This is a genomic window from Mesorhizobium sp. 10J20-29 (assembly GCF_054130485.1).
Map to the genome: position 1 here is coordinate 835049 of NZ_CP199156.1, position 109005 is coordinate 944053.

Annotated in this window: 116 protein-coding genes (2 of these 116 only partly in view); 60 read left to right on the top strand and 56 right to left on the bottom strand. The window is 65.1% G+C overall.

All coding sequences use genetic code 11. The annotated features are described in order from the left end of the window. The 4 genes from ACT2BZ_RS04065 to ACT2BZ_RS04080 form a co-directional block, all read right to left on the bottom strand. Nucleotides 1-699 carry the start of a glycosyltransferase gene (locus ACT2BZ_RS04065; RefSeq protein WP_457939469.1) on the bottom strand. It extends 882 nt beyond the left edge of the window, so 699 of the gene's 1581 nt are visible here — the first part of the coding sequence; its start codon is at nt 697-699; the stop codon falls past the left edge of the window. 1 nt (nt 700) lies between these two features. Further along, nucleotides 701-2818 (bottom strand): glycosyltransferase, encoded by a 2118-nt coding sequence (locus ACT2BZ_RS04070; protein WP_457939470.1) that lies wholly within the window; start codon nt 2816-2818, stop codon nt 701-703. A 241-nt stretch (nt 2819-3059) separates the two neighbouring features. Further along, nucleotides 3060-3425: a cell division protein ZapA gene (locus tag ACT2BZ_RS04075; protein ID WP_457939471.1), complete on the bottom strand. Its 366-nt coding sequence runs from the start codon at nt 3423-3425 to the stop codon at nt 3060-3062. Nucleotides 3426-3429: 4 nt separating this feature from the next. Continuing rightward, complete coding sequence (locus tag ACT2BZ_RS04080; protein WP_457939472.1) at nt 3430-3702, bottom strand: DUF4164 domain-containing protein; 273 nt, start codon at nt 3700-3702, stop codon at nt 3430-3432. A gap of 262 nt (nt 3703-3964) precedes the next feature. Between ACT2BZ_RS04080 and tkt the strand changes: the two genes are divergently transcribed. The 4 genes from tkt (at nt 3965) to ACT2BZ_RS04100 (ending at nt 10432) form a co-directional block, all read left to right on the top strand. Continuing rightward, a complete protein-coding gene (tkt, locus tag ACT2BZ_RS04085; protein ID WP_457939473.1) occupies nt 3965-5956 on the top strand; it encodes a transketolase in 1992 nt (663 codons plus the stop codon). A 144-nt stretch (nt 5957-6100) separates the two neighbouring features. After that, nucleotides 6101-7111 (top strand): type I glyceraldehyde-3-phosphate dehydrogenase, encoded by a 1011-nt coding sequence (gap, locus tag ACT2BZ_RS04090; RefSeq protein ID WP_457939474.1) that lies wholly within the window; start codon nt 6101-6103, stop codon nt 7109-7111. A gap of 166 nt (nt 7112-7277) precedes the next feature. Next, entirely contained in the window at nt 7278-9158 is a 1881-nt protein-coding gene (locus tag ACT2BZ_RS04095; protein WP_457939476.1) for a potassium/proton antiporter, read from the top strand. A 74-nt stretch (nt 9159-9232) separates the two neighbouring features. Further along, the gene (locus ACT2BZ_RS04100) at nt 9233-10432 is read left to right on the top strand and encodes a phosphoglycerate kinase (protein WP_457939478.1); all 1200 of its coding nucleotides are present in this window, start codon (nt 9233-9235) and stop codon (nt 10430-10432) included. Between the two features lie 34 nt (nt 10433-10466). Here the strand turns inward: ACT2BZ_RS04100 and ACT2BZ_RS04105 are convergent, their stop codons facing one another. Both ACT2BZ_RS04105 and ACT2BZ_RS04110 read right to left on the bottom strand, forming a co-directional pair. After that, nucleotides 10467-11480, bottom strand: a complete 1014-nt coding sequence (locus ACT2BZ_RS04105) for a zinc-binding alcohol dehydrogenase family protein (protein WP_457939480.1) — start codon at nt 11478-11480, stop codon at nt 10467-10469. A gap of 45 nt (nt 11481-11525) precedes the next feature. Continuing rightward, complete coding sequence (locus ACT2BZ_RS04110) at nt 11526-12338, bottom strand: SDR family NAD(P)-dependent oxidoreductase (protein WP_457939482.1); 813 nt, start codon at nt 12336-12338, stop codon at nt 11526-11528. Between the two features lie 108 nt (nt 12339-12446). Here ACT2BZ_RS04110 and ACT2BZ_RS04115 point away from each other — a divergent pair, with 108 nt between their 5' ends. The 3 genes from ACT2BZ_RS04115 to ACT2BZ_RS04125 all read left to right on the top strand — a co-directional run bounded on the left by ACT2BZ_RS04115 (nt 12447) and on the right by ACT2BZ_RS04125 (nt 14895). After that, entirely contained in the window at nt 12447-12860 is a 414-nt protein-coding gene (locus ACT2BZ_RS04115) for a winged helix-turn-helix transcriptional regulator (RefSeq protein ID WP_457939484.1), read from the top strand. Between the two features lie 248 nt (nt 12861-13108). After that, nucleotides 13109-13999, top strand: coding sequence for a fructose bisphosphate aldolase (locus tag ACT2BZ_RS04120; RefSeq protein ID WP_457939486.1), 891 nt, complete (start codon nt 13109-13111; stop codon nt 13997-13999). A 182-nt stretch (nt 14000-14181) separates the two neighbouring features. Then, complete coding sequence (locus ACT2BZ_RS04125; RefSeq protein WP_457939488.1) at nt 14182-14895, top strand: SGNH/GDSL hydrolase family protein; 714 nt, start codon at nt 14182-14184, stop codon at nt 14893-14895. A 1-nt stretch (nt 14896) separates the two neighbouring features. Here ACT2BZ_RS04125 and ACT2BZ_RS04130 read toward each other — a convergent pair whose 3' ends face one another. Further along, nucleotides 14897-15058: a hypothetical protein gene (locus tag ACT2BZ_RS04130; RefSeq protein ID WP_457939489.1), complete on the bottom strand. Its 162-nt coding sequence runs from the start codon at nt 15056-15058 to the stop codon at nt 14897-14899. Nucleotides 15059-15170: 112 nt separating this feature from the next. On the opposite strand from ACT2BZ_RS04130, the gene ACT2BZ_RS04135 reads away from it, so the two are divergent. Further along, nucleotides 15171-15719 carry a DUF3291 domain-containing protein gene (locus ACT2BZ_RS04135; RefSeq protein ID WP_457939490.1) on the top strand — a complete coding sequence of 183 codons (549 nt, stop codon included), beginning with the start codon at nt 15171-15173 and terminating at the stop codon, nt 15717-15719. 94 nt (nt 15720-15813) lie between these two features. After that, nucleotides 15814-17721, top strand: a complete 1908-nt coding sequence (locus ACT2BZ_RS04140; protein ID WP_457939492.1) for a propionyl-CoA synthetase — start codon at nt 15814-15816, stop codon at nt 17719-17721. Here ACT2BZ_RS04140 and ACT2BZ_RS04145 read toward each other — a convergent pair. The 3 genes from ACT2BZ_RS04145 to ACT2BZ_RS04155 form a co-directional block, all read right to left on the bottom strand. Next, nucleotides 17718-19589, bottom strand: coding sequence for a CHASE2 domain-containing protein (locus ACT2BZ_RS04145; protein WP_457939494.1), 1872 nt, complete (start codon nt 19587-19589; stop codon nt 17718-17720). The two genes, ACT2BZ_RS04140 and ACT2BZ_RS04145, sit on opposite strands and share 4 nt — an antisense overlap. A gap of 6 nt (nt 19590-19595) precedes the next feature. Continuing rightward, nucleotides 19596-20093: a FecR domain-containing protein gene (locus ACT2BZ_RS04150; protein ID WP_457941216.1), complete on the bottom strand. Its 498-nt coding sequence runs from the start codon at nt 20091-20093 to the stop codon at nt 19596-19598. A 177-nt stretch (nt 20094-20270) separates the two neighbouring features. Then, complete coding sequence (locus ACT2BZ_RS04155) at nt 20271-20930, bottom strand: peroxiredoxin (protein WP_457939496.1); 660 nt, start codon at nt 20928-20930, stop codon at nt 20271-20273. Between the two features lie 252 nt (nt 20931-21182). Between ACT2BZ_RS04155 and ACT2BZ_RS04160 the strand changes: the two genes are divergently transcribed. The 8 genes from ACT2BZ_RS04160 to ACT2BZ_RS04195 all read left to right on the top strand — a co-directional run bounded on the left by ACT2BZ_RS04160 (nt 21183) and on the right by ACT2BZ_RS04195 (nt 27429). Then, the gene (locus ACT2BZ_RS04160; protein WP_457939498.1) at nt 21183-23033 is read left to right on the top strand and encodes a hypothetical protein; all 1851 of its coding nucleotides are present in this window, start codon (nt 21183-21185) and stop codon (nt 23031-23033) included. A 108-nt stretch (nt 23034-23141) separates the two neighbouring features. Next, nucleotides 23142-23930 (top strand): SDR family NAD(P)-dependent oxidoreductase, encoded by a 789-nt coding sequence (locus ACT2BZ_RS04165; RefSeq protein ID WP_457939499.1) that lies wholly within the window; start codon nt 23142-23144, stop codon nt 23928-23930. A gap of 122 nt (nt 23931-24052) precedes the next feature. Then, the gene (locus tag ACT2BZ_RS04170) at nt 24053-24223 is read left to right on the top strand and encodes a hypothetical protein (protein ID WP_457939501.1); all 171 of its coding nucleotides are present in this window, start codon (nt 24053-24055) and stop codon (nt 24221-24223) included. An 89-nt stretch (nt 24224-24312) separates the two neighbouring features. Then, nucleotides 24313-24684: a VOC family protein gene (locus tag ACT2BZ_RS04175; protein WP_457939503.1), complete on the top strand. Its 372-nt coding sequence runs from the start codon at nt 24313-24315 to the stop codon at nt 24682-24684. A 212-nt stretch (nt 24685-24896) separates the two neighbouring features. Next, on the top strand, nt 24897-25616 hold the full coding sequence (locus ACT2BZ_RS04180; RefSeq protein ID WP_457939505.1) for a helix-turn-helix transcriptional regulator: 720 nt from the start codon (nt 24897-24899) through the stop codon (nt 25614-25616). Nucleotides 25617-25654: 38 nt separating this feature from the next. Next, complete coding sequence (locus tag ACT2BZ_RS04185) at nt 25655-26221, top strand: GrpB family protein (RefSeq protein WP_457939507.1); 567 nt, start codon at nt 25655-25657, stop codon at nt 26219-26221. Continuing rightward, the gene (locus tag ACT2BZ_RS04190; protein WP_457939508.1) at nt 26218-26646 is read left to right on the top strand and encodes a GFA family protein; all 429 of its coding nucleotides are present in this window, start codon (nt 26218-26220) and stop codon (nt 26644-26646) included. Before ACT2BZ_RS04185 ends, ACT2BZ_RS04190 begins: the two co-directional genes overlap by 4 nt. A gap of 90 nt (nt 26647-26736) precedes the next feature. After that, on the top strand, nt 26737-27429 hold the full coding sequence (locus tag ACT2BZ_RS04195; protein WP_457939510.1) for an SOS response-associated peptidase: 693 nt from the start codon (nt 26737-26739) through the stop codon (nt 27427-27429). Here the strand turns inward: ACT2BZ_RS04195 and ACT2BZ_RS04200 are convergent, their stop codons facing one another. From ACT2BZ_RS04200 to ACT2BZ_RS04230, 7 genes are all read right to left on the bottom strand, one after another. Beyond that, nucleotides 27430-27711, bottom strand: a complete 282-nt coding sequence (locus ACT2BZ_RS04200; protein WP_457939512.1) for a hypothetical protein — start codon at nt 27709-27711, stop codon at nt 27430-27432. It abuts the gene before it with no gap. 137 nt (nt 27712-27848) lie between these two features. Then, complete coding sequence (locus ACT2BZ_RS04205) at nt 27849-28535, bottom strand: DUF1013 domain-containing protein (protein ID WP_457939514.1); 687 nt, start codon at nt 28533-28535, stop codon at nt 27849-27851. A gap of 159 nt (nt 28536-28694) precedes the next feature. After that, nucleotides 28695-29141, bottom strand: a complete 447-nt coding sequence (gene rpiB / locus ACT2BZ_RS04210; protein ID WP_457939516.1) for a ribose 5-phosphate isomerase B — start codon at nt 29139-29141, stop codon at nt 28695-28697. A 29-nt stretch (nt 29142-29170) separates the two neighbouring features. Further along, nucleotides 29171-30445 carry a TRAP transporter large permease gene (locus ACT2BZ_RS04215; RefSeq protein ID WP_457939518.1) on the bottom strand — a complete coding sequence of 425 codons (1275 nt, stop codon included), beginning with the start codon at nt 30443-30445 and terminating at the stop codon, nt 29171-29173. A 7-nt stretch (nt 30446-30452) separates the two neighbouring features. Further along, on the bottom strand, nt 30453-30917 hold the full coding sequence (locus ACT2BZ_RS04220) for a TRAP transporter small permease (RefSeq protein ID WP_457939520.1): 465 nt from the start codon (nt 30915-30917) through the stop codon (nt 30453-30455). Between the two features lie 73 nt (nt 30918-30990). Then, the gene (locus tag ACT2BZ_RS04225) at nt 30991-31986 is read right to left on the bottom strand and encodes a TRAP transporter substrate-binding protein (RefSeq protein WP_457939522.1); all 996 of its coding nucleotides are present in this window, start codon (nt 31984-31986) and stop codon (nt 30991-30993) included. 58 nt (nt 31987-32044) lie between these two features. Then, nucleotides 32045-32794, bottom strand: coding sequence for a FadR/GntR family transcriptional regulator (locus tag ACT2BZ_RS04230; RefSeq protein ID WP_457939524.1), 750 nt, complete (start codon nt 32792-32794; stop codon nt 32045-32047). A 277-nt stretch (nt 32795-33071) separates the two neighbouring features. On the opposite strand from ACT2BZ_RS04230, the gene ACT2BZ_RS04235 reads away from it, so the two are divergent. Both ACT2BZ_RS04235 and ACT2BZ_RS04240 read left to right on the top strand, forming a co-directional pair. After that, complete coding sequence (locus ACT2BZ_RS04235) at nt 33072-35273, top strand: esterase-like activity of phytase family protein (protein WP_457939525.1); 2202 nt, start codon at nt 33072-33074, stop codon at nt 35271-35273. A gap of 357 nt (nt 35274-35630) precedes the next feature. Then, on the top strand, nt 35631-37160 hold the full coding sequence (locus tag ACT2BZ_RS04240) for a PAS domain S-box protein (RefSeq protein ID WP_457939527.1): 1530 nt from the start codon (nt 35631-35633) through the stop codon (nt 37158-37160). 522 nt (nt 37161-37682) lie between these two features. Here ACT2BZ_RS04240 and ACT2BZ_RS04245 read toward each other — a convergent pair. After that, nucleotides 37683-38693 carry an NAD(P)H-quinone oxidoreductase gene (locus ACT2BZ_RS04245; RefSeq protein ID WP_457939528.1) on the bottom strand — a complete coding sequence of 337 codons (1011 nt, stop codon included), beginning with the start codon at nt 38691-38693 and terminating at the stop codon, nt 37683-37685. Between the two features lie 94 nt (nt 38694-38787). On the opposite strand from ACT2BZ_RS04245, the gene ACT2BZ_RS04250 reads away from it, so the two are divergent. From ACT2BZ_RS04250 to ACT2BZ_RS04265, 4 genes are all read left to right on the top strand, one after another. Next, a complete protein-coding gene (locus ACT2BZ_RS04250) occupies nt 38788-38982 on the top strand; it encodes a DUF1192 domain-containing protein (RefSeq protein WP_457939530.1) in 195 nt (64 codons plus the stop codon). Nucleotides 38983-39072: 90 nt separating this feature from the next. Continuing rightward, nucleotides 39073-40329 carry an MFS transporter gene (locus ACT2BZ_RS04255; RefSeq protein ID WP_457939531.1) on the top strand — a complete coding sequence of 419 codons (1257 nt, stop codon included), beginning with the start codon at nt 39073-39075 and terminating at the stop codon, nt 40327-40329. Between the two features lie 30 nt (nt 40330-40359). Beyond that, nucleotides 40360-40623, top strand: coding sequence for an ArsR/SmtB family transcription factor (locus ACT2BZ_RS04260; protein ID WP_457939532.1), 264 nt, complete (start codon nt 40360-40362; stop codon nt 40621-40623). A 95-nt stretch (nt 40624-40718) separates the two neighbouring features. After that, nucleotides 40719-41447, top strand: a complete 729-nt coding sequence (locus tag ACT2BZ_RS04265; protein ID WP_457939534.1) for a pentapeptide repeat-containing protein — start codon at nt 40719-40721, stop codon at nt 41445-41447. Between the two features lie 127 nt (nt 41448-41574). Here the strand turns inward: ACT2BZ_RS04265 and ACT2BZ_RS04270 are convergent, their stop codons facing one another. Continuing rightward, nucleotides 41575-41754 (bottom strand): YdcH family protein, encoded by a 180-nt coding sequence (locus ACT2BZ_RS04270; protein ID WP_457939536.1) that lies wholly within the window; start codon nt 41752-41754, stop codon nt 41575-41577. Between the two features lie 236 nt (nt 41755-41990). Here ACT2BZ_RS04270 and ACT2BZ_RS04275 point away from each other — a divergent pair, with 236 nt between their 5' ends. The 6 genes from ACT2BZ_RS04275 (at nt 41991) to ACT2BZ_RS04300 (ending at nt 45923) form a co-directional block, all read left to right on the top strand. Beyond that, nucleotides 41991-42194 carry a YdcH family protein gene (locus tag ACT2BZ_RS04275; protein WP_457941217.1) on the top strand — a complete coding sequence of 68 codons (204 nt, stop codon included), beginning with the start codon at nt 41991-41993 and terminating at the stop codon, nt 42192-42194. An 80-nt stretch (nt 42195-42274) separates the two neighbouring features. Next, nucleotides 42275-42772, top strand: a complete 498-nt coding sequence (gene purE, locus ACT2BZ_RS04280) for a 5-(carboxyamino)imidazole ribonucleotide mutase (protein ID WP_457939538.1) — start codon at nt 42275-42277, stop codon at nt 42770-42772. Further along, entirely contained in the window at nt 42769-43842 is a 1074-nt protein-coding gene (locus tag ACT2BZ_RS04285) for a 5-(carboxyamino)imidazole ribonucleotide synthase (RefSeq protein ID WP_457939539.1), read from the top strand. The genes purE and ACT2BZ_RS04285 overlap by 4 nt, the downstream gene beginning before the upstream one ends. 162 nt (nt 43843-44004) lie before the next feature. Next, entirely contained in the window at nt 44005-44130 is a 126-nt protein-coding gene (gene ykgO / locus ACT2BZ_RS04290; protein WP_457939541.1) for a type B 50S ribosomal protein L36, read from the top strand. A gap of 79 nt (nt 44131-44209) precedes the next feature. Further along, the gene (locus ACT2BZ_RS04295; protein ID WP_457939542.1) at nt 44210-44797 is read left to right on the top strand and encodes a tetratricopeptide repeat protein; all 588 of its coding nucleotides are present in this window, start codon (nt 44210-44212) and stop codon (nt 44795-44797) included. A gap of 61 nt (nt 44798-44858) precedes the next feature. Further along, complete coding sequence (locus ACT2BZ_RS04300) at nt 44859-45923, top strand: alpha/beta fold hydrolase (protein WP_457939544.1); 1065 nt, start codon at nt 44859-44861, stop codon at nt 45921-45923. 5 nt (nt 45924-45928) lie between these two features. On the opposite strand, the gene pyk is transcribed toward ACT2BZ_RS04300, so the two are convergent. Together pyk and ACT2BZ_RS04310 are read right to left on the bottom strand one after the other, a co-directional pair. Further along, nucleotides 45929-47392 carry a pyruvate kinase gene (gene pyk, locus ACT2BZ_RS04305; protein ID WP_457939546.1) on the bottom strand — a complete coding sequence of 488 codons (1464 nt, stop codon included), beginning with the start codon at nt 47390-47392 and terminating at the stop codon, nt 45929-45931. After that, the gene (locus tag ACT2BZ_RS04310) at nt 47389-47853 is read right to left on the bottom strand and encodes a DUF1036 domain-containing protein (protein ID WP_457941218.1); all 465 of its coding nucleotides are present in this window, start codon (nt 47851-47853) and stop codon (nt 47389-47391) included. The genes pyk and ACT2BZ_RS04310 overlap by 4 nt, the downstream gene beginning before the upstream one ends. Nucleotides 47854-48082: 229 nt before the next feature. Between ACT2BZ_RS04310 and ACT2BZ_RS04315 the strand changes: the two genes are divergently transcribed. The 3 genes from ACT2BZ_RS04315 (at nt 48083) to ACT2BZ_RS04325 (ending at nt 49586) form a co-directional block, all read left to right on the top strand. Next, on the top strand, nt 48083-48880 hold the full coding sequence (locus tag ACT2BZ_RS04315) for an N-formylglutamate amidohydrolase (RefSeq protein WP_457939548.1): 798 nt from the start codon (nt 48083-48085) through the stop codon (nt 48878-48880). A gap of 11 nt (nt 48881-48891) precedes the next feature. Next, nucleotides 48892-49200 (top strand): DUF1244 domain-containing protein, encoded by a 309-nt coding sequence (locus ACT2BZ_RS04320; protein ID WP_457939550.1) that lies wholly within the window; start codon nt 48892-48894, stop codon nt 49198-49200. Between the two features lie 125 nt (nt 49201-49325). Next, nucleotides 49326-49586 (top strand): DUF2312 domain-containing protein, encoded by a 261-nt coding sequence (locus tag ACT2BZ_RS04325; protein WP_457939551.1) that lies wholly within the window; start codon nt 49326-49328, stop codon nt 49584-49586. Between the two features lie 39 nt (nt 49587-49625). Here ACT2BZ_RS04325 and ACT2BZ_RS04330 read toward each other — a convergent pair whose 3' ends face one another. From ACT2BZ_RS04330 to ACT2BZ_RS04345, 4 genes are all read right to left on the bottom strand, one after another. Further along, nucleotides 49626-49982, bottom strand: a complete 357-nt coding sequence (locus ACT2BZ_RS04330; protein ID WP_457939553.1) for a TraR/DksA family transcriptional regulator — start codon at nt 49980-49982, stop codon at nt 49626-49628. A 202-nt stretch (nt 49983-50184) separates the two neighbouring features. Beyond that, nucleotides 50185-50397, bottom strand: coding sequence for a hypothetical protein (locus ACT2BZ_RS04335; RefSeq protein ID WP_457939555.1), 213 nt, complete (start codon nt 50395-50397; stop codon nt 50185-50187). Between the two features lie 88 nt (nt 50398-50485). Next, a complete protein-coding gene (locus tag ACT2BZ_RS04340; protein WP_457939556.1) occupies nt 50486-51559 on the bottom strand; it encodes a TraB/GumN family protein in 1074 nt (357 codons plus the stop codon). 64 nt (nt 51560-51623) lie between these two features. Beyond that, nucleotides 51624-52562 carry a tyrosine recombinase XerC gene (locus ACT2BZ_RS04345; protein WP_457939557.1) on the bottom strand — a complete coding sequence of 313 codons (939 nt, stop codon included), beginning with the start codon at nt 52560-52562 and terminating at the stop codon, nt 51624-51626. Between the two features lie 79 nt (nt 52563-52641). Between ACT2BZ_RS04345 and rimM the strand changes: the two genes are divergently transcribed. Both rimM and trmD read left to right on the top strand, forming a co-directional pair. Then, the gene (rimM, locus tag ACT2BZ_RS04350; RefSeq protein WP_457939559.1) at nt 52642-53235 is read left to right on the top strand and encodes a ribosome maturation factor RimM; all 594 of its coding nucleotides are present in this window, start codon (nt 52642-52644) and stop codon (nt 53233-53235) included. Next, the gene (gene trmD / locus ACT2BZ_RS04355) at nt 53232-53930 is read left to right on the top strand and encodes a tRNA (guanosine(37)-N1)-methyltransferase TrmD (protein ID WP_457939561.1); all 699 of its coding nucleotides are present in this window, start codon (nt 53232-53234) and stop codon (nt 53928-53930) included. The genes rimM and trmD overlap by 4 nt, the downstream gene beginning before the upstream one ends. On the opposite strand, the gene ACT2BZ_RS04360 is transcribed toward trmD, so the two are convergent. Then, complete coding sequence (locus ACT2BZ_RS04360) at nt 53917-54654, bottom strand: sulfite exporter TauE/SafE family protein (RefSeq protein WP_457941219.1); 738 nt, start codon at nt 54652-54654, stop codon at nt 53917-53919. The genes trmD and ACT2BZ_RS04360 overlap by 14 nt on opposite strands. 348 nt (nt 54655-55002) lie before the next feature. On the opposite strand from ACT2BZ_RS04360, the gene rplS reads away from it, so the two are divergent. From rplS to ACT2BZ_RS04385, 5 genes are all read left to right on the top strand, one after another. Beyond that, nucleotides 55003-55548 carry a 50S ribosomal protein L19 gene (gene rplS, locus ACT2BZ_RS04365; RefSeq protein WP_457939562.1) on the top strand — a complete coding sequence of 182 codons (546 nt, stop codon included), beginning with the start codon at nt 55003-55005 and terminating at the stop codon, nt 55546-55548. Between the two features lie 61 nt (nt 55549-55609). Beyond that, complete coding sequence (locus tag ACT2BZ_RS04370) at nt 55610-56428, top strand: class I SAM-dependent methyltransferase (RefSeq protein ID WP_457939563.1); 819 nt, start codon at nt 55610-55612, stop codon at nt 56426-56428. A 90-nt stretch (nt 56429-56518) separates the two neighbouring features. Continuing rightward, complete coding sequence (locus tag ACT2BZ_RS04375) at nt 56519-57316, top strand: transporter substrate-binding domain-containing protein (protein WP_457939565.1); 798 nt, start codon at nt 56519-56521, stop codon at nt 57314-57316. Between the two features lie 52 nt (nt 57317-57368). Next, the gene (locus ACT2BZ_RS04380; protein ID WP_457941220.1) at nt 57369-58178 is read left to right on the top strand and encodes an amino acid ABC transporter permease; all 810 of its coding nucleotides are present in this window, start codon (nt 57369-57371) and stop codon (nt 58176-58178) included. Continuing rightward, complete coding sequence (locus ACT2BZ_RS04385; RefSeq protein WP_457939567.1) at nt 58175-58810, top strand: class I SAM-dependent DNA methyltransferase; 636 nt, start codon at nt 58175-58177, stop codon at nt 58808-58810. The genes ACT2BZ_RS04380 and ACT2BZ_RS04385 overlap by 4 nt, the downstream gene beginning before the upstream one ends. 17 nt (nt 58811-58827) lie before the next feature. On the opposite strand, the gene ACT2BZ_RS04390 is transcribed toward ACT2BZ_RS04385, so the two are convergent. From ACT2BZ_RS04390 to sdhC, 5 genes are read right to left on the bottom strand one after another with little or no spacing between them, the layout of a single operon-like run. Then, complete coding sequence (locus ACT2BZ_RS04390; protein WP_457939568.1) at nt 58828-59463, bottom strand: YceH family protein; 636 nt, start codon at nt 59461-59463, stop codon at nt 58828-58830. 11 nt (nt 59464-59474) lie between these two features. Then, on the bottom strand, nt 59475-60254 hold the full coding sequence (locus ACT2BZ_RS04395) for a succinate dehydrogenase iron-sulfur subunit (protein ID WP_457939570.1): 780 nt from the start codon (nt 60252-60254) through the stop codon (nt 59475-59477). A 15-nt stretch (nt 60255-60269) separates the two neighbouring features. Continuing rightward, nucleotides 60270-62102: a succinate dehydrogenase flavoprotein subunit gene (gene sdhA, locus ACT2BZ_RS04400; RefSeq protein ID WP_457939572.1), complete on the bottom strand. Its 1833-nt coding sequence runs from the start codon at nt 62100-62102 to the stop codon at nt 60270-60272. Between the two features lie 3 nt (nt 62103-62105). Continuing rightward, nucleotides 62106-62489: a succinate dehydrogenase, hydrophobic membrane anchor protein gene (gene sdhD / locus ACT2BZ_RS04405; protein WP_457939574.1), complete on the bottom strand. Its 384-nt coding sequence runs from the start codon at nt 62487-62489 to the stop codon at nt 62106-62108. 1 nt (nt 62490) lies between these two features. Beyond that, nucleotides 62491-62895, bottom strand: a complete 405-nt coding sequence (gene sdhC, locus ACT2BZ_RS04410) for a succinate dehydrogenase, cytochrome b556 subunit (RefSeq protein ID WP_457939576.1) — start codon at nt 62893-62895, stop codon at nt 62491-62493. A gap of 391 nt (nt 62896-63286) precedes the next feature. Between sdhC and ACT2BZ_RS04415 the strand changes: the two genes are divergently transcribed. From ACT2BZ_RS04415 to ACT2BZ_RS04425, 3 genes are all read left to right on the top strand, one after another. Beyond that, nucleotides 63287-63652, top strand: a complete 366-nt coding sequence (locus ACT2BZ_RS04415; RefSeq protein ID WP_457939578.1) for a hypothetical protein — start codon at nt 63287-63289, stop codon at nt 63650-63652. Between the two features lie 103 nt (nt 63653-63755). After that, a complete protein-coding gene (locus ACT2BZ_RS04420) occupies nt 63756-65102 on the top strand; it encodes a hypothetical protein (protein WP_457939579.1) in 1347 nt (448 codons plus the stop codon). Nucleotides 65103-65173: 71 nt separating this feature from the next. Next, nucleotides 65174-65947, top strand: coding sequence for a hypothetical protein (locus ACT2BZ_RS04425; RefSeq protein ID WP_457939581.1), 774 nt, complete (start codon nt 65174-65176; stop codon nt 65945-65947). A gap of 6 nt (nt 65948-65953) precedes the next feature. Here the strand turns inward: ACT2BZ_RS04425 and ACT2BZ_RS04430 are convergent, their stop codons facing one another. From ACT2BZ_RS04430 to ACT2BZ_RS04445, 4 genes are all read right to left on the bottom strand, one after another. Continuing rightward, a complete protein-coding gene (locus ACT2BZ_RS04430; RefSeq protein ID WP_457939582.1) occupies nt 65954-67159 on the bottom strand; it encodes a diguanylate cyclase in 1206 nt (401 codons plus the stop codon). 104 nt (nt 67160-67263) lie between these two features. Then, a complete protein-coding gene (locus ACT2BZ_RS04435; RefSeq protein WP_457939584.1) occupies nt 67264-68457 on the bottom strand; it encodes a diguanylate cyclase in 1194 nt (397 codons plus the stop codon). Between the two features lie 121 nt (nt 68458-68578). Beyond that, nucleotides 68579-69988, bottom strand: coding sequence for a 3-isopropylmalate dehydratase large subunit (gene leuC / locus ACT2BZ_RS04440; RefSeq protein ID WP_457939585.1), 1410 nt, complete (start codon nt 69986-69988; stop codon nt 68579-68581). A 234-nt stretch (nt 69989-70222) separates the two neighbouring features. Further along, nucleotides 70223-70768, bottom strand: a complete 546-nt coding sequence (locus ACT2BZ_RS04445) for an MgtC/SapB family protein (protein WP_457939587.1) — start codon at nt 70766-70768, stop codon at nt 70223-70225. A gap of 128 nt (nt 70769-70896) precedes the next feature. Between ACT2BZ_RS04445 and msrA the strand changes: the two genes are divergently transcribed. Next, a complete protein-coding gene (gene msrA / locus ACT2BZ_RS04450; protein ID WP_457939588.1) occupies nt 70897-71502 on the top strand; it encodes a peptide-methionine (S)-S-oxide reductase MsrA in 606 nt (201 codons plus the stop codon). A 70-nt stretch (nt 71503-71572) separates the two neighbouring features. Here msrA and ACT2BZ_RS04455 read toward each other — a convergent pair whose 3' ends face one another. Next, nucleotides 71573-71998: an OsmC family protein gene (locus tag ACT2BZ_RS04455; protein ID WP_457939590.1), complete on the bottom strand. Its 426-nt coding sequence runs from the start codon at nt 71996-71998 to the stop codon at nt 71573-71575. A gap of 420 nt (nt 71999-72418) precedes the next feature. On the opposite strand from ACT2BZ_RS04455, the gene ACT2BZ_RS04460 reads away from it, so the two are divergent. Further along, entirely contained in the window at nt 72419-72775 is a 357-nt protein-coding gene (locus tag ACT2BZ_RS04460; protein ID WP_457939592.1) for a YciI family protein, read from the top strand. Nucleotides 72776-72807: 32 nt separating this feature from the next. On the opposite strand, the gene ACT2BZ_RS04465 is transcribed toward ACT2BZ_RS04460, so the two are convergent. After that, complete coding sequence (locus ACT2BZ_RS04465; RefSeq protein ID WP_457939593.1) at nt 72808-74058, bottom strand: ubiquinone biosynthesis hydroxylase; 1251 nt, start codon at nt 74056-74058, stop codon at nt 72808-72810. A gap of 83 nt (nt 74059-74141) precedes the next feature. Between ACT2BZ_RS04465 and ACT2BZ_RS04470 the strand changes: the two genes are divergently transcribed. The 3 genes from ACT2BZ_RS04470 to ACT2BZ_RS04480 all read left to right on the top strand — a co-directional run bounded on the left by ACT2BZ_RS04470 (nt 74142) and on the right by ACT2BZ_RS04480 (nt 76975). Continuing rightward, nucleotides 74142-75017, top strand: a complete 876-nt coding sequence (locus ACT2BZ_RS04470; RefSeq protein WP_457939595.1) for an acyl-CoA thioesterase — start codon at nt 74142-74144, stop codon at nt 75015-75017. A gap of 223 nt (nt 75018-75240) precedes the next feature. Further along, nucleotides 75241-75579 (top strand): P-II family nitrogen regulator, encoded by a 339-nt coding sequence (locus ACT2BZ_RS04475; RefSeq protein WP_457939597.1) that lies wholly within the window; start codon nt 75241-75243, stop codon nt 75577-75579. A 76-nt stretch (nt 75580-75655) separates the two neighbouring features. Beyond that, nucleotides 75656-76975, top strand: a complete 1320-nt coding sequence (locus ACT2BZ_RS04480) for an ammonium transporter (RefSeq protein ID WP_457941221.1) — start codon at nt 75656-75658, stop codon at nt 76973-76975. A 167-nt stretch (nt 76976-77142) separates the two neighbouring features. On the opposite strand, the gene ACT2BZ_RS04485 is transcribed toward ACT2BZ_RS04480, so the two are convergent. Then, the gene (locus ACT2BZ_RS04485; RefSeq protein WP_457939599.1) at nt 77143-77454 is read right to left on the bottom strand and encodes a hypothetical protein; all 312 of its coding nucleotides are present in this window, start codon (nt 77452-77454) and stop codon (nt 77143-77145) included. A 113-nt stretch (nt 77455-77567) separates the two neighbouring features. Between ACT2BZ_RS04485 and ACT2BZ_RS04490 the strand changes: the two genes are divergently transcribed. From ACT2BZ_RS04490 to ACT2BZ_RS04505, 4 genes are all read left to right on the top strand, one after another. Continuing rightward, entirely contained in the window at nt 77568-77867 is a 300-nt protein-coding gene (locus ACT2BZ_RS04490; RefSeq protein WP_457939601.1) for a hypothetical protein, read from the top strand. Nucleotides 77868-78028: 161 nt separating this feature from the next. Then, nucleotides 78029-80641, top strand: coding sequence for a DNA translocase FtsK (locus tag ACT2BZ_RS04495; protein WP_457939603.1), 2613 nt, complete (start codon nt 78029-78031; stop codon nt 80639-80641). 142 nt (nt 80642-80783) lie between these two features. Further along, entirely contained in the window at nt 80784-81467 is a 684-nt protein-coding gene (locus ACT2BZ_RS04500; RefSeq protein ID WP_457939604.1) for a LolA family protein, read from the top strand. Nucleotides 81468-81602: 135 nt separating this feature from the next. After that, nucleotides 81603-82409, top strand: coding sequence for an exodeoxyribonuclease III (locus tag ACT2BZ_RS04505; protein WP_457939606.1), 807 nt, complete (start codon nt 81603-81605; stop codon nt 82407-82409). Here ACT2BZ_RS04505 and ACT2BZ_RS04510 read toward each other — a convergent pair whose 3' ends face one another. Continuing rightward, complete coding sequence (locus ACT2BZ_RS04510; protein ID WP_457939608.1) at nt 82410-82865, bottom strand: cyclic nucleotide-binding domain-containing protein; 456 nt, start codon at nt 82863-82865, stop codon at nt 82410-82412. It lies immediately after the preceding gene. Between the two features lie 62 nt (nt 82866-82927). Continuing rightward, complete coding sequence (locus ACT2BZ_RS04515; RefSeq protein WP_457939610.1) at nt 82928-83611, bottom strand: response regulator transcription factor; 684 nt, start codon at nt 83609-83611, stop codon at nt 82928-82930. 105 nt (nt 83612-83716) lie between these two features. Here ACT2BZ_RS04515 and ACT2BZ_RS04520 point away from each other — a divergent pair, with 105 nt between their 5' ends. Beyond that, entirely contained in the window at nt 83717-84298 is a 582-nt protein-coding gene (locus ACT2BZ_RS04520; RefSeq protein WP_457939612.1) for a L,D-transpeptidase family protein, read from the top strand. 17 nt (nt 84299-84315) lie between these two features. On the opposite strand, the gene ACT2BZ_RS04525 is transcribed toward ACT2BZ_RS04520, so the two are convergent. The 5 genes from ACT2BZ_RS04525 to tsaD are packed head-to-tail and all read right to left on the bottom strand — an operon-like array spanning nt 84316 to nt 87816. Next, nucleotides 84316-85020 (bottom strand): class I SAM-dependent methyltransferase, encoded by a 705-nt coding sequence (locus tag ACT2BZ_RS04525; protein WP_457939614.1) that lies wholly within the window; start codon nt 85018-85020, stop codon nt 84316-84318. Beyond that, nucleotides 84975-85400, bottom strand: coding sequence for an EVE domain-containing protein (locus ACT2BZ_RS04530; protein ID WP_457939616.1), 426 nt, complete (start codon nt 85398-85400; stop codon nt 84975-84977). Before ACT2BZ_RS04530 ends, ACT2BZ_RS04525 begins: the two co-directional genes overlap by 46 nt. Nucleotides 85401-85422: 22 nt before the next feature. Next, entirely contained in the window at nt 85423-85719 is a 297-nt protein-coding gene (locus tag ACT2BZ_RS04535; RefSeq protein ID WP_457939618.1) for a YciI-like protein, read from the bottom strand. 25 nt (nt 85720-85744) lie between these two features. Continuing rightward, nucleotides 85745-86731, bottom strand: a complete 987-nt coding sequence (locus tag ACT2BZ_RS04540; protein ID WP_457939620.1) for an NAD(P)H-dependent glycerol-3-phosphate dehydrogenase — start codon at nt 86729-86731, stop codon at nt 85745-85747. Further along, entirely contained in the window at nt 86728-87816 is a 1089-nt protein-coding gene (tsaD, locus tag ACT2BZ_RS04545; RefSeq protein WP_457941222.1) for a tRNA (adenosine(37)-N6)-threonylcarbamoyltransferase complex transferase subunit TsaD, read from the bottom strand. Before tsaD ends, ACT2BZ_RS04540 begins: the two co-directional genes overlap by 4 nt. 148 nt (nt 87817-87964) lie before the next feature. On the opposite strand from tsaD, the gene hemC reads away from it, so the two are divergent. The 6 genes from hemC to ACT2BZ_RS04575 all read left to right on the top strand — a co-directional run bounded on the left by hemC (nt 87965) and on the right by ACT2BZ_RS04575 (nt 94152). Then, nucleotides 87965-88894, top strand: a complete 930-nt coding sequence (hemC, locus tag ACT2BZ_RS04550; protein ID WP_457939621.1) for a hydroxymethylbilane synthase — start codon at nt 87965-87967, stop codon at nt 88892-88894. Beyond that, a complete protein-coding gene (locus ACT2BZ_RS04555; RefSeq protein ID WP_457939623.1) occupies nt 88881-89618 on the top strand; it encodes a uroporphyrinogen-III synthase in 738 nt (245 codons plus the stop codon). The genes hemC and ACT2BZ_RS04555 overlap by 14 nt, the downstream gene beginning before the upstream one ends. 92 nt (nt 89619-89710) lie before the next feature. Beyond that, on the top strand, nt 89711-91180 hold the full coding sequence (locus tag ACT2BZ_RS04560) for a COG4223 family protein (RefSeq protein WP_457939625.1): 1470 nt from the start codon (nt 89711-89713) through the stop codon (nt 91178-91180). A gap of 10 nt (nt 91181-91190) precedes the next feature. Continuing rightward, entirely contained in the window at nt 91191-92903 is a 1713-nt protein-coding gene (locus ACT2BZ_RS04565; protein ID WP_457939627.1) for a heme biosynthesis HemY N-terminal domain-containing protein, read from the top strand. 34 nt (nt 92904-92937) lie between these two features. After that, nucleotides 92938-93429 (top strand): tellurite resistance TerB family protein, encoded by a 492-nt coding sequence (locus tag ACT2BZ_RS04570; RefSeq protein WP_457939629.1) that lies wholly within the window; start codon nt 92938-92940, stop codon nt 93427-93429. A gap of 6 nt (nt 93430-93435) precedes the next feature. Next, nucleotides 93436-94152 (top strand): glutamine amidotransferase, encoded by a 717-nt coding sequence (locus tag ACT2BZ_RS04575; RefSeq protein ID WP_457939631.1) that lies wholly within the window; start codon nt 93436-93438, stop codon nt 94150-94152. A 1-nt stretch (nt 94153) separates the two neighbouring features. On the opposite strand, the gene ACT2BZ_RS04580 is transcribed toward ACT2BZ_RS04575, so the two are convergent. The 8 genes from ACT2BZ_RS04580 to ACT2BZ_RS04615 form a co-directional block, all read right to left on the bottom strand. Next, a complete protein-coding gene (locus ACT2BZ_RS04580; protein ID WP_457939633.1) occupies nt 94154-95395 on the bottom strand; it encodes an MFS transporter in 1242 nt (413 codons plus the stop codon). 195 nt (nt 95396-95590) lie between these two features. Then, complete coding sequence (locus ACT2BZ_RS04585) at nt 95591-95998, bottom strand: F0F1 ATP synthase subunit epsilon (protein WP_457939635.1); 408 nt, start codon at nt 95996-95998, stop codon at nt 95591-95593. A gap of 68 nt (nt 95999-96066) precedes the next feature. Beyond that, complete coding sequence (gene atpD / locus ACT2BZ_RS04590; protein WP_457939637.1) at nt 96067-97629, bottom strand: F0F1 ATP synthase subunit beta; 1563 nt, start codon at nt 97627-97629, stop codon at nt 96067-96069. A 68-nt stretch (nt 97630-97697) separates the two neighbouring features. Further along, nucleotides 97698-98582: a F0F1 ATP synthase subunit gamma gene (locus ACT2BZ_RS04595; protein ID WP_457939639.1), complete on the bottom strand. Its 885-nt coding sequence runs from the start codon at nt 98580-98582 to the stop codon at nt 97698-97700. A 16-nt stretch (nt 98583-98598) separates the two neighbouring features. Next, on the bottom strand, nt 98599-100128 hold the full coding sequence (gene atpA / locus ACT2BZ_RS04600; protein WP_457939640.1) for a F0F1 ATP synthase subunit alpha: 1530 nt from the start codon (nt 100126-100128) through the stop codon (nt 98599-98601). Continuing rightward, entirely contained in the window at nt 100128-100688 is a 561-nt protein-coding gene (locus tag ACT2BZ_RS04605) for a F0F1 ATP synthase subunit delta (protein WP_457939642.1), read from the bottom strand. Before ACT2BZ_RS04605 ends, atpA begins: the two co-directional genes overlap by 1 nt. Before the next feature lie 240 nt (nt 100689-100928). Beyond that, a complete protein-coding gene (locus ACT2BZ_RS04610; RefSeq protein WP_457939644.1) occupies nt 100929-101321 on the bottom strand; it encodes an AGROH133_08824 family phage infection protein in 393 nt (130 codons plus the stop codon). 93 nt (nt 101322-101414) lie between these two features. Continuing rightward, a complete protein-coding gene (locus ACT2BZ_RS04615; RefSeq protein WP_457939645.1) occupies nt 101415-103598 on the bottom strand; it encodes a primosomal protein N' in 2184 nt (727 codons plus the stop codon). An 87-nt stretch (nt 103599-103685) separates the two neighbouring features. Here ACT2BZ_RS04615 and fsa point away from each other — a divergent pair, with 87 nt between their 5' ends. Continuing rightward, nucleotides 103686-104339 carry a fructose-6-phosphate aldolase gene (gene fsa / locus ACT2BZ_RS04620; protein ID WP_457939647.1) on the top strand — a complete coding sequence of 218 codons (654 nt, stop codon included), beginning with the start codon at nt 103686-103688 and terminating at the stop codon, nt 104337-104339. Nucleotides 104340-104373: 34 nt separating this feature from the next. Here fsa and lptE read toward each other — a convergent pair whose 3' ends face one another. After that, nucleotides 104374-104913 carry an LPS assembly lipoprotein LptE gene (gene lptE, locus ACT2BZ_RS04625; protein WP_457939649.1) on the bottom strand — a complete coding sequence of 180 codons (540 nt, stop codon included), beginning with the start codon at nt 104911-104913 and terminating at the stop codon, nt 104374-104376. Between the two features lie 7 nt (nt 104914-104920). Continuing rightward, on the bottom strand, nt 104921-107548 hold the full coding sequence (gene leuS, locus ACT2BZ_RS04630) for a leucine--tRNA ligase (RefSeq protein ID WP_457939650.1): 2628 nt from the start codon (nt 107546-107548) through the stop codon (nt 104921-104923). 147 nt (nt 107549-107695) lie between these two features. Between leuS and ACT2BZ_RS04635 the strand changes: the two genes are divergently transcribed. Further along, complete coding sequence (locus tag ACT2BZ_RS04635; protein ID WP_457939652.1) at nt 107696-108358, top strand: YggS family pyridoxal phosphate-dependent enzyme; 663 nt, start codon at nt 107696-107698, stop codon at nt 108356-108358. A gap of 59 nt (nt 108359-108417) precedes the next feature. Here ACT2BZ_RS04635 and ACT2BZ_RS04640 read toward each other — a convergent pair whose 3' ends face one another. After that, on the bottom strand, nt 108418-109005 hold the 3' portion of the coding sequence (locus ACT2BZ_RS04640) for a DUF2235 domain-containing protein (RefSeq protein WP_457939654.1). The gene runs 498 nt beyond the window's last position; only the last 588 of its 1086 coding nucleotides appear in the window; its start codon lies off the right edge, out of view — the gene reads right to left on this strand; the stop codon is at nt 108418-108420.

The window sequence follows — 109005 nt, forward strand, 5'->3', positions numbered from 1 at the left end:
CAGGCGCTTCAGCTTGTTCAGGAGTCTCGGGTGGGATGCACTTTCCAGCCATGTCCCTGCCCAATGGTGAACGGAGAGCGACTCTCCCCCCACGTCGGTCGAACCCGATGCGTTCAGCCCCTTGTTGTCGAGCGGCGCGAAGAGCGCCGGCGGATGGATCGCCAGCGCTGACTGGTCGAGATAGCTGATCTGCGCCGAAGTCAGAACGCAGGGGCCCGTCGCATCCAGCACATCCTTCGATCCGGCGAGCCCCGGCAGATAAGATGCCAGATGCAACCAGAACGGATGGCCGGCAGGGCTGGCCATCGTTCCGTTGAACAGCAGGTGCGTCATGCCGCGATACGGAATGTGCATGGGCAGGTGCGCAGCCGGTTCATGGCAAAGCACGACCCTCTCCTCGTCCATGATCTGGGCGAAGGGAGCCACGCACTCGCAGTCGAGATCTGCATAGACCCCGCCGAAGTGGTGCAGCAGCAGGTAGCGGGCAGCGTCCGCGCGTTCGATGCCGGCCGGATAGCTGCAGAAGGTCTGCAGGAAATCGGGATAGTGCTTGCCGACAAACGCCAGCAGCGTCCGGTCGGTCCAGAACATGCGCCTCCAGCCCGGATTGTGTTCCAGCCAGCTGTCCGACCATCGCCTGAACTTGTCGGGAATCTCGTCGGTCTTCCAGGTCTGATGCAGGATGGGCGGGATCATCATCTCAATCCTTGTCTGCTTCGGCGAGGCCTAGCCCATCCCGGACAGCCTGGCGGATCGTCTCCGGACCAAAACTCTCCATCACCCTCTCCCGCGCTGCCTGCCGCTGCCGCTCCAACACTTCCGGTTTTGAGCACAAGTCGATGATCGCCTGCGCAACCTCTTCGTCCGACTGAGCCGCAACGATCTCGATGCCCTCGACCAAACCATGACCTTCCGCCGCAAGCGGAGTGGCGACCACTGGCAGTCCCCAGGCCATCGCCTCCAGAATCTTGATACGCGTCCCGCCGCCGCACGAAAGCGGAATGACGCTCAGATGGCCCCGCCGGAAGATGTCCGACAGATCTGCTGGGTCAGCGATGACATCCACCAGGTCGGGCTGAGCAAGTGCCTCCACTGATGCGGCCGGAGAGCGACCGGCAAGAATTAGCCGAGCGGTCGGGAACGACTGCCTGACGCGTGGCAGGATGGTCGATGCCAGCCTGCCGGACGCCTCGACATTCGGCGGATAGGACAAGTGTCCGACAAAGACCATCACCGGGAAGCCCTGGCCGTGCCCCGGGAGGGCATCGAGGCTAGCCGGAATTGCCGAGGACCTCGGAATCCCGTTTGGAACGATGTCGACAGGAATGTTCACGTCGACCAGCGAAAGCAGCCGTTGGCGGTCGTCCTCGGAACAGATCCAGACGCGGTCAACCATCTTCAAGGCCGCGGCTTCGAGCGCGCCGATGCTTTCCGCTTCGCTGCGCCGCAAGACGCCAAACAGGCCGCGCCCTCGTCCTGCTGCAATCTGCGCCGCGAGGTCGGACTCAATATTGTGCATGTCGAGAATGACCTTCGGCACCAGCGGACGGATATGGCGGAGCAACGGAAAGAGCGGAATTCCCTCCACCAGTACGGTATCCGGGCGAAAATCCCTAACCTGGTCGAGCAGGCGTTCGAGAAGCCGCCGCGAGAGGCGAACCTCGATGTCGGCGGTGCGCCGAGCCACCGGCCGGCCTCGCTGCTCTCCCGAAACGCTGAGGGAATGCGTCTCCACCCGGGAAACGGGAGCCGCCCCGCCCAAGGGGTGCACCGATACGAGCCTGACTTGACCAAGTTCGGCAGCTGCCACGGCATTCTGAAAGTTCCTCAAATCCGCTCCCGACACGGGCGGGTTCGCGGGATCGACGGTGAGGACAAGCGTCCGGGGCGATGTCGCTGCGCGTGGGGCCGGATTTGCGGCGTCGCCTGATCTCAACCCCGCCCTGATACGCGACATGTACTGCATGACCTTTAGGCGGTGACCCAGGCCTCCCCGCGTCCGCGCCACACGCATCATTCCGGCCGCCTCGCCGTAGCGCCCCCGGAGCATCAACTGCCGCGCGATCCGCAGGGCGAGCCACGCCTTGCGCCGCTGCAGCACCTGGAGATCGATGTTGTGGCACGCCAGCCTGTCAAGTTCGCGCGAAAGGCCAAGCAATACCTTGCGCGGTTCGGTTACGAAGCGCCGCGCCATGCGGTCCTCGTCGATATTGTAGGCCAGAAGCGGTGCGTCGATCGTCACCACCGAGACCTTGGTCAGCAGTGCCGCCCAGTAGCACGTATCCTCGTCAAGCATGGTCCGCTCCGGAAACCGTACGGAGGCGGTAGCTGCCGCGGAAACCAGCGCGCTTCCCATCGTGATGGAGCGCAACTTGTTCTCCAGATAGCGCTGCGCATTGACCAGGCGGTCGGACGAGTAGTCGCCGGGTAGCTTGATCTTGTCCCCCCGGCTGCTGCGGTGGATCGAGGCACCGATCGCCAGTTCCGCGCCTGAATTCCGTTGCAGGGCTTGATGCAGCAGGGTCAACCCGCGGTCGATCAACTGGTCGTCGGCATCGAGATAGAATACGTGGTCGCCCTTGACCTTGGCCAGCCCCGCATTCCGGGCAGCGCCCGGGCTTGCGACATCGACAAGCATCGCCTCCAGCGGCAGGCCCAGCCTTCGCGCCGCCGCCAAGGCGATGTTCGCAGTGCCATCAACCGACGCATCGTCGACCAGGATAATTTCGCCGATCAAATCTCTGTCCGGCACCAGGCTCTCGAGCGTCGCACCAATCGTGTGGGCCGCGTTCAGCGCCGGGATGACGACCGAGATCATGCTCAACTCTGGTTCTGGCAACTGTTCTGGCGAATGCCGATCCCGAGACGAACCAGCGATTTGGTCGGGTCGATGACTACCACAGGAAGATCGAAATTCCAGCCGATGCAATGAATTCGCAATGCGATCAGATGTGCTCCCTTGCTGATTGCCGTTGCCTGGGCTCAAACAGCGCAGCAGCCTTGGGCGCCCGGCACCGTCGCTTCGGCCCGATCGACGCTGCCTCGTGCGGACTCCGCTTCTAGCCCGCCTTTACCGCCAGCTTCTCGGCAAGAGCTTCCATCCGCTGCGCGAGTCCGCCCAGCGCGCCGGTCAGCGCGGCGTCGTTCTTGTCGGCCTTGGTGAGCGCGTCATCGCGCGTCTTGCGCAGCGTCGCCACCTCGCTTTCCATGCCCATCATCCGCTTTTGAAGTTCGGAGAGTTCGTCCATCACCATGATGCCGGCCATCACGGTCAGTCGCTGGTCACCGATCTCGCCGAAGGATTCCTTCAGGTGCGAGACGTAGCGGTCGAAGCGCAGCGCCAGCTCCATGAGGTGCTCTTCCTGGCCTTCGTCACAGGCCATGCGATAGGCCTTGCCGTCGATGGTGACTGTTACCTGGGCCATTTCACTACCTGTCCAGCACGGCGCGGATGGTTTCCATCGCTGTCACCAGCCGTCGCGACACTTCCTTGTTGGCGTCCTCGAGACGTTCGCTGCGCGCCTCGGCGCCGTCGAGTTCCTGCGCCAGCCGCGCCCGGTCGGCGTTCAGGCGCTGGACTTCCGCGTCTGCTTCCGAATAATCCTGCTCGCGCTCCAGCCGGACAGTGGCGGCATGCTCGAGCACATCGATAGCCTTGCCCAGCCGGGCAATGACTTCCTTTAATGTTGCATCCCCGGTCATGGCACCCGTTTTGCTCCCGCCCATCACCGAATCGTTCGCGTTCAGAACGCCTTATAAGCGAAACATTAGGCACCGTGTGAATTTGGCGTCAATAAAGCTCTTGACGCTGTCCCCCGCATTCCGAACGCTGGCAGGCAGAATCAATGTCGCTACGGCTACTTTGGCGGTCCGGATTCATTGACAGCAGCCTGCCGCCTGCTATTTGAAGCCCGTTTCCGACGCAGTCTACTTGTCCCGAAAACCTGAATTGGCGGTAATTTTCATGACCGATCGCAAGCAGCATGACCGGATGGCCAACGCAATCCGTTTCCTCTCCATGGACGCGGTTCAGAAGGCAAACTCCGGCCACCCCGGCCTGCCGATGGGCGCAGCCGACATAGCGACGGTCCTCTACACCCGCTTTCTCAAGCACGATCCGAAGAATCCGCACTGGCCCGACCGCGACCGTTTCGTGCTGTCGGCCGGCCACGGCTCGATGCTGCTCTATTCGCTGATGTATCTCAGCGGCTACGAAGACATCACCATCGACGAGATCAAGAACTTCCGCATGCTTGGCTCGAAGACCGCCGGCCACCCGGAATACGGGCACGCCGCCGGCATCGAGACGACCACTGGCCCGCTCGGCCAGGGCGTCGCCAATGCTGTCGGCATGGCGCTTGCCGAACGCATCCTGAACGCCTCCTTCGGCGACGCGCTGGTCGATCACTATACCTATGTGCTGGCCGGCGACGGCTGCCTGATGGAAGGCATCTCGCAGGAGGCCATTGCGCTTGCCGGACATCTCAAGCTCAACAAGCTGATCGTCTTGTGGGACAACAACGACATTTCCATCGACGGCAACATCTCGCTTGCCGATTCCACCGACCAGGTCGCCCGCTTCCAGGCTTCCGGATGGAACGCCAGCCACATCGACGGCATGGACCCCGAGGCGATCGCCTACGCCATCGAGGCGGCGCGCCATTCCGACAAGCCGACCATGATCGCCTGCAAGACCACCATCGGGTTCGGCGCCCCGACCAAGGCCGGCACCAACAAGGCACATGGCTCGCCGCTGGGTGCCGACGAGATTGCCGGTGCGAGACAATTCTTCGGCTGGGATTCCGAGCCCTTCGTCGTGCCCGCCGATGTCCTTGAAGCCTGGCGCGCCAGTGGCAAGGCCTCGGTGTCCAAGCGCACCGACTGGGAAAAGCGCCTCGCCGCAGCCGAGACCGGCATTCGCAGCGAGTTCGAGCGCCGGATGCGCGGCGACCTGCCGAAGAACTTCGACAGCGTCATCGCCGACTACAAGAAGCAGCTCGCCGCCGACAAGCCCAAGGTCGCCACCCGCAAGTCGAGCGAAATGGCGCTAGAGGTCATCAACGGCGCGGTGCCGGAGACCATCGGCGGCTCGGCCGACCTAACCGGCTCCAACAACACCAAGACCAGCCAGACCAAGCCGATCGCTCCCGGCCACTACGGCGAACGCTATGTCCACTACGGCATCCGCGAACACGGCATGGCCGCAGCCATGAACGGCATGGCCGTGCATGGCGGCGTCATCCCCTATTCCGGCACCTTCCTGTGCTTCTCGGATTACGCCCGCCCGGCAATGCGGCTCGCCTCGCTGATGGGCATCCGGTCGATCTTCGTCATGACCCATGATTCCATAGGCCTCGGCGAAGACGGCCCGACCCACCAGCCGGTCGAGCATCTTGCCGCGCTGCGCGCCATTCCCAACCACATCGTCTTCCGCCCGGCCGACGCGATGGAAGCCGCCGAATGCTGGCAGATTGCACTGGAGAGGACCAAGACGCCGTCGACCATCGCGCTGACCCGCCAGAACCTTCCGGCCGTGCGCACCGAATACGTCGCGGAGAACCTCTGCGCCAAGGGTGCCTACGAACTCGCCGCCGCAGACGGCAAGGCTGCCGTGACGATCTTTGCCACGGGCTCCGAAGTAGAGATCGCCCTTGCCGCGCGCACCGCGCTGCAGGAGCACGGCCATCCGACCCGCGTCGTTTCCGTTCCCGCCTTCGAACTCTTCGAGGAGCAGAGCGACGAGTACAAGGCAAGAATCCTGGGCGACGCCCCAGTCAAGATCGCCATCGAGGCGGCCATCCGCATGGGCTGGGACCGCTTCATCGGCGCCGACGGAATCTTCATCGGCATGCATGGCTTTGGTGCCAGCGCCCCGATCGAACAGCTCTACCCGCATTTCGGCATTACCGCCGAGGCGACCGTCAAGGCGGCCGAGGCACGGCTTCACAAGAAGTGAAGCCGGCGTCGCTGCGGTCCACAGACTGCTAGCTAGGCAAGGACCTAATCGATTTAGGCCAACGGCGTTCCCGGCTGGATTATTTCGGTCGGCGCCGCTATGAAGCTGCGAGCCCTCCAGCCCGCGTCCCCCAGGGAGATCACCATGACCGTAAGAGTTGCCATCAACGGATTCGGCCGCATCGGCCGCAACATCGTCCGCGCCATCTACGAATCCGGCCGCACCGACATCGACATCGTTGCCGTCAACGATCTCGGCCCGGTCGAGACCAACGCCCACCTTCTGCGCTACGACAGCGTGCATGGCCGCTTCCCGCATGAAGTGACCGTCGACGGCGACTCCATCGCCATCGGCAAGGAAAAGTTCAAGGTCACCGCAATCAAGGATCCATCGCAGCTGCCGTGGAAGGAGCTCGGCATCGACATTGCGCTCGAATGCACCGGCATCTTCACAGCACGCGACAAGGCCGCCGCCCATCTCGACGCCGGCGCCAAGCGCGTCATCGTCTCAGCACCGTCCGACGGCGCCGACCTGACCGTCGTCTACGGCATCAATCACGACCAGCTGACCAAGGACCACATCGTCATTTCGAACGCGTCCTGCACCACCAACTGCCTCGCCCCGCTTGCTGCGGTGCTGCACGAGACAGTCGGCATCGAAAAGGGCATGATGACGACGATCCATTCCTACACGGGCGACCAGCCGACGCTGGATACCATGCACAAGGATCTTTACCGCGCCCGCGCCGCCGCCCTGTCGCAGATCCCGACCTCGACAGGTGCTGCCAAGGCCATCGGCCTGGTGCTGCCGGAACTTAAGGGCAAGCTCGACGGCATCTCGATCCGCGTGCCGACCCCGAACGTCTCGGTCGTCGACCTGAAGTTCATCGCCAAGCGTTCGACCACCGTCGAGGAAATCAACAACGCGGTGATTGCCGCCTCGAAGGGCAAGCTGAAGGGCGTGCTGGCCGTCACCCACCACCCGAATGTCTCGATCGACTTCAACCATGATCCGGCCTCGTCCACCATGGCGCTCGACCAGACCAAGGTGATGGACGGCAATTTCGTCTCGGTTCTGTCCTGGTACGACAACGAATGGGGCTTCTCCAACCGCATGGCCGACACCACCGTCGCCTTCGGCAAGACCATCGCCTGACCGGTCCGACATCGGTTCTGAAACGCCCGGCTTCGGCCGGGCGTTTTCGTTCGTGCTGAATCTTCGTCGGCGCGGCACAAAATCGCCCTGTCTGGTTGCGCGACGCCTTGTCTTCGCCGCACTGTAACGACAACGCAGAAATGGCAATTGGAGGGGCAAGGGCCGCATGTATTATACGGTCTATCTCGTAACGTTGGTCGGTACCGGGCTGGTGCTCGCCGCCGCGTTCTCGAGTCTTGTCGCCTTCCGTTTCGGCGCGCCGTTGCTGCTGCTCTTTCTCGCCCTCGGATTGGCCGCCGGGGCCGATGGTCTCGGCATTCAGTTCGACAATGCAGGCGTCGCCTATTTCATAGGGTCGCTGGCGCTCGCAGCCATCCTTTTCGATTCCGGTTTCGGCACGCCACTCTCGGCGTTGCGCCAAGCCGCCCTGCCCGCGCTCTCGCTGGCCACCATCGGCGTCGGCCTGACCACCGGCCTGTTCGGCGTTGCGGCCTTCTACCTGACCGACTTCAACTGGCTTGAGTCGCTTCTTCTTGGTGCTGCCGTCGCGTCGACCGACGCCGCTGCCGTGTTCTTCCTGCTGCGCGTCGGCAATGTCCGGCTGCGCGACCGCGTTCGCTCGACGCTTGAAATCGAGTCCGGCTCCAACGACCCGATCGCCATCTTCCTGACCATAACTTTTGTCGAGATCATCGCGCTCGGCCAGGACCCTGTCGCGGAAGTGCTGATCACCGACCTGATCCTTGGCTTCATCGCCAATATGGGCATCGGCGCCATCGTCGGCATCCTCGGCGGCCTCGCCATCAGCCGGCTGGTCGACAAGCTGAACCTTGAACACGGTCTGCTGCCGATTTTCGTCCTGACACTGTCGCTTCTGGTTTTCGCCTTTGGCGGCGCCATCGGTGGCTCGGGCTTCCTCGCTGTCTACCTTGCAGGACTTGTCGCCGGCAATTCCTCCATCCGCGGCGAGGCCCTGCTGAAGCGTTTCCAGGACGGTGTTTCATGGCTTGCGCAGATCATCATGTTCCTGGTGCTCGGCCTCTTCGCGACGCCTTCACAGTTCCTTCCCATCCTGCCGGTGTCAGTCGGCCTCGGCCTGTTCCTGATCTTCATAGCCCGGCCCATCGCGGTTTGGTTCTGCCTGATCCCCTTCCGTTTCCCGCGCCAGGAGACCGCCTTCATCTCGTGGGTCGGCCTGCGCGGCGCCGTCTCCATCCTGCTTGCCATCACGCCGCTGCTGGCCGATCTGGAGCATGGCCGTACCATGTTCAACATGGCCTTCATCATCGTGCTGGTGTCGCTCATCGTTCAGGGCTGGACCATCGGTCCGCTGGCCAGGCGGCTCGGCCTGATTGTTCCGCCGCGCATCGGTCCGCTCGAGAAAGTCGAGCTTGAATTGCCGGGCTCGGCGCATCACGAACTCCTCGCCTACACGGTCGTAGCCGGCAGTCCGGTGGCGCGCGGCGAGCGCATCCCGCGCTGGGCGCGTCCGTCGCTCGTTGTCCGCGAAGGCCGATCGATGAAGTACCAGGATGCGGGGCGTTTGGTCGCCGGCGACCATGTCTACATCTTCGTGCCCGACCGCTATCCGCGCCTGCTCGACCGCCTGTTCGCCAGCCCGACAGAAGTCAGCCCCGACGACGCCGATTTCTTCGGCGCCTTCGCGCTCGATCCCACGCATATGGCCAGCGAACTGGAGGACAACTACAGCCCCGGCCTCACGGATCCCGAGCTGAAGCTGAACATCGGCCAGCTGATCCTGCAACGCCTCGGCGGTCGGGCCGAATATGCAGACCGCGTCACCATCGGCCCGATCGAACTCATCGTGCGGGACGTCGACGACAGCGGCAGGATCGTCAGTGTTGGCCTTTCCTTCGAGCCCACCCCGCAGCTCACCAGCATCCCTCCCTTCCTCAGCCCGACCGAGTTCGCCGACCGCATACGCCAGCTTGTCGCGGGCTGGCGCCGGCGCCGCCGTGGCGAAGATGTGGAACCGACATCCGAGCGCATCGATGACCAGGATACCTACAACAGCCGGGGCAACTAGCGCCTCGGTGGCTTGCATCCGGGCCGCTTCGCGATAATGTCCGGCGGATTTTTTGAACGAAGGGAATGACCATCATGGCCGGTTTCAGGACGCTCGACGATATCGGCGACGTCAAGGGCAAGCGCGTGCTTGTGCGTGTCGATCTCAACGTGCCGATGGCTGACGGCAAGGTCACCGACGCTACCCGCATCGAGCGCGTCGCCCCGACGATCCTGGAGCTTTCCGACAAGGGCGCAAAGGTGATCCTTCTGGCGCATTTCGGACGCCCGAAGGATGGCCCCGACCCATCCATGTCGCTCGAGCCTGTTGCCCGCGCGACAAGCGACGTCATCGGCCGCCCGGTTGCCTTCATCGGCGATTGCGTCGGCGAGGCGGCGCAAGGTGCCGTCTTCGCGATGATGCCCGGCGACATCGCGCTGATGGAAAATACCCGCTTCCATAAGGAGGAAGAGAAGAACGACCCTGAATTCGCCAAGCGGCTGGCCGCCAGTGGCGACCTCTATGTCAACGACGCCTTTTCCGCCGCCCACCGCGCCCACGCCTCGACCGAGGGCCTCGCCCGCCTGCTTCCCGCCTATGCGGGGCGCACCATGCAGGCCGAACTCGACGCGCTGGAAAAGGGCCTCGGCAACCCGACCCGACCGGTCGTTGCCATCGTCGGCGGCGCCAAGATATCGAGCAAGCTCGATCTCCTGATGAACCTCGTCCAGAAGGTCGACGCCCTGGTCATCGGCGGCGGCATGGCCAACACCTTCCTCGCCGCGCGCGGCACCGATGTCGGCAAATCGCTCTGCGAGCACGACCTCGCCCAGACGGCGCGGCAGATCATGATCGAGGCGGCCACCGCAGGCTGCGCCATCGTCCTGCCGGTCGACGGTGTGGTCGCCCGAGAGTTCAAGGCAGGCGCCGCCAACGAGACCGTCGACATCGGCGCCATCCCCGCTGACGCGATGGTGCTCGATGTCGGACCGAAGACCGTCGACGCTGTCAACGAATGGGTCGACCGCGCGGCCACCCTGGTTTGGAACGGTCCGCTTGGCGCCTTCGAGATCGAGCCGTTCGACAAGGCGACCGTGGCCGTCGCAAGGCACGCCGCCAAGGCCACGCGCGCCGGCACGCTCGTCTCCGTCGCCGGCGGCGGCGACACGGTGGCCGCGCTCAACCATGCCGCCGTCGCCGATGACTTCACTTACGTCTCTACGGCCGGCGGCGCCTTCCTCGAATGGATGGAAGGCAAGGAGCTTCCCGGCGTCGCCGTCCTGTCCGGGAGCTAGCGCAGATGACAGGTCTGGCGATCGCTTGTCGGCTTTAGAATCCTTCGAGCACCAGCTTTCCGTGGGCCGTACCCGTCTCGAGTTGGGCGTGAGCGCGCTTGAGGTTGGTAGCCGTTATGGCGCCGAGCACGTCTGTTGCGGTCGACCGGATCTTGCCCGCGTCGAGTAGAGCCGCGACCTCGTTCAGGATTTCGCCCTGCTTGCCCATGTCGGGTGTCTGGAACAGCGAGCGCGTGTACATCAATTCCCAATGCGTGGAGACAGACTTCCTCTTGAAGGGCGAGACATCCAGTGTGTCGGGGTCGTCGATCAACCCGAACCGTCCCTGCGGCGCTATCAGTTCCGCGACCTGGCCGATGTAGAGGTCCGTGCGGTTGGTCGAAAACACGTAGCCCGGTTGGCCGAGCCCGAGCGCCTCGATTTGCGGCGGGAGCGGCTTGCTGTGGTCGATCACATGATGCGCGCCGAGTTCGCTTACCCAGTCCTTCGTTTTGCCGCGTGAAGCCGTCGCAATGACAGTGAGATCGGTCAGCGCCCGCAGAAGCTGGATCGCGATCGACCCGACCCCTCCCGAACCGCCGATGATAAGCACAGCCTTCGCTGCGCCCGGCACCGGGTCATTCACCCGCAGGCGGTCAAACAGCATTTCGTAAGCCGTCAGCGTCGTCAGCGGCAGCGCCGCAGCTTCTGCATTGGTTGCCGATTCTGGCTTGTTGCCGACGATGCGTTCGTCGACCAGGTGGTATTCCGCATTGGTGCCGGATCGGTCGATGGCGCCGGCATACCAGACGTTGTCGCCCGGCTTGAACATCGTCGCCTCGTCGCCGGTCTCGACCACTTCGCCGACCGCATCCCAGCCGAGAATCGCCGGCGCATCGCCTTCCGGCGGACGGTTCATGCGAATCTTGTAGTCAACCGGATTGACCGAGACCGCCTGGACGCGGACCAGCAGGTCGCGTCCGGTTGCCGTCGGCCTGTCGATCTCGAAATCGATCAGTGCGTCTTCGCGGTCGAGCGGGCCGGGTGTTCTATAGCCAACAACTTTCATTGGGCTTCTCCTGACTTGGGGGTGGTGATTGCAGATGTGGGATGATCAGGCTGCTATCGACAGCCGCGCCAGACACGCTTCGATGGCGCGGACAATCCCGGCGGATTTCGCGGGGTCCAGAGCGTCCGGGTGGGGTAAATCGAACCGGCCGGAATCATTGTCAAAGTAGCGGCCTGAGGCTGATGCGAACTCCTCCGACAGCGCTGCCCTGTAGAGGACATCGGCGCCAATCCGGATATCGCTTCCGGCAACGCCGAAGCCCTCCTTGACCATTCTGGTGGCAAGCAGCGAACCAGGATTGACCGCAATGATCGCGGGGCCGGTCTCGCCGAGTCTCCGCGCCAAATGCATCGACCACGCCGTCAGCGCGAGTTTGCTTTGCGAATAGGCAGCCATGTCGGACAGAGGAGTCCAACCGGCGAGCGCCTCGAGATCGACGGGATTCTGAGCCGCGGAGGACAGGTTGACTACCCGTCCTGAGGGTTCGAGCTGCGGTACAAGCCGCATGGTCAGAAGGTATGGTGCAATCGTATTGACCGCGAACCGAACATCCAGCCCGTCGGCAGTTCTGGTATCGGGCGTTTTGAAAATGCCGGCGTTGTTGATCAGCACATCGAGACGACCGGCTCGATCGGCAACAGCTGCAGCCAGGCCCTCGACAGCAGCCATGTCCGACAGATCAGCCACGAAGGTCTCGACCTTCGTGCCACCCGAAATCGGAGCGAGCGTTTGGGCGACTTGGTCAAGTTTCGCCTTGTTGCGCCCGTGGAGCAACACGCTGTGACCGCCCTTGGCCAGCAATTTCGCTGTTTCCAAGCCGATGCCGTCGGTGGAGCCGGTGATCAGTATGGTCGTCATGTCGTGTTCTCTCGGTACGAGCTGCTTTGACATTGTTCAGCTACACGCGCATATGGACGGGTAGCCTACACATCGCAAGTACGCACAATTTCGGCCTATAGGTACAAAATGGATACTGTAGAAGACGAACTCAGGTCTCCCCGCTTCGAGACGTACGATTGCAGTGGCGGCTGTCCGGTCGAGGCCGCCCTCGAGCAGATAGCCGGAAAGTGGAAGGGCCTGCTGATCTACCATCTGATGGAGGAGACGCTGCGCTTCAACGAGTTGGCTCGGCGCGTCGGCAACGTCACGCAGCGCAGCCTCACCAAGCAACTCCGGGAGCTCGAGGCTGATGGCATCGTTCACCGGGAAGTCTTCGCCGTGGTACCGCCGCGTGTGGAGTATCGACTGACTGAAAAGGGCCGTCGCCTCCGCGAGGTGATCGAGGCTTTGCGGAGCTGGGGCATCGAACACCCGAGACGGCGAGAGGCCACTTCGCCTGCGCTCGCTGTCGGGCCGCAGGCAGCCGCTCTCTCGCTTTGACCGGACTCAATCGGCCTTGGATCGATTGAATTCCGCAGCGACGCCGATCTGCCGATTTCCGGGATTTCGTAGGCCTGATTGTTCTGCTATTGCCGTTTCAAGCTGCATGACCCCGAGGGGGCGTGTGCGGGTCTTGACGGGCACCTTCGGTTGGATGGCGGGCTGACGACGGCAGCCGCCGCAACGGGGTGTCGAGGCACGAGTTTGCGTACTGAGCGCCCGGAAAACGGTCGCCGCTGGAGGATGAAATGAACAAGGAAATGACTGCGCAGGCCGCGACCAAAGACGGCTTCATTGCAGCGCTCGATCAGTCCGGCGGCTCTACGCCGAAGGCGCTCAAGCTCTATGGCGTCGACGAAAGCGCCTGGTCAAGTGAAGCGGAAATGTTCGATCTCGTTCACAGGATGCGCACCCGCATCATCAAGTCGCCTGCCTTCACCGGCGACAAGGTGATGGGCGCGATCCTGTTCGAGCAGACCATGGACCGCGACATCGACGGCACGCCGACCGCAAAGTATCTCTGGGAGAACCGCCACGTTGTGCCGTTCCTCAAGGTCGACAAGGGGCTGGCGGATACAGTGGACGGCGTCAAGCTCATGAAGCCCATGCCCGAACTCGACGCTCTTCTGAAGCGTGCGGTCGAGAAAGGCATCTTTGGCACCAAGATGCGCTCGGTGATCGACGCCGCGAACCCTAAAGGCATCGCCGCGGTCGTTGACCAGCAGTTCCAAATCGGGCTGCAGATCCTGTCGCACGGCCTCGTCCCGATCATCGAGCCCGAGGTCACGATCTCGATCCCGGACAAGGCGAAAGCCGAGGACATTCTCCTCGCTGAAATCCGCAGGCACCTCGACAAGGTGCCGGCCGGCAAGCAGATCATGCTCAAGCTGACGCTGCCCGAGAAGGCGAACCTCTACGCGCCGCTGATCGCCGATCCGCGCGTCCTGCGCGTCGTGGCGCTATCCGGCGGCTACTCGCGAGAGGAGGCCAATGAAAGGCTGCGCCAGAACACCGGCATGATCGCGAGCTTCTCGCGCGCGCTGACCGAAGGCCTGTCGGCCAGCCAGAGCGACGCAGAATTCAACGCCGCGCTGGCTTCCGCGATCGACAGCATCTTCGAAGCATCCCGCGCCGGCTGATACCAAGTGTTCCCTCCGGCGCGACTTCTGGTCGACCGGAGATCGGAGCATAACATCTGGGCAGCTGTACCTAGACCCATCCAGCGTCAACCAGGATGGTCATGGGGATCGGGTAGCTTCCGCGAAAATGGCCCGCTCCGGCAGGGGCTTCTCCTTTGGTCCTGCGTCGCTATAACTCGCCGATGCTCCGTCTCTTCCTCACCTGGCTCGCTTTCCCGGTCTATGTCTGGCAGGGCCTTGGCGTGCGTCGCCGCACGACGCGCATGCGCCCGGCCGAAGGGCCGGTCCTCCGCCGCATAGCCGGAAAGGAACCGGCGCTCTCGCTGCTGGTCCTGGGCGATTCATCGGCGGCCTCGGTCGGCGTCGGTCATTCTGAAAGCGGCCTCGCCGCGCAGCTTGCGGCGCTGATCGCTGAACGCACCGGCCGCTCCGTCAAGTGGCGGGCCGCCGGCTTCAATTCCGCGACGTCGGGCCAGATCCGCGACCATGTCCTGCCCAACCTGTCGCCCGATGCCTGGTCCCATATCGTGGTCAGCCTGGGCACCAACGACGTCAAGAATTTTCACACGCTGCCGCGCTTCAAGCGCGAATTCGGCGGGCTGCTCTATGCGCTTCGGGCCAAGTGGCCGGAGGCCCGCATCGTCTGGTCGCCGGTTGTCGATTTTTCGCGCGTGCCGGCCCTGCCTGACATGCTTGGCCGGATTCTCGAGATCCGCGCCGATGCCATCAACCGGCTCGGCGAGCTTCTATGCCTCGAACGCGGCGCGGTGCCCGCCACGCGGCTCGCCATCACCGATCCCGAGGTCGGTTTCTCGTCGGATGGCTTTCATGCCTCGGAGGCCGGTTACAGGGCCTGGGCCGAACACATGCTCGGCTTCGTCCTCGACGGCGAGTGAGCTACCAGTCGTGGCTGACCAGTACCGTCAGCGAGATGGCCGCCAGCGCGCCCACCGCCAGCTTCCAGAAATCGCGCCTTTGCCTGAGGCCCGGCAGGCCGAGCGGCTTGATCAGCTGCACGGCCATCAGGCCGATGATCACGAAGGCGAGGACTTTGCTCATGGCGCGTTTGACCAGCAACGCGCCGTTCTGTCAAAGTGGATCGTCACCCAAGCGTCTTCATCCCGGCTCCGCCGCTGTATGCAGACAGGCTCATGAACCGCGGCAAACGACGATGACCGGCAGGCGCCTCGCCCTTTACACCTTCGGCATGTTCAAAGGCAGCGCCGATGATGACGCCAACCAGGGCTTCCACGACCGCAACGATGCCGCCTTCGCAGCTGCCGAGACGGCCGAGGGCTACATCGCCCGTTCCGGTTACGAGGACGAGCCCGGCCCGGCAAGCTGGGGCCCGCAGGTCTACCCGCGCTTCTATGTCGAGCGCGGCGACGGCTGGTCGCCCTCGACGATCTCGCTCTGGACCGACCTAGAGTCCGCGATGGCCTTCTCCTACAGCGGACTGCATGCGGAAGCGCTGAAGCACGGCCGCCTATGGATGATGAAGCCTGAATGGCCTCCCTACGTCCTTTGGTGGGTCGATGCTGCCCACAGACCCGACTGGGCCGAGGCGGTCGCCCGCCTTGAGCATCTCGCCGACCACCGGCCGGGCCCGCACGCTTTCGACTTCAAGTCACCCTTCGGCAGCGACGGCCTGGAGGCCACGCTCGACCGCGCGCGCATCAAGAGGCTGGCCGCCCTGAACGCATCCCGACGCCCGCAATAGGGCGCAAGTCGCGCATTCTGCCGCACAGGTCGTTCGTCGCATGGACGGCATGGTCGGGCGGGCTTAAAACAGCATGGCATTCTGGGAGGAAGCCATGGCATCGCGCTATCACGACGTCTACGACAGCTGGAAACGCGATCCGGAAGGATTTTGGGCCGAAGCCGCGAAAGCCATCGACTGGGTGAAACATGCCGACAAGGCTTTTGACGAAACGGCGGGCATCTATGGTCGCTGGTTCCCCGGCGCGCTCTGCAACACCTGCCATAACGCCGTCGACCGGCATGTCGAGAACGGCCGCGCCGATCAGCTCGCGCTGATCCACGATAGCGCCATGACCGGCACGGTCATGAAATTCACCTATGCCGAACTGCAGGCCGAAGTCACCGCACTTGCCGCCGTGCTCGTCGACCAAGGCGTCGGACAAGGCGACCGCGTCATCATCTACATGCCAATGGTGGCAGAGGCCGCCTTCGCCATGCTCGCCTGTGCCCGCATCGGCGCGATCCATTCGGTCGTCTTCGGCGGCTTTGCCGCGCGCGAACTCGCCACCCGCATCGACGACGCGACGCCAAAGCTCATCATCTCGGCCTCCTGCGGCCTCGAACCCGGCCGCACCGTGGCCTACAAGCCGCTGCTCGATGGTGCCATCGATCTTGCCCGCCACAAGGTCGAGCGCACCATCATCCTGAAACGACCGCAGCTCGACTGCGAACTCGTGCCGGGCCGCGATGTCGACTACGCGCAGGGCGTCGCGGCGGCAAAAGCCGCCGGACGCAAGATCGACTGCGTGCCGGTCGCCGCAACAGACCCACTCTATATCCTCTACACCTCCGGCACCACCGGCCAGCCCAAGGGCGTGGTGCGCGACAATGGCGGCCACATGGTCATGCTGCACTGGTCGATGAAGAACGAGTTCGGCATCGATCCGGGCGAGGTCTTCTGGGCGGCCTCCGATGTCGGCTGGGTCGTCGGCCACTCCTACATCGTCTATGCGCCACTGCTCGCCGGCTGCACCACCGTGCTGTTCGAGGGCAAGCCGGTCGGCACGCCTGACGCAGGCACCTTCTGGCGCGTCATCGCCGAGCACGGCGTGGCATCGCTGTTCACGGCGCCAACCGCCTTCCGCGCCATCAAGAAGGAGGATCCGCGGGGCGAGTTCGTGCCGAAATACGATCTGTCGAAGTTCCGCACGCTGTTTCTCGCCGGCGAACGCGCCGACCCCGAAACCATCAAGTGGGCTGAGCGCCACCTCGGCGTCCCGGTCATCGACCACTGGTGGCAGACCGAGACAGGCGCTCCGATCTCGCAGAACCCGGTCGGACTCGGCATCCTGCCGGTCAAGTACGGCTCGCCCTGCGTGCCGATGCCGGGCTACGACGTCCAGGTTCTTGACGATGCCGGGCACCCGGTGGACAGGGGAACGCTCGGAAATGTGGTTCTGAAGCTGCCGCTGCCGCCCGGTTGCCTGCCGACGCTGTGGAACGCCGACCAGCGCTTCCGGCAGGCCTATCTCGACGAGTTCCCCGGCTACTACAAGACCGCCGACGCGGGCTATATCGACGATGACGGTTACCTCTTCATCATGGCCCGCACCGACGACATCATCAACGTCGCCGGACACCGCCTGTCGACCGGCGGCATGGAGGAAGTGCTGGCCGAGCATCCGGACGTCGCCGAGTGCGCCGTCATCGGCATGGCCGATGCGCTGAAGGGCCAGGCGCCCTGCGGCTTCGTCGTGCTGAACTCCGGCGTCTCGCGCGATGTCGCCGAGATCGAGCGCGAGATCGTCGCCCTTGTGCGCGAGCGCATCGGCCCCGTCGCCGCATTCAAGATCGTCGTCACAATCAAGCGCCTGCCGAAGACCCGCTCGGGCAAGATACTGCGCGGTACCATGCAAAAGATCGCCGATCGCGAGGACTGGAAGATGCCGGCGACGATCGACGATCCCGCGGTCCTCGACGAGATCTCGGAAGCACTGAAGGCCCGCGGCATCGGCGTCTAGCCGGCTTCGGTTCCCGCGCCGGCGCGCCAGTACCAGACGAACAGGCCGCCGGCCCGGCCCCGGATCGGCACCTGCGTCGGTCCTTCGAGACTGCCCGTGGCGCGCACCGCGGCAGCGTCACCGGCGGCGCGTAGAAGGTCGTCGCTCAGCGCCACTTCCGCCCCGCTGGCCGCTGCCACCTCCATCAGCCGGCTGGCCACGTTGACCGTATCGCCGGTCGCGGTCATCTGCTGGTGGTGGCCCTCGCCGCCCATGCGCGAGGCGACAACCAGCCCGAAATGCGCGCCGATCTTGAAGCCGACCCGTGAGCCGATCGCGGCGGGCAGCGCTTCCAGCCAGCGCCGGGTGGCCGCAGCGAGGCTGACGCAGCATGTGAGCGCCGTCGCCGCGTCGCCACGCTCCGCGCCGGGCAGGCCGAAGACGATCATCGCACCGTCGCCCATAAAGCTGGTGATCGTGCCGCCGCAGGCCGTCGCCTCCATCTCGACCATCTCGTAGAAACCGTTCAGCAGGTCGCGCACGGTGTCGGGTCCGAGCGTTTCGCTGAGGCCGGTGAAGCCCGAAATGTCGATGAAGACGATTGCCGCGTCCTGCCGGACCGGCTTCGCCAGAAAATCGGGGTCGCGCGCCAGCATCCGTGTCAGGGCGGGCGCCTGGAATTTCTGCAGCAGTTCGGCGCGTCTGGCGAAATGCTGCGCCCGTCCCCGGTCGAGCCATATCTGGGCAAGGCCGAAGAGCATGACAGGCGGAACAGCGACGGCAAGAGGCAGCGCGGCGCTGAGCCAGATGCCCTGGGTGAAGGCGGCCATGTTGCCAGCTAGCCAGAGGAGTAGCACGGCAGCCAGCACCGCGCCGCCGACCGCACTGCGGCGCCAGGCGATCAGTCCGACCAGCGAAAGCCCAAGCAGGGTGGCGATGATCCCGTCGCCCAGTCTGGTTGCGCGGTTGCGGACCGGCCCGTCACCGGTGACGAGGTGCGAAATCGCCGTCGAGATGACCTCGACGCCGGGCAACACCGGGTCGAAGGGCGTCGCGAACACGTCGCCGCCGCCGGTCACCGTCGCGCCCACCGCCACCACCCGGTTGCGGAACAGGTCATCGCCGACCCGCCCGAGCAGCAGGTCGGCGGCGCTGGTCGTCCGGATCGTGCCGCGCGGTCCGTAGAAGGAAAGCGGCAGCATCTGGCCGGCATCGGTGGCGACCAGACGAGCGCCGACGACGATGCCGCCCGGCTCGATCACAGGCTCCTGCCCGCCGGCCAGCGCCGCGACACGCAGTGGCAGCGACGACTGCACATCGTCTCCCGAGCGAAACAGCATCGGCACGGCTCGCGGCGCGCCGCTCTGGTCGGTCGATACATTGACCACGCCGACTGCCGCCACGTCGCCGAACCGTTTCAGCGGCATCAGGAAGCGCTCGGCCTGAGCGATGCCGCCGAGCGGCCCCTTGTCGCTTACTGACTGGCTTTCTTCGCCGTAGACCGCGGCGGCTGCAATGACGCTCGGCACCTGGGCTAGTGCCGCGGCAAGCGCGGCATCGCCCGGTTCAGGGCCCGGATCGACAAGCAGCAGGTCGACGGCAATCGCGCGCGGGCCTGCCTGCGCGATTGCTGCCACGATCCGCGCTAGCACGTCACGCTTCAGCGGATAGCCGCCGGCAAGCTCGACCGTCGCGTCGTCGATGGCGATGATGGTGACGGCGTCAGGTGCCGCGCGCGGCCCCCGCGCCAGCATGCGCAGGTCGGAGAGCGTCGCCTCGACACGGTCGAGGAACCACGCGTGTCCACGCCAGTGCTGCAGCGACAGGCCGACGCCCCAGAGAAGCGTAAGAGCAAGCGCGATCAGCGTCTGGAGCGCACGGCCGTTCATCCCCGATCATTGACCGAGGCGCGCAAGCAGCGCCGAAACACGCGCCGCGGGCCACCGCTTCACCGTCAGCGGGCCGGTACCGCGATCGACGTCGACACCCTCGCCGGGTCGCAGGACCACGCGTTCGCCGCCCGTCGCCCGTTGCACCGAGACCCGGCCGCGCACCACGAATACGGCCGTCTTGCCGCCCGCGACGTCGACTGCCCAGCGCGTGCCGCGCACCGCGGCAATTGCCTGCGGCGTGATCACCTTGAAGCCGCCGGCCGCACCTGCCGGACCGTCGATCAGCACGGCCTTGCTGCGCAGGGCAGCGCCATCGGCCTTGCCGTCAGAATTCCGGTCGATCAGCGAGTAGCGTGCCCCGGGCTCGACGGTAATGGAAAGCCCGTCGGCACAGCGCAGTATGCTGCGCCCGCCATCGGTCGGTTCGAGCACGCAGCCGGCATCGCTCGTCTGCGCCATGGCCCCCGACAAGGTCAGCCCCGTGGTGCCGAGGGTGAGCATGCAAAGAACAAGGAGTGTGCTCGGACGCATCGGTCGTTCCTCCGCGTTTCATCGCAGTTAGCAGACGCAGCATACGCCATCGCGTCGCTCGCGTCATGCAGGCGCTGGAGCCACCGGGACGGCTTCGGCGTTGCCGGGATGCTCGCTGTCCGACCGTGCGCCTTGCCGGCGTGCCGCCTATTTCGGCTGCGGAACCGTGCGCAGATAGGGGCGTATCGTCTTGAAACCGCCGGGATACTGCTTCTTGGCGTCTTCGTCGGTCACCGAGGTCAGGATGATAACGTCGTCGCCCTGCTTCCAGTCCACCGGGGTCGCCACCTTGTGCTTGGCCGTCAACTGCATGGAATCGATGACGCGCAGAATCTCGTCGAAGTTGCGCCCGGTGCTCATCGGGTAGATCAGCGCCAGCTTGATCTTCTTGTCCGGACCGATGACGAAAACCGTCCGTACGGTCGCATTGTCCATTGCCGTGCGGCCGTCCGAGGTCTCGCCGGCATCGGCCGGCAGCATGCCGTAGAGCTTCGAGACCTTCAGGTCCGTGTCGCCGATCATCGGATAGTTCGGCGCAAAGCCCTGGGTGTCAGCGATGTCGGCCGACCAGCGCGCGTGATTCTCGACCGGATCGACGCTGAGGCCGATCACTTTGACGCCGCGTTTGTCGAATTCCGGCTTCAGCGCCGCCATGCGGCCGAGTTCTGTCGTGCAGACAGGCGTGAAATCCTTGGGATGCGAAAACAGCACGCCCCAGCTGTCGCCCAGCCAGTCGTAGAAACGAATCTTTCCCTCGGTCGTGTTCGCCTCGAAATCGGGCGCCATGCTGTTAATCGTCAGAGCCATTGGAATTTCCTCCTCATCTGTCGGGTATGTCCGCAGCAGATGGCGGCGGCGCACGATCCCGTGCAAATGCAATTCATGCCCGTTCGGGGCGCACAAGAACCAGAAATCGCGCCCGGCAGGACCGATGACGCGGCACGCGAACTCTAGGATATTCCCCACCGTCACCGCAAGCGGCCGGTGCCGTCCGGCCCCCGGATTCACCTCAGGCTAACCTCCCCATGCGAAGTTCCTGCGCAATCGGAGAACCTGCCATTGCCGTTTCGCCTCCGCTCCCTGTCGATCGACACCTGGCTCGTCGTGCTTGGGCTGGCCGCGCTGGTCTGCCTGAGTCCCATTGGCGCGACGATCGCCGTCATCGCGGCAATTTCGATCGTCGGCCTGCCGCTCACGCTGATCCTGGCCGCCATCCCGCCAATCTTCGTGTTCCTGCTCAGCGCACGAATTGCGCACATCCTGCTGGCACTCGTGGGCGTGCGGTTCTGGCCATTCAGCGCGGTTTTGGCGCTGGCAGCACTTGCCGTCGTGCCGTTTATCGAAAACCGCCGCCTCGAGGCCAATGTCGCAACGCTGATGAGCGGCGATATCGACCGGATCGCTGCACCGCCCGCCATGACGACACTTGCGGTCGTCACTACGGGTGGATTTCGGCGCAAGGCGGAATGCGACGATTTCTGCCAGCGCGCGCTGCTCAAGCAGGCGGTTGGCCGCATTCTGATGGTCAAGGCCAAGGCACCACTCAGTGAGCCCGACGACGCGACCGAGGGAACGATGTACCGGCTCGAGCAGCGCGCGGCCTGCCCGGACTTCGACCTTTCCGACGGCATGAACAAGCTCGCCATCCCCAGCAATATCCGGCAGCAGGGCGACAAGTCCCCGGCCGATCTGCTCCGCCTCAAGGCAGCGTCTGGAACCTGCCTGATCGTGGAACCGGCAACGCTGGCCGAAGCCGACGCGGTTTTGCTCTGGGGAGCCGTCACCGATCGCAACTCGGCGCGTGATGCCGGCCTCGACCCCTTCGCCGACACGGTGCGCGCCGAACGGCTTTCGTTCTACGGCCGGGACAATGGCAGTCTCGTCGAGCATTACCGTTCGACCGGCGTTACCTATAGTCCGCTGCTGCCCCTCCTCCTGCCGTCCTATGCTTCGGGCTACGGCCTGAAGATGAAGCCCGGCTTTCTGCGCAGGACCGTCTACGAGGGCGAGGCGAAGCAATATTATCCCGCGCCGCCGCTCGAACCCTTCCTCCGGAAATCTCTCGGCTTCGATCTCGCCATCGGCGAGGCGGACCAGCGCGATACGTCGACCGAAGAGATCATCGTCGCCGCCCTTGACCAACCGGGCCCGATCGACCGCGCCAAGGCCAAGGTGATGGCCGACTTCTTCGAGGAGATCCATCGCAACAAGGACGCCCCGACCGACGATGCCATGCTTGCAGCGCGCATCCTGGAAGACCGGCGGGTGCCGGTTCCGCGCAACGCCAGTGCGCCGGTACGGAAATTCGCGGGCGACGATCCGGCGCTCGCCTCCCGCTTCGCGGCTGCCCTGTTCGGCCGCCTGTTCGACACGCCGCCCGACGAGAAGGAAGATCACCCGACCTATCTCGGCTACTCCATCGGCTATCTGGCTTCGGCCATAGCCTCACTACCTGAGGACGCAGTCCGGCCCTACCGTGCCGAGCTCGAACGGCTGGCGCGCGATCCCGAAGCCCGCGTCAATGCCTATGTCGCGCTAAGACGGCTTTCCGTGTTCGGGGCCGACGCCATACCGACGCTGATTTACCTGATTGACGATGCGCAGAACTACAAGGCCGACAAGAACAACCGCAATGCCTGGCAGCACCCCTATCTTGCCGGCGTGCAGGGACTTTGCCACATCGGTTCCGAGGCAGGGCCAGCCATTCCGCTCATCTACGAGCGTCTCGACGACGGCACCATCGTGAAGTTCGCCTCCTATTGGGACATGACTATCAGTACGCTGATCGGGATGGGTGCGGAGCCCGACGAAATGTGGCCCCACCTGCAGACTTCCGACAAGAACCACACGCGCGAGCGCTTCGACCTCGAAGTGCGCCGCGCTCGTAAAAAGCGCGACTGCAGTTACTGACTTTTCGCGCCGGCGCGGCGCTGCGGCGCAGTTGACCTGACTTTGCCTTCCGGCCAGTGTCCGCGCCGGGAATCGCCCGCAAGACGGGTGCGCAAGAGGAACATCGAAATGGCACTCAACGGCAAGACAGCAATCGTGACGGGCGCAGCGGGCGGTATCGGCTACTCCATCGCAGAGCGCTTTGCGAAGGAAGGCGTGAAGGTCTTTATTGCCGATGTGGATCAGGCCAAGGGTGAAGCTGCGGCCGCCAGGCTGTCTTCCCTGGGTGAAGTCACCTTCGTGCAGTGCGATGTCAGCAGGAGCGCCGACGTTGCCCGGCTCGTCGAGGCAGCCATCGCCGCCTTTGGCGATATCGACATTCTGGTCAACAATGCCGGCATCGTGCATGGCGCCGACTTCCTCGATCTTGCCGAGGCGGATTTCGACCGCGTGCTCGGCGTCAACCTGAAGGGCTCCTTCCTTGTCGGCCAGGCCGTCGCGCGCCACATGGCCGACCGCGTCAAGGCAGGCGGCAAGCCCGGCTCCATCGTCAACATGTCGTCGGTCAACGCGGTCTTCGCCATCGTCAACCAGGTGCCCTATTCGGTGTCCAAGGGTGGCGTCAGCCAGCTTACCAAGGCCATGGCGCTTGGCCTTGCGCCCTACGGCATCCGCGTCAACGCCATCGGTCCCGGCTCGATCATGACCGACATGCTGGCCAGCGTGAATGCCGACCCGGCGGCCAAGAACCGCATCCTGTCGCGCACTCCGCTCGGCCGCATCGGCGAGCCCTCCGAGATCGCCTCTATCGCCGTCTTCCTCGCCTCCGACGAGGCCAGCTACATCACCGGCCAGACCATTTACGCCGACGGCGGGCGCCTGCCGCTGAACTACACCGTGCCCGTCAAGGAAGACTGACGCCGGCCGCCCGCGCGGCCCCGCCCGAAGAGATCGAACTTTCCCCGTCCGCGTTCCCGCTCCTGACAGACTGCTGTCAGGACGGGTATGAGACATTGCCTCTCCAACAAGGAGGCATCGCCATGACATTCGCAACGAGGTACTACCGCGCCGTCCGCAGCTACGCTCTAAGGGCCAAGGCCAGGCACGACGAATTTCGGATGGCCCATTTCATGTATTCGCTGCCAGAGGAAATCCGCAAGGACATCGGCTGGCCCGAACAGGACGATAATCGCCTCACACGCGGCCGTTAGGCTGCACGCGGCTCGTCGCCCTCCTGACATTATGCTGTCAGGAGGGCTGTGACACTCTCCCCCTCAATTTTGCATCAGGAGATACTCCGATGGCCAAATCCGCACCCGCCAACGCCGCTGTCTGGTTTGAAATTCCGGTCACCGACATGACGCGCTCCATGGCCTTCTATGGTCATGTCCTTGGGACCGAACTCGCCCTTGATGAAACTGGCCCCAACCCGATGGCTTTGTTTCCGACGCTGGAAAAGGGGGCCGTCGCCGGCCATCTCTATCCCGGCAAGCCGGCTGGCACGGGCGCCGGCCCGACCATTCATCTTGCCGTCGCCGCGCCGCTCGAGGCCGCGATGGAGCGGGTCACCGAAAACGGCGGACAGGTTTTGTCGCCGGTGATCTCAATCCCCGCCGGCAGCTTCGCCTATTGCACCGACCCGGATGGCAACAGCTTCGGCCTGTTTGTCTGAGGAGCGCGATGACCATTCGGAACACAAGGCTGAACACGCCATGCACCCGCAGCGAGGCTGTCCTTCGCCCGGTTCCGGGCGGCACGGCGAGCCCCCGAAAGGGCGTGCCGCCATTCATGCGAGGCGCAGAGGTGACGCAGCCCGCAAGCATCGGCTATTATCGCCGAAACCGGACCGGGCAACACAACCGCCACGGCTGGGAAGGCTGAACCATGCGACGCGCCGACCGCCTCTTTCAGATCGTGCAGCATTTCCGCGGCGGCCGGCTGGTCACCGCGCAGAAGCTGGGCGCCTGGCTCGAAGTTTCCGAGCGCACCATCTACCGCGATATCGCCGACCTGCAGTCGACCGGCGTGCCGATCGATGGGGAGGCTGGCGTCGGCTACATGATGAGGGAGGGTTTCGACCTTCCGCCGCTGATGTTCACGCGTGACGAGATCGTCGCGCTGGTCGCCGGCGCCCGCATGGTCCGGGCCTTCGGCGGCGCCACCATGGCGCGTGCCGCAGAGGAAGCGCTGGTCAAGATCGGGGCGGTCCTTCCGGACGCCGAGAAGGCGCGCATCGCCCGCACCGAGATACATGCTCCCATGTGGGTAGTCAGCGACGCCGATCGCGTCCACATCGACCGCATCGAGCGCGCCATCGAGAAGCGCGAGGTGCTCACCCTGGATTACCGCGACGAGGCCGGCCGTGCCTCGGCCCGCGACGTGCGCCCGCTCGGCCTGTGGTTCTGGGGCAAGGTCTGGACGCTGGTTGCCTGGTGCGAGATGCGCTCGGATTTCCGTGCCTTCCGCATCGACCGCATCGCCGAGATCATCGTGCCCGGCCACACCTACAAGCCCGAGCGCGGTAAGCAGCTCGCAGACTTTTACCGCTCGATGGAGCGCAACGAGCGGCGCGGCGACCCGCCCGGCCGGGCTGACGTAGTCTGAGATTTCCGCCGACAGCGGAATCAGGCAGTCTGCCTGGCATGAGACCGGTCGTGATTGTCGACTACGATCCATCCTGGCCCGCACAGTTCGCCGCCGAACGCGACGCACTTCTGGCGCTGCTCGGCGACCGCGTGGACGCCATCCACCACATCGGCAGCACGGCGGTTCCCGGCCTCGCGGCCAAGCCCAAGATCGACATGGACACCGTCCTGCGCGACGACGGGCTCGTTCCCGAAGCGATCGAGCGTATCCGTGAGACCGGCAACTACGACTATCACGGCGACCCCTACGGAGACCGCCGATGGACGTTCACGCGGGGCCACGCGCGCGGCATCCGCCTCTATCTCTGCGGCCCCGGCAACGACGCGCACCTGAAGCGTATTCTCTTTCGCGACTGGCTGCGGACACATCCCGACGCCGCCGCCGCTTATGAAGCGCTGAAACGCCGTCTGGCCATGGAGGCCAAGGGTGACTGGGATTTCTATACCGGCGGCAAGGCCGATTTTGTCGCACGGATCCTCGAGAGCGCGACAGCGCCGGACTGGCCTGGCAATCGGGTCAGCATCCGATCAACCCGGCACCCTGCAAAGGAGACAAGTCGATGAACGCCGAGTCTGTGGAAATGAATGGAGCCTGCCATTGCGGCACGGTGCGCCTGCGCGTCAGGCTGACGGACGGCCTGCGTTCGGCGAGGCGCTGCGACTGTTCATACTGCCGGATGCGCGGTGCGGTCGCGGTTTCGGCTCCTCTGGACGACTTGGAGGTGACTGCCGGGGCTGATGTACTGACCACGTACCAGTTCAACACCATGACGGCGAAACATCATTTCTGCTCGAAATGCGGCATCTACACCCACCATCAGCGTCGGTCCAACCCCCGGGAGTACGGGGTCAACGCCGCGATTCTGGAAGGCGTCAGTCCCTTCGACTTTCGCGAACTTGCCGTTACGAACGGCATCAACCATCCATCTGACGGTGCCGGCGGCCCGGCAATCGTCGGTACGCTCCGGTTCATCCCGACCGAGGAGTAACGTCCTGCTTCCGCTCCTCGGAACCAGACGAGGCGGCAGCCCGACTGACCCCGCTTGTCGGCACCGCCGTTCGCGTGCACCAATGAAGTCATGTGCAATCTCTACAACGTCACCACCTCGCAGCAGGCCATCATCGAGTGGTCGCGCGCCATGCGCGACAGCATAGGCAACCTCGAGCCGGCGCTCGACATCTACCCGAACTATCCCGCGCCGGTCGTGCGCAATGCCGCCGACGGCGTGCGCGAGCTTGCCCGGCTGCAATGGGGCATGCCCTCGCCGCCCGCCTATGTGAAGGGTGCGGACAGGGGCGTCACCAATATCCGCAACGCCGGGTCACCGCACTGGCGCCGCTGGCTGAAGCCCGGATCGCGCTGCATCGTGCCCTTCAACAGCTTTGCCGAGCCGAGCCAGACCAAGGACGAGAACGGCCGCACGCCGAACGTCTGGTTCGCAATAGACGACAGCCGGCCGCTCGCCTTCTTCGCAGGCCTGTGGACGCCCTGGCACGGCGTGCGCAAGGTCAAGGACGGCCCCGGCGATTTCGAGCTTTACGGCTTTCTGACCACCGTGCCCAACGCCGTCGTCGGGCCGGTCCATCCGAAGGCTATGCCCGTCATCCTGACCACGCAGGACGAGATCGAGACCTGGCTGACCGCGCCCGCGGAGGAAGCCCTGCCGCTGCAGCGGCCACTTTCCGACGAGCTGCTGACGATCGTGTCGGCGCCGGCGAAAATCGAGGATGTCGGGCCGGCGGCGCCCGGCGGGCAATTGCCGCTGCTCTGATCAGCGCGGCGGCTCGTCGTCCCACACCACCTTGCGCACCATCCTGATGTCGGCGAGCCGGCGGATCGAAAGCCCGACAAGTTCGCGCGCCGTCGGGTTCCAGGCAAAGGCGACGAGATAGTCCGCCTTGCGGCACTTTTCGCACCGCATGCCCTTCATCGCGTTGTCGCAGGCGAGATTGCCGACCAGCCGCAGAAGGTCGGCCGGCCGGTAGTGCCGCTTGATGTTGCAGTGCTGGCAATTGATGCGGATCAGCTGCCCGACGTCATGCGCGTCGGACAATCTCCAGATCTGGCCTCTCCTGCTTCGTCCACCATTGTCGGGCATGGCGAACAAATAGGAACAAATGCCTCGCCCGGTCAATGCGACTCGGCAAGATCCGGGCGCTTTCGACGGTTCCGTCAAGGAAGCCCGCGGGCCTATTCCTCGTCTTCGGTCTTGCCCTTCAGCGCGGTCAGCTTGGCGAACACCGCGCTGGCGTCGAGTTCGGCGTCCTCGTCCTTTTCCTTCGGCTGCTCGGGCTGCAGTCGCTCGGTGAGCGCGGCGGGAAGCAGCGTATCGCCGGTCGGCGGCGCCGCTTCGCGGCCCTTGGAGGCGCGATTGACCTCGAGGTCCAGATCGATCTGCGAGCACAGGCCGAGCGTCACCGGGTCCATCGGCACCAGGTTGTTGGCGTTCCAGTGCTTGCGCTCGCGGATCTGGTCGATGGTCGACTTGGTCGTGCCGACGAGGCGGGAGATCTGCGCGTCCTTCAGTTCCGGATGGTTGCGCACCAGCCACAGAATGGCGTTCGGCCGGTCCTGCCGCTTCGACAGCGGCGTGTAGCGCGGCGCCTTGCGCTTCGACTCGGGAACGCGGACCTTCGGGTCCGAAAGGTGCAGCCTGTGGTTCGGGTCGGCTACCCCCTTGTCGATCTCTTCGCGCGTCAGCTGTCCGGTCATGATCGGGTCCATGCCCTTGATGCCCTGCGCCGCTTCGCCGTCGGCGATCGCGCTGACCTCGAGCGGATGCAGGCCGCAGAACTGGGCGATCTGCTCGAAGGAAAGCGCGGTGTTGTCGACCAGCCAGACGGCGGTCGCCTTGGGCATCAGGAGCGTGTTAGCCATGCGAAATATCCTCTCGTTCGCCCGCGTCCCTGTCGCGGGCGGTGGTCAGACCACCGAATTTTTGGGAAATCGCGGCGTATATAACCCCGTTCGCTGCGCGGGGCAAGAATCTTCGCGGGTCAAACCGGCCCCGCGGAGCGACGCCGGCATATGGTATTGCTACTTGCCCTCGTCCATCTCCGCCAGCTTGCGCACGCGGCGGCGGAAATCCTCATCGGTGGAGAACTCCGCAACCAGGTAGGCGGCGACCAGATCGGCCGCGAGCCAGGGGCCGACGATCTGCGCGCCGATGCACATCACGTTGACGTCGTCGTGCTCGACCGACTGGTGCGCCGAATGCACGTCGTGGCAGACGGCGGCGCGGATACCCTTGACCTTGTTTGCCGCGATCGAGGCGCCGACGCCGGTGCCGCATACCATCAGGCCGCGGTCGGCAGCGCCTGCGGTGATTCGGCTGGTCACCGCGCGCGCAATGTCGGGAAAGTCGACCGGATCGGGCGTATGCGAGCCGACATCCTCGACCTCGTGGCCGAGCGACTTGACGAGCTCGACGATAGAGGCCTTGAGCGGATAGCCGGCGTGGTCGGAGCCGATGACGATGCGCATGGGGACGAGATCCTTTTTGGTTGGGATTGTTAGCGGAGCATGCCGGGCAGCCAGAGAACCAGGTCCTCGGCGAAGGTGATGATGGCGAGTGTCGCCAGCAGCGGCACGTAGAAGGGCAGCAGCGCGCGCAGCAGCTGGCGCAGCGAAACCTCGGCGATGCTGGTCAGCAGGAACAGCGACAGGCCCATCGGCGGCGTCAGAAGGCCGAACATCAGGTTGAAGATGGCGATGATGCCGAGATGCACAGGGTCGACGCCGGCCAGTACCAGCGGCGGCGCCAGTACCGGCACGACCAGCAGCGTCGCGGTCGTCGAGTCGAGGAACATGCCGGCGATGAAGAAGATCAGATTGGCGATCAGGAGCAACATCAGCGGGTCGGTGCTGAAGCCGAGGATCCAGCGCGCGAAGTCCTGCGGCACCTGTTCGACAGCCAGGATCCAGCCGAACAGCGCGGCCACCGCCACGATGATCAGGATGGCGCTGGTACTGCGAACGGTAACGATCATCGCGCTCCACAGATGTTCCCAGGTCAGCTCGCGGTAGAACGCCGAGCTGATCACGATGACGTAGACCGCAGTGACCGCGGCCGCCTCGGTCGGCGTGAACAGGCCGAGCAGCATGCCGGCAATCATCAGTACAGGCGCAAACAGCGCCGGCAGGGCCGGCAGAAGGTCGCGCCATACTTCGCGCGGCGTCGGCCAGCGCTCGGCGCGCGGCAGCTTGTAGCGGTAGGACAGCACCGCCGCCGTCAGCATCAGCAGTGCGACGCAGATCAGCGCCGGCACGATGCCAGCCATCAGCAGCTGGACGATCGATACGCTGGTCACCGAGCCGTAGACGATCAGCGGGATGCTCGGCGGGAAGATCGGCCCGACCACCGCCGAGGCGCCCGTCACAGCGGCGGAGAACGGCGCCGAAAAGCCCTTCTTCTTCATCGCCGCGATCTCGATCTTTCCGAGCCCGCCGACATCGGCGAGAGCCGCGCCCGACATGCCCGAGAAGATCAGACTGGAGAAGATGTTGACCTGCGCCAAGCCGCCCGGCGCGCGGCCGACCAGCGTGTCGGCGAAACGGAAGATGCGGTCGGTGATGCCAGCCGAGTTCATCAGGTTGCCGACGAAGATGAAGATCGGCACGGCCACCAGCGGGAATGAATCGAGCGCATAGGTGATCCTCTGCGCCAGCAGTCCCCACGGCAGCCCTTCCGCCAGCACATAGCCGATCGACGGCAGCAGGATTGCATAAGCGACCGGAAAGCCGGCCATGAACAGAAGCAGAAAGGCCGCGACGACAATCAGTCCCATGACGGCCTCAATAGACCTTGGTGTGCTGCTGCGGCGGGTGCCTGAGGTCGATCAGGTGCAGCAGCGCGGCGGCGGCAAAGCCAAAGAAGGTCGAGCCGAGGAATATCCAGAAGGGGATTTTCAGCGTCGGCGTCGCGTTGTTCAGGTTTTTGAAGATGGTGATCCAGGCAACATAGGCAATGAAGGCGGCGGCGGCTGCCGTGGCGGCCGTGATCAGGAAGGCGACCGCCCTCCGAAGCGCCGGAGGCATCGCCTCATGGAACTCGGACATGACGATGTTTTCGCGCTCGGCAACGACCAGCGGGTAGGCAGCGAACACCAGTACGATGAGCAGGAAGCGTGTGAATTCCTCGGCGCCGATGATCGCCGCGCCGGCGATGTCTCGCATCATCACCTGGATGAACGGCACCATGACGAGCGCTGCGAGCACCAGCACGCAGAAGGCGGCGAGGATTCTTCGGGCAATCGTCATGGCGTGTTCCGATATGAGCTGATGCATGGTGGCGGCGAACAGGCCGCCACCATGCCGGCTGGATTGCGCAGGCTTATTCTACCGCAGCGATCTGCTCGATATACGGGCCGTAGGCCGGGAAGTCGGCGCGGACCTGCTTCAGCACCGCCTCGCGGAAGGCGTCGATGTCGAGGCCGTTGTCGACCGTGGTGAAGGTCATGCCGTGACCCTTCAGTTCCTCGACCAGCTTGGCCTCTGATTCGGTCGCCAGGCGCAGCGATTCCTTCGCCTCGTCATCGAGCACCTTGGTGATTGCCGTGCGCTGCTCTTCGCTCAGTCCCTGCCAGACTTCCTCGTTCACGAACACTGCCAGCACCGACTGCATGTGGCCGGTCATGGCGATGTGCGACTGCACTTCCCAGAGCTTGTTGGCCGAGATCATGGTTAGCGGGTTTTCCTGACCGACGACGAGGCCGGTCATCAGCGCGGTCGGCAGTTCGGCGACCTCGACCGGGGTCGGCGTCGCGCCGAAGCCCTTGACCATCGAGACCCACAGGTCGAGCGGCACGGCGCGGAACGGCTTGCCGGCGAGATCGGCCGGCGACTTGACCTCGAAGTTGGTCGAGATCTGGCGCGCGCCGCGATAGATGCGGCCGATGATGCGCACGCCGCCCTCGGCGACCAGCTTTTCGTTGATCGCCTGCAGCGCCGGCGACGAGGCCGGATCGGTGGCGGCCAGCGCATGTGCGCCGTCGCGGTAGATGAAGGGAGCATTGAACACCGCGACGTCCGGCACGATGCGGGCGAGCGATGCGAAGTCGTGATGACCCATGGAGATCGAGCCCATGCGCACGCCGTCGACCATTTCGGCGACGCCGCCGAGCTGGCTTGCCGGATAGACCTGAACGGTCACTTCGCCGTTGGTTGCGCCGGCGATCCCCTCGGCCGCCTTGGCGGCAAATACTGTCTGGATGTCGCCTTCCGAACCGACATGGGCGTAGCGGAGTTCTGTGGCGGACGCTGCGCCCGCGGCGAGGCCGAGAGCGACGGCGGCTCCGGCAAGAACGCTTGAAAGCTTGAACTGGTACATGAGGTTTCCTTCCCTTGATGGTCTACTGGTTGTTGTGGTGGTTGTCCGGTTGGCCGGCTCAGGCCTGCTTGTTCGGCAAAGTCTTGGAAAACTCCGCGATCAGGCTCTTGCGGCGATACTCGTCGCCGATGGCAAAATGTTCCCGCAGCCGTTTTTCCGCCTCGTCCGGCTTGCGGTCGACGATCGACAGGAAGACCTCCTTGTGCGCGTCGACGAGGAAGTTGCGGATGCCGGAGGGCACGATGCGGCGGCGCGAAACGTGCGACTGCATCAGCAGTGGGGTCAGTGCGCGATAGAGCGTGGTCAGCGCCGGGCTGTGGCTCGCCCTGACGATGCCGCTGTGGAACTCGTAGTCGGCCTGGCCGCCCAGCACCGGGTCCTCGAGCGTGTCGAGCAGCGAGGTCAGGCTGGCGGCGATGCGGTTGAGGTCGGCCTCGCTCGCTTTCTCGCAGGCCAGCCGGATGGCCTGGCACTCGATGGCGATGCGCGACTGGATGATGTCGTCTAACACGTCGGGCTGCTGCGCCATGCAGAAGGTCAGGAAATCGCTGACGAGCGCGATATCGGGCTGGCGCACATAGGCGCCGCTGCCCTGGATGATCTCGAGAAAGCCGAGCATGGCCAGCGATCGCAGGGCTTCGCGCAGGATCGGTCGGCTCACATTGAACTTGAGCGCAAGCTCGCGCTCTGGCGGGAGCCGGTCGCCGGCCTTCAACTCGCCGGAAACGACGCGGTCGCGCAGCGCCAGGAAGACGCGCTCCGCGCCTCCTGTGTCGTGCGTGTCGTCAAGGCGGGATGCCGCGACCATATCTCCTCCCTAGATTGGTAAAACCAAAAAGAACCAATATGGCTTCATGAGTCAATCCCGTTTCTAACCATCTTGAAAAATAGGCTCAGATTGGTAAGACCAATGTGGAAATCGGGAACATCGCAGCATTCCGCTGGAAGTGCGGCAGGCCGCTGGCCGGTTCGCAGCGCTGACAAGCACGGTGGGTTGTCATCCAAATGTCACCGCAACGTCATCCCGCTGAAATATCCCTCCCCCAAAGCAGGACCGCTTCCGATCAAACCAGGAGACGCCATCCGTGCCCCGTCCATCCGCCCTTTTCGCCATGACCGCGGCGCTCGCCGCTTCCGTCTCGCTGCCGGCTCACGCCGACATGATGTTCAACCGCATCGCCAGCTTCGCAGTGGCCGACAATCTGCCGGCCGATATCGACGGCAATACCGAGACCTCGTCCGAGATCATCGCCGCCAGCGAAGACGGCACCATGCTCGCCTATTCCGACAGCCCGCTCGGCGCGGTCGGCTTCGTCGACATCACCGATCCCAGGACGCCCAAGGCGGGCGGCATCGTCAGGATCGACGGGGAGCCAACATCGGTCACCATCGTCGGCGGCAAGGTGCTGGCTGGCGTCAACACCTCGAAGAGCTACACCGAGCCATCCGGCAACCTCGCCGTCATCGACATCGCCTCGAAGGCGATCGAAAGTTCCTGCGACCTCGGCGGCCAGCCGGACTCGGTTGCCGTCAGCAAGGATGGGAAGTTCCTCGCGGTCGCCATCGAGAACGAGCGCGACGAGGATTTGAACGACGGCCAAATCCCGCAGTTGCCGGCAGGCGACCTGAAGATCTTCACCCTGACCGACGGCGTGCCCGACTGCGCCACCATGAAGACCGTGGTGATGACCGGACTCGCCGAAATCGCCGGTGACGATCCGGAGCCGGAGTTCGTCGCTTTCAACGATGCCGGCGAGATCGCCGTCACCATGCAGGAAAACAACCACGTCGCTATCGTCGATGCGGCAACCGGCAGCATCGTCTCGCACTTTTCCGCCGGCTCCGTGTCGCTCGACAAGGTCGATACGAAGAATGACGGCGCCATAGCCTTCACCGGCAAGGTCGACAACGCGCCGCGCGAACCCGACGCCGTCAAATGGCTCGACAACGACCGCATCGTTATCGCCAATGAGGGCGACTACAAGGGCGGCACGCGCGGCTTCAGCATCTTCTCCAAGACCGGCGAAATGCTCTTCGATTCCGGCACCGCCTATGAGTACGAGGCAGCCAAGGTCGGCCATTTCCTCGACGCCCGCGCCGGCAAGAAAGGCATCGAGCCTGAAGGCCTGGAGACGGGAAAGTTCGGCGACGACAGCCTGTTCTTCGTCACCGCCGAGCGTGCCTCGCTGATCGCCACATACAAGGACGCCGGCGCTGAGCCGCAGTTCCTGCAACTGCTGCCCTCGGGCGTCGCGCCGGAGGGCCTCGTCGCCATCCCCTCGCGCAACCTTCTGGTCACCGCCAATGAGGCCGATCTCGCCGAGGACGGCGGCGCCCGCTCGCATGTCATGATCTACGAGCGCGCCGAAGGGCCAGCTTCCTATCCGATGATCACCTCAGGCCTCACCGATGACGGCACGCCGCTCGGCTGGGGCGCCCTGTCGGGCCTCGCCGCCGACCCCGAGGAAGCCGGCAAGCTCTATGCCGTGTCGGACTCGTTCTACAAGAATTCGCCGGCGATCTTCACCATCGATACTACACAGACCCCGGCGCTGATCACCGCCAGGACCGTCGTCACCCGTGACGGCGCGCCGGCCCAGAAGCTGGACCTCGAAGGCATTGCCGCCGACGGCAAGGGCGGCTTCTGGCTGGCTTCGGAAGGCCGCACCGACAAGCTGACGCCGCATGCCATCCTGCATGTCGACGCCAAGGGCGCCGTCAAGGACGAGATTGGCCTTCCCGACGAACTGATGGCCAACGAGATCCGCTTCGGCCTCGAAGGCATCACCACGGTCGGCGAAGGCGACGACATGATGCTGGTCATGGCCATCCAGCGCGAATGGCGTGATGACCCCAAGGGCCAGGTCAAGCTGCTCGCCTACACGCCGAAGACCAAGGAATGGTCAGCCGTGCGCTACCCCCTCGAGAAAGCCGAAACCGGCTGGATAGGCCTGTCCGAAATCACCGCCCATGACGGCAAGCTCTACATCGTCGAGCGCGACAATCTGATCGGCCAGGCCTCCAGGATAAAGCGCGTCTATGCCGTGTCGCTTGACGGCTTCAAGCCTGAAAAGCTTGGCGGCGAATTGCCGGTCGTCGCAAAGGCACTCGTGCACGACCTGATGGACGATCTGAAGGCCACCGGCGGCTATGTCATCGACAAGGTTGAGGGCTTTGCCATCGACAAAAATGGCGATGCCTATGCCGTCACTGACAATGACGGCGTCGATGATTCATCCGGTGAGACGCTGTTCCTGCGCCTCGGCAACATCAGCGCTATCAACTGACCGAAGTCCCAGGAGCCTCTGCTTTCCGCGAAGGGAAGCCTAGAGGCTGGGGCCAGCAACAAGGGCCGCGGCATTCATGCCGCGGCCCTTTCGGTTTCCGCCGCCCGCGCAATCCGCCCCTTCCCATCAAAAAGCCATCTTCATCGATGACCCCGCATCCGTCCCGGGTGGGGCCAGGTCGGGGTCCATCAGCCAGGGCCTAGGCTTTCTGCCGTCCGCCGGGATCGGGCGGCTCCCGCGAGCAACGCGACTATCCAGAACATCCGCGGCGATGTATCGCTTCGGGAACTATTTTGACTGTCCGGCATATGTCCCGGCGTTAATCCGTCAAGGGTCTCGATGCAAAATCCGCCAGGCATGTCGCCCCATATCCATAACCTGTTCGACAGCGCACTCGATGCGGTGGTGGGAATGGACGATGCCGGTATTGTCATCGCCTGGAACAGGAGCGCCGAGCAGATATTCGGCTGGGCCGCTTCGGTGGCGATCGGCCGGAATATGGGCGACCTCATCATTCCGCACCAGCACCGCGCGGCGCACGACGAAGGCCTCCGTCGTTATCTTCAGACCGGCCATGGTCCCGTACTCAACAACCGCATCCAGATCACGGCGCTCGATACGGGCGGCAGGGAGTTTCCGGTCGAATTGTCGGTGATACCCATCGCCGCCGACGGCAGGACTGTCTTCTACGCCTTCATCCGCAGCCTCGAGGAACAGGAGAACAGCAGGCGGCAGCTTCAGCAACGCGCCATCGAGGCCGAGATCCTGTTCGAGATATCCCAGAAGCTGGTCGATGAAATAAGTTCGCCGGCGCTGGCCGAGTTCTGCCTTCAGAAGATCTGCGAAGTGACCGGGTGCTCCGTCGGACATCTCTACGAGGTGGGCGGTCCGGGTGGCGGCAACGAGCTGCGTTCCTCGGGCCTCTTTCACTTCGCCGAGGAGCGCTATGCCCCGGCGCGGGAAATCTCTCGCCGCACGACCTTCGTCAGGGGGCAGGGACTGCCCGGCAGGGTCTGGGCGTCGGAAGCCCCGCTGGTTATCGCGGACATCCAGAGCGACGACAATTTCCAGAGGGCCGATGACTACGCCGCGCTCGGGCTGATCAGCGGCTTTGCGTTTCCGGTCAACAGGCGGGGCGAGGTCCGTGCGGTGATGGAATTCTTCTCCGCCACCGAAATTCCGCTAAACGACCATCTGATCAAGACCGCCTACACGATCAGCGGACATGTCAGCCTTGCCCTCGATCGCAAGGAGGAGAGCGAATCGCGCGAACTGCTGCGCCGCGAACTGGCGCACCGTGTCGGCAACAGCATGTCGATCCTGGCATCGATTTTCCGCAACTGCTGCAAGTCGGCCGGCACGGTTGCGGAACTGAAGGAGTCCTTCGAAACCCGCCTCCTGACAATCGGCAAGGCCAACCGGCATTTCATCGAGGCCGTCGACGGCCCGGCCTCGCTGCGCACGCTGGTCGAGGAGGCCGTTCAGCTTTTTCCGAACGGCAGTTCCCTGTCGATCGGGGGGGACCCCGTCGACGTCATGCCCTCGGCGATCATGCCCCTGTCCCTCATGCTGCACGAGCTGGTCACCAACTCGCTCAAGCACGGAGCGGTGAGCCGGCCGGCCGGCACCGTCGCGGTCAGTTGGACCGTTACCGATTCCGACCAGCTGCAATTCCTGTGGAAGGAGGTGCTTGATGCGCCGGTCGCCAATAGCGGGCGCGAGGGATACGGCACCGTGTTGATCCGCGCGGTCGTCGAACGCATGCTGGGCGGCAGTTTCCAGCGGACATTCGCCGGGAACGAGTTCGAATTCGTGGCGACGATTTCGCAAGGTCATTTTCAGAGGGGGAAGGGCGGCAAGGGGATCGGCTCCAAGGCGCAGGCCTGAGCACATCCCGCTCCGCTTCCTGTAACTTTCCGACGATGATCCGCAGAGACGCGCTGTCGCTTGAACCGCCCGACGGTATTGACCGGAAGCACGGCCGCCTTCGACCGCGTCGGCGACCGGCCAGTCAGGCGGGGACCGAGGCGATGCTAGCGGCGGCGCCGCTCACGTTCCATCAGCCAGGCCGCGGCCGCAGCTTCCGAATAGGGGGCCGGCGCCACACGCCTTGCAGAGACTGCGTGGGTGGCTTGGCCGGTGCTGAAGTGCAAGAAGCTCAGCAGCTCTGACATCAGGGTACGAAACATAGCGATCATGACTCCACCGATACTCGTGCCATTTCCTGCCTGACGTAAGTACAGGAAAATCCTCAAAAGAATCGGTATGGACGGCGTGAATCATGCCTGTGAGAAGTCGTTAGAATGCCGAACAATCGGCCACCCGCACAGGGCATGCGGCGCGCCCTGGCGCCCATTCATCTTGCCCTGCAGCGCCAGACCAGCCCTGACCGCGTCGACCTTCTTGCCGCTAGGAAACGTCGAGCACGATCTTGCCGATATGCGCGCCCTCCTCCATGCGCTCATGCGCGCGCCAGGCTTCCTTGAGCGGGAAGATCATGTCCATCACGGGCGCGACCGCGCGCGTCGCCAGCAGCGGCCATACCTTGGCTTCGAGCGCCGCGGCAATCGCGCCCTTGAACGCTACGGTGCGCGGCCTCAGCGTTGAGCCGGTATGCGTCAGCCGCTTCACCATCAGCCTGGAGAAATCGGTGCTCGCCACCGCGCCGCCCTGCACCGCGATCTGCACGATGCGCCCGTCGACCGCCGCCGCATGGTAATTGCGGGCGACATAGTCACCCGCCACCATGTCGAGGATGACGTCGGCGCCCTTGCCGGCCGTCGCCTCTTTCACCTCGGCGACGAAGTCTTCGCTGCGGTAGTTGATGGCGCGATCGGCCCCGAGCTTCAGGCAGGCCTCGCATTTTTCAGCCGACCCTGCAGTGACGATGACATAGGCTCCGAATGACGAGGCAAGCTGGATTGCCGTCGTGCCGATACCCGACGAGCCGCCGTGCACGAGCAGCGTTTCGCCGCTCGCCAGCCCGCCCCGCTCGAAGACATTGTGCCAGACGGTGAAGAAGGTCTCGGGGATGGCCGCGGCCTCGGTGAAGGTGAAACCCTCGGGCAGCGGCAGTGCGTTGCTCGCGTCGACGGTGACGTATTCGGCATAACCGCCGCCAGCAACCAGCGCACAGACGGCATCGCCATGCCGCCAGCGCGCCGCCCCCTCGCCGAGCGCCACGACCTCGCCGGAGACTTCGAGGCCGGGCAGGTCCGACGCGCCGGGCGGCGCCGGATAGGCACCCTTGCGCTGCAGGACGTCGGGCCGGTTTACGCCCGCCGCCTTGACCCTGATCAGGATTTCGCCGCTGCCGGGCTGGGGCACGTCCCGCCTCTCGGGCTTCAGTACACGGGGTCCGCCAGGCTCCGAAATCGCGATAGCGGTCATCTTTTCGGGCAGCTTCGAAACGGTAGCCATGCGGCATCCTCTCACGGGTCGCCGGCACGCGGCGTTTATTCATCTGGCCAGACTATGTATGCTTTGCCGCCGACGATGCAAACGGAGGAGCGCCATGGCAATTTTCGACGAGGAAGCGCCGAAGAAAACCAGGCCGCACGAGATCGGACAGGACCTCGCCCTGCTTTCGGCCGGCGAACTCACCGAGCGGATCGCACTTCTGCGCGCCGAAATCGCCCGGCTGGAGGCCGACCTCGAAGCCAAGGGGGAAACCCGGTCGGCGGCAGAGGCGTTGTTCCGGCGCGGCTGATGCGCGTTTGCGCTGGCCGGTCCGTAAAAAGCCTGAAACTACCTGTCCACGGGCGGCCAATCGTCTGCTGATTCGAAAGCCGGAAACCTGATGTTTGCCACTTACCGTCCGATCCTCTCCCTGCTGCGCGGCACCGCTTTCCTTCTCGCTGCGTCGGGTCTGCACGGCCTGCTGCTGCCGCTGCGCGGCCAGCTCGAGGGGTTCTCGACGGCCTCGCTCGGCCTGATGGGCACGGCCTGGGCGGGCGGCTTCGTCACCGGCTGCTTCTTTGCGCCGCGCATCGTGCGCCGCGCCGGTCATGTCCGCGCCTTCGGTACCTTCGCGGCTGCGGGCGCCATCGTGGCGCTGCTCACCGGTCTGATCATCGACGAATATGTCTGGATTCTGCTGCGCGCCTTCACCGGCTTTGTCATGGCGGGCGCCTTCATGGTCATCGAGAGCTGGCTGAACGAGAAGTCAACCAACGAGAACCGGGGCACCGTGTTCGGTCTCTACATGATGGTCACCTACGCCTCGATCATGGCAGGCCAGATGATTGTCGCCGCCGGCGATGTCGGCACCGCCTCGCTGTTCATGGTCACCGGCATCTTTTTCTGCCTGTCGCTCATTCCGACCGCCGTTTCGAACGCGGCCAGCCCGGCCCCGCTGCAGGATGTCTCGCTCGACATTAAGGGGCTCTATGCCAATTCCCCGGTCGCCTCTGCCGCCTGTCTTCTCACCGGGGTTGCCAACGGCGCATGGGGCACTCTGGGCGCCGTATACGGCGCCCGAATCGGCATCTCCACCGCCGAAATCGCGTTGATGATGAGCCTTGTCGTGGTCGCCGGCGCAGCCCTGCAGCTCCCGGTCGGCCGCCTCTCCGACCGGACCGACCGGCGTTTTGTGCTGACCGGGGCGTCGGCGATGTGCGGCATCTTCGGCGTCCTGATCTTCCTGGTCGCGCCACGCTCCGGGCTCCTGGTCATCGCCATGACCGCCGCTTACGGCGCATTCGCCTACACCCTCTATTCCCTTGCCGTCGCCCACGCCAACGACCACGCCAGGCCCGAGGATTTCGTCAAGGTCTCCGGCGGCCTGCTGCTGCTCTACGGCTTCGGCACCATGATCGGTCCGATGCTGGCTGCGGCCCTGATGGGCGCCCTGCCCCCGGAGAGCATCTTCCTGGCGACGGCGCTGCCGCATTTCCTGCTGGTCGGCTACACGCTGCTGCGCATCTCCAGGCGCGCCCCGGTTCCCTTCGATGAGCGCGAGGCCTTCAAGACTCTGCCTGCCGAGCGGGGTGTCACCCCGCAGGCCGCGCTGCTTGATCCGCGCACCCCCGACCAGCCGGAGCAAGAAGACAATTGAGATTGCGGCCATCTTGCCGCACAAAGGCATATGAGCTCCGCCGACGCCTTCGCGGCCATTGCCGATCCTAACCGCCGCCACCTGCTGGAGGAGCTGCGCAGGGGGCCCAAGACCGTGAACGAGCTTGCGTCCGGGTTGCCCGTGTCGCGGCCGGCCGTGTCACAGCATCTCAAGATCCTGCTCGACGCCGGCCTGGTCAATGCCCGCGCCGAGGGCACCAGCCGCATCTACGCGGTCTCCGTGCCGGGATTTCTGAAGCTGAACATCTGGCTCGACCAGTTCTGGCAAGAGTGACCGGCGCCCGCGCCTCTACACGAACATGGTGAGATGACGCCGCCGGATCAGCTTGATAGGGTGGCCCGCAACTGAGAGGTCTGAGAGGAAAGTCGATGTTTGAGGCGGTCAGGAAACTGCGACCAGCGTTGCGTGGATTTGGTCTGTTGGCCGCCATCTGCGCACTTCAAGTGGGCTTGCCCGCTTCGGCTTCGGCCGCCGAGGTGAACTGCCGGACCGAGGCGGCTCCCGGTATCGATTGGACGGACTGCGAGAAGAAGCTGATCATCCTGCGCGGCGCCGACCTGAACGGTGCCATTCTGACGGATGTCGATTTCACCTCGACCGATCTGCGCGACACCAACCTTCTTGCCGCCAGCCTTGAAAAGGCAACCCTGGTCCGCGCTTCGCTGGCCGGTGCCAAGGCAAAGGGGGCCAAGTTCGACCGCATCGAGGGCTATCGCACCGATTTCAGCGGCATCGACGCGCAAGGGGCGGTCTTTGCCAGTGCCGAGATCCAGCGTTCAAACTTCACGGGCGCCAACCTCACCAATGCCGACTTCACCAAGGCCGAGCTCGGCCGCGCCGACTTCGCCGATGCCGACATCACGGGCAGCCGGTTCGTCCTGGCCAATCTTGCACGGGCCGACTTCTCGAAGTCGAAGTTCACCGGCGCGATCGACTTCACCGACGCTTTCTTCTTCCTGACGCGGATCGACGGTCTTGACCTGTCGCAGAGCACCGGCCTGGCGCAATGGCAGGTCAACATGTCCTGCGGCAATGCCGACACCAAGCTGCCTGAAGGCCTGACGCCCGGCGCTGACTGGCCCTGCAATTTCGATTGAGTCTGCGGCGCAAACGTCGGTTTATGCGGCTGCGGCCGGCCGCATGACGGCCAATGTGCCGTAGCTCGCGTCCGGCGCCGTATCCTGACGCCGGACGGAGTGTTCGATCTTGGGGTTTCGAACCTGTCTAGTGGTGAGTCGGGTTGGCCTTCAGTTTTTCAATCTCGTCCTTGATTGCCAGCTTGCGCCGCTTCAGACGCACGATCAGGAGATCGTCCACGGACGGATGAAGCATCGCCTCATCGAGCTCGCGTTCGATATCGCCGTGTTTCCGCTGCAGCGTTTCAAGGTGGTTGGCAAGCGACATGATTGGATGCTCCCTTGTTGGGTTCCTCGAGCGCACCGCCCACAGCCGATTTCCACCGCTGGTCCGCACTGTGACGGCACGATGACAGTCTGCCATCAGAAAAATCCGATGTCGAACATGCGTTCGTAGGATTTCCCGCCGCAACGAAATGTGCTAAGGGCTGCGCGCCGGTCGTCTTTGCTCCGGACCTATCCGGATTGGTGCTCTTTTTGCACCTAAACTTGCAGACGGTGGACATTTTGGACCAGGAACAGACTGAAATCCGCCTGGAATATGCCAAACTGAAACAGGATCATGCCGACTTCGATGCGGCCATCGACGCGATGATCGCGATGGGCTGCGATCCCCTGCAGATCCAGCGCATGAAGAAGAAGAAGCTGGCCTTCAAGGACCGTATCAAGAACCTAGAAGACAAGATCATTCCCGACATCATCGCGTGATTCGCCCCCCTCGGCCTCCATCCTTGCGGCAAGCGGGGAATTCCGTTACTTCCCGCGCTCTTTCGGCAGGAACCAGGCTCTTGAGCAAAATACGCGCTGACGTCGCCATCATCATGGGCAGCCAGTCCGACTGGGCAACGATGCGGCACGCTGCCGAGGCGCTCGACGCGCTCGGCGTCGCCTACGACAAGCGCATCGTCTCCGCCCACCGCACGCCCGAACGCCTTTACGAATTCGCCCGCGGCGCCAAGGCTGCCGGCATCAAGGTCATCATTGCAGGTGCCGGCGGAGCTGCTCACCTTCCAGGCATGACCGCCGCGCTGACGCCCTTGCCGGTCTTTGGCGTGCCGGTGGAATCGAAGGCGCTTTCCGGTCAGGATTCCCTGCTCTCCATTGTCCAGATGCCGGCCGGCATCCCGGTCGGAACGCTGGCCATCGGCAAGGCAGGCGCGGTCAATGCGGCACTGCTCGCAACCGCGGTTCTGGCACTCGGCGACGACGCCCTGGCCGGTCGGCTCGATGCATACCGCGCGGCACAGACCGCGAAGGTCGCCGAGCAGCCAACCGACACGCCATGACCGCGCTCGCGGCAGGCGCGACGATCGGGATCATCGGCGGCGGTCAGCTTGGCCGGATGCTGGCGGCTGCTGCCGCGCGCCTCGGCTATCGCACGCTGGTTCTCGAGCCTCAGCCCGACTGCCCGGCCGCCCAGCTCGCCAACCGCCAGATCGTCGCCGCCTATCATGATCCGGAGGCTCTGGCCGAACTGGTCCGCGAATGCGCGGTCGTCACCTACGAATTCGAGAACGTTCCCGTCGCCGCCGCGACCAGCCTTGCTTCCGCCGTGCCCGTCTGTCCGCCGCCCGCAGCGCTCGAGGTCAGCCAGGACCGCGTGGTCGAGAAGCGTTTCCTCAACGCCCAGGGACTGTCCACAGCCGAATTTCTTCCTGTGGATAGTGACGCCGACCTCGCTGCGGCGCTGCGCTCACTTGGTGGCGGCGTCCTGAAGACACGCCGCATGGGCTATGACGGCAAGGGCCAGCGCGTCTTCCGTGACGCCGGCGGAGCCGATGGCGTCTACGCCGCGATGGGCGGAGTGCCGCTGATCCTCGAGTCGCTCGTTCCCTTCGAACGCGAGATCTCGATCATCGCGGCACGCGGGCGGGACGGTTCACTCGCTGCCTATGACCCTGCCCTGAATGTCCACCGCGACGGCATCCTCCACAGCTCCACCGTACCCTCCGGTGTCGCGCCGGCGACTGCCGAGACGGCGCGCACGTCCGCCTTCGCCATTCTCGAGGCACTGGACTATGTCGGCGTCGTCGGCGTCGAGTTTTTCGTGCTGGCCGACGGCAGCCTGCTGGTCAACGAGATCGCGCCGCGCGTCCATAATTCGGGCCACTGGACCGAGGCCGCCTGCACCGTCTCCCAGTTCGAGCAGCATATCAGGGCGATTGCCGGCCTGCCGCTCGGCGACACCGCGCGCCATTCCGACTGCGTCATGGAAAACCTGATCGGCGACGATGTCCTGCGCGCGCCCGCGCTACTCGCCGAGCCCGGCCTTATGCTGCACCTCTACGGGAAGAGCGAAGCACGCCCCGGCCGCAAGATGGGCCATTTCACCAGGCTTTCGCCGTGCACCGCCTGAACGGCGCTCAACGCTCCGTCACCCTCACCCGAAGCCGTCGAATACGCCGAGACGGTTGACAGCCCCGACGCTCCTCGTTTATGAGCCAGACCGAATTCCGGCGCGCTCTTGGGCGCGTTTTTCAGTTTGGCCCGGCTAAGGGCCCATCGACAGGCCAGACCCATGAAGATCAAGAACTCGCTCAAGTCCCTGAAGGCACGCCACCGCGACAACCGCCTGGTTCGTCGCAAGGGCCGCATGTACGTCATCAACAAGACTGCACCGCGCTACAAGGCGCGCCAGGGCTGACGTCCGGGCCTGGCAATCAGGCTCGACCACACGAAAATTTCAGTTTGACCTTCCGCGGCACGGGATTAGATTCCCGTGGATGCGGAATTCGTTTGTCCTGGGACTGGTCTTTATCCTCGCTGCGCCGGGGTCGACGGTGGTTGCCGCGGAACCGATGGCGGTCGCAAGACCGTCCGGACCCCAAACCGAGGACCGGCTCGACACCCTGTTTTCCGAACTGAAGCGCGAGCGAAACGAAAAGGCAGCCGAGCGCATTGCCGGCCGCATCTGGGAAAACTGGTCGCGCTCCGGCAGTGCCTCCGTCGATCTCATGATGATGTGGTCCAAGACGGCCATGGACTCGCGAAAATTCGACGTTGCGCTGGATTTCCTCGATCAGGTCGTCACCCTGTCGCCTGAATTCGCCGAAGGCTGGAACCGCCGCGCGACGGTCCATTTCATGATGCAGAATTACGGGAAGGCGATGGCCGACATCAGCCAGACGCTGGTTCTTGAGCCTCGCCATTTCGGCGCGCTGTCGGGCATGGGCCAGATCATGAAGAATACGGGGAACAAGCAGCTTGCCCTGCAGGCCTGGCAACAGGTGCTAGAACTCTATCCGATGATGCGCAACGCCCAGACCGAGGTGGCAACGCTATCCGAAGACCTGTCCGGCGAAGGCATCTGATGCAGCATGCAGGCATGACAACGGGTCGGTCGAAGTCGGGCGGGCGGCGAACCTCCGCCGCATGAACCTTGCCTACGCCTTCATAGCCTTCTTTCTGGCCCTGATTCTCGTTCTTGTGGGGTTGACCCGGGCTGGCTCGTGGCTGATCGAACGGCGCAATCCGCCTGTCGGCAGCTTCGCCGACATTGGCGGCGCCGCCATCCACTACGTCCACGTACCCGGTCCCGCCGCGCCGGATCTCCCGCCTGTCGTCTTCCTGCACGGCGCGAGCGGCAACCTGCTCGATCAGATGCTACCGCTTCGTCCGCTGCTCGAAGGTCGCGCGGAACTTCTCTTCGTCGACAGGCCGGGACATGGCTGGTCGGAGCGCGGCGACAGCAACGAGACGCAAGCCGGCCAGGCTGCGACGCTCGCCGCGCTGATGGAGCAGCTCGGCATCGACGAAGCGATCGTCGTCGCCCATTCCTTCGGCGGCTCGGTCGCGGCTGCCTTCTCGCTCGATCATCCGGAAAGGGTGAAGGGGCTCGTCTTCCTCTCCGCCGCCACCCATCCGTGGCCGGGCGGCGCAACCTCCTGGTATTACCGGCTGACCACCCTGCCGCTTCTCGGCTGGTTGTTTTCCGAAACGGTCGCCAACCCGGCGGGCACGCTTCGCCTCGCCGGCGCGACGGAGTGCGTCTTCGCGCCGAACCCCGTCCCGCAGGACTATGCCACCCGCACCGGCATCCCCCTCATCCTGCGGCCGGCCGCCTTCCGGGCCAACGCCGTCGACGTCGAGGGGCTTTATCGCTTCGCACTGGAGAATCAGCCGCGCTACGGCTCTATCACCGCGCCGACGATTGTGGTCTCGGGAGATGCCGACACCGTAGTCTACGAGGAGATCCATTCGCTCGGGCTGGTGCGCGACATTCCGGGCTCTGAACTCGTCTGGATCGAGAATCTCGGCCACAAGCCCGACTGGGTCGCGCCCGATCTGGTCGTTGCGGCGATCGAGAAGCTGTCAGGCCGGCCGGTCGACCTGCAGCAGGCTGCCAATGCCGTCGAGCAGCGCATCGCGAACGACGCACAAGGCGCCGGCCGTTGCTTCGACGAGAAGCCGCCTGTCGCCGGCGGGGTTACCGGCTAGCGGGTTCAGCGCGGCGTCTGTTCCGACGCCGCCCAGCGGCTGCCCTGGCCTTCCGAGCCGATATAGGCGATGCGCAGCATGTTGGTCGAACCCGGCGTCCTGAGGGGCACGCCGGCCGTAACGATGATGCGGTCGCCCGGCTTGCCGAACCCTTCCTCATGCGTGATGCGGCAGGCACGGTCGACCATGTCGTCGAGATCGATGGCGTCGGGTGACACCACGCAATGCGTGCCCCAGACGAGCGACAGGCGTCGTGCCGTGTCGAGGATCGGCGACAGCGCGATGATCGGCACTTCCGGCCGTTCGCGCGCCGCGCGAAGGCCTGTCGTGCCGGACGCGGTGTAACTGACGATCGCCACCAGCTTCAGCGTCACGGCAATCTCGCGCGCCGCCAGCGATATGGCGTCCGCGCCGGTCGCTTCCGGCGTCGAGCGCTGCGCATTGATGATGCCCGGATAGGTCGGGTCCTGCTCGACCTTCTCGGCGATGCGGCTCATCGTTGCCACCGCCTCGACGGGATAGGCACCGGCTGCCGATTCGGCAGACAGCATGATGGCGTCGGCACCCTCGAACACGGCGGTCGCCACATCCGAGACTTCGGCGCGCGTCGGCACTGGAGCAGAGATCATCGATTCCAGCATCTGCGTGGCGATGATCACCGGCTTGCCGGCGCGCCGCGCGGCCCGCGTGATCTGCTTCTGGATGCCCGGCACGGCCTCGAGCGGCATTTCGACGCCGAGGTCGCCGCGCGCGACCATCAGCGCGTCCGACAGCTCGATGATCTCCGCCAGCCGGGTCACCGCCTGCGGCTTCTCGATCTTCGACATGATCAGCGCCCGGCCGCGCGCGATCTTGCGCGCCTCGGCGAGGTCTTCCGGGCGCTGGATGAAGGACAGCGCGACCCAGTCGACGCCGGTGTCGAGCACCGCATCGAGATCCTTGCGGTCCTTCTCGGTCAGCGCGCCGACCGGCAGGTCCGTGTCGGGCAGGCTGACGCCCTTCTTGTTCGAGATGTTGGTTCCGGCGATGACCGTCGTGACGATCTTCTTGCCGTCGCTGCTCACCGCCCTCAGCTCAAGCTTGCCGTCGTCGATCAGCAGGCGGTGGCCGGCTTCAACCGAGGTCAGGATTTCCTTGTGCGGCAGGTGCACGCGCGAGTTGTCGCCAGGCGCCGGGTCATCGTCCAGCGTGAAGGTCTGGCCGACCGTCAGCTCTTCCTTGCCATTGGCGAACTTTCCAACCCTGAGCTTCGGTCCCTGCAGGTCCGCCAGGATGCCGATCGGTCGCTTGACGATCTGCTCGACCGCGCGGATGCGGGCGACCAGCGTGCGCATCAGGTCGTGGTCGGTATGGCTCATGTTGATGCGGAAGACATCCGCGCCCGCCTCAAACAGCTTCTGCAGCATTTCCTCGGAGGAGGAGGCTGGTCCGATCGTTGCGAGTATCTTTACCTTGCGGCTACGTCTCATTGAGGATTCTGTCCCGTGACGGTGGCAGCGCCATCCGTCGTTGCGGACTCGTCAGTCAGCTGAACCATCCAGCTTGCCTGTTCGCCCGTGTCGTATTCCTGGAAGCCGGCGCGCTGAAACCCACGCGCGAAGCAGTCGTTGACGCCGGAAATCTTGAACTCTTTCTCGGCCACGCACATGTTGATCGGACCGTCCCAGCGCCCGCCGCGCTCGGCATCTTCTGCATAGAGATAGTAAAACCTCGATGACAACGGACCCTCGATCAGCGTCTTGCAGGTCGAACCTTCGATATGCCACCAGCCTTCCGTCACCCAGCCGGCCTTGGCGCGGTAACCGATGCCGACGCCGACGAGACTTTGCGTCGCGTTGCAGACCCGGAAGTCCGCCCGCGCCCCGCTTGCCCCGAAAAGAACGAACCCGGCGGCAAGCACAGCCAGAGGTAGGGACGGCCAGAGGCGCATGCGCTGTCCCCCGGCGAAATTCATCGTCCAACCCCTCGTGCGTTCAAACAGCATTTTCGAGGACCCTTTTCGGAAAAGTCGGAGCGCATGTCAACGCGCTGCGCCGGCCACTTCCAATCGATTTAGTTGCGGTTGCATGACGCACCTCGTCACCCTATCCAGATTTCGTTGATAAGATTGGTCAAACGACGGCATGCTGCCGTTGCTCTGGCAGGACAGGCAGGCAGGTATGACGCGTACGGCAGTATTCGCCCCCTTCGAGGTGATCGAGGGAGACCGCTCCCTCGGCATCGTGCTTCTCGCCGATCATGCCAGGCGAGCCTTGCCCGAGGAGTATGGCGACCTTGGCCTGCCGCCCGCCGAATTCCAGCGCCACATCGCCTATGACATCGGCGTCGAGGCGGTGACGCGGCGGCTGGCCGAACTGACCGGCGCGCCGGCAGTCATTGCCGGCTTCTCGCGCCTGCTCATCGACCCCAACCGCGGCGAGGACGACCCGACACTGATCCGCCAGCTCTATGACGGCACGGTGGTGCCGGGAAACTACCCGATGGCACCGCAGGAGCGCGAGCGCCGGCTCGACCGCTTCTACCGCCCCTATCACGACGCCGTGGGCGCCATGGTCGCGTCGGTCGCTGAGGCCTCCGGCGCCGCTCCCTTCATCTTCTCGGTGCATTCCTTCACGCCCGTCATGCAGGGACGGGCCCGCCCATGGCACGCCGGGGTGCTGTGGGACCTCGACGACCGCGTGGCGCGGCCGCTCATCGAGATGCTGGCCGAGGACCCGCAGATCGTGGTCGGCGACAACGAGCCCTATGACGGCGCGCTGCGCGGCGATACCATGTACAGCCATGCCATCGTCAACGGTTTCGCCCACGCGTTGCTGGAGATCCGTCAGGATCTCATCGCCGACGACGCCGGCGCCGACGATTGGGCCGCCCGCCTTGCTCCCATCGTTGACGCAATCAACCGGCGACCCGATATACATGTTGTCAGGCAATACGGTTCCCGTACCGGCCCGCTTTGAAGGAGTTTCCCATGGTCCAGTTGAGCGAAGAACAGAAGCGTGACCTCGAGGCCGCCGCGTTCCGGCGGCTGGTCGACCATCTGCGCCAGCGCACCGATGTCCAGAACATCGACCTGATGAACCTTGCCGGCTTCTGCAGGAATTGTCTTTCGAACTGGTACCGCGACGCGGCCGAAGCCGACGGTTTAGACATATCGAAGGAAGAGTCGCGCGAGATCGTCTACGGCATGCCCTATGCCGAGTGGCAGGCGAAATACCAGCTCGAGGCGCCGGCGGACAAGAAGGCGGCCTTCGAGGTGAACCGGCCAAAGGACCACTAGCGAAGCTCGCGGTCGCCCTGATCCAACTTCCACCTTGACCGTCCAGCCCCGTTCGGGCATCGAACCGCGACGTTCGCCGCACCTCCGAGTCGCGGCCCTGATGACCATGAACAGCGGAGACCGACATGGCCGACGACATCACCGAAACCAGTCAGACCGTTGCCGCCGGCCAGCTGCGCGCCTTCATCGAGCGCATCGAGCGCCTTGAAGAAGAAAAGAAGACCATCGCCGACGACATCAAGGAAGTCTTTGCCGAGATGAAGGGCACCGGCTTCGACACAAAGGCGGTGCGCGCGATCATCCGCCTGCGCAAGCAGGACCAGGCCGAGCGCCAGGAAGCCGAGGCGATCCTCGATCTCTACAAGGCCGCTCTCGGCATGGAGTAACACCGGCCTCCCGCGAAACGGTTCGCGGGACCGGCACTGCTAGGGTTTTGCGTTGGCGCAGCGAACGCAGGTGGCAAAGGCCGGATCGACGTCCAGCCGACCCGGCGCAATAGGCTCGCCACAGTCGATGCAATAGCCGAACTCACCCTCGGCAATGCGTTTCATGGCCTGCTGGAGGGCCACCCGCCGGATGCCGCGCCGCCGCTCGACGGCCTGCGCCATGGCCTGCGCCTGCATCGCGTCGATGCGGGAAACACGCCCGACACTTTGTTGATCAAGCTCGACCGGCGCGCTCCAGGCGGCATTTTCCGTGCTGAGATTGTCGATCTCCGCCAGCTCTGCCTCCAGCCTCGGCCGGAAGCGGTTGACGAGCTCCGTGTACGCCTTGTCTGTCATTTTGTGAGTGAAGCCGTTTCCAGACGCGACGGCAAGCTGCTCTCGGAATGCGCGGAGCTCTCGCTTTCACTCAGGCGGCCGCAATGTCTGAAGGAAACCGGCAACCGCACGGTACGGGCCAACGCTGGCCCGCGACGGTCACCGGTCAGATTCGTAGTCTTCCATGCCGCACCGCCTCTGGCAGATGCGGTCGGCCTGCGCGCTATTTGGCGGTTTCGGCCACCGGAACCGACGGACTCGCCGCGTCGGGAGCCCCCATCTCAGGCATCGACATGGCTGCCTGCTCCTCATCCGACACGACGCTTGCGACGACCGTCTGGTCGACCTTCGCTTCGGCGGAATGCTTGAGGCCGCACGCGCCGGCGCTGGAAATCATCAGGCCAAGGCTGGCCGCTACGACGAGAAGTCTGGTCATCCTGACACCCTTTGCTCGTGTTCGATGACCTTAGGATAGCAGAGGGTCGGGACCGGTCAAAAACACGCTTTGCGTGATGAGCCGCGGCTCAGTTGACGGCAGTGACTGTGTAGCCGTCCCGGCGGAAGAGCTCGATCAACCCCTTTTCACCGGGCAGGTGCAGCGCTCCGACGGCAATGAAGGCGTTGCCGCGGTTCAGGATCGGAACGGCATTTGCCGCCATCGTCCGGTTCCGGCTGCTGATCATCGCTTCTTCAAAGGCCGCGTAGCCGGCGCTGTCGTCGTCGCCGGCCGGAAGCACGGCGCGAAACAGCGGCCAGAACATGCCGGTGTCCTCGTGCTCGTAGAGCACGATCATCGTCTCGATCACGTCGTCTATGCGGTCGCCGAGCTTCAGCGTCTCCACCAGCCCCTTCATGTGAAATTCCATCGGCAGCGACGCCATGGCCTGCAACTGGTCGGCGACCGTTTCGAGGCCCTCGAGCGACTTGTCGGCCGCCAGAGCGTCCTCCGCAAGCCGGACATCGAGCACCGGCGCACCCTGCGCCTTGCGCGCCAGCTCGCAGGCCGGCAGCGCAATGATCGCCGAAAGCATCCAGGGCTTCATCCGCGCGACCGCGGCTATGGGAATGCCGCGCTCGCCGAGTTCCCTGGTCACCATCGATGCGTCGTCTGGCGACAGCAGCGACGTCAGCGTGGTGCCGTCGGTGAACATCGTCAGTTCCGGCTGCGCGGCGATGGTCGCCATCATCTTCGCCTGGTCGAGTATCTCGGTGGTCTCGATGACTACGGTATCCGCTCCCTCGAACGCGTCCCGTGCGGCAGGCGTCAGGTCGGTCACGCGCGGGTCGGTCATGTGCATCGTGCCGAACAGGTAGGAGGCTTTCGCGCCCGGCTTCTCCAGCGTCCACAGCAGGCCTTCGCCATTCGGCGTTGCCGCAGCCTCGCGGCCGATCTTGGCGAGCAGTGCTGGATCGCTCTTTCCGAGCGCCGCGAGCATGTCCCTTCCTTTGCAGGCCGGCGCCTCCGCCCGGGCACTGCCGGCCGCAAAGGCGATCAGCAGCAGGAAGCTGATCAGGAACAGCAGGTTGAGCGCCAGGATGAGCCTGAGCGACAGCGTGGCTGCCCGGTCTGCAATGGCAATGGCGCGGCTTCGGTTCATACCGTGATTCTAGCCAAAATCCGTCCAGAATCCGTTAACCGAACGCCGAAATTCATTGGCATCCTCAGGCACGCGGATGCGCTGAATCGTAGATATCGAGCAGGCGCGCCGTGTCGACCCCGGTATAGACCTGCGTCGTCGACAGGCTGGCGTGGCCAAGCAGTTCCTGGATCATGCGCAGGTCGCCGCCGCGCCCCAGCAGGTGCGTGGCGAAAGAATGCCGGAGCGCATGCGGCGTCGCCGTATCGGGCAGGTTCAGCGCGGAGCGCATCTTCTTCATTTCGCGCTGGATAATCGCCGGGTTGAGCGGCCCGCCGCGTGCGCCGCGAAACAGCAGCCCCTTCGGGTCGAGGTGAAACGGGCAGAGCCGGCGGTATTCGGCGACCGCCGCGAGCCCGACGGGAAGCACCGGCGCCAGTCTGGTCTTGCCACCCTTGCCGGTGACACGCAGCACGGCATCGCCCGAACCTGTGAGTTCGCCGCCTGTGATGGCAAGCGCTTCCGAGATGCGAAGCCCGGAACCGTAGAGCAGCGTCAGCACTGCCGCGTTTCGGGCCGCGATCCACGGCTCCTCGGCAAGCTGTTCGCCCGCCGAGACGACGCGGCGCGCGTCCTTGGCGGTCAGCGGCTTGGGCAGCGACTTGGGTTGGCGCGGCGCGCGCAGCGCAGCGGCGCCTGCGGCGTTGACGAGCCCGCGGCGTTCGAGGAATCGCAGAAGCGAGCGCACCCCTGCGAGGCCGCGGCCGAGCGTACGCGCTCCGACCCCGCCGGAGCGCCGCTGGGACAGGAAGCCGCGCAGATCGGCAGGCCGCAGCGAGGCGATGTCTGCAAGCCCCGGCGGTTCGCCGATATGTCCGGTCAGGAACTGCAGGAACTGCCGGCTGTCGCGCTCGTAGGCCTCGACGGTTTCGGGCGACAGGCGCCGCTCGCGGGCCAGCATCGTCAGCCACGCCTGGCGCGCCGACTGCAGGTCGGACTTGGCGGAGATGAGGAATTCCTGCATTGGCAGCCGGCGCCCTATTGAATAGAGCAGTGTTGCCCGATCGAAGTTAGCAACCGGTGAAGCGAAGGCCCACCCATTCATGTCCAAGCTCAGCAATCCTGTCCAGATGGCCGTCATCGGCGCCGCCCACGGCATCAAGGGCGAATTGCGCGTCAAGACGTTCACCGGCGACCCGATGGCGCTCGGCGACTACGGGCCGCTCTTCGACAGCAAGGGACGCGCCTTCGAGGTCGCCGCCATCCGGCCTGCCAAGGAAGTTGTCGTCGTCCGCTTCAAGGGAGTTGCTGACCGCACGCAGGCCGAGGCGCTCGCCGGCACCGAGCTCTTCGTCGACCGCTCGGTGCTGCCGGATGACGTCGAGGAGGGCGAGTTCTACCACGCCGACCTGATCGGCCTGGCCGTTCACGACGAGACCGGCGCCGCAATCGGCAAGGTCACGGCGGTGCACAATTTCGGCGGCGGCGACATCCTCGAACTGACGCTTGACGGCCGCAGGGGCGTGCTCATTCCCTTCACCCAGGCGGCAGTGCCGCAGATCGACCTCGCCGCGCGCAAGGTTGGCATCGACAGCCGCGCCGCCGGCCTGCTTGACGATCCCGAGGACGACGGTGCCGAGGCGGACGACCAGAAAATGCGCCAGCCCGCTCCGAAGGGGCCCGGAGGGCGGCGGTGAGTTTCCGCGCGACCGTCCTGACGCTCTACCCGGAAATGTTTCCCGGTGCGCTCGGCATCTCGCTCGCCGGCCGCGCGCTGGAGGCCGGAACCTGGTCGCTCCAAACCGTCCAGATCCGCGATTTCGCCACCGACCGCCACCGCACCGTCGACGATACGCCTGCCGGCGGCGGCGCCGGCATGGTGATGCGCGCCGACGTGCTTGGCCGCGCCCTCGATCAGGTCGCGCCGGCCTCCGACCCGCGGCCCAAGCTCCTGATGTCGCCGCGCGGAAAGTCGCTGACACAGGCGCGCGTGCGCGAACTGGCCGCTGGCCCCGGCGCCGTCATTCTGTGCGGCCGCTTCGAAGGCGTCGACCAGCGCCTGATCGACGCGCGGCAGCTCGAGGAAGTTTCGATCGGAGACTTCATCCTGTCCGGCGGCGAGCCGGCAGCCCTTGTACTGTTCGATGCCATCGTGCGGCTGTTACCCGGCGTCATGGGCAACGAGACGTCAGGCGACGAGGAAAGCTTCGAGAACGGGCTGCTCGAGCATCCGCATTACACGCGGCCGCAGGAATGGGAGGGGCTCACGATTCCCGAAGTGCTGACCTCCGGCAACCATGCCAGGATCGCGAAATGGCGGCGCGAGCAGTCCGAAAGGCTCACCGCCGAGCGGCGGCCCGACCTCCTGGCAGAGCGTCTCAAGCCTGCGTGAAATAATAGAAGGCGAGCAACAGGCCAACCGCGACCACGAAGGCGCGCACGGCGGATTGCGGTACGCGCTTGGCGAGCCACACGCCGGACCAGCCGCCGACCGCCACGCCGGGGATCATCACGAAGACTTCCGGCCAGGCGATCACGCCGCCCGACACGAAAACCACGATAGCCACTGCCGCTATGACGATCGACAGAAGGTTTTTCAGCGCGTTGAGGCGGTGGTAGTCGCCGCTCTGCGTCAGGCCGAGGGTCGCCAGCATCATCACCCCCATGCCGGCGCCGAAGAAGCCGCCATAGATCGACGTGACGAACTGCACCACGATGCCCGGAATGCTTGAGCCGCTGGAGGCGGCGCCGGTCCTGGGCGCCGGTTTCAGCCAGGGACCGGCGGCGAAAAGCGCCGTGGCGCCGAGCAGCAGCCATGGCACCATCGCCTTGAAGGAAGGGTTATCGAGCGACAGCAGCAGCAGCGATCCACCCAGCGCGCCGATGGCCGAGATCAGGGCCAGCAGGATGGCCTCGCGCCACATCGCCTTGATGTCGCTCCAGTAGGCGATCGTCGAGGTGATATAGCCGGGGAACTGGGCAATCGACGACGTCGCGTTGGCGCCGATCGGCGGAATGCCGGCCAGCGACAGCGCGCCGAACGTGACGAAGGTGCCCCCGCCGGCAATCGCGTTGACGATGCCCGAGGCCAGCCCGGCGAGAAATAGGATGAGCATGAGGGAAAGCGTCACGAATCTGCCTGCATTGGTCGAATTTCCGAGGCGACCCTTTACGGGGCCGCTCGCGCATGTACAAGGCAGGCATCGTCGATGGTCGCATTTCGACCGTGGCGCGCGGCGCCCGACTAAAAAATTGCTGCTGCAAAGGCGTGACAAGGCCACGCTTTTGGTGTATCGCCCGCCCGATCCGGAAGAACAATCTCCCGGGCCCGTCAATAAGAATAGTGAATTCGCCCCTGCTCCTTCGGATCCTCCGGTGAGGAAGAAGCATAGCCAAGCGGTCAGTGAACTGCGAGGCGAGCGCCGGGCGCTCTGGCTGTCGAGAAGCAAGAAGAGGTATTTTCGATGGACATCATCCGTCAGCTCGAGGCCGAACAGGCCGCCAAGATCGAAGCCAAGCGTACGCTCCCCGAATTCCAGCCGGGCGACACCGTCCGCGTCCAGGTGCGCGTCACCGAAGGCACGCGTACCCGCGTCCAGGCCTATGAGGGCGTCGTCATCGCCCGCTCCGGCGCCGGCTTCCAGGAGAATTTCACCGTCCGCAAGATTTCCTACGGCGAAGGCGTGGAGCGCGTGTTCCCTGTCTACTCTCCGATGGTCGAGGGCGTCGAGATCGTCCGCCGCGGCAAGGTCCGTCGCGCCAAGCTCTATTACCTGCGCGGCCGTCGCGGCAAGTCGGCACGCATCTCCGAGAACACCGGCGTACGCGCCCGAAAGCTGAACGACGCCGAGCGCGAGGCTCTGGTCGCCGAGAAGGCCCGCATCGAGAACGAGAAGATTGCAGCTGCCGAGGCGCTTGCAGCCGAGAAGGCAGCGCAGGACGCTGCAGAGGCCAAGGCCGCAGCAGAAGCTGCAAAGGCTGCCGAGGCCGCAGAGACTCCGGCCGAATAAGCCGAGACAGAGACTTCGAAAAAGGCGGCTTCGGCCGCCTTTTTCACGTCTGGAGCAGAAGATGGACGAATTCGCAGAAGCCAATCGCCTGAACTGGGATAATCGCGCCGAGATTCACTCCACCGATACGACGGGCACCTATCGCATCGCCACCGTGCTCGACGGCGGTTCCAGCCTGCATGCGCTGGAGGCCGGCGAAATCGGCGATATCGCAGGCAAGGACATCGTCCACCTTCAATGCCACATCGGGCTCGACACGATCAGCCTGAAGCATCTTGGCGCGAAGAGCGTCACCGGCCTCGATTTTTCGCCGAAGGCCATCGCGGCAGCGCGCGACTTCGCCGAAAGAGCGGGCACCGAAGCCCGCTTCGTCGAGGCATCAGTCTATGACGCGCCCGAGGCGCTCGGCGAAACCTACGACATGGCCTTCGTCACCTGGGGCGCGATCAACTGGCTCGACGACATCGGCCGCTGGGCGCGCGCCGTGGCGGCCGTCCTGAGGCCGGGTGGCAGGCTCTATCTGCTCGAGGGCCATCCGGCGATGAACCAGATGTACCCCGACCGCAACCCGCTGACCGTCGAGCTTGACTGGCGCACGCCGCCGGATCGGCCGCTCGTCTGGGACGACCCTCAGACATACACCGGCGACGCAAGGCCGCTGACGCAGGTGCGCCACTACGAGTGGATCCACCCGCTGTCGGATGTCGTCAACGCGCTGATCGGGGCCGGCCTGACGATCGACTTTCTCAACGAGCACGACATCGTCGTCTGGCAGGCCTTTTCCTTCCTGGTTGAAGCCGGCGAAGATCAGTTCGCGCTGCCCGAAGGCCAACCGAGGGTTCCGCTTTCCTTCTCGATCGGCGCGACCAGGCGCGGCTGAAGATCGGGTGCTTGCATGCGGCCTTAAGACGGCTACAGTCCCGTCGCTAAGCCGCCAGAACGACGCGAATTTGCATTGAGGAGTTTGATCATGACCAGGTTCAGAATGATGCTAGCCGGCCTTTTCGCGGCCCTGCTTCTGCCCGTTGCCGCCACGGCCCAGGCGCTTCCCGATCTCGGCGGCAGGACCGTCGTGGTGGTCACTGAAAACGCCTATCCGCCCCTGCAGTTCATCAACCCGATATCGGGCGAGCAGGTCGGCTGGGAATATGATGCGATGAACGAGATCGCCAAGCGGCTGAAGTTCAAGGTCACCTACCAGAACACCTCCTGGGACGCGATGATCCAGGCCGTCACCGATGGGCAGTACGACATCGGCATGACCGGCATCACCATCAAGGACGACCGCAAGGAGAAGGTCGACTTCTCCGACCCCTATATGCGCTCCGAGCAGTTCATGCTGGTGCGCGGCGACGAGGACCGTTTCAGCGACGCCGAGAGCTTTGCCGCCTTCACGGACGGGCTGGTCGGCGCTCAGGCCGGCACGACGCCCTTCTACACTGCCGTCTACAGCGTTCTCGACGGCGACGAGGCCAATCCGCGCATCAAGCTGTTCGAGACCTTCGGCGCCACCGTACAGGCGCTCAGGGCCGGCGATGTCGACATGGTGCTGACCGACGGCACCGCCGGAAAGGGCTATGTCGACGCTGCCAATGGCGAACTGAAACTGGTCGGCGGGCCGCTGGGCAGCGAGGACTTCGGCTTCATCTTCAAGAAGGGCTCCGACCTTGTCGCGCCGGTCAACGCCGCCATCGCCGCGATGAAGGCCGACGGCACCATCGAGGCGCTCAACAAGAAGTGGTTCCTGGACTACAAGTTCGGCGAGTGAGCGCTCTGGCGAGCGGGGACGGGATCGTGCTGCGGTCGGGCCTAGTTCCTTGCTGACGACCTCGCCCCCGTCGCAATCCGAGTTTCCCTGGTGGCTTGCCGCCGCGGTCGCCCTGGCACTTGCCGCGGCACTCGCCATAGCCGCCAGTGATCTCTACTCCCAGGTCTTCACCGTCGTGTCCCGCGGCGTGCTGATTACCATCTTCGTCACGGTAGTCGCCTTCACGCTCGCTTCCGCGCTTGGCCTTGGCATCGCACTGATGGCCCTGTCCGGCTCGGCAGTTCTGCGACAGGTCGCGCGCTTCTACGTCGAGATCATCCGCGGCGTCCCGGTGCTCGTCCTGCTCTTCTGGATCGCCTTTGCCGGCGTTCCGGCCTTCGTCGCCGGATGGAACGCGCTGGCGGCGCCCTTGCAGGAGGCAGGCCTGATCGACGCGCTGCAGGTGCGCGACGTGTCCCTGCTGTGGCGGGCGATCATCGCGCTGACCATCGGCTACTCGGCCTTCATCTCGGAGGTTTTCCGGGCCGGCATCCAGGCCGTCGACCGGGGGCAGATCGAGGCGGCCATGGCACTCGGCCTGTCGCGCTACCGCCGCTTTCGCCACGTCGTCATGCCACAGGCCATCCGCACCATCCTGCCACCGCTCGGCAATGACTTCGTCGCGATGGTGAAGGATTCTTCACTTGTCTCCGTGCTCGGCGTCGCCGACATTACGCAGATGGGAAAGATCTACGCGGCGGGATCGTTTCGCTTCTTCGAGACTTATTCGATCGTCGCCTACATCTACCTGATCCTGACAGTGGGCCTGTCGCTGGCGCTGCGCGCGCTGGAGAACCGGCTGCGAAAGGGAACGCATCCATGACCCAAGAATCCGAACAGAGCCCACTCGAGCAGGTCTATGGCGCCAGTTCCGCCGAAGAGCTTGCGGAGGCCTACGCCCGCTGGTCGAGCGAGTATGACCGCGAGACGGCCGCGCTAGGCTACTGCCTTCCTTTCATGATCACCGCCTGGGTTTCTCGCTACGTGCCCAAGGGCAAGGCTGCCCTGCTCGACGCCGGTTGCGGCACCGGCCTCACCGGGCCCTATCTTCGCGCGCTCGGCTACGAGACGCTCGAAGGCCTCGACTTTTCGGAGGAAATGCTTGCCATCGCGAGGCAGCGCAACGCCTATGTGGAGCTGAAGCAGGCCACGCTCGGCGAGACCCTGCCCTGGTCCGACGGCCACTTCACCGCTTTCCTCGCCACCGGCATCTTCACCGAGGGACACGCGCCCGCGTCGGGTCTCGACGAACTCGCCCGCGTCACCAAACCAGGTGGCCATGCAATCTTCACCGTGCGCGACACCGTTCTTGAACAGGGTGGCTTCCGGGATGTCTTCGAATGGCTTGAAAAGGCCGAACGCTGGAAGCCCCTCGAAGAGAGCCAGCTCTTCCGCGCCTTCTCCGTCGCCGAACCCGAGGTGCTGGTGAAGGCTTTCGTTTTCGAGATTCTCTGAGGGCCCGGCCCGTCGCGTCAGCCTTCGCCGCGGCCGAGCGCGTCGAGTCTCGCCTGTAGCACCGCGACCTGTTCCTCGAGCGCCTGCAATCGGCTCTCGAAACCGGGCGGCACAGCCCTCTCGGGCGCGGCGCGCACTGCGACCGGCGTTTGCACGTCGCCGCTGAGCAGGTGTGCGTAACGCTCTTCGCGCTGTCCCGGCGCGCGTTCAAGCAGCTTGACCAGCGGCGGCCGCCTGCCGATCAGCAGGTCGAGTTCCGTGTCCAGGCTCTCCATCGAGCCGAACCGCGCCAGCCTTTCGGAGCGTGCCAGCAGTTCATGCGCCGTCTGCGGCCCGCGCAGCAGCAACAGGCCAACCAGCGCGATCTGCGGCTGCGTCAGCGAGAACGACTGTGCCAGCAAATGTTCGTAGCGCTCGACGCGGGAGCCGTAGACCTGCCGCACCAGGCCCTTGTCCTGCAGCAGCTTCAGCGCGCGAAGCACTTCGCCCTGATCGAGATCCATCACCGGGTCGCGCGCCGTCTTCTGGTTGACGGCTGACTGCAGCCCGTTGAGCGTCATCGGATAGACGTCGGGCGTCAGCTCCCTCTTCTCGGCCAGGCAGCCGAGCACCCGCGCCTCGGCGGGGTTAAGGTTCGGGAGGTCGCTATCCATTGGCGCCGTCCCTAGACCCGACGCTCGACCATCATCTTCTTGATCTCGGCGATCGCCTTGGCGGGGTTGAGTCCCTTCGGGCAGGTCTGAGCGCAGTTCATGATCGTGTGGCAGCGGTAGAGGCGGAACGGATCCTCGAGATTGTCGAGCCGGTCGCCCTTCGCCTCGTCGCGGCTGTCGATCAGCCAGCGATAGGCCTGCAGCAGCACGGCCGGACCGAGATAGCGCTCGCCGTTCCACCAGTAGCTGGGGCACGACGTCTGGCAGCAGAAGCACAGGATGCATTCGTAGAGACCGTCGAGCTTCTGCCGGTCCTCGTGGCTCTGCTTCCACTCCTTGGCCGGCTCCGGCGAGACCGTCTTCAGCCATGGCTCGACCGAGGTCAGCTGCGCATAGGGCACGCTCAGGTCCGGCACCAAATCCTTGACCACCGGCATGTGCGGCAACGGATAGACCTTCACCACCGCGCCGATCTCGTCCATGCCCTTGGTGCAGGCAAGCGTGTTGGAACCGTCGATGTTCATGGCGCAGGAACCACAGATGCCCTCGCGGCAGGAGCGGCGCAGCGTCAGCGTTGGGTCGATCTTGTTCTTGATCCACAGCAGCGCATCGAGAACCATCGGCCCGCAATCGTCCATGTCGACGAAATAGGTGTCCTGCCGCGGGTTCTCGTCATCGTCAGGCGACCAGCGATAGATCTTGTACTCGCGCAGGTTGGTGGCGCCCTCAGGCTTCGGCCAGGTCTTGCCGGCCTTGATCTGCGAGTTCTTGGGAAGGGTGAGTTCAACCATTCGAGATCGTCCTTCTCAATACACCCGCGCCTTGGGCGCGATCTTGGCGCGGCTGATACCGCCCTCGGCCTCGCTGGTCAGAGGGTCGGCGTGCACCGGCCGGTAGTCGAGGCGGACCTCGCCGGTGTCGCTTACCCATGACAGCGTATGCTTGCGCCAGTTGGCGTCGTCGCGGTCGGCGAAGTCCTCGCGCGCATGCGCGCCGCGGCTCTCCTTGCGGGCTTCCGCGCCATAGACCGTGGTGATGGCGTTGGCCATCAGGTTCTCGAGCTCCAGCGTCTCGACCAGGTCAGAGTTCCAGATCATCGAGCGGTCGGTGACCTTGATGTCCTTGAGTTCGCCCCAGATCGCCGAAACGCGCTGGCAGCCGCTTTCGAGCGACGCCTGGGTGCGGAACACGGCGGCGTCTTCCTGCATGGCCTTCTGCATCTTCTCGCGCAGCACCGCGGTCGGCGCGCTGCCATTGGCATGACGCAGCCGGTCGAAGCGGTCCATGATCTTCGCGACGGCCGCCTCGTTCACCGGCGGCACCGGCGCGTCGCGGTCGACCACCTTGCCGGCGCGAATGGCCGCGGCGCGGCCGAACACCACGAGGTCGATCAGCGAGTTGGAGCCCAGCCGGTTGGCGCCGTGCACCGATGCGCAACCCGCCTCACCGACGGCCATCAGCCCGGGCGCCACAGCGTCCGGGTTCTCCGCCGTCGGGTTGAGCACCTCGCCCCAGTAGTTCGTCGGGATGCCGCCCATGTTGTAGTGCACGGTCGGCAGCACCGGGATCGGTTCCTTGGTCAGGTCGACGCCGGCGAAGATCTTCGCCGATTCCGAGATGCCCGGAAGCCGCTCGTGCAGCACCGCCGGGTCGAGATGGTCGAGGTGCAGGAAGATGTGGTCCTTGTTCTTGCCGACGCCGCGCCCCTCGCGGATTTCCATCGTCATGCAGCGCGAGACGACGTCGCGCGAGGCAAGGTCCTTCGCCGACGGGGCATAGCGTTCCATGAAGCGCTCGCCCTCTGAATTGACAAGATAGCCGCCCTCGCCGCGTGCCCCCTCGGTGATCAGGCAGCCGGCGCCGTAGATGCCGGTCGGGTGGAACTGCACGAACTCCATGTCCTGCAGCGGCAGCCCGGCCCTGGCGATCATGCCGTTGCCGTCGCCCGTGCAGGTATGCGCGCTGGTGGCTGAGAAAAAGGCGCGGCCGTAGCCGCCTGTCGCCAGCACCACCATCTTGGCCGAGAAGCGGTGGATGGTGCCGTCATCGAGGTTCCAGGCAACCACGCCGGTGCAGCGGCCATCGGCTTCCATGATCAGGTCGAGCGCGAAATACTCGATGAAGAACTGTGCATTGTGCTTCAGCGACTGGCCGTAGAGCGTGTGCAGGATGGCGTGGCCGGTGCGGTCGGCCGCCGCGCAGGTGCGCTGCACGGGCGGGCCGTCGCCGTAATTCATCATGTGGCCGCCGAACGGCCGCTGGTAGATCTTGCCTTCCTCGGTGCGGCTGAAAGGCACGCCGTAATGCTCCAGCTCGTAGACCGCGGCGGGCGCCTCGCGCACCATGTACTCCTGAGCATCCATGTCGCCCAGCCAGTCCGACCCCTTGACGGTGTCGTACATGTGCCACTGCCATGAATCGGGCCCCATGTTCTGCAGCGAGGCGGCGATACCGCCCTGTGCAGCAACCGTGTGCGAGCGCGTCGGGAACACCTTCGTGATGCAGGCGGTCTTCAGCCCCTGCTCGGCCATGCCGAGCGTCGCGCGCAGTCCGGCCCCGCCGGCGCCCACCACCACGACATCGAACTTGTGATCGACAAATGTATAGGCCTTGCCGTCGGGCCTTGCTGCTTCAGCCACGCCTCAGCCTCCGAATGCCAGTTTGATCAGGGCATAGGCCGAGGCCACGCCGACTGCGATCGTGAAAAACGTGTTCAGCATGATCAGGGCCAGCTTGCTGCCCTCGCCATGCACATAGTCCTCGATGATGACCTGCATCCCGAGCCGCATGTGAAAGAGGCCCGACGCCAGCATCAGCAGGAACATGAGCGCCACGAAGGGATTGGCAAGGGCCGCCCTGACCGTGGCGTAGTCGGCGCCGTTGAGCGAGATCAGGAAGCCGAGGAAGAACAGGATCAGCACCACATTGGCGACTGCCGTCAACCTCTGGCCCCAGAAATGGCCGGTGCCCTCGCGGGCCGAACCCAGCCCGCGGACGCGGGCGAGCGGCGTGCGCATGTCGCTCATCTCACATCCCCCGCGCTGCGTAGCAGGCGATCCAGACGAGAACCGTCAGGATGATCGAACCGGCGATATTGGCCCAGGCGAGCTTGGAAGCCGTATGCTTCTCCAGCCCCTCGCCCGTGTCCCAGATCAGGTGGCGGATGCCGCCCAGCATGTGGTGGATGAGCACCCAGGTGTAGCCGAACAGCACCAGCCGGCCGAACCACGATCCGAACACCGCGTTGGCGATGTTGAACTGGTTCTCTGAGGTCGCCGCGGCGATCAGCCACCAGGCGACCAGCAGCGTGCCGAAATAGAGCGCGCCGCCCGTCATGCGGTGCAGGATCGAAACCGTCATGGTGATCGGCCATCTGTACACCGACAGATGCGGCGACAGCGGTCTTGCGCGGGTGGCTGTGGCTTTGCTCATGGCTCCCCCAGTCTGGTGGTCGGGCCGGTGGCCCCCGCCGGACTCGGCGGGCACGGAAACGACATTGGTCAGGCGTTTTCCTAATGCTCTTTTTGCACCGCGTCAAAGTTCGTGAGCAGGTGCGGCGCACATCTTTGGTATCAAGCCACACACCGTACCGGCAGGGCCTCCTGCTTCAATCGATTGAAGCGCCAGCGACGTCTTTTGGAACCGTCTTACGGGCGAATCACCGTCCGTCGCAGGCGGGCCATCGCTGGTCGTCCATGTTGATATTAACCATGTTGCCCGATTGCCCGCCCGCAAAACCGCCTTTGCCTCTTAACAAAGGTTAAGAAAGCGTTACCTTGATTCGCACGAGGAGGCTTTGGCCTCGAACTCTGGAGGACGCGCAATGCGTTTCAAACTGGGCAAACTGAGCTTTCTGCCGCTGGCCGCGGCACTGGCTATCGGCACGATGGCGGCTCCCGCCTTCGCCAGCGGCTCCTACTATGACCGTATTTATGCCGACAGCTTCGGCAATCTCGTCGTGCACAGCCGCTCCGGCTACAAGCGGATCGTCGTCGGCGCCGGCCACCTCGCCAAGGACCTCGCCGCGTATGAGCAGACGGGCGACGATGGTGTCGTCTACCTCGACGAGGAAGAGACCGGTTCGATCGTGCCGACATGCTGGAAGCCTGCCGTGCTCTTGAAGGGCCGCAGCTACATGTACGGCCTTGAGGACGGCGAACTGCCGGAACTGCCGGGCGGCTGTCACTAGCAGACCCGGGCAGGCACGTTAAAGCGTCGCGACCGACAGCCCTGATCTGGTCAATTTCTGCTGCCACTGCGGCGCGGGGGCGCGACACAAGGGTAGGTGATCGATGAGTCACGCCGTTCAGGCCAGCCGGCTCAAGGGCCATATCGTCTCGCTGGAGACCATGACCCGCTTCGTGCTGGCCACGCTGGCGCTTGCCAGCGGTGTCTACACCTATCTCGGTGTCCGCAGCCTGCTCGACGGCTCCGCCACCGTCGTTTTCTTCGCTGCCATCATCTACTCGGTCGCGGTCTCGGTCGCCATCTATGGCTTCTGGACCTACCTGATCCGCTTCCTGCCCGAGATGCGCGACGCCGGCTCGCGGCTGGCGCTGCTCGGCATCATGGCGCTCGGCTCGCTGATGATCGTCGCCATGTCGTCATGGCTGAACGCGGCCGCCCTGGCGGGCTCCGCCGCAGTCGAGCAGCATCTGGCCGTCACGCTCGAGGACTACACCGCCGATCTTGACCAGGCGCACGGCAACGCGCTCGGCGCCCTGTCGCTGCTGCCTGATATCCAGCGCGCCTCGGAACGCTTCGCCCGGCTTGCCGCCGACGAGCAGGCGACCGGCGCGCTCACCGGCACCTCCGGTTCGGGCAGCGTCGTGCAACTGCTGACCCAGATGTCGGCGCAGATGGACGAGCTCGAGGCGACCGTCGAGGCCTCGCGCGACACCGTCAAGACCGGATTCGCCGACGGCCAGTCGCGGCTTGCGGCCATGCGGGCGCTGGTCTCGGCGCCGGGCGCAATCGCCCAGCGCTCAGACCAGTTCGCGGCCGAGGCGGTGGCGCTGGCCGGCGTCATCGCGGCGCTTGAACAGACCTCGATCGCGCCTTCGGTCATGCGCGCCGCGGCCGACCTCTCCTTCGGATTCATCGCCCCGGTGGCAGATGGCGGCACCGTCGACCTGGCCGGGCGGCAGGACCAGGTCATGGCGACCATCCGCACCTCCGTCGAGGCGCAGTCGAAGGCGCTCTCGGAAGCCGCCGGCGAAATTCTCGCGCAGCCGAAGGTGCCCGATCGCCGCTACGTGCCGCTGACGGCGGCCGAAGCGGTGCTGCGCTATGCCTCCGACTTCATTCCGAGCTGGGCCGGCGCGATCTCCATCGACCTCCTCCCGGCCGTCCTCGTCGGCATCATGGCCGTCGTGCATGGCGCCATGCGCCGCGGTGAGGAACTCCTCGAAGGTGCAGACCGCATCACTGCCGGCGACATGTTGCGCTCGTTGGAACTGCACGAGGCCCTGCTCGCCAAGCGTCAGCAGGTGGCAGCACCCGCCGCGCCTACCCCTGCAGCGGAGCCACCAGCCGTCTCCCCCGGAGGCGATACCGGTGCCCCCCCTGACGAGCGCCAGCCCTCCGCCCAGAACGTCACGACGCTCGCGCTCGGTGACAGGAAGCGGATCGAGCCATGAGCCGCTCCCACTCCGAGACTGGTCCTGGTCTCTTGGCCGGAACCGGGGAACCGCGGCGGCGCAGCGCGCTCATGCGCTACTTCTCCCGCTTCGACGACGGAGAGGTCGTCCGGTGGGCCTTTCGCGGCCTGCTGATCGGCACGATCGGCGTCCTGACGCTCGACCTGCGCGATCTCGCCGAAAACAATGGCTGGTGGCAGGCAGAGCCGCTGCCCACCCATGTCTCCGCCCCGATCCTGCCGCCCGCCGTCGATACCGGCACGCCGATGCCGTCAGGCGACCCGCGCCGTCATGTAACGGCGGACGAGGCCCTGCTTGCCCGCCCGATGAGCTTCGTTCTCGCCCCCGGCGGCGTCCTCATGGCGGAAGGAAGCATCGAGCCCGGCACCGCCGCCCGCTTTGCAGCTGAGCTGGAAGCCCGCGGCGAGTATGTCAAAACCATATCGCTTAACTCTCCAGGCGGCGCCCTCGACGATGCCATGGCCATGGCCACTTTCGTGCGTGACCGGGGCATCTCGACCGAGATTGCCGAAGGCGCGCTCTGCGCGTCGTCCTGCCCCTTGCTGTTTGCTGGCGGGTTGACGCGGACCGCCGGGGCCAAGGCTGCGGTGGGCGTTCACCAGTTCTATGCCGCCACGCAGGCCACCTCCGACCCGGCGCAGGTCATGGCCGACGCCCAGGCGACAACGGCCAGGATCTCGCGTCACCTTGCGAGCATGGATGTCGATCCGGCGCTCTGGCTGCATGCGCTCGATACGCCGCCGCGCGCTCTTTACTATTTCTCGCCGGCCGAACTGTCGCAGTACAAGCTGGTGACGACCCCGATTGCCACAGCCCGCAAGTAGTGCGGCTCAGACGCTGACCGCAGCGCCCGGCCCGTCGACCTTGCTGCGGTGGTCAGGTCGTGGCGCGATCTTGACGCAGTCCCGTCCGCTTTCCTTGGCGAGGTAGAGCGCCTTGTCGGCGCGTCTGAGCAGGTCGGTGATGGTTTCTCCCGGCGTCGATTCGGCGACGCCGAAGCTTGCCGTTACGCGCTTCTTCTCGGGCAGTCCTTCGATTGCAGTTGTGGCGAATGTGCTGCGCGCACCCTCGGCGAACAGCCGAGCCGCAACGAGGTTGGTCGCCGGCAGCAGCACCGCGAACTCCTCGCCGCCGATACGGCCTGCCAGATGATGCGCTGCGACGGACGAGCGCAGGAAGGTCGCGAACTCGACGATCACCCGGTCGCCGCAGGCATGGCCGTAGGTATCGTTGACCGATTTGAAGTGGTCGAGGTCGGAAATCACAAGCGAAACCGGCAGACCCACGCGTTCCGCCTCCTGAATGGCATGAGCGGCCCGCGCCTCGAAGCCGCCGCGGTTCAAGAGGCCTGAGAGCATGTCCGTGTGTGACCGCTCCGTCGCGTCCGACAACGCGTCGCGCACCAGAACGACCAGCAGCCCGAGCGCCACGGCGATCGCAAACACGGTCCCCAGCGACTGCGACACCATCGCGTAGCCGGTGTTGAGGTAGTCTTTCGGGCTTGCGCCTGTTCCACCGGTGATTTGCGAGAAGAACGGTTTGCTCAGGAACTGCAGCGCGCTCCCGGACAGGATCGCCATCAGCACGTTGTCGACCAACCGGCGCGACTTCGTCTGACCGATAATGCCGATGCCGATCGCCTGCATCGCGAAATAGGGGCCCTGGTAGATCATCATGCGGGTGAACGATTGCCGCGGCATGTCGAGGATTAGGTAGCAGGCCGCTACGGAGCCGGCGAAGAGCAGTCCCATCGACAGCCAGGGAACAGCAACCTCGTATTTGCGCGCGATGCCGACATTGAGGATCGCCATGGCGGCGAGAATGACGGCAAACGACAACACGATCATCCAGGCATGATTGCCGAAGCTGGCGATGGCGAACTCGAGCAGCGGGTTTGCCATCCCGACGAAATAGGCGAGCGCGATCCAGCGGGCCGCCGCGCGCGGCCGGTCATGCACCGCGACTGCCATAAAGGAGACCGCGATCAGCCCCGCCACGACAAGATTTATCGCAAGAATGAAGTCCGCACCGTGCATCGTTGGCCCCGTGTTGCCGCCAGGGAGCAAACCACGTCACGCCCAAGAAGACGTTAACGATTGCTGCCGGAAGTGATGGGTCGGCCCGGGGTTTAGCCTGGCGGTCAGGCGGCCCCGGCGGGCGTCGGCACGGCCATCGGGCCGCGCTCGTAGGAGACGCGGACGCTGTCGCGGCCGCTCTTCTTGGCATGGTAGAGTGCCTCGTCTGCCCGGCACATCAGTTCAGCGAGGCCTTCCTCTCCGCAACGTGCCGCAACCCCGAAGCTAGCCGTCACGCGCACGTCGGGCGGCAGCCCGTTGACGGCTTCGGCCGAGAACACTGCTCTGACGGCTTCCGCCAGCAGCCGCGCGGCCGCCGGATCGGCAAGCGGCAGCACGACGGCGAACTCCTCGCCGCCCAGCCTGCCGGCCACGCCCCGCACCCCTGCTGCCATTCTCAGCCGCGAAGCGAACTCGATGATCACCTTGTCGCCGGCGGCATGGCCATGCCGGTCGTTCAGCGCCTTGAACTGGTCGAGGTCGGCGACCACCAGCGCGACGGGCAGGTTCCCCTTGGCGCAGCGCTCGAGCAGCTGCGCGGCCTTGGCCTCGAATCCGCGCCTGTTGAGCAGCCCCGAAAGGGCATCGGTCACCGAATCCGACTTGAGATCTCTTACCCTGTCGAGGGCTTCGGCCGTGAACAGCGTCAGGGCAAGCATCAGCGACAAAAGCCCGTGTGAATAGACGCTCGTGGTCCAGTATGGCGACGAATAGAGGGCGCTATCGTCGGCATAGCCCCCGCTGAGCGCCATGAGTGCCAGTGGGCGCGCCAGGAAATTCAGCCCCGACAGCAGGGAGAGCGCAAAAAGGATGCGCTCAACCGGCCCCTTGTCCGGAATGACGCGAAGTTCCGACGCCACGACAAGGCTGATCGCCCCGAGCGCGAAATTCAACGAAAGTATCCGCCAAGACAGATCGGGCAGGACGAACATGAAATAGGAAAAGGCCGCCACCCCGGCGGCTCCGAAGGTCGCTAGCGGGATGATCGGCACGCGGCCCGTGTAGCGCGCCACCACGGCGCCGGCCAGCAGGATCGCCGACAACGTGAACAGCACGATCGACAGGAGCTTGGTGGGTCCGTATCCGATGGGCAGAATGAAGCCCTGCAACAGGAAGCCTATCGCGGTGCCGGTATAGGCCAGTCCCAGCATTGCGAGATAGGGTCGATGCCGCTGGTAGCGCCACAACAGAAAGAAGGCCGCCGCGAGAACCAGCGCGATCGACGGATTCAGCAGGGTAATGAATAGGCTGTTATTCAAAAATTCCGCCGTCCCCTCGCCACGATGGGGGCAATCCTAGCCACGAGGAACAAACATCCGGTTAAACCGGACGGGAGAATGACGTGGGACCGGCCGGCTTGCCGCCGGCCGGGCGAAGGACCTATTTCCAGTCCCGGATGTCGACGAAGTGACCGGCGATCGCGGCAGCAGCGGCCATTGCCGGCGAGACCAGGTGCGTGCGGCCCTTGAAGCCCTGCCGCCCCTCGAAGTTCCGGTTCGAGGTGGAGGCACAGCGTTCATGCGGCTTCAGCCGGTCCTCGTTCATGGCCAGGCACATGGAGCAGCCAGGCTCGCGCCAGTCGAAGCCCGCTGCGATGAAGATCTTGTCGAGCCCCTCGGCTTCCGCCTGTTGCTTGACCAGGCCCGAGCCTGGCACGATCATTGCGTCGACCTTCGGGTTCACGGTCTTGCCCTCGACAACCTTGGCGACGGCGCGCAGATCTTCGATGCGGCCATTGGTGCACGAGCCGATGAACACGCGGTCGAGTTCGATGTCGGTAATCTTGGTGCCCGCGGTCAGGCCCATATAGTCGAGCGCCCGCTGCTTGGAGACCCGCCGGTTCTCGTCGTCGATCTTTGCCGGGTCCGGCACGACTCCCTGCACGGAAACCACGTCCTCGGGCGACGAGCCCCAGGAGACGATGGGCGGCAGGTTGGCGGCGTCGAGCACCACGACCTTGTCGAAATGCGCGCCCTCGTCGGTGGTCAGTGTCTTCCAGTAGTCGAGCGCCATGTCCCATGCGGCACCCTTGGGCGCGCGCGGCTTGTCCTTGACGTAGGCGAAGGTCGTCTCGTCGGGCGCGATCAGGCCGGCGCGCGCGCCGCCCTCGATCGACATGTTGCAGACCGTCATGCGGCCTTCCATCGACAGCGCGCGGATTGCCTCGCCTGCGTATTCGATGACGTAGCCGGTGCCGCCCGCCGTGCCGATCTCGCCGATGATGGCAAGGATGATGTCCTTGGCCGTCACGCCTTCCGGCAGCGTGCCGTCGACGCGCACCAGCATGTTCTTGGCCTTGCGCTGGATCAGCGTCTGCGTCGCCAGCACATGCTCGACCTCCGACGTGCCGATGCCGTGCGCGAGCGCACCGAAGGCGCCATGCGTGGAGGTATGGCTATCGCCGCAAACGATTGTCATGCCGGGCAGCGTGAATCCCTGCTCGGGCCCGATGATGTGGACGATGCCCTGTCGGATGTCCTTCTCGGAATAGTATTCGACGCCGAATTCAGCCGCATTGTCGGCCAGCGCCTCGACCTGGATGCGGCTTTCCTCGTTCTTGATGCCGAACTTGCGGTCAGGCGAGGTCGAGACATTGTGGTCGACCACGGCGAGCGTCCGCTCCGGGTGCCGCACCTTGCGGCCGGTCATGCGCAGCCCTTCGAAGGCCTGCGGGCTCGTCACCTCGTGCACGAGGTGGCGGTCGATGTAGAGCAGGCACGTGCCGTCGTCCTGGCGGTCGACCACGTGCTCGTCGAAAATCTTGTCGTAAAGGGTGCGCGGTGCGCTCATGTGCGTTGATCCGTCGATTGGTATGAAATTGTCAGGTTCGGCTTGAAGCCGTCAGCCGCCGGCTAGTGACCCGGGCGGCAGGTCAGCGCGCCGGAAATGCGCGCGAAGAACCGTCCGGGCAGGCGCTTGTGGTCCTGCAGCACGAACGACCTGAAGCCGCGATTGCCGAAAACATCATCCATGCGCGGCTAATACCAATCTTTTGCCGGATCGGCAATCGGATCGGCTACCCGGCTAGCCTCGCTCCCCGCTCGCTTCGCCTCGGGCCTGGCCATCGCGCTCGGAGCCGGCAGGCTTCTCCTCGCCGCGAAGGTCCAGCCTGTGCTCCAGAGTGTGCAGCGTGCCGAGCACGAAAAGGCTTATCAGCGTGGCAAACACTGCGATCTGCCAGAGCCCGAGCCCGCAGGAGAGCCCAATCGCACCGGCGATCCACATGCCTGCCCCGGTGGTCAGGCCGTGCACTTCGCCGCGGGTGAAGATGACAACGCCGGCCGCCAGGAAGGCGACGCCGGCGGTCACTGCCTCGACGACGCGCAGCGGATCGAGATTTGAGCCCGCGCTCTCGAACATCGGCGCATGCACGATCTCGATGGTCAGTATCGCAAATGTCGCCGCCGCCACGCATACCAGTATGTGGGTGCGCAGGCCGGCGGGGCGCTTGCGCCATTCGCGCTCGAAACCGATCGCCGCCCCGAACAGGGTCGCCAGCAGCAGTCTCGCCGCTACCACGGAAAAGGGGGTGTAAGTCGGATGCCCGAATTCGGCCGCGAGTTCTTCCATATGACGGTAACGCCTGCTGCAAATCCCGGTTCCCGGGCGCCGATCACGCAGGTTTGTAGCGACTTGAATTGAAACCCGGCCGCCTTGCGATAGGTGACGGCAGACCCTGTTCCTGGAGATGCGACGCCATGCTTAGATCCATTCTTGCCGCCGCCCTGTTCGGCATGTCCTGCGCTGTTGCCGGAACCGCCGGTGCTGCCGAAAAATCCGTCATCTTCGCAGGCGGCTGCTTCTGGTGCGTCGAGAAGGACTTTGACCACGTCCCGGGCGTCATCTCGACCGTGTCGGGCTATGCCGGCGGCACCAGCGAGAACCCGACTTACAAGAACCACGGGGCGGCGGGCCACCGCGAAGTGGTCAAGATCGACTATGACGACGCCAAGGTGAGCTTCGACAAGCTGCTGGACGTCTTTTGGCACTCGGTCGATCCGACCGACGGCGGCGGACAGTTCTGCGATCGCGGCCATCCCTACACCACGGCGGTCTATGCCTCCGGCAAGGACGAGATCAAGGCCGCGGAAGCGTCAAAGGTCGAGATTGCCAAGCTGCTCGGCAAGCCCGTGGCAACCGAAATCGCGCCTGCGCCTGCCTTCTGGCCGGCCGAGGAATACCATCAGGACTATTACAAGAAGAATCCGATCCGCTACCGCTTCTACCGCTCGTCCTGCGGGCGCGACAAGGCAATCGACAAGCTGTGGGGCAAGGCGGCGCATCAGGGCATCGAGGGTTCCTGACGCTTCAACCGTCCGTCCTGGAACGCAAAACGGGCGCCACCGGCGCCCGTTTCATGTCGGCGCGGGCTGCTCAGGCGAGCGTTGCGTCGAGCGAGATCTTGATGGCACCGAGTGCCTGGGAAACCGGGCAGCTCGACTTGGCCTTGTCGGCCAGTTCCTTGAACTTGGCGGCATCAAGGCCGGGCACGGTGCCGACCAGCGTGATGGCACTGCCGGTGATGCCGGTTCCCGGCACCAGTGTCACGACCGCCTTGGCGTCCAGCTTCTCCGCCGGCGTACCGTTCTCCTCCAGGAAATGCGACAGCTGCATGGCAAAGCAGCCAGCATGGGCAGCGCCCAGCAGTTCTTCCGGATTGGTACCGGACTTGCCGCTCTCGTCCTCGAAACGTGCCTTGAACGAATAGGGCAGGGCTGACAGGGCGCCGCTCTGAGTGTCGAGCGTTCCGGCCCCTCCCTTTAGCGTGCCCTTCCAGACGGCGGTGGCGTGGCGATCCATGATCTTCTCCTGGGTTGTGATGACGGCCGGCCCGACTACCGGCGGCAAGGCGCACTATAACGCCGACTCATGTGCTTGCCATGACGATGGCGCGCCTGTTGGCACATAGGGCACGGCCCGTCGATTGCAATTTGCAAAATCGAACGCTGAAATGTCGGCCTGCGCGCAGACGGGTCGTCCTTGGGGCAATCGCCGCCCGCAAGGACACACCAGAATGCATGGCCTGCCGCCACCACAGCTAGGATCGGTTCAGCCGCCGGATGTTCGCCCGCCCAGTCGGGCGTCCATCGCCATCGGACTGCTCCGCATGGCTGCGGCCCTCAGCCTGATCGCTGCGATCGTCATCGCACTCGAATTCGCTGCCTCGGCCTCTCAAGTGCAACCGGCCACCAACCTGACTTTCATGGAGGACCCATCCCAATGAAATACGTCCTTCTCGTCTATGGCCGGGAGACTGATCTCGCTGCCCTGAGCCCGGCGGAAATGGCGGAACTCGACGCCCGCTCCCTGGCCTATGACCGTAGCCTTGCCGAGGTCGGCAAGCTGGTCGTCGCCCAGGCGCTCCAGTCGGTGAAAAAATCGAAGATCGTGCGACGGCGCAATGGCAAGGCGCTGGTGACGGACGGACCTTTCGCCGAAACCAAGGAGCAGCTGTTGGGCTTCGTCATGGTCGAAGCCGCCGGCCTCGACGAAGCCCTCGACATGGCCGCCGCAATCCCGCTTGCAGAACTCGGCACCATCGAGGTCCGGGCGGTCTATGACGCACCCGGCTTCTGAAGCGCAGCCGCCGCGACCCGGGCAGCCTCCGCCTAGATCGCCTCGCCCTTCAGCAGGCGCGGCGTGTCGCCGGTCAGTCCGGATGCCTGGCGTATGAAATATTCCTTCATGCGCGGCATGCGCTCCACCAGCCCGAGCCCGATGTCGCGGACCGCTCTGAGCGGTCCGAAATCGTTGGAAAACAGCCGGTTCAGCACGTCGGTGGTGACCCCCATCTGCACCGTGTCGAAGCGCCGCCACTGCTGGTAGCGCTCCAGAACGTCGAGCGCGCCGATGTCCTGCCCGAGCCTGTCGGCCTCGACAATGGTCTCGGCAAGCGCGGCGGCATCCTTGAAGCCGAGATTGAGGCCTTGGCCCGCGATGGGATGAATGCCGTGCGCGGCGTCGCCGACGAGCGCGAGCCGCGGCGCCACAAATGCGCGCGCGAGAGTCAGCCCAAGCGGCCATGCGCGCGGCGTTCCCTCGACCTTGATCTCGCCGAGCTTCAGGCCGAAGCGTTGCTCCAGCTCGACCTCGAAAACGAATGGATCGCCAGAGACGAGCCGTTCGGCATCCGCCGTGCGCTCGGTCCATACGATGGAGGAACGGTTGCCGCTGAGCGGCAGGATGGCGAAGGGCCCGGCCGGCAGGAAGTGTTCTTCCGCGCGCCCGTTGTGCGGCCGCTCATGCGCCACGGTGCAGACAATGCCCGACTGTCCGTATTCCCATGACACCGTTTTGATGCCGGCCATGTCGCGCAGCTTGGAGCGCACGCCGTCGGCTGCGGCGAGCAGCCTTGCCTCGAGCGAGACGCCGTCGGCAAGGTGCACCTTGGTCGTTGCCGGCCCCGTCTCGAAGGAGGCGACAGCGACCCCCTCCACGATGTCGATGCCGAGTTCGGAAGCGCGCCGCCTCAACGCCCCGTTCAGCACCCTGTTGGCCACCATGTGGGCGAAAGGCTCACCGGGCGCCACCTCGCCATCGAAGGTCAGGAACACCGGGCGGACAGGGTCCGAGGTTTTCGAATCGGTGACGATCATCTCGGTGATCGCCTCGGCCTCGGGGGCGATTTCCGCCCAGCAGCCGAGCCTGTCGAGCATGCGGCAGGCGGCTGCGGCGATCGCCGATGCGCGCCCGTCCCGCTCCCAGGCGCCGGGCGGCGCGGCGTCGACGATGGCGACCGAGAGGCTCGGCCGTGCCTGCTTCAGCGACACCGCAGTCGCAAGTCCGACATACCCCGCGCCAGCGACCAGTACGTCAAGTGGCCCGTCCTCGGTTTTCGAAGCCTTTGCCCTTGCTGCCATGCCACTCTGCTCCGCCTTGACTTGCCCGGTCGATCCTGTTGGAAACCGGTTGCTCCACGCTGTTCCGGAAAGGGCGCGAAACTATGTCGGCCGCGATGCAGGAACTCCTCGCCATTCTCGACCTCGAGAGGCTTGAACACAACCTGTTCCGTGGTCGCAGCCCCAAGGAGAACTGGCAGCGCGTGTTCGGCGGCCAGACCATCGCCCAGGCCCTGGTCGCTGCGCAGCGCACCGTCGAACCCGACCGCCACGTTCACTCGCTGCATGGCTATTTCATGCGGCCGGGCGATACCAAGCTGCCCATCGTCTACGAGGTAGACCGCATCCGCGACGGCGGCTCCTTCACCACGCGCCGCGTCGTCGCGATCCAGCACGGCGAGGCGATCTTCTCGCTGGAAGCCTCGTTCCAGGGCGACGAGCAGGGCCTCGAGCACCAGGTGCCGATGCCGCTCGACGTGCCGACTCCCGACACGCTGCTCAGCCAGCAGGAGTTGATGGGCAAGTTCGGCCAGGCCGTGCCGGAAGGCATCAGGCGCTACTGGGAGCGCGAGCGACCGATCGAGATGAAGCCGGCCATGCTGCAGCACTACACCAGCCGCGAGAAGCTCGAGCCGCGCCAGAACATCTGGATCCGCACCACCGGACCCGTCCCGGCCGACCGCGCGATACAGTCTGCGGTGCTCGCCTACCTGTCCGACATGACCCTGCTCGACACCTCGACCTTCGCGCATGGCCGCGCCATCTTCGATCCGGACATTCAGGCCGCGAGCCTTGACCACGCCATGTGGTTCCATCGGCCCCACCCGCTCGACGGCTGGTTGCTCTACACCCAGGACAGCCCCTCGACACGGGGGTCGCGTGGCTTCACGCGCGGCACGCTCTATGCCGAAGACGGCACGCTGGTCGCGTCCGTCGCGCAGGAAGGCCTGATCCGCCTCCGCCGGCCGCCTTCGAGATAGGCATTTCAAGATTTTTGCCTAATTTTTGAGCAAATGCATTGCTGCACCTGCGAAGGCAGAACCCGTCCTTCTCTCTGATTCCATTGATTTACAATAGGTTAACACTGGCTTCGCCGAGTTGGCACGCGGCTTGAATTGCACTGTGCACTTGCCGGTCGTCGAGGGGCGCCCGGCCAGGCACATGTAACGCGGGGGACCCGCAATCAGCAAAGGGTGCAACCTTATGAAAATCGTGATGGCAATCATCAAGCCGTTCAAGCTCGACGAGGTGCGAGAAGCGCTCACCACCGTCGGCATCCAGGGCCTGACCGTCACCGAAGTCAAAGGCTACGGGCGTCAGAAGGGGCATACGGAAATCTACCGTGGAGCAGAATATGCGGTCAGCTTCCTGCCGAAGATCAAGATCGAGGTCGCTGTAGCGCCCGACATTGTCGACAAGGCCGTCGAGGCCATAGTCGGCGCTGCGAAGACCGGACAGATCGGCGACGGCAAGGTCTTTGTCTTCCCGCTCGACCACGCCGTGCGCATCCGCACCGGCGAAACAGACACAGACGCGCTCTAAGCGGGCTCATTCCCATTCCATGGAGATTTCAATGACCATTCCAACCAGTTTCAAATCAGCGGCCCGCACCGCGCTTATGGGCACCCTCGCCCTTGGCGCCTTCGGCACGCTTGCCGCATTCGCGCAGGAGACCGCGCCCGAAGTCGTCGAAGCGGCCGCGCCGATCATCGACAAGGGCGACGTCGCCTGGATGATGACGTCCTGCGCCCTCGTGCTTTTCATGACCATCCCGGGCCTGGCCCTCTTCTATGGCGGCCTCGTGCGCGCCAAGAACATGCTTTCGGTCCTCATGCAGTGCACCGTCATCGCCTCCGTGATGATGATCGTCTGGATCCTCTGGGGCTACTCGATGGCCTTTGGCGGCGGCACCAGCCCGTTCTGGGGCGGTCTCGGCAAGGTCTTCCTGGCCGGCGTCACGACGGACACCACCTCGGCGACCTTCACCGACGGCGTGGTCCTGCCTGAATACCTGTTCATCACCTTCCAGATGACCTTCGCCGCCATCACCCCGGCGCTGATCGTCGGCGCCTTCGCCGAACGCATCAAGTTCCGCGCCGTGGTGCTGTTTTCGGTCCTCTGGGGAACCTTCGTCTATTTTCCGGTCGCACATATGGTCTGGGACGGCGCTGGCTACATCTTCAACCTCGGCGCCATCGACTTCGCCGGCGGCACGGTCGTTCACATCAATGCCGGTGTTGCAGCACTGGTCGGCTGCTTCTTCGTCGGCAAGCGTCTCGGCTACGGCAAGGACAACATGGCGCCGCACTCCATGACGCTGACCATGGTCGGTGCCTCGATGCTGTGGGTCGGCTGGTTCGGCTTCAACGTCGGTTCCAACCTCGAAGCCACGGCCGGCGCTACGCTTGCCATGATCAACACCTTCGTCTGCACCGCGGCTGCCGTACTCTCCTGGTCGGCCGTTGAATCGATGATCCGCGGCAAGGCCTCCATGCTCGGCGCAGCGTCCGGCATGGTTGCCGGCCTGGTCGCTATCACCCCGGCTTGCGGCACCATCGGCCCGGTCGGTGCCATCGTGCTCGGCATCGTCGTCAGCCCGGTCTGCTACTTCTTCGTGGCCACCGTGAAGGGCAAGTTCGGCTATGACGACTCGCTCGACGTCTTCGGCATCCATGGCATCGGCGGCATCCTCGGCGCTCTCGGTACCGGCGTCCTGACGGCGCCGGGTCTTGGCGGCACCGGCGGCGAAGACTTCAGCATCGGCGGCCAGGTCTGGATCCAGTTCGTTGCTATCGTCATCACCATCGTCTGGTGCGGCGTCATCTCGGCGATCCTCTACAAGGTCGTCGACCTTATCGTCGGCCTGCGTCCCACCGAGGAAGCCGAGCGCGAAGGCCTCGACCTCACCTCGCATGGCGAAGTGGCGTATCACTCCTGATCAGTCCCGGGGCGGCCCTGCCGCCCCGGCTTCCTCCCGTCGGGCAGGATCTGTCCGCACTTGACCCGGCTCCGGCCGGGTTTTTTTTGCGCGCCTGCGGCCTGCTGCCTGCTGGCAAAGCGTCGCCGTCGGGCAGGCTTGGTGTCGTCGGGTGGAAGGAAGCGGCTCTAGCGCGCGACGAAGATCTGGCTTTCGACGCACTTCTTGACCGGGCAGTACTTCTTGTCGGTTGTCGGCACGCCGGCGCGCCGGATCACCTGGCTGCTGTCGCAGTACTGCCGGTTCTTGACGTAGAGGTCGTAGATCGGCAGGCCGAGAATGCTCGAAGAGCGGTAGGACAGGATCACCGCGCCCTCGCGCTCCACCAGCGCCTGGACTTCCGGGCACGCCATGTTCGTGATGTCGTAGCGCGTCGCTGCAAATGCATCGCCCGCGACCAGTTGCAGCGTCGCGACGGCGGCAAGTCCCCACCGTGTCATGTGAAGTCTCCGATTTCGGCTGGCGGGCATGCTCGCGTAGAATTGCCTTCGCTTCAAGCCGGGCTTCGGTTTAAGTTCTGGTCGAGAATGAAGAACCATAGAAGGGGTGGAGCATGAAGAGAGCCGTGATTCTGGCAGTCGTTTCGCTGTTTCCTTTCGAGGCTGCGGCAATTGTCCGCTATCTCGTCCAGGACATGACCTGCGCCGACGTGCACGAAGCCATCGAACGCGATGGCGCGGCCATCCTTTACAGGAAGGCGTCTTCCAACGGCCTGCCGCTCTACAACCGCTATGTCAGCAGCTCCGAGTTCTGTCCGAGCGGCCAGCGCATGGCGCGATCGAGCGTCGCCACCGCGGACACGCAGTCCTGCCCCGTCAGCAAATGCGAGGATGCCAACCGGGCGGCGTCCTGACACGACGCCAACGCGCCTCGCTTTCCCGGCACGCTCCCGGCTCCGCCGGCCGGTCAGGCGGCTTATACTTAATGCCGCCTTAACCTTCCCCCCGATAGTCTGGAACCGACTGTCGCAAGGCCGCTAGGTCCGCGATTCTGCACGTACTTACGGGGAACGACATGCGTTCTGGGGTTTCCGCACCGCTCACGCTGGCCGACACCGGCCTTGGCATCCAGGCCTTCTTGCGTCGCCAGGCAGGCCGCGCCGCCGGCATCGCGCTTCTTGGCGGGGTGGCCTTCGCGCTTGCCAGCCTCGGCACCTGGAGCGTGGTCGACCCAAGTTTCAGCCATGCCACCGATAGCCCGGTGACCAACGCCATGGGCTATGCCGGCGCCGTCTTTTCCGACATCGCCATGCAGTTCTTCGGCCTTGCCTGCGTCGCCGCACTGGTTCCCGCCGTCATCTGGGGCCTGCTGTTGGCTACCGCGCGTAGCGTCGACAACCTGCCGAAGCGCGCCGCCGCCTGGTTTGGCGCTGCGCTCATCGCCTCGGCGATCGCCGGTTGCATGACGCCGCCTGAAACCTGGCCCCTGCCGACCGGGCTCGGCGGTGTTTTCGGCGACATGGTCCTGAAGATCCCCGCTGCCTTCACCGGCGAATACCCGACAGGCCTCCTCGCCACCGCGCTCGGCGTGATCCTGCTGGTTCCGGCAGCCTATCTCTTTGCCTATGGTTCCGGCCTCACGGCCAGGCAGCACCCCATCACCCTCAAGCGCGCCGCCGCCCCCCGTCAGGAGGTCGAGGAAGAAGCCTTCGACGATGAAGACGAGGACGACAGCGAAGGCATCCTGGCCCTCGGCGCAATTGCCCATTGGTGGCTCTCGGCGCGTGCCTTCGCGCGGCGCACCGCTGCGAAGTTCCGTGGCCCCGACAACTCCGGTTTCGACGGCGTCGACAGGGCCGGTGGCTGGCGGCGTGCTGCCGAGCGCGTCGAATCGGCCGAGCGTGCCGAGGCGCGCATGGCAGGCGGCCGCATCGAACCCGAATTCCGCGACGCCGATGACGACGGCATGATCATGCCGGTCGAGCACGACAGCTTCGACGACGATGGCGATTTCCTGCAGGACGACGCGCCCGCCGAAGTGCGCGTGCAGCCCTACCGCACGCCCGCCGGCGCCGCCCGTGTCGATGGCCCGGCGCCGCGCCCTGTGCCCGGCGCTCGCGTCCAGCGCGAGGCCCAGACCTCGCTCATCAAGGCGTCGGACTTCGAGATGCCGACCCTGCATTTCCTCAGCGAACCAAAGAACGTCGTGCGCGACACGACCCTGTCGAAGGATGCGCTCGAACAGAACGCCCGCCTGCTCGAGGGCGTGCTGGAGGATTTCGGCGTCAAGGGCGAGATCATCCATGTCCGCCCCGGTCCCGTCGTCACGCTCTACGAACTAGAACCGGCGCCCGGCATCAAGTCGTCGCGCGTCATCGGCCTTGCCGACGACATCGCCCGCTCGATGAGCGCGATTGCCGCACGTGTCGCGGTCGTGCCCGGCCGCAACGCCATCGGCATCGAACTGCCCAACGCCAAGCGCGAGACGGTCTATCTCCGCGAAATCCTCGCCAGCCGCGACTTCGAGACCACAAAGGCAAAGCTGGCATTGGCGCTCGGCAAGTCGATCAACGGCGAGGCGGTGATCGTCGACATCGCCAAGATGCCGCATGTTCTCGTCGCCGGCACCACCGGCTCGGGCAAGTCGGTCGCCATCAACACCATGATCCTGTCGCTGCTCTACCGCATGACGCCGCAGGAATGCCGCCTGATCATGATCGACCCCAAGATGCTCGAGCTTTCCGTCTATGACGGCATCCCGCATCTGCTCACCCCCGTCGTCACCGATCCGAAGAAGGCCGTCGTCGCGCTGAAATGGACCGTGCGCGAGATGGAGGACCGCTACCGCAAGATGTCGAAGGTCGGCGTGCGCAACATCGAGGGCTTCAACGCCCGCGTCGCGGCTGCCGAAAAGAAGGGCGAACGCATCTCGCGGACTGTCCAGACCGGCTTCGACCGTCAGACCGGCGAGGCCATCTACGAGACCGAGAACCTCGACCTCGAGACGATGCCCTTCATCGTCGTCATCATCGATGAGATGGCCGACCTGATGATGGTCGCCGGCAAGGACATCGAGGGCGCCGTGCAACGCCTGGCGCAGATGGCGCGTGCTGCCGGCATCCACGTCATCATGGCGACCCAGCGCCCCTCGGTCGACGTCATCACCGGCACCATCAAGGCCAATTTCCCGACCCGCATGTCCTTCCAGGTCACCTCCAAGATCGACAGCCGCACCATTCTTGGCGAGCAGGGCGCCGAACAGCTGCTTGGCATGGGCGACATGCTCTACATGGCCGGCGGCGGCCGCATCCAGCGCGTGCACGGTCCCTTCGTCTCCGACGACGAGGTCGAGAAGGTGGTCGCCCATCTCAAGCTGCAGGGCGTGCCGGAATATCTCGACGCCATCACCGAGGACGATGGCGAGGACGAGGACGAATCCTCCGGCAAGGGCAGTGGCTCGGGCGGCGGCGGCAATTTCGAAGATTCCGACGATCCTTACGATCAGGCCGTTTCCGTGGTTCTGCGTGACGGCAAGGCCTCGACCAGCTATATTCAGCGTCGCCTCGGCATCGGCTACAACCGCGCCGCCTCGATCATCGAGAAGATGGAGCAGGAAGGCATCGTCGGCCCGGCCAACCACGCCGGCAAGCGCGAGATCCTGGTGCCGACCGAAGAAGACAAGATGTAGCGTCAGCGCGTACTGCCGCCCAGCCCGGAACCCGGCGGCAAATGTGGGGTTGAGTTGTCCCGGCTGGGAGCGCCGTCAAAATTGCGCCCCACTGCATGCCTATCGACGTATCAAATACACGACACCACGAAAGCGACCCGGAATGAACAACCATATGCCCGCCCCGGCAATCGACACCCGTTTCTCGAGACGCGGCCTCCTCGGATTGGCCTCGGGCTGCCTGGCAGTCGCAACTCTGGCCCTTGCAGGCATGTCACCCGCCCAGGCCGCCTCCGACACTGCCCAGAAGATCGCCGACCATTTCTCCAGCGTCAAATCGATGACCGGCGAATTCGTCCAGTTCGGCCCGCGCGGCGAGCAGACCGGCGGCAAGTTCTTCCTGCAGCGTCCGGGCAAGGTGCGCTTCAACTACGAGGCGCCCTCGGCCTACGAGGTGATTTCCGACGGCAAGTCCGTCGCAATCGACAATTCAAAGCTCAACACCATGGACCTCTATCCGCTCTCCAAGACGCCGCTGAAGCTGCTCCTGGACACCCGGATCGACCTGTCCGGCTCCAAGGTGAAGAGCGTCAAGGAGGACGAGGACCTGACGACGATCCAGCTCTCCGACAGGTCCGTCTTCGGCAATTCGACCATCACCATGATGTTCGACCCCAAGTCCTACGAACTGCGCCAGTGGACCATCACCGACAATCAGGGCAAGGACACCACCATCATGATCTTCAACGTCAAGCAGGGCGTGTCGATCGACCCGAAGACGTTCAAGGTGGACTACGAGCGCAATCTCGAGCTGAATTCGCCGAGCCGCCGTCAGCGCGGCGGCTAGCCGCTGCCATCGCTCAGGAAGAGTGTTTAGCTGTTGATAGAAAGGGCCTGCCGCATCGCGGCAGGCCCTTCTGCTTGTTTCCCCGGCCCACGGCTGTCAATTTCCGGCCTCGATTCCCCGGCCCGACGGTTTCCCATGGCATTTTCGATCGCGACCTGGAACATCAACTCCGTGCGCCTGCGCATGCCGATCGTGGCGCGGCTTCTGGAGGAGCACGCTCCCGATGTGCTCTGTCTCCAGGAGACGAAATGCCCGGACGACCTCTTCCCGTCGAAGATGTTCGCCAAGCTCGGCTACGAGCATATCGCGATCCATGGCCAGAAGGGCTACCACGGCGTCGCCACCGTTTCGCGCCGGCCGCTCGAAATCGTCGAGCGCCGCAGGTTCTGCGAGAACCCCGATTCCCGGCACCTCTCGGTGCGTGTCTCGGCCGGCGGCAAGTCCATCCTGCTGCACAATTTCTATGTCCCGGCAGGCGGCGACGAGCCTGACCCCGAGATCAACCCGAAATTCCGCCACAAGCTCGATTTCGTCGCCGAGATGAACGCCATCCGCGCCGAATGCGACGACGAATCGGCCTGCGTTCTGGTCGGCGACCTGAACATCGCGCCGCTCGAGCACGATGTCTGGTCGCACAAGCAGCTTCTCAAGGTGGTCAGCCACACGCCTGTCGAGACCGAGAGCTTCGAGGCAATGCGTGTCGCCGGCAACTGGGTCGACCTGCTACGTCACAACGTGCCGCTCGACCAGAAGATCTACACGTGGTGGAGCTACCGTGCCCGCGACTGGGAAGTGGCCGACCGCGGGCGCCGCCTCGACCATGTCTGGTCGTCTTCGAACCTGGTCGACAGCCTGTCCGGCATCAAGATCCTGCGTGAGGCGCGCGGCTGGGACCGGCCTTCGGACCACGTCCCGGTGATCGCCACTTTCGATTTCGACTGATCAGGACTCGAAGCGCGGCCCGAGCTCTTCGATACGGCGGATCATGGCCTGCAGATCCTCGACGATGCGGGCGTGCAGGTCGCGCGCCGTTTCAGGGTATTCCTCGAGGATGCGCCGGAACATGCTGCGGCTGAGTCTCAGCACTTCCGCCTCGCCGGCGGCAGCCGCACTGGTCAGCCGGCGTGCATCGGCTATCAGCGCCATTTCGCCCAGCATCGAGCCGGGGCCTGCGGTACCCACCACCACGCGCTCGTCGTCATGCTCGCGATAGAGAATGATCTTCCCCGACAGGACGACATAGGCCGAATCGGCGTCGTCGTCCTCGCGGAAAAGTTTCCGGTCGGCTGGCAGTTGCATGCGCTCGGCGCCGAACGCAAGCAGCCGCAACTGATCCTGCGTCAGACCCTCGAAGAGCCTTACGCCGGACAGGATGCGGATGTGGTCATCCAGCGCCATTGTGTCCCCGAACCGTCAGTCTGGCGCTCCTCCTGCGATACAGCCCACCTCTCCGCAAAATCTCAGGGAACCAGCTTGTAGCCGCCGCTTTCTGTCACAAGAATTTCCGCATTGGAAGGATCGCGCTCGATCTTCTGGCGCAACCGGTAGACGTGCGTTTCCAGCGTGTGCGTCGTGACGCCCGAATTGTATCCCCATACTTCTTCGAGCAAGACGTCGCGCGTTACCACCTTCTGGTCGGCGCGATAGAGGTACTTGATGATCGACGCCTCCTTCTCGGTCAGCCGCACCTTGCCGCCGCGCTGGTCGATCAGCAGCTTCTGGCTCGGCTTGAACGTGTAGGGCCCGACAGAGAAAGTGGCGTCCTCGCTCTGCTCGTGCTGGCGCAGCTGCGCCCGGATACGGGCCAGCAGCACGGCGAAACGGAAAGGCTTGGTCACATAGTCGTTGGCGCCGGCTTCCAGGCCGAGGATCGTGTCGGAATCCGTGTCGTGCCCGGTCAGCATGATGATCGGCGCCTTGTATCCGCCCTTGCGCAGCAGCTTTACGGCTTCGCGCCCATCCATGTCGGGCAGTCCGACATCCATGATGAGGAGGTCGATCAGCCCGGCGCGCGCCGTGGCCACGCCCTTCGCCGCCGTCGGCTCCTGCAGCACGTCGAACTCCTCGTAGAGCGCCAGCTGCTCGACCAGTGTCGTGCGCAGGTCATCGTCGTCGTCGACGATCAGGATAGTGCGTGAAGTCATGTTTCAGTCCATTATCCTGAAATCAATTTGTTGGTCGGTAACTGGTCCTGGCCGGCGAAGCCGGATTTCATGGCCGGTTGAGGGCCGATCACAGTGGTTTATTTTATGGCGGGATCATACAAGAAAAAACGTTCTCGTAACGCTAATGGCCCAAAAAACAGGCATCGGCTTGCGCATCTGACGGTACGCGCGCGCGCCGGACATCCCACGCAGGGTCTGCTGGTCGCGGGCAATGCCGTGTTTCCATGCGCGCTTGGCCGCGGCGGCATCAGCGCCAACAAGCGCGAGGGCGACGGCGCCACGCCGCTCGGGCGCATGCGCCTGATCTCCGGCTATTTCCGCCGCGATCACGTCGCGGCCGGAAAGACCCGGCTGGCGATGAAGCCGATCGACGCCGCACTTGGCTGGTGCGAGGTGCCGGATGACCGCAACTACAACCGGCCTGTCCGCATACCCTATGGCGCAAGCCATGAAACCATGCGTCGCGCAGACCGGCTCTACGACTTCTGCCTCGTGCTCGACTGGAACATATCGACCCGCAAGCGCGGCCGCGGCAGCGCCATCTTCTTTCACCTCGCGCGGCCGGGTTTCACGCCGACCGAGGGCTGTATCGCGGTCACCGAGAAGGTCATGGCGCGATTGCTGCCATACCTGTCCGACCGCACCGTGCTGACAGTGACCCGCTAGCTGCCGGACGGCTTCGCTCAGCCGAAGCGCCAAACCGTCGTGCGCTTGACCTCGGCATCTTCGAGCACCCGCGACACCGGCACCTGGTACACGGCGAGCTCCGTCAGCCTGTGTTTCGGCAGATAGGAGCGGCCGGGATCACCAACGACGATTTCCGTGCCTCGCTCGCAAAGCGCCGAGAACCATGGCACCAACCGCTCGGCGAACGCTCGGTCGTAGAACACGTCGCCCGCCAGCATGACGTCGCTGTCGCAACTCTCGCCGATCAGGTCCCGACCCGTGAAGTCGACGTGGACGCCGTTCTCTTCCGCATTGATTCGCACCGCCTCGGCGCAGAATGGATCGACATCGGTCGCGACGACGTTCTTCGCTCCGGCCCTTACCGCGGCGATCGCCACCAGGCCGGAGCCGGTCGCGAAATCGATCACGCTGCGACCGGCAACGAGATCCGGATTGTCGAGCACGTAACGCGCCAGCCCCTGCCCGCCCGCCCAGGCAAAGGCCCAGAACGGAGGCGGCAGGCCGATCTCGGCGAGCTCCTCTTCGGTCCGATGCCACAGATCATGCGCCTCGTCGGCGAGATGCAGGCGGATCTCCGGTACATGCGGCGGCGTCATCACCGCCGTGTTGTCGAGGATGAAGCGCCGCGCGCTGTCGGCCGTGAAGCGGCTGTTGCTCAGGGTGCCGGGTCGAGCCCGCCCATGCGGCAGACTTCCTTCCACTCGTCCGGCGTCACCGGCTGCACCGAGAGTCGGGAGTTCACCACCAGCACCATCTTGGCGAGCTTCGGATTGGCCTTGATCTCGTCAAGCGTCGGCGGGTTGGGCACGTCCTTCACGGCGCGGATGTCGACGCATTCCCAGCGCTCGTCCTCGGTCGTCGTGTCATGGTGCGCAAGCGCGCAGACTTCGGCGATGCCGACGACGTTGAGCCCCTCGTTGGAATGATAGTAGAAGCCCAGGTCGCCGACCTGCATGGCGCGCATGTTGTTGCGCGCCTGGTAGTTGCGCACGCCGTCCCACTGCGTTCCGGCCTTGCCCTTCTTCATCAGCTCGTCGAAGGAAAACACCGAAGGCTCGGACTTGAACAGCCAGTAATTCATCCTGCTCGCTCCTGCGGTGCCGTCACGCGTTAGCCGGGTTGTTGAAGGTCCAGGTCCACGGCCTGACGTCGACGCTGGCGAACAACCCTGCCTTGGCGTAAGGGTCCGCAGCACTGATCGCGGCGGCCGCCGCGGCGTCCTCGGCCTCGACGACGACCAGACTGCCGTTCGGCTTGCCTTCGGCATCGAGGAAGGGCCCGGCGAACTTCAGTGTCCCGGCCTCGTTCAGCTTCGTCAGGAACGCCACGTGCTCGGGACGGGTGTCCATGCGCACCTGCAGGCTACCGGGCTTGTCATTGCAGACAAAGGCAAACAGCATTGAAATCTCTCCTCGGGTTTCTGGACTAGTCGGATTCGCTCTTGAGCGGACGTGACATCAGCGCGGAAACGGCGTCGCTGATGTTCATTTCGCCAGCCAGGATGGCGGCAACGGCCGAAATGATCGGCGCATCGATGCCGCGCTCGCGGGCAATGCGGGCAGCTATCGCCGCCGTCGCCACGCCCTCGGCAAGCGGCAGACCCGCAAGGTTCTCGCCTCGGCCCATGGCGAGACCATAGGCAAAATTGCGCGACTGTGTTGAGGAGCAGGTGAGCAGAAGGTCGCCGAGGCCGGACAGGCCCATCAGCGTTTCCGGCTCAGCCCCGAAAGCCTGGCCCATGCGCCTGAGCTCGACGAAGCCGCGCGTTACCATCGCGGCCTGTGCGCTGGCGCCGAGCCCGGCCCCCACCACCGCGCCTGCGGCAAGCGCGAAGACGTTCTTCAGCGCCCCGCCTATCTCGACACCGACGAGATCGCCGGTCGAATAGCAACGGAACCGCTCCGTCGAGAAGCGCTGCGCCAGTCCTGCGGCGAGCGCTGTGTCGCGTGCCCCTATCACCACAGCGGTCGGCAGGCCCTTGGCAACGTCGGCGGCAAAGCTCGGGCCGGACAATGCTCCGACAGGGTTGCCCGGCAGCAGCGTCTCGGCGATCTCCGACAGCAGCAGTCCGCTGTCATGCTCGATGCCCTTGGCGCACAGAACCACCGGCACGCCGGGCGCGATCTTCCCCACCATGGCCTCGAGCGTCGTGCGCGCCACCTGTGCCGGCGTCACCGCAAGCACGCAATCGGCGCCTTCGAGCGCCGTCGCCAGGTCCATCGTGGCCTCGATGCCTTTGTCGACGCTGATACCCGGCAAATAGCGCGGATTGGCGCCCTCTCCGATCGCCGCGACCGCGTCCGCGTCGCGCGCCCAAAGCCGCACGGCGTGGCCGGCCCGCACCATCTGCATCGCGAGCGCCGTTCCCCAGGCGCCGCCGCCGAGCACCGCGACCGCGAAGGCCCCGCTCATGCCTTGGCTCCCCGCCGGCCGAAACCGATCACCGGCTGCGATACCTCGTCGAGTGGCCAGCGCGAGCGCGGAACGAATCCGGCGGCGTCTTCCTGTGTCAGCCCGGCCCGCATGCGTTCGATGCCGGCCCAGGCGATCATCGCGGCATTGTCGGTACAGAGTTCGTGCGGAGGCGCGATGAAGCGGAAGCCGCTTTCGGCGCACTGCGCCTCGAGCGCTGCCCGCACCTTGCGGTTCGCCGCCACGCCGCCGGCGACCACGAGCGCGGGCAACGCAACGTCCGGAAATTCCTCGCGGAACCGCGCAAGGCTGCGTGCCACCCTGTCGGCCAGCGCGTCGGACACCGCCGCCTGGAACGAGGCGCAGATATCGGCGACATCCTGCCCCGACAGGGGTGCGATCGCAGTCGCCGTCTGCCGCACCGCCGTCTTCAGGCCCGAAAACGAGAAATCGGGCTGCGCCGAGCCCTTCATCGGCCGCGGAAAGGCAAAGCGCGTGGCATCGCCCTTCCTGGCTTCTTTTTCGACGTTGGGTCCGCCGGGATAGGCAAGCCCCAGCATCTTGGCCGTCTTGTCGAAAGCTTCGCCCAGCGCATCGTCGATCGTCGTCGCCCAGCGCTGGTAGTCGCCGACGCCGCGCACAAGCACGATCTGCGTATGGCCACCCGAGACCAGCAGCAACAGGTAGGGAAAGTCGAGCCCGTCGGTCAGCCGCGCCGTCAGCGCGTGGCCCTCGAGATGGTTGATCGCCATCAGTGGCTTGTCCGCCGCCGCCGCGATGGCCTTTGCCGTCATCAGTCCGACGATCAGCCCGCCGACGAGGCCGGGACCTGCAGTCACCGCCACCGCATCGACCTCCGAAAGTTCCAAGCCCGCGTCGGCAAGTGCCGCCTCGACGATGCCGTCGAGGGATTCGACATGCGCCCGCGCCGCGATCTCCGGCACCACCCCGCCGAAGGCGGCATGTTCCTCGATCTGGCTGAGCACACTATTCGACAGGATGGTCGGCGCCGCGCCGGCGCGCCACGCAACGACGCTTGCAGCGGTCTCGTCGCAGCTCGTCTCGATGCCGAGAACGCGGATCATGTCGTCGCGCGGTTCCATGATATCCGGCCCGTTTTTCCTGCAGGGTCCGGCATGATCTTCCCGAAAACCGGTTTCCACTTTTCGGGATCATGCGTTAGGAGGTTGCGGGCAAAGCCCCGTTCGACCGGGGGTTATCACGGACCGAGCCATGCAAACAACCGTGTTGAAGATTGGAACGCGCGGCAGCCCGCTTGCCCTGGCGCAGGCGAGCGAGACGCGCGCCCGTCTCATGGCCGCGCACGGCCTGCCGGAAGCGGCCTTCGCCATCGAGGTGATCACGACCAGCGGCGACCGCATCCAGGACCGTCCGCTGTCGGAAGCCGGCGGCAAGGGCCTCTTCACCAAGGAGATAGAGGAAGCGCTGTTCGACGGCCGCATCGACATCGCCGTCCACTCGTCCAAGGACATGCCCACGCTGCTCCCCGACGGGCTCGAACTGTCCGCATTCCTGGAGCGCGAGGACCCCCGCGACGCCTTCATCGGCAAGGCCGCGGCGTCGATCCGGGCCCTCCCCCAGGGTGCCACCGTCGGATCCTCGTCGCTCCGCCGCCAGGCGCTCATCCTGCGCATGCGGCCCGATCTCAAGGTGGTGATGTTTCGCGGCAACGTGCAGACCCGCCTGCGCAAGCTCGAGGAAGGCGTCGCCGACGGCACCATCCTGGCGCTCGCCGGGCTGAAGCGCCTCGGCCAACCGGAGATCGCCACCGACGTGATGGCGCTCGACATGTTCCCCCCGGCGCCCGGCCAAGGTGCGATCTGCATCGAAAGCCGCATCGGCGACGGGCGTGCCCGCGACATGGTCGCCGCGATCGACCACGAGCCGACCGGACAGGCGCTGGCCTGCGAGCGTGCCTTCCTCGCCGCGCTCGACGGTTCCTGCCGCATGCCGCTGGCCGGCCATGCCGCCATCGAAGGCGCTGGCATTTCCTTCAAGGGCTCGGTCCTGTCGCCGGACGGCCGCGAGTGCTACGAGGCTGCCGCGGCAGGCTCCGTCGAGGACGCGGTCGCCATCGGTCGGTCAGCGGCCGCCGAAATACGCACCAAGGCGGGGCCGCAATTCTTCGATGCCTGGCACTGAGCCTCCCCGCATCCTCGTAACCAGGCCCGAGACCGGCGCCTCGGCCACGGCCCGGCGCCTTGAGGCCTGCGGCTTCGTGCCGCTCCTCCTGCCGCTGTCGCGCATCGAGGCGCTGCCGGTCGAGGCGTCTGGCATCCCGGCCGATGTCGCCGCAGTCGCCGTCACCAGCGCCAACGCCTTTCGTCATCTTTCCCGCGACGTCGTCACAGCGCTTGCGGATCACCCCTGCTTCTGCGTCGGCGACGCGACCGCCGAAGCGGCGCGATCCGCTGGCTTCGGCCGCGTCATTGCCGGACCGGGCGACGCAGGCGCGCTCGCAGCCACCATTGCACAAGCCGGAATTTCAGGCTCCCTGCTCTACCTGGCCGGGCGCCTGCGCCGGTCCGACCTCGAGGAATCGCTTGCCGCCGCCGGCATCGCCGTCACCGCCCTCGACGCCTACGATACCCTTCCCCTGCGGCATCCTGTCAGCACGGTCACAGCCCTGCTCGGCCAGCAACCGGTCGATGCGGCGCTGGTCTATTCCTCCGTCGCTGCGGCGGCATTGGCCGATCTGACCTCAGACCCCGCCCTTGCAGAACGCTTTGAACGCACTAGGTTTTTCTGCATGTCGAGGCGCATCGCAGGCGTTCTCGGCAATGCCGGGCGCCATGCGACATCATGGGCGGCGGAGCCGACGGAAGAGGCACTGCTGGCTCTTCTGTGCCGCGCCATGAAGTACTAGCCATCAGGCTGCCCCTTTTCACGGGGCAGGGGTATGGTAGGGATTGTCCGGCATACGTCTCGAACCCACATCGTCACCCGCGGAGGCCGCTTATGGTCAAGACCCCCAGGACCCGGCATTCCAAGACCAAGCGAGAGCCGGTCACCATCGAGCTCGAGCCTGGTTCTGTGTCGCGCGTATCTGGACACGGTGATTCCGCGGCCACGAAGCCGGCTGCGCAAACCTCTGAGGCCAAGGCCGGAAGCACCGACAAGCCGGCGTCCGAGACCAGGTCTTCGCCCTCCGCGACGGCAGCATCTGCAGCCTCGTCATCGGCGTCGGCAGGTTCTACGCCGAAGGAACCGGCGTCGGTCAAGGACGACAAGGCAACTGCCTCGGCCGCAGACAAGCCGGACACCGATGGCAGCGCAAAGCGCCCCGCCAGCGAAAGCGCCTCCGCCTATGGCCGCGGCCCGACCGGACCGGGACCCACGTCGGCAAGGCCCGCCCCGGCCGACCGGCCCAAGCCATCGCGCACACCCGTTTTCGCAGCCGGCATCGTCGGCGGCGTGGTTGCACTGGCTGCCGCCGGGTTGCTGCAATATGCCGGCGTTCTCGGAACGCCCGCGCAGATGGCGAGCCCGGCCCCGGAATCCGGCCAGGTCGAAGCTGACATAGCCGCGCTGAAATCCGAGCTTGCCGCTCTGAAAGACAATCCCGGCGCCGCGCCGGGTGCTGATCCCGCCAAGGTCGACGCGCTTTCTGCCGCCCTCGATCAGGTCCGCAGCGATGTCGGCGCGCTCCAGAAGGCCGTCGAATCCGGCGAGGCTGGCGACAGTGCCGGCCTCGACGCGCTTGGATCCCGCATCGGCGAGATCGAGACGAAGGTCTCGGCGCTTGCAGAGAATGCAGGCGGGGCTGCTTCGGCAGACATTGACGCCATCAGGCAGCAGATCGCCGGCGTCGAGGCGCTAGCCAAATCGGCAGGCGAGGCCAATTCCGGCTTCGACGGCCGGCTCGGCGCCATCGAGCAGAGCCTTCAGAATCTCGCCGACAAGGTCGAAGCGCAGTCCGGCCAGCCCAAGGTCGCGCTCGCCATTGCTTCTGCGGCCCTGAAATCGGCCGTCGAGCGCGGCACGCCGTTCCAGTCCGAGATCGAGACATTCGCCGCGATCGCACCCGATGCTCCAGGCATCGCCGAACTGCGCACCTATGCCGAGAATGGCGTCGCGACCCGTGCAGACATTCTCGCCGGCACCGATGCCGCAGCGAACGCGATGATTGCTGCTGCCGCCCCGCCGAAACAGGATGCAGGCTTCTTCGAGCGCTTGCTCACCAGCGCCGAGTCGCTCGTCACCGTGCGCCCCATCGGCGCCGTCGAGGGTGCCGGCGTGCCGGAGACCGTTGCGCGCATGGAGGTTGCCATCCAGGCCGGCGACCTGGAGCAGGCGCTGGCCGAATACGCCGCCCTGCCGGAAGCCTCGCAGGCTGCCGGCGCCTCCTTCGCCGACACGATCAGGGCCCGCATGGAGGTCGAGAAACTCGTCGACCAGGCCGTTGCGGCGGCGATGAAGGCCGAGTGAGGAAGCAGACATGATCCGTATCCTCATCTTCCTCATCTTCGTGCTTGCGCTCGCTGCGGGCTTCGCCTGGCTGGCCGACCGTCCCGGCGACATGCTCGTCACCTTCGGGGGCTACCAGTACCGCGTCACCCTGATGGTCGCGGCCGTCGCCGTCACGGCGGTTGTCGCCGCGGTGATGATCACCTGGTGGCTGGTCAAGTCCATCTGGAACAGCCCCTACACGATTGCCCGCTACTTCCGCGTCCGCCAGCGCGATCGCGGCTACCAGGCGCTGTCGACCGGCATGATCGCCGCTGGTGCCGGAGACGCGACCCTTGCGCGCAAGATGAACAAGCAGGCGGCAAAGCTCATCCGCTCCGACACCGAGCCGCTCATCAACCTGCTCGACGCCCAGGCCTCCCTGCTGGAGGGCGACCACGAGGCGGCGCGCGAAAAATTCGAGCGCATGCTCGACGACCCGGAAATGCGCCTGCTTGGCCTGCGCGGCCTCTACCTCGAGGCCGAGCGCCTCGGTGACCGCACGGCGGCGCAACACTACGCCGCCCGCGCCGCCGACGTCGCGCCGCAGCTCGCATGGGCTTCCGAATCGACGCTCGAGGAAAAGACCGCGCGTGGCGACTGGGACGGCGCTCTGAGGCTCGTCGACGCCCAGGCTTCGACCGGCCAGATTGCGCGCGATGCCGCAAACAGGCGCCGTTCGGTGTTGCTGACGGCCAAGGCCGAGGACCTTCTGGACAGCGATCCGGCAGCGGCCCGCTCGGCCGCCATCGAGGCCAATCGCCTCTCGCCCGATTTCGTGCCGGCAGCCATTGCGGCGGCGCGGGCTCTGTTCAAGCAGGAAGATACCCGCCGCGGCGCCAAGATCCTCGAGGCGGCCTGGAAAGCCGAGCCGCATCCGGAGATCGCCGACCTCTACACCCATGCGCGGCACGGCGATGCCGTCCACGACCGCCTGAAGCGCGCCCGCAAGCTCCAGTCGCTGAAGCAGAACAACATCGAATCCTCGCTCGCCGTCGCGCGTGCGGCCATCGATGCGCACGAGCTGAAGGAAGCGCGCGAGGCCGCCGAGGCAGCCATCCGCATCCAGCCGCGCGAGGGCGCCTACCTGCTGCTAGCCGACATCGAGGAACTCGAAACAGGCGACCAGGGACGCGTCCGCCAGCTTCTGTCGAAGGCCGTTCGCGCTCCGCGTGATCCCGCCTGGGTGGCCGACGGCTACGTCGCAGAAAAATGGGCGCCGGTTTCGCCGGTCACCGGCAAGCTCGACGCCTTCGAATGGCGGGTTCCGGTCGAGCGCATCGGCCAGTTGATCGAACAGGACGACGCCGACGCTCAGGCCATGCGGCCTTCGCTCGCGCCGCCGCCTGCCGCGCCGCCGGCCGAGGATGTCGCGGAAGCCGAGGTCATTGATACGAAAGTACCGACGCCGGAGCCGAAGAAGCCTGCGCCTGAAACAAGGAAGCCCTCAGCGGAGCCGGTGGCGGCCGAGGAAGCGAAGAAGCCGCTTCCCGAGCCCGAGCCGAAGAAGTCGGAAGAGCCAGCCCCGGCTACGGGCAAGCCTGCGCCGGCTGTTGCCGACGCTCCGGCGAAGACCGCTGCCAACGATGCCGACGATGCGGGCCCCGAGGAACCGCTTGCCGAGGTCGTCCGCTTGCCCGACGATCCGGGCGTCGACCCGGACGAGGACCAGGACAAGTCTACGAGCCGCTTCCGTCTGTTCTGACGGTCCTGCGCCAATCGCCCATCCGAGGAATACCATGTTCGATCGTGTCGTCGCCTTTCTGAAGAAACTGCCGGCAGGCAGCTCCGATGGAGAAAACTCCCCCGACAAGGACGACCCGCGCGTCGCCGCGGCGGCCCTGATGTACCATGTCATGGATGCCGACGGTGTGCGCCATGACGTCGAGTGGGAGCGCATGAAGAAGCTCCTGACTGAAACCTACGGCGTCACCGGCGAGGCGCTGGACAGGCTCGTTGCCGCCGGTGGCGAGGCTGACGAGGATGCCGTCGACCTCTACACCTTCACCAGCGTTTTGAAGCGGCACCTCGACCCCGAGGCGCGCGTCGAGTTCATCGGCGTGATGTGGGAGATCGTCTTCGCCGACGGCGAACTGCATGAACTTGAAGACAACATCGTCTGGCGCGTCGCCGAACTCATCGGTGTCGATCGCCGGGACCGCGTTCTGGAGCGCCAGAAGGCCCAGCGCGATGCGCCGGATGCGCCCGACGCGCCATCGGGAGACGACTGAACACCCATGCCTGGACGGGAAGCGCAGCGGCCGAAGGTACTGGTCGTATTGCATCAAGAGAGTTCGAGCGCTGGCCGCGTCGGCCATGTCCTGCTGGAAAGCGGCTTCGATCTGGATATCCGGCGCCCCCCGCTCGGTGACCACTTGCCAGACACCCTGGAAGACCATGCCGGCGCCGTCGTCTTCGGCGGGCCTATGAGCGCCAATGACGACGAAGACTTCGTCCGCCGCGAGACGGACTGGCTGAAGGTCCCTCTCGCCGAGGATCGTCCCCTGCTTGGCATCTGCCTTGGCGCGCAGATGCTGGTCAACCATCTCGGCGGCAAGGTCGAGGGCCACGAGAAGGGCCTGGTCGAGATTGGCTGGTACCCGATCCGCCCCACCGAGGAGGGAAAGGCGCTGATGCGTTGGCCCGAGATGGTCTACCAGTTCCACCGCGAGGGCTTCTCGCTGCCCAAGGATGCCACGCTGCTGGCCTCGGCCGAAACCTACCCCAACCAGGCCTTCCGTTATGGCAAGAATGCCTGGGGCATCCAGTTCCACGCAGAACTCACCCAGATGATGATGCAGCGTTGGGTCGTGCACGGTGCGCATCGCTTCGAGCTGCCCGGTGCCCAGCCCGGGCGCGACCACCTCGGCGGCCGCCTGATCTGGGACATGCATCTGAAGCGCTGGCTTCACGAGTTCCTGGAAACGATCTTCGGCCAGCCGGCCAGGGGCTAGGTCAGCCGCGCCCCTGCAGGTGCCTGATGCGCCGGAGTTCCGGAAACAGGTAGGCCCAGAGCCCGGCCACTGCGACCGCCCCGACGCCGCCGAAAACCACAGCCGGAACCGTCCCGATCAGCGCCGCCATCGTGCCGGCGCGGAATTCGCCGAGTTCGTTGGAAGCCCCGACGAAGACCATGTTCACCGCGTTGACACGGCCGCGCACGTCGTCCGGCGTCCACAACTGGATGAGCGTCTCGCGCACATAGACGCTGATCATGTCCGCCGCTCCAAGCAGCGCAAGCGCTGCGATCGACAGCCACGGCGTAGTCGAGATGCCGAACACCACCGTCAGCAGGCCGAACAGCGCCACGAAGCCGAACATCAGCTTGCCCGCATGGTCGCGCATCGGGTGTCCGGCCAGCCACACCGCGACCATGATGGCGCCGACGCCCGGGGCGGCGCGCAGCAGCCCGAGACCCCAGGGCCCGAGTTCGAGGATGTCGCGCGCATAGACCGGCAGCAGCGCCACCGCACCGGACAGGAGCACGGCGAAGAGGTCGAGGGAGATGGCGCCGAGCACCACCTTCTCGCCCATGATGTACCGAATCCCGGCAAACAGAGCTTCCAGCGTCGGCTTGTTGGTCTGGCTGCGCTGTGTCGGCCGCGGAATGGCAAAGACGAGTGTCGCCCCCGCAGCCATCAGGACGGCCGCCGAGCCATAGGCGATCTCCGGCGACAGGCCGTAGAGCAGGCCGCCGGCCACGGGGCCGACGATCGTCGCCGTCTGCCATGCCGACGAGTTCCAGGCGACCGCGTTGGCGAAGATTGGCGGCGGCACGAGATTGGCTACCAGCGAGGCAGAGGCAGGTCCGAAGAAGGCGCGCGCTACGCCGAAGACCCCGAGCACCATGAATATGGGTCCCGGACCGGCCAGCCCGTGCCAGGTGAGCAGGAGAAGTGCCAATGCACAGAAGGCCTCCACCACAGAGGCCAGTCCCATGATCAGGCGGCGGCCGAAACGGTCGGCCACGGCCCCGGTGACGAGCACCAGCAGGAGTGCCGGCAGGAACTGGATGATCCCGACCAGGCCGAGATCGAGCGGGTCGCGCGTCAGGTCGTAGATCTGCCACCCGACCGCCACCGAGACTATCTGTGTCGCAAAGGTCGCCAGGAAGCGCGCCAGCCAGAAGTTCAGAAAGGGCCGATGGCCGAAGGCGGCGAAGCGGCTGATTTCTGGTTCCGACGGTTCGCTGGTCATGTCCGGCATTCGCGATGAACTGTGCCGGTGGTGTCATCCGGCAAGGTCACTTAGCGCAGTTTCTCGCCGCTGGCGTGCAATTTTGGCCCGCTGGTCCAATCGTTCCGCGAGAGTGCTGGCATTTAGCCGGGCCAATACGCAAAAAAGCCGGACCCTGCGGCCCGGCTCGGTTCGTCGTCTGCTGCCGGCGCTGCCTCAGGCTGGCAGTATCGCGCCTTCCAGCGTGGTCAACTGGTGCAGGAACTGTTCGGCCTTGGTGCGCGAATGATCGTCATGCGCTTCATCGGCATCCTTGCGCGCCTGCTCGATGCGCTTGGCGATATCGGCGCGGTCGATGTCCTTCTCGAGCACCGCCGATTCGGCAAGCAGGGTGCAGCCGGTCGGCAGCACGTCGGCAAAGCCGCCGAACACGACGTAGCGCTCCGTTGCGCCGGCCACCGTCTTCACGGTTACGACGCCGGGCTTCACCGTCGTCATCACCGGCGCGTGGTCGGCCATCACCGTCATCTCGCCTTCGGCGCCCGGGATGACCACGGACTCGACCTGTTCCGAGACCAGCAGGCGCTCGGGCGATACGAGTTCGAATTGGAAAGCTTCAGCCATCGTTTCTCACATGCGCTTTGGGGTCGATGCGGGCGGTCACGCCGCCCGCATTTCTGGTAAGTATCGGCTTACGCAGCTTCCGCCGCGAGCTTCTGTGCCTTGGCAATGGCCATGTCGATGCCGCCGACCATATAGAAGGCAGCTTCCGGCAGGTGATCGTACTCGCCTTCGACCAGGCCCTTGAAGCTCTTGATCGTGTCTTCGAGCGGCACCAGCTGGCCCGGCGAGCCGGTGAACACCTCTGCCACGAAGAAGGGCTGCGACAGGAAGCGCTCGACCTTGCGGGCGCGCGCCACGGTCACCTTGTCCTCTTCCGACAGCTCGTCCATGCCGAGAATGGCAATGATGTCCTGCAGCGACTTGTAGCGCTGCAGGATTTCCTGCACGCGACGGGCAACCTGGTAGTGCTCCTCGCCGACGATCATCGGGTCGAGCATGCGCGAGGTCGAGTCGAGCGGATCGACGGCCGGGTAGATGCCCTTTTCCGAGATCGCGCGGTTGAGAACGGTCGTCGCATCAAGATGCGCGAACGAGGCCGCGGGCGCCGGGTCGGTCAAGTCGTCGGCGGGCACGTAGATGGCCTGCACCGAGGTGATCGAGCCCTTGTGGGTCGAGGTGATGCGCTCCTGCATCTGGCCCATGTCGGTGGCCAGAGTCGGCTGGTAGCCCACGGCCGAGGGAATACGGCCGAGCAGAGCCGACACTTCCGAGCCGGCCTGCGTGAAGCGGAAGATGTTGTCGACGAAGAACAGAACGTCCTGGCCCTGATCGCGGAAATGCTCGGCGATCGTCAGGCCCGACAGCGCGACACGCGCGCGCGCGCCGGGCGGCTCGTTCATCTGGCCGAACACCAGCGCGCACTTCGAACCTTCGGTCGAACCGCCATGCTCGTGCGGATCCTTGTTCACGCCCGACTCGATCATCTCGTGATAGAGGTCGTTGCCCTCGCGGGTGCGCTCGCCGACGCCGGCGAACACCGAGTAGCCGCCATGCGCCTTCGCGACGTTGTTGATCAGTTCCTGGATCAGCACGGTCTTGCCGACGCCGGCGCCGCCGAACAGGCCGATCTTGCCGCCGCGAGCGTAAGGAGCCAGCAGGTCGACGACCTTGATGCCGGTGACGAGAATCTGTGCTTCCGTCGACTGGTCGACATAGGCCGGCGCATCCTGGTGGATGGCGCGACGGCTCTTGGTCACGACCGGGCCGGCTTCATCGACCGGCTCGCCGATGACGTTCATGATGCGGCCGAGCGTCTCGTCGCCCACCGGAACGGTGATCGGCGAACCCGTATCGTAGACGTCCTGTCCGCGAACCAGGCCTTCCGTCGTGTCCATGGCGATGCAGCGGACCGAGTTCTCGCCGAGGTGCTGGGCAACCTCGAGGATCAGGCGGTTGGTGCCGTTCATCGTCTCGAGCGCGTTCAGGATCTTCGGCAGGTCGCTGTCGAAATCCACGTCGACGACAGCGCCGATGACCTGGGCCACGCGGCCGGCCTGGCCCTTGGCCTGCAGCTTCGCGACGGGCGCCTTGATCGAGGCGCTCTTCGTCGCGGCAGCCTTGGCCGGAGCGGCTTTCTGCGCGGCCGGAGCCTTCGTTGCTGCAGCCTTCGCAGGTGCGGCCTTCTTTGCCACGGGGGCTTTCTTGGCTGCCGGGGCCGCCTTTGGGGTAGCTGCTTTCGCCATTTTTCTTGCCTCTTGCCTTAGAGCGCTTCCGCGCCCGAAATGATTTCGATCAGTTCCTTGGTAATCTGCGCCTGGCGCTGCCTGTTGTAGGTGATCGTCAGCTTGTTGATCATGTCACCGGCATTGCGTGTCGCATTGTCCATTGCGCTCATCTTCGCGCCCATCTCGCCGGCCGCGTTTTCGAGCAGCGCCCGGAACACCTGGACAGAGATGTTGCGCGGGATCAGGTCCGACAGGATCTCGCCTGGCTCGGGCTCGTATTCGTAGACCGCGTTGGCGCCGTTGACCGCGTCCTTGGCCTCGCCTTCCACCGCTGCCGGGATGATCTGCTGCGCCGTCGGCACCTGGCTGATCACCGACTTGAACTCGGAGTAGAACAGCGTGCAGACGTCGAAGCCGCCCTCGTTGAACAGCGCGATGATCTTCTTGGCGATCGCATCGGCATGAACGAAGCCGAGCTTCTTGGCCTCGCGCAGGTCGACGCGCTCGATGATCTGCGAAGCGAAGTCGCGGCGAAGGATATCAAAGCCCTTCTTGCCGACGCAGATGATCTTGACCGTCTTTCCCTGGCCCTGAAGCTTGCGGATGTGGTCGCGCGCAAAGCGGGCGATCTGGCTGTTGAAGCCGCCGCACAGGCCACGCTCGGCCGTGCAGACCACCAGCAGGTGCGTGTCGTCCTTGCCGGTGCCGGTCATCAGCGCCGGCGCATCGCCGCCGCCGCCGACCGCATCGGCGATGTTGGCGAGCACGGTGCCCATCCGCTGCGAATAGGGCCGGGCCGCCTCGGCAGCTTCCTGCGCACGGCGCAGCTTCGCCGCGGCGACCATCTGCATCGCCTTGGTGATCTTCTGCGTCGCCTTGACCGAGGCGATACGGTTGCGGAGGTCTTTTAGAGAGGCCATGCCCTGTCCGTCACTCTCAGGCGAAGTTCTTCGCGAAGGCGTCGATATGGGCCTTCAGCTTGTCGCGAAGATCGTCGCTCAGCGCCTTTTCCTTGCGGATGGCTTCCAGCACGTCCTTGCCGTCCGAGCGCATGTGGGCCAGCAGGCCCTGCTCGAACTTGCTGATCTGGTTCAGCGCCAGCTTGTCGAGGTAGCCGTTCACGCCGGCGAAGATCACCGCGACCTGCTCCTCGGTCTTCAGCGGCGAGAACTGCGGCTGCTTCAGGAGTTCGGTCAGGCGTGCGCCGCGGTTGAGCAGGCGCTGCGTCGCAGCGTCGAGATCCGAGCCGAACTGTGCGAAGGCCGCCATCTCGCGGTACTGCGCGAGCTCGCCCTTGATCGAGCCGGCGACCTGCTTCATCGCCTTGATCTGGGCGGCCGAGCCGACGCGTGACACCGAGAGGCCGACGTTCACGGCAGGGCGGATACCCTGGAAGAACAGCGTCGTCTCGAGGAAGATCTGGCCGTCGGTGATCGAGATCACGTTGGTCGGAATGTAGGCCGACACGTCGTTGGCCTGCGTCTCGATGACCGGCAACGCGGTCAGCGAACCGCTGCCATTGTCCTTGTTGAGCTTGGCAGCGCGTTCCAGCAGGCGCGAGTGCAGGTAGAAGACGTCGCCCGGATAGGCTTCGCGGCCCGGCGGGCGGCGCAGCAGCAGCGACACCTGGCGATAGGCGACGGCCTGCTTCGACAGATCGTCGTAGCTGATCAGCGCATGCATGCCGTTGTCGCGGAAATATTCGCCCATGGCGCAGCCCGAGAACGGCGCCAGGAACTGCATCGGCGCCGCGTCGGAGGCGGTGGCGGCGATGATGATCGAGTATTCGAGCGCACCGCGCTCCTCGAGAACCTTCACGAACTGCGCGACGGTCGAGCGCTTCTGGCCGACGGCGACGTAGACGCAGTAGAGCTTCTCGGCCTCGGGACCGTTGTCGTGCACCGACTTCTGGTTGAGGATCGTGTCGAGAATGATCGCGGTCTTGCCGGTCTGACGGTCACCGATGACCAGCTCGCGCTGGCCGCGGCCGACCGGGATGAGCGCATCGATGGCCTTCAGGCCGGTCGACATCGGCTCATGCACCGACTGGCGCGGGATGATGCCGGGCGCCTTGACGTCGACGCGGCGACGTTCGGTCGCCTTGATCGGGCCCTTGCCGTCGATCGGGTTGCCGAGAGCGTCGACCACGCGGCCGAGCAGGCCGGGACCGACCGGCACGTCGACGATGGCGCCGGTACGCTTGACGACGTCGCCTTCCTTGATGTCGCGGTCGGCGCCGAAGATGACGACGCCCACATTGTCGCTTTCAAGGTTGAGTGCCATGCCGCGAATGCCGCCGGGGAACTCGACCATCTCGCCGGCCTGGACGTTGTCGAGGCCGTAGACGCGGGCGATACCGTCGCCTACCGACAGCACCTGGCCGACTTCGGAGACCTCGGCCTCCTTGCCGAAATTCTTGATCTGGTCTTTGAGAATTGCGGAAATTTCCGCGGCGCGGATGTCCATCAGCCGACCTCTTTCAGTGCAAGCTTGAGCGAATTGAGTTTGGTTTTGAGTGACGTGTCGATCTGGCGCGAACCGATCTTGACGACCAGCCCGCCGAGCAGCGACGGATCGACCGTCGCCGAGATCACGACGTCCTTGCCGGTCACGCCTTTCAGCGCGGCCGATAGTTCGGATTGCTGCGCGCCGGTCAGCGGGTGTGCTGAAACGACGTCTGCGGCGACCTCGCCGCGCTGTTCTGCGGCAATGTTGCGGAAGGCCTTGATCATCGCGGGGATGACGAAGAGGCGGCGGTTCTTGGCCACGACGCGCAGGAAATTGCCGACGAGGCCCTTGATGCCGGCCTTGTCGGCGATGGCCACGATGGCCTTGTACTGCTCGTCGGCCGAAAACACCGGGCTCTTGATCATCCGGCTGAGATCGTCACTGCCGTTCAGCAGTTCCTCGAAGCGTCCGAGGTCGCCCTCGACCTTGGCCACCGACTTGGACTGCAGCGCGAGATCGAAAAGCGAACCCGCGTAGCGATCTGCGATGCTTGAGATTGGCGAGCTGGACTTTGCCACTGATCGTCTTTTCTCTTCTCTGGCCGGCCGCGATTTACACACCGCCAGCCCGACGAGCTGGCTAAATCATTGGCCTCACTGGAATTTCTCGACTTCGAGCGTACGTAGTCCGCACCCCCCTGCCGAAAGTCGATTGCCGTCTAGCACAGGCCTTTGGAGACCGCAACACGTTGGCTGGAAGGCATTTCCGGCACTATTGTCGCACTGCCCTTTGGCATGGCGCAAGCGCCGCACGAATCACTACAGGAAACCAAAGGCATACCCGAGTGGCAGGGCTGCGAGCACCGCCTCGATGGCAAGCGAAACCCAATTGTAGAGTGTGTTTCCGCGGTCCGACATCATCGACACGATGCGGCCGAATGCCGTCAGCAGCCAGGACGCGCCGAGCGCCAGGTAAAGCAGCGGCTGGGCAAGCAGGATGCAGCAGAGCCCGACTCCGAGATAGAAGCCCGACATGGTGCCGCGCGCCTCGGCCACGGCCTCCGGATGCTCCGGCGTCGTCTGCAGCCTGAGCAGCCTGAAGGAAAGGCCCGGCGCAAAAAGCAGGATGATGCCGAACAGCACCGTCACGGCCGCGCTGCCCCAGGCAAGCCATTCCCCCTGCGCCGTCGGCCAGGGAAGCACAAAATCCATGTCCGCCCCCAATCTCTCTCTGCCCGTAGGCATCCCCATCCTACCGCGCGGCAGGCAGGACGCCAAATGCAAATCGGCGCCGTGCCCTCCCGCTCAGAGAAAACTCTGCGGATCAATATCCACCGACACCCGCACCGAGCCCCGCGCCCGCGGCCCCTTTTCCAGCATCTCGCGTACGAAGCCCTGCATGTCCGAGCGCCTTTCGCCCTGCACGAGCAACCGGAAGCGGTGGCGTCCGGCAAGCAGCGACAGCGGCGCCTCGGCCGGCCCGAGGACGTGGATGTCGGCGGCGCGCGGCGCCGATCGCCGCAGCGCCCGCGCATGCCCTTCCGCCTCGGCGCGCGTCACCGCGCTGACAATGATGCCGGCCAGCCGGCCGAAGGGCGGCAGCCCGGATTTCTCGCGCTCGGCGATCTCTCTCTCGTAGAAGGCCTCCGCGTCGCCCGAAACGATTGCCCGCATCACCGGGTGGTCGGGCTGGAAGGTCTGCAGCAGGCCCAGGCTCTTGCGGCCGGTTCGCCCGGCCCGCCCCGTCACCTGCGACAGCAGTTGGAAAGTCCGTTCGGCGGCACGCGGGTCGCCATTGGCGAGCCCCAGGTCCGCATCGACGATGCCGACCAGCGTCATGTTCGGAAAATTGTGCCCCTTGGCGACCAACTGCGTGCCGATGACGATGTCGGCCTCGCCCTTGGCGATTGCCTCGAGTTCCAGCCGCATCCGCCGCACCCCGCCCATGATGTCGGATGAAAGCACGATGGTGCGGGCGTCGGGAAAGTCGGCGACCACTTCTTCGGCGATCCGCTCGATGCCCGGACCGCAGGCGACAAGATGGTCGAGCGTACCGCATTCCGGGCAGGCGTCGGGCCGCTTTTCGTTATGCCCGCAGTGATGGCAGATCAGCTGGCCGCGGAAGCGGTGTTCGACCAGCCAGCTCGAGCAGTCGGGACACTGAAAGCGGTGGCCGCAGACGCGGCAGAGCGTCAGCGGCGCATAGCCTCGCCGGTTGAGAAACAGCAGCGATTGCTCGCCCCGCTCCAGCGTCTTGCCGATCTCGGAGACCAGCACCGGCGACAGGAACTTGCCGCGCGCCGGCGGGTTGCGCCGCATGTCGATTGCCCTGAGATCCGGCATTGCCGCCTCGGCGAAACGGCCGGGAAGCTTGGCCAGCGCATAGCGGCCCTGCATCGCGTTGACCCGGCTCTCGATCGACGGCGTCGCCGAGGCGAGCACGACGGGGAACCCGCTGATATGGCCGCGCACCACCGCCATGTCGCGCGCATTGTAGGAGACGCGGTCCTCCTGCTTGTAGGCAGGGTCGTGCTCCTCGTCGACGACGATCAATCCAAGCTTGTTGAAGGGCAGGAACAGCGCCGAGCGCGCGCCGGCGACCACCCTCACTGTGCCCTCCGCCACCTGCCGCCAGACGCGCTCGCGCATCCGCGGCGCGAGATCGGAATGCCACTCCGCGGGCTTCGCCCCGAATCGGTCCTGGAAACGCTCGAGAAAGGCGTGCGTCAGCGCGATCTCGGGCAGCAGGATGAGCACCTGGAAATCCTTCTCCAGCGCCGCCGCCACCGCTTCGAAATAGACCTCCGTCTTGCCCGACCCGGTAACGCCGTCGATCAGCGTAACCGACGCGCCGCCGGCAAGCGCCGACTGCCGCAGCATCAGGGCGACGCTTTCCTGGTCGGGCGACAGGTCGGGCGCCGCGAAGCCCGCCTCAGGCGCTGCGACGACCGGGCGCGGCGGGATCATCACCGTTTCAAACACGCCCTGCGCCCTCAGCCCGTCGATCACCGTCGACGACACGCCGGCGGCGTGGGCGAGCCCCGGGCGCGTCCAGGCGAAGCCGTCGTTCGACGCTTCCAGCACCCGGTTGCGCGCTGCCGTCATACGGTCCGGCTCGCTGCCCGTACGCTTCAGCCCCTCCGTCCAGGGCTCCGGGTCGAAGGCCGCCGGTGCGCGCAGCAGCATCTTCGCCACCATGCCCGGCGGCGACAGCGTATAGGCCGACACCCAGTCGACGAAGCGCCGCATGTCGCGGTCGATCGGCGGACAGTCGAAGGCTTCGGAGATCGGTCTGAGCTTCTTGGGATCGACGGCGTCGGCAGCGCTGTCCCAGACCACGCCCGCCACCTCGCGCGGGCCGAGCGGCACCCTGACGATCGATCCGGGCACCACTGTCATGCCGTCGGGCACGGCATATGTATAGGGCCGCGGGGCCGGCATCGGCACCAGCACGGGGGCGGCTTTCGCGTATGGCGAATCGTCTCTCATGGTACGTGACCTTGCCCGTCGTTTCGGTTAGAGCAAGGGCCAGCGCGAAGCATCCCCGCGAGCGAGACACTTGATAAGGAGACGGCCATGAAGTTTTTCGTCGATACTGCAGACGTGAAAGAGATTCGCGAGCTCAATGATCTGGGCCTTCTCGATGGCGTCACCACCAACCCGTCCCTCATCCTGAAGTCCGGCGGCAAGATCGACGAGGTCACCAGGCAGATCTGCGAGATCGTCAAGGGTCCGGTCTCCGCCGAGGTCACCGCGACCGAGTATTCCGAGATGATGCAGCAGGCCAAGGTGCTGGCCAAGATCGCCGACAATGTCTGCATCAAGGTGCCGCTAACGCTCGACGGGCTCAAGGCCTGCAAGGCGATCCGTTCGGAAGGCCGGCTGGTCAACGTCACGCTGTGCTTCTCGGCCAACCAGGCATTGCTGGCCGCCAAGGCTGGCGCCACCTTCATCTCGCCCTTCGTCGGCCGCATCGACGACATCGGCATCGACGGCATGGAGCTGATCGAGGAGATCAAGACCATCTACGACAACTACGCCTTCGAGACCGAGATCCTGGTCGCCTCCGTGCGCACCGTCAATCACGTCAAGCAGGCAGCGCTCATCGGCGCCGACGTCGTCACCGCGCCGCCGGCAACGCTGAAGGCGCTGGTCAAGCATCCGCTCACCGACAAGGGTCTCGACCAGTTCCTGGCTGACTGGGCCAAGACCGGCCAGTCGATCGGCTGATTCCGTAAAGTAGCGCTTCGGGATCCCCGAAGCGCTAGCCGGCCCGGCCGGTCAGTTCCTGCGCCAGCACCAGCTTCAGCAGTTCTGCCAGTTCTCGCGCTGCCCGGTTCTCGGCGTCGCGCTCGGCGCGCAGCGCCGCGAACTCCTGGCGGGGAACGTCGTAGGACGACGTGATCTGCCGGCGGCCGGTCGCGGCCACATCGCCCGTCGCGTTCTCGGTCAGCACGTAGTTTGCCGTCAGCGTCACCGTGCCGGCTGTCGGCTCATTCTCACGCGCCCGCTGCACGACTGCGGCCGAACGATCGACCGACGTCACCCGCAACGCCAGCGAATAGCGCGCGTCGACGGGCTGGCCGCTGCCGCCGTTGAGCAGGAAGATCAGGTGGTTGCGCAGTTCCTGCCCGTAGCGCGTCTCGACCGGCTTGATCGATATCGACTGCAGTTCGGCGGTCACACCGGTCGCCACGCCGCCCGAAGACGGGTTGTAGTAGAGCGGCTGCACAGTACAGGCGGCAACAAGGGGAATCGCCGAAAGCACGGCTGCGATTGTCAGGTGGCGCAGCTTCCCGCGCATGGATTTCTCAGGCGACGACATTGACGATCCTCTGCGGCACGACAATCACCTTGCGTGGCGGCTTTCCCTCGAGCGCCTTCTGCACGAAATCCAGCTGGAGCGCGGCTCTCTCGATCGTACCTTGATCCGCGTCGCGGGCGATTGTCAAATCTCCCCGCTTCTTGCCGTTGATCTGCACCGGCAGGGTGATTTCGCTGTCCACGGTCAGTGCCGGGTCGAAGCTTGGCCATGGCCGGTCGGCGATCATCCCCTCACCGCCCAGCGCGGCGTAGGATTCCTCGGCCAGATGCGGCATCATCGGCGCGATCAGCCCGACCAGCATATCGAAGGCCTGGCGCACCGCGCCCAGCATTTCCGGACTTGCCTTGCCTTCCACCACCTCGGCCAATGGCACCTGCAGCGCATTGGTCAGCTCGTAGATTCTCGCCACCGCCCGGTTGAAGCCCAGCCGCGAAATGTCCTCTCCGACGGCCTTGACCGCCCGGTGCGCCGCCTTGGAAACCGCGCCCGCGGATCCCTCGCTCGCCGCCTGCGGCTGAATGCCCGCCAGCGCCGGCGCGGCTTCCGAGACCATCCGCCAGACGCGCTGCACGAATCGGTGCGCGCCCTCGACGCCGGCCTCGGTCCAGATCACGTCGCGCTCCGGCGGCGAATCCGACAGCATGAACCAGCGCGCCGTGTCGGCGCCGTAGCTTCCGATGATATCGTCGGGATCGACGACATTCTTCTTCGACTTCGACATCTTCTCGATCGCGCCGATCTCGACCGGCGTGCCGTTGGACAGCAGGCTGGCGGCGCGCTTGCCGTCGGCGTCCTCGATCTTCACCTCGGCCGGCGTGACCCAGCCGGTCGGGCCCTTGTAGGTCTCGTGTACCACCATGCCCTGGGTGAACATGCCCTCGAAGGGCTCCTTCAGCGTGTTCAGGTGGCCGGTCGCCTGCATCGCGCGCGTGAAGAAGCGCGAATAGAGCAGGTGCAGGATCGCATGCTCGATGCCGCCGATATACTGGTTCACCGGCAGCCAGCCATTCTTGCCGTCGACGCAGGCGAGCGTCGTCGGCGCCACTTCGTTCCACGGGTCGGTAAAGCGCGCGAAATACCACGACGAATCGACGAACGTATCCATCGTGTCGGTGTCGCGCCTGGCCTGCTTGCCGCAGCTCGGGCAGTCGGCATGCTTCCACGTCGGGTGGTGGTCGAGCGGATTGCCCGGTCTGTCGAAGGTCACGTCGTTGGGCAGCACCACCGGCAGCTGGTCGTCCGGCACCGGCACCGCGCCGCAATCGTCGCAGTGGATCACCGGTATGGGGCAGCCCCAGTAGCGCTGGCGCGAGATCAGCCAGTCGCGCAGTCGGAACTGCACCTTGCGCTCGCCCTGTGGTCGGTCGCCGATGGTCACCCCCGACAGCCGCGTTGCCACTTCATCGAAGGCCGCGTCGGGGGTCATCCCGTCGAGAAAGCGTGAATTGATCATCGCCCCGTCGTCGACGAAGGCCTCCTCGGTGATCTGGAACGTCTTCGCGTCGCCTCCCTCGGGCATCACCACGGGCACGACCGGCAGGCCGTACTTGTTCGCGAAGTCGAGGTCGCGCTGGTCATGAGCCGGGCAGCCGAAGATGGCGCCCGTGCCGTATTCCATCAGCACGAAGTTCGCGACATAGACCGGCAGCGTCCAGCTGGAATCGAACGGATGCACGACGCGCAAGCCCGTATCGAAGCCGCGCTTCTCGGCCGTCTCGATCTCGGCGGCCGAGGTGCCGCTGTGCCTGATGTCGTCGATGAACGCCTTCAGTTCCGGATTGCCGCTCGCCGCCTTCCTGGCCAGCGGATGGTCGGCGGCGATCGCCATGAACGAGGCGCCGAAGATCGTGTCGGGTCGGGTCGTGTAGACCTCGAGCTCGGAAGCGCCCTCGACAGCCTCGACCAGCGGCCAGCGGATCAGCAGGCCTTCCGACCTTCCGATCCAGTTCTGCTGCATGACGCGGACCTTCTCTGGCCACTTGTCGAGCGTTCCCAGGCTGTCCAGCAGGTCCTGCGACATCGACGTGATCTTGAAGAACCATTGCGTGAGGTCGCGCTGTTCCACCAAGGCGCCGGAGCGCCAGCCGCGTCCGTCGATCACCTGCTCGTTGGCGAGCACGGTCATGTCCTCGGGATCCCAGTTGACCTTGGCCGACTTGCGCTCGGCCAGCCCAGCCTTCCAGAAGTCGAGGAACATCTTCTGCTGGTGCTTGTAGTAGGTCGGGTCGCAGGTCGCGAACTCGCGCGCCCAGTCGAGCGACAGGCCCATCGTCTTCAGCTGGCCCTTCATCGTCGCGATGTTGGCGTAGGTCCACTCGCGGGGATTGACCTTGTTATCGCGCGCCGCGTTCTCGGCCGGCAGGCCGAAGGCGTCCCAGCCCATCGGGTGCAGCACGTTGTAGCCGAGCGCCCGGCGATGCCGCGCCACCACGTCGCCCATCGTGTAGTTGCGCACGTGGCCCATGTGGATGCGCCCCGACGGATAGGGGAACATCTCCAGCACGTAGTATTTCTCGCGCGGGTCGTCGTTCTTCGTCTCGAAGAGCCTGGCGGCGTCCCAGGCCTTCTGCCATTTGGGTTCCGTCGCACGCGGATTGTATCGTTCGGTTGCCATGACCGCTTTTTCACTTAAAAGACTGGGCGATGACCGGCGGATGTTGCTCCGGCGGTCCTGAAAATATCGGGCGGACCTTCACCATGGATTGCGGGAAGCGTCAACTCCGCGCTTGCGGGCAGTCAGCATATCGGTTCCGGAACAGGCATGAACAAGTCAGTCGAACAACTCCAGACCGTCCGTGAGACGATCGCTGCAGCCGCCGCCGAGGCGAAGCGCAATGAGACCTCGGTCACGCTCGTCGCCGTTTCCAAGACCTTCGAGGCGGCCGACATCCGTCCCGTCATCGAGGCCGGCCAGCGCGTCTTCGGCGAGAACCGCGTCCAGGAGGCCCAGGGAAAGTGGCCGGCGCTGAAGCAGGAATTTCCCAGTATCGAGCTGCATCTTATCGGCCCGCTGCAGTCCAACAAGGCGAAGGAGGCGGTGGCGCTCTTCGACTGTATCGAGACCGTCGACCGCGAGAAGATCGCCGCCGAGCTGGCCAAGGAAACGGTCAAGCAGGGCAAGGCGATGAGGTTCTACGTACAGGTCAATACCGGTGCGGAACCGCAGAAGGCCGGCATCGCGCCGCAGGAGACCGTCGCCTTCGTCGAGCGCTGCCGCGCGGTGCACGGCCTCGCCGTCGAGGGCCTGATGTGCATCCCGCCGGTAGACGAGAACCCCGGCCCGCATTTCGCGCTGCTTGCAAAACTGGCGGCCGAAGCGGGCCTCGCAAATCTCTCCATGGGCATGTCGGGCGACTACGCGCTCGCCGTCGCCTTCGGCGCCACCAGCGTGCGCGTCGGCTCCGCCATCTTCGGCAGCCGCTGACGGCGCGAGCCCGACGATCGCCTATCCCGCCGGCCGTCTGAGGGGAACCGCCCCTCGCATCAGAAGAACCGGCTGACCCGCGGATGGCTGCGCAGCAGGCGCGGCCTGTAGGACGGGCGGTACTGGTCGAACCTGTCTTCGATCCCTCCGCACAGCGCGTCCCTGTCGACTGCCTCTCCGCGCACCTTGCGCGCGGCAGGCAGCCACAGCGTGCCGAAGCCGCTGCGTTCGTCATGCGCCTGGCCAAGCACATTGTCGCGCTTGCTGACGGTGAGCGGGATGTGCAGCCTGGCGACGTTGCGCAATCGGTCGAGCATCCAGTCGAGTGTCAGGTCGGCCAGCCGCCAGTCGTCCTCGTAGCCGCCGCCGATGTCGGAGTGGACACCGGGAAACCATACCTGCTCGATCACCTGCCCGTCGGCGCTGGCATCCTCCCACAGTTCGGGCAGGAAGGCCTTTCGGTTCTCGTCGATCGACAGGGCGTGCAGTCCGACCGGCACGCGCCCCGACAATTCGTTGTCGTGGAACTCGTGTTTCCATGGATTGACCAGATTGGCGACACCCGGCAGCCCGAGCGACTTGACCGTATCGAAGACGCCGATCACGTCGGGCATCGCCGGTTGAGCCTGGTACTTCTGCGCAAATCT

What these genes read in the sequence shown, in the direction of transcription:
- ACT2BZ_RS04070 (WP_457939470.1), bottom strand. Translation starts at nt 2,818, where the DNA reads ATGATCTCGGTCGTCATCCCGGCGCTGAACGCGGCCCACACGATTGGT.
- ACT2BZ_RS04075 (WP_457939471.1), bottom strand. Translation starts at nt 3,425, where the DNA reads ATGGCCCAGGTAACAGTCACCATCGACGGCAAGGCCTATCGCATGGCC.
- ACT2BZ_RS04080 (WP_457939472.1), bottom strand. Translation starts at nt 3,702, where the DNA reads ATGACCGGGGATGCAACATTAAAGGAAGTCATTGCCCGGCTGGGCAAG.
- tkt (WP_457939473.1), top strand. Translation starts at nt 3,965, where the DNA reads ATGACCGATCGCAAGCAGCATGACCGGATGGCCAACGCAATCCGTTTC.
- gap (WP_457939474.1), top strand. Translation starts at nt 6,101, where the DNA reads ATGACCGTAAGAGTTGCCATCAACGGATTCGGCCGCATCGGCCGCAAC.
- ACT2BZ_RS04095 (WP_457939476.1), top strand. Translation starts at nt 7,278, where the DNA reads ATGTATTATACGGTCTATCTCGTAACGTTGGTCGGTACCGGGCTGGTG.
- ACT2BZ_RS04100 (WP_457939478.1), top strand. Translation starts at nt 9,233, where the DNA reads ATGGCCGGTTTCAGGACGCTCGACGATATCGGCGACGTCAAGGGCAAG.
- ACT2BZ_RS04105 (WP_457939480.1), bottom strand. Translation starts at nt 11,480, where the DNA reads ATGAAAGTTGTTGGCTATAGAACACCCGGCCCGCTCGACCGCGAAGAC.
- ACT2BZ_RS04110 (WP_457939482.1), bottom strand. Translation starts at nt 12,338, where the DNA reads ATGACGACCATACTGATCACCGGCTCCACCGACGGCATCGGCTTGGAA.
- ACT2BZ_RS04115 (WP_457939484.1), top strand. Translation starts at nt 12,447, where the DNA reads ATGGATACTGTAGAAGACGAACTCAGGTCTCCCCGCTTCGAGACGTAC.
- ACT2BZ_RS04120 (WP_457939486.1), top strand. Translation starts at nt 13,109, where the DNA reads ATGAACAAGGAAATGACTGCGCAGGCCGCGACCAAAGACGGCTTCATT.
- ACT2BZ_RS04125 (WP_457939488.1), top strand. Translation starts at nt 14,182, where the DNA reads ATGCTCCGTCTCTTCCTCACCTGGCTCGCTTTCCCGGTCTATGTCTGG.
- ACT2BZ_RS04130 (WP_457939489.1), bottom strand. Translation starts at nt 15,058, where the DNA reads ATGAGCAAAGTCCTCGCCTTCGTGATCATCGGCCTGATGGCCGTGCAG.
- ACT2BZ_RS04135 (WP_457939490.1), top strand. Translation starts at nt 15,171, where the DNA reads ATGACCGGCAGGCGCCTCGCCCTTTACACCTTCGGCATGTTCAAAGGC.
- ACT2BZ_RS04140 (WP_457939492.1), top strand. Translation starts at nt 15,814, where the DNA reads ATGGCATCGCGCTATCACGACGTCTACGACAGCTGGAAACGCGATCCG.
- ACT2BZ_RS04145 (WP_457939494.1), bottom strand. Translation starts at nt 19,589, where the DNA reads ATGAACGGCCGTGCGCTCCAGACGCTGATCGCGCTTGCTCTTACGCTT.
- ACT2BZ_RS04150 (WP_457941216.1), bottom strand. Translation starts at nt 20,093, where the DNA reads ATGCTCACCCTCGGCACCACGGGGCTGACCTTGTCGGGGGCCATGGCG.
- ACT2BZ_RS04155 (WP_457939496.1), bottom strand. Translation starts at nt 20,930, where the DNA reads ATGGCTCTGACGATTAACAGCATGGCGCCCGATTTCGAGGCGAACACG.
- ACT2BZ_RS04165 (WP_457939499.1), top strand. Translation starts at nt 23,142, where the DNA reads ATGGCACTCAACGGCAAGACAGCAATCGTGACGGGCGCAGCGGGCGGT.
- ACT2BZ_RS04170 (WP_457939501.1), top strand. Translation starts at nt 24,053, where the DNA reads ATGACATTCGCAACGAGGTACTACCGCGCCGTCCGCAGCTACGCTCTA.
- ACT2BZ_RS04175 (WP_457939503.1), top strand. Translation starts at nt 24,313, where the DNA reads ATGGCCAAATCCGCACCCGCCAACGCCGCTGTCTGGTTTGAAATTCCG.
- ACT2BZ_RS04180 (WP_457939505.1), top strand. Translation starts at nt 24,897, where the DNA reads ATGCGACGCGCCGACCGCCTCTTTCAGATCGTGCAGCATTTCCGCGGC.
- ACT2BZ_RS04185 (WP_457939507.1), top strand. Translation starts at nt 25,655, where the DNA reads ATGAGACCGGTCGTGATTGTCGACTACGATCCATCCTGGCCCGCACAG.
- ACT2BZ_RS04190 (WP_457939508.1), top strand. Translation starts at nt 26,218, where the DNA reads ATGAACGCCGAGTCTGTGGAAATGAATGGAGCCTGCCATTGCGGCACG.
- ACT2BZ_RS04195 (WP_457939510.1), top strand. Translation starts at nt 26,737, where the DNA reads ATGTGCAATCTCTACAACGTCACCACCTCGCAGCAGGCCATCATCGAG.
- ACT2BZ_RS04205 (WP_457939514.1), bottom strand. Translation starts at nt 28,535, where the DNA reads ATGGCTAACACGCTCCTGATGCCCAAGGCGACCGCCGTCTGGCTGGTC.
- rpiB (WP_457939516.1), bottom strand. Translation starts at nt 29,141, where the DNA reads ATGCGCATCGTCATCGGCTCCGACCACGCCGGCTATCCGCTCAAGGCC.
- ACT2BZ_RS04215 (WP_457939518.1), bottom strand. Translation starts at nt 30,445, where the DNA reads ATGGGACTGATTGTCGTCGCGGCCTTTCTGCTTCTGTTCATGGCCGGC.
- ACT2BZ_RS04220 (WP_457939520.1), bottom strand. Translation starts at nt 30,917, where the DNA reads ATGACGATTGCCCGAAGAATCCTCGCCGCCTTCTGCGTGCTGGTGCTC.
- ACT2BZ_RS04225 (WP_457939522.1), bottom strand. Translation starts at nt 31,986, where the DNA reads ATGTACCAGTTCAAGCTTTCAAGCGTTCTTGCCGGAGCCGCCGTCGCT.
- ACT2BZ_RS04230 (WP_457939524.1), bottom strand. Translation starts at nt 32,794, where the DNA reads ATGGTCGCGGCATCCCGCCTTGACGACACGCACGACACAGGAGGCGCG.
- ACT2BZ_RS04240 (WP_457939527.1), top strand. Translation starts at nt 35,631, where the DNA reads ATGTCGCCCCATATCCATAACCTGTTCGACAGCGCACTCGATGCGGTG.
- ACT2BZ_RS04245 (WP_457939528.1), bottom strand. Translation starts at nt 38,693, where the DNA reads ATGGCTACCGTTTCGAAGCTGCCCGAAAAGATGACCGCTATCGCGATT.
- ACT2BZ_RS04250 (WP_457939530.1), top strand. Translation starts at nt 38,788, where the DNA reads ATGGCAATTTTCGACGAGGAAGCGCCGAAGAAAACCAGGCCGCACGAG.
- ACT2BZ_RS04255 (WP_457939531.1), top strand. Translation starts at nt 39,073, where the DNA reads ATGTTTGCCACTTACCGTCCGATCCTCTCCCTGCTGCGCGGCACCGCT.
- ACT2BZ_RS04260 (WP_457939532.1), top strand. Translation starts at nt 40,360, where the DNA reads ATGAGCTCCGCCGACGCCTTCGCGGCCATTGCCGATCCTAACCGCCGC.
- ACT2BZ_RS04265 (WP_457939534.1), top strand. Translation starts at nt 40,719, where the DNA reads ATGTTTGAGGCGGTCAGGAAACTGCGACCAGCGTTGCGTGGATTTGGT.
- ACT2BZ_RS04270 (WP_457939536.1), bottom strand. Translation starts at nt 41,754, where the DNA reads ATGTCGCTTGCCAACCACCTTGAAACGCTGCAGCGGAAACACGGCGAT.
- ACT2BZ_RS04285 (WP_457939539.1), top strand. Translation starts at nt 42,769, where the DNA reads ATGACCGCGCTCGCGGCAGGCGCGACGATCGGGATCATCGGCGGCGGT.
- ykgO (WP_457939541.1), top strand. Translation starts at nt 44,005, where the DNA reads ATGAAGATCAAGAACTCGCTCAAGTCCCTGAAGGCACGCCACCGCGAC.
- ACT2BZ_RS04295 (WP_457939542.1), top strand. Translation starts at nt 44,210, where the DNA reads ATGCGGAATTCGTTTGTCCTGGGACTGGTCTTTATCCTCGCTGCGCCG.
- ACT2BZ_RS04300 (WP_457939544.1), top strand. Translation starts at nt 44,859, where the DNA reads ATGAACCTTGCCTACGCCTTCATAGCCTTCTTTCTGGCCCTGATTCTC.
- pyk (WP_457939546.1), bottom strand. Translation starts at nt 47,392, where the DNA reads ATGAGACGTAGCCGCAAGGTAAAGATACTCGCAACGATCGGACCAGCC.
- ACT2BZ_RS04310 (WP_457941218.1), bottom strand. Translation starts at nt 47,853, where the DNA reads ATGCGCCTCTGGCCGTCCCTACCTCTGGCTGTGCTTGCCGCCGGGTTC.
- ACT2BZ_RS04315 (WP_457939548.1), top strand. Translation starts at nt 48,083, where the DNA reads ATGACGCGTACGGCAGTATTCGCCCCCTTCGAGGTGATCGAGGGAGAC.
- ACT2BZ_RS04320 (WP_457939550.1), top strand. Translation starts at nt 48,892, where the DNA reads ATGGTCCAGTTGAGCGAAGAACAGAAGCGTGACCTCGAGGCCGCCGCG.
- ACT2BZ_RS04325 (WP_457939551.1), top strand. Translation starts at nt 49,326, where the DNA reads ATGGCCGACGACATCACCGAAACCAGTCAGACCGTTGCCGCCGGCCAG.
- ACT2BZ_RS04330 (WP_457939553.1), bottom strand. Translation starts at nt 49,982, where the DNA reads ATGACAGACAAGGCGTACACGGAGCTCGTCAACCGCTTCCGGCCGAGG.
- ACT2BZ_RS04335 (WP_457939555.1), bottom strand. Translation starts at nt 50,397, where the DNA reads ATGACCAGACTTCTCGTCGTAGCGGCCAGCCTTGGCCTGATGATTTCC.
- ACT2BZ_RS04340 (WP_457939556.1), bottom strand. Translation starts at nt 51,559, where the DNA reads ATGAACCGAAGCCGCGCCATTGCCATTGCAGACCGGGCAGCCACGCTG.
- ACT2BZ_RS04345 (WP_457939557.1), bottom strand. Translation starts at nt 52,562, where the DNA reads ATGCAGGAATTCCTCATCTCCGCCAAGTCCGACCTGCAGTCGGCGCGC.
- rimM (WP_457939559.1), top strand. Translation starts at nt 52,642, where the DNA reads ATGTCCAAGCTCAGCAATCCTGTCCAGATGGCCGTCATCGGCGCCGCC.
- ACT2BZ_RS04360 (WP_457941219.1), bottom strand. Translation starts at nt 54,654, where the DNA reads ATGCTCATCCTATTTCTCGCCGGGCTGGCCTCGGGCATCGTCAACGCG.
- rplS (WP_457939562.1), top strand. Translation starts at nt 55,003, where the DNA reads ATGGACATCATCCGTCAGCTCGAGGCCGAACAGGCCGCCAAGATCGAA.
- ACT2BZ_RS04370 (WP_457939563.1), top strand. Translation starts at nt 55,610, where the DNA reads ATGGACGAATTCGCAGAAGCCAATCGCCTGAACTGGGATAATCGCGCC.
- ACT2BZ_RS04375 (WP_457939565.1), top strand. Translation starts at nt 56,519, where the DNA reads ATGACCAGGTTCAGAATGATGCTAGCCGGCCTTTTCGCGGCCCTGCTT.
- ACT2BZ_RS04385 (WP_457939567.1), top strand. Translation starts at nt 58,175, where the DNA reads ATGACCCAAGAATCCGAACAGAGCCCACTCGAGCAGGTCTATGGCGCC.
- ACT2BZ_RS04390 (WP_457939568.1), bottom strand. Translation starts at nt 59,463, where the DNA reads ATGGATAGCGACCTCCCGAACCTTAACCCCGCCGAGGCGCGGGTGCTC.
- ACT2BZ_RS04395 (WP_457939570.1), bottom strand. Translation starts at nt 60,254, where the DNA reads ATGGTTGAACTCACCCTTCCCAAGAACTCGCAGATCAAGGCCGGCAAG.
- sdhD (WP_457939574.1), bottom strand. Translation starts at nt 62,489, where the DNA reads ATGAGCGACATGCGCACGCCGCTCGCCCGCGTCCGCGGGCTGGGTTCG.
- sdhC (WP_457939576.1), bottom strand. Translation starts at nt 62,895, where the DNA reads ATGAGCAAAGCCACAGCCACCCGCGCAAGACCGCTGTCGCCGCATCTG.
- ACT2BZ_RS04415 (WP_457939578.1), top strand. Translation starts at nt 63,287, where the DNA reads ATGCGTTTCAAACTGGGCAAACTGAGCTTTCTGCCGCTGGCCGCGGCA.
- ACT2BZ_RS04420 (WP_457939579.1), top strand. Translation starts at nt 63,756, where the DNA reads ATGAGTCACGCCGTTCAGGCCAGCCGGCTCAAGGGCCATATCGTCTCG.
- ACT2BZ_RS04425 (WP_457939581.1), top strand. Translation starts at nt 65,174, where the DNA reads ATGCGCTACTTCTCCCGCTTCGACGACGGAGAGGTCGTCCGGTGGGCC.
- ACT2BZ_RS04430 (WP_457939582.1), bottom strand. Translation starts at nt 67,159, where the DNA reads ATGCACGGTGCGGACTTCATTCTTGCGATAAATCTTGTCGTGGCGGGG.
- leuC (WP_457939585.1), bottom strand. Translation starts at nt 69,988, where the DNA reads ATGAGCGCACCGCGCACCCTTTACGACAAGATTTTCGACGAGCACGTG.
- ACT2BZ_RS04445 (WP_457939587.1), bottom strand. Translation starts at nt 70,768, where the DNA reads ATGGAAGAACTCGCGGCCGAATTCGGGCATCCGACTTACACCCCCTTT.
- msrA (WP_457939588.1), top strand. Translation starts at nt 70,897, where the DNA reads ATGCTTAGATCCATTCTTGCCGCCGCCCTGTTCGGCATGTCCTGCGCT.
- ACT2BZ_RS04455 (WP_457939590.1), bottom strand. Translation starts at nt 71,998, where the DNA reads ATGGATCGCCACGCCACCGCCGTCTGGAAGGGCACGCTAAAGGGAGGG.
- ACT2BZ_RS04460 (WP_457939592.1), top strand. Translation starts at nt 72,419, where the DNA reads ATGAAATACGTCCTTCTCGTCTATGGCCGGGAGACTGATCTCGCTGCC.
- ACT2BZ_RS04465 (WP_457939593.1), bottom strand. Translation starts at nt 74,058, where the DNA reads ATGGCAGCAAGGGCAAAGGCTTCGAAAACCGAGGACGGGCCACTTGAC.
- ACT2BZ_RS04470 (WP_457939595.1), top strand. Translation starts at nt 74,142, where the DNA reads ATGTCGGCCGCGATGCAGGAACTCCTCGCCATTCTCGACCTCGAGAGG.
- ACT2BZ_RS04475 (WP_457939597.1), top strand. Translation starts at nt 75,241, where the DNA reads ATGAAAATCGTGATGGCAATCATCAAGCCGTTCAAGCTCGACGAGGTG.
- ACT2BZ_RS04480 (WP_457941221.1), top strand. Translation starts at nt 75,656, where the DNA reads ATGGGCACCCTCGCCCTTGGCGCCTTCGGCACGCTTGCCGCATTCGCG.
- ACT2BZ_RS04485 (WP_457939599.1), bottom strand. Translation starts at nt 77,454, where the DNA reads ATGACACGGTGGGGACTTGCCGCCGTCGCGACGCTGCAACTGGTCGCG.
- ACT2BZ_RS04490 (WP_457939601.1), top strand. Translation starts at nt 77,568, where the DNA reads ATGAAGAGAGCCGTGATTCTGGCAGTCGTTTCGCTGTTTCCTTTCGAG.
- ACT2BZ_RS04495 (WP_457939603.1), top strand. Translation starts at nt 78,029, where the DNA reads ATGCGTTCTGGGGTTTCCGCACCGCTCACGCTGGCCGACACCGGCCTT.
- ACT2BZ_RS04500 (WP_457939604.1), top strand. Translation starts at nt 80,784, where the DNA reads ATGAACAACCATATGCCCGCCCCGGCAATCGACACCCGTTTCTCGAGA.
- ACT2BZ_RS04505 (WP_457939606.1), top strand. Translation starts at nt 81,603, where the DNA reads ATGGCATTTTCGATCGCGACCTGGAACATCAACTCCGTGCGCCTGCGC.
- ACT2BZ_RS04510 (WP_457939608.1), bottom strand. Translation starts at nt 82,865, where the DNA reads ATGGCGCTGGATGACCACATCCGCATCCTGTCCGGCGTAAGGCTCTTC.
- ACT2BZ_RS04515 (WP_457939610.1), bottom strand. Translation starts at nt 83,611, where the DNA reads ATGACTTCACGCACTATCCTGATCGTCGACGACGACGATGACCTGCGC.
- ACT2BZ_RS04520 (WP_457939612.1), top strand. Translation starts at nt 83,717, where the DNA reads ATGGCGGGATCATACAAGAAAAAACGTTCTCGTAACGCTAATGGCCCA.
- ACT2BZ_RS04530 (WP_457939616.1), bottom strand. Translation starts at nt 85,400, where the DNA reads ATGAATTACTGGCTGTTCAAGTCCGAGCCTTCGGTGTTTTCCTTCGAC.
- ACT2BZ_RS04535 (WP_457939618.1), bottom strand. Translation starts at nt 85,719, where the DNA reads ATGCTGTTTGCCTTTGTCTGCAATGACAAGCCCGGTAGCCTGCAGGTG.
- ACT2BZ_RS04540 (WP_457939620.1), bottom strand. Translation starts at nt 86,731, where the DNA reads ATGAGCGGGGCCTTCGCGGTCGCGGTGCTCGGCGGCGGCGCCTGGGGA.
- tsaD (WP_457941222.1), bottom strand. Translation starts at nt 87,816, where the DNA reads ATGATCCGCGTTCTCGGCATCGAGACGAGCTGCGACGAGACCGCTGCA.
- hemC (WP_457939621.1), top strand. Translation starts at nt 87,965, where the DNA reads ATGCAAACAACCGTGTTGAAGATTGGAACGCGCGGCAGCCCGCTTGCC.
- ACT2BZ_RS04555 (WP_457939623.1), top strand. Translation starts at nt 88,881, where the DNA reads ATGCCTGGCACTGAGCCTCCCCGCATCCTCGTAACCAGGCCCGAGACC.
- ACT2BZ_RS04560 (WP_457939625.1), top strand. Translation starts at nt 89,711, where the DNA reads ATGGTCAAGACCCCCAGGACCCGGCATTCCAAGACCAAGCGAGAGCCG.
- ACT2BZ_RS04565 (WP_457939627.1), top strand. Translation starts at nt 91,191, where the DNA reads ATGATCCGTATCCTCATCTTCCTCATCTTCGTGCTTGCGCTCGCTGCG.
- ACT2BZ_RS04570 (WP_457939629.1), top strand. Translation starts at nt 92,938, where the DNA reads ATGTTCGATCGTGTCGTCGCCTTTCTGAAGAAACTGCCGGCAGGCAGC.
- ACT2BZ_RS04575 (WP_457939631.1), top strand. Translation starts at nt 93,436, where the DNA reads ATGCCTGGACGGGAAGCGCAGCGGCCGAAGGTACTGGTCGTATTGCAT.
- ACT2BZ_RS04580 (WP_457939633.1), bottom strand. Translation starts at nt 95,395, where the DNA reads ATGACCAGCGAACCGTCGGAACCAGAAATCAGCCGCTTCGCCGCCTTC.
- ACT2BZ_RS04585 (WP_457939635.1), bottom strand. Translation starts at nt 95,998, where the DNA reads ATGGCTGAAGCTTTCCAATTCGAACTCGTATCGCCCGAGCGCCTGCTG.
- ACT2BZ_RS04595 (WP_457939639.1), bottom strand. Translation starts at nt 98,582, where the DNA reads ATGGCCTCTCTAAAAGACCTCCGCAACCGTATCGCCTCGGTCAAGGCG.
- atpA (WP_457939640.1), bottom strand. Translation starts at nt 100,128, where the DNA reads ATGGACATCCGCGCCGCGGAAATTTCCGCAATTCTCAAAGACCAGATC.
- ACT2BZ_RS04610 (WP_457939644.1), bottom strand. Translation starts at nt 101,321, where the DNA reads ATGGATTTTGTGCTTCCCTGGCCGACGGCGCAGGGGGAATGGCTTGCC.
- ACT2BZ_RS04615 (WP_457939645.1), bottom strand. Translation starts at nt 103,598, where the DNA reads ATGAGAGACGATTCGCCATACGCGAAAGCCGCCCCCGTGCTGGTGCCG.
- fsa (WP_457939647.1), top strand. Translation starts at nt 103,686, where the DNA reads ATGAAGTTTTTCGTCGATACTGCAGACGTGAAAGAGATTCGCGAGCTC.
- lptE (WP_457939649.1), bottom strand. Translation starts at nt 104,913, where the DNA reads ATGCGCGGGAAGCTGCGCCACCTGACAATCGCAGCCGTGCTTTCGGCG.
- leuS (WP_457939650.1), bottom strand. Translation starts at nt 107,548, where the DNA reads ATGGCAACCGAACGATACAATCCGCGTGCGACGGAACCCAAATGGCAG.
- ACT2BZ_RS04635 (WP_457939652.1), top strand. Translation starts at nt 107,696, where the DNA reads ATGAACAAGTCAGTCGAACAACTCCAGACCGTCCGTGAGACGATCGCT.